At 61.6% G+C, this 115,343-nt stretch carries 102 protein-coding genes, 1 pseudogene and 1 riboswitch (1 of these 104 running past the window's edge); of the genes and pseudogenes, 36 read left to right on the forward strand and 67 right to left on the reverse strand.

What is annotated here, in order from left to right; all coding sequences use genetic code 11:
• The 5 genes from J7557_RS19720 to J7557_RS19740 all read right to left on the reverse strand — a co-directional run.
• The coding region (locus J7557_RS19720; protein ID WP_291421858.1) for a DUF5801 repeats-in-toxin domain-containing protein at positions 1-1,815 on the reverse strand (1,815 nt) is incomplete at its 3' end.
• Positions 1,816-2,044: 229 nt separating this feature from the next.
• On the reverse strand, positions 2,045-2,671 hold the full coding sequence (locus J7557_RS19725) for a ribbon-helix-helix domain-containing protein (RefSeq protein ID WP_291421860.1): 627 nt from the start codon (positions 2,669-2,671) through the stop codon (positions 2,045-2,047).
• On the reverse strand, positions 2,661-3,986 hold the full coding sequence (locus J7557_RS19730; RefSeq protein ID WP_291421862.1) for an HlyD family type I secretion periplasmic adaptor subunit: 1,326 nt from the start codon (positions 3,984-3,986) through the stop codon (positions 2,661-2,663). The genes J7557_RS19725 and J7557_RS19730 overlap by 11 nt, the downstream gene beginning before the upstream one ends.
• Positions 3,983-6,130, reverse strand: a complete 2,148-nt coding sequence (locus tag J7557_RS19735; RefSeq protein ID WP_291421864.1) for a type I secretion system permease/ATPase — start codon at positions 6,128-6,130, stop codon at positions 3,983-3,985. Before J7557_RS19735 ends, J7557_RS19730 begins: the two co-directional genes overlap by 4 nt.
• A 285-nt stretch (positions 6,131-6,415) precedes the next feature.
• Positions 6,416-7,813, reverse strand: a complete 1,398-nt coding sequence (locus J7557_RS19740; RefSeq protein WP_291421866.1) for a TolC family protein — start codon at positions 7,811-7,813, stop codon at positions 6,416-6,418.
• Between the two features lie 586 nt (positions 7,814-8,399).
• On the opposite strand from J7557_RS19740, the gene J7557_RS19745 reads away from it, so the two are divergent.
• From J7557_RS19745 to J7557_RS19760, 4 genes are all read left to right on the forward strand, one after another.
• On the forward strand, positions 8,400-9,113 hold the full coding sequence (locus tag J7557_RS19745; protein ID WP_291421868.1) for a hypothetical protein: 714 nt from the start codon (positions 8,400-8,402) through the stop codon (positions 9,111-9,113).
• 107 nt (positions 9,114-9,220) lie between these two features.
• Complete coding sequence (locus tag J7557_RS19750; protein ID WP_291421870.1) at positions 9,221-10,450, forward strand: polysaccharide biosynthesis/export family protein; 1,230 nt, start codon at positions 9,221-9,223, stop codon at positions 10,448-10,450.
• A gap of 13 nt (positions 10,451-10,463) precedes the next feature.
• A complete protein-coding gene (locus tag J7557_RS19755; RefSeq protein WP_291421871.1) occupies positions 10,464-11,234 on the forward strand; it encodes a family 16 glycosylhydrolase in 771 nt (256 codons plus the stop codon).
• A 13-nt stretch (positions 11,235-11,247) separates the two neighbouring features.
• Positions 11,248-12,141 carry a polysaccharide pyruvyl transferase family protein gene (locus tag J7557_RS19760; RefSeq protein ID WP_291421873.1) on the forward strand — a complete coding sequence of 298 codons (894 nt, stop codon included), beginning with the start codon at positions 11,248-11,250 and terminating at the stop codon, positions 12,139-12,141.
• A 349-nt stretch (positions 12,142-12,490) separates the two neighbouring features.
• On the opposite strand, the gene J7557_RS19765 is transcribed toward J7557_RS19760, so the two are convergent.
• The 8 genes from J7557_RS19765 to J7557_RS19800 form a co-directional block, all read right to left on the reverse strand.
• Positions 12,491-12,751 (reverse strand): CopG family ribbon-helix-helix protein, encoded by a 261-nt coding sequence (locus J7557_RS19765; RefSeq protein WP_291421875.1) that lies wholly within the window; start codon positions 12,749-12,751, stop codon positions 12,491-12,493.
• Positions 12,752-12,805: 54 nt separating this feature from the next.
• Positions 12,806-14,284 (reverse strand): lipopolysaccharide biosynthesis protein, encoded by a 1,479-nt coding sequence (locus J7557_RS19770; protein ID WP_291421877.1) that lies wholly within the window; start codon positions 14,282-14,284, stop codon positions 12,806-12,808.
• On the reverse strand, positions 14,281-15,279 hold the full coding sequence (locus J7557_RS19775; protein WP_291421879.1) for a glycosyltransferase: 999 nt from the start codon (positions 15,277-15,279) through the stop codon (positions 14,281-14,283). The genes J7557_RS19770 and J7557_RS19775 overlap by 4 nt, the downstream gene beginning before the upstream one ends.
• Positions 15,230-16,516: an O-antigen ligase gene (locus tag J7557_RS19780; protein WP_291422487.1), complete on the reverse strand. Its 1,287-nt coding sequence runs from the start codon at positions 16,514-16,516 to the stop codon at positions 15,230-15,232. The genes J7557_RS19775 and J7557_RS19780 overlap by 50 nt, the downstream gene beginning before the upstream one ends.
• Positions 16,516-17,718: a glycosyltransferase family 2 protein gene (locus tag J7557_RS19785; RefSeq protein ID WP_291421880.1), complete on the reverse strand. Its 1,203-nt coding sequence runs from the start codon at positions 17,716-17,718 to the stop codon at positions 16,516-16,518. Before J7557_RS19785 ends, J7557_RS19780 begins: the two co-directional genes overlap by 1 nt.
• Positions 17,702-18,082 (reverse strand): hypothetical protein, encoded by a 381-nt coding sequence (locus J7557_RS19790; RefSeq protein WP_291421882.1) that lies wholly within the window; start codon positions 18,080-18,082, stop codon positions 17,702-17,704. The genes J7557_RS19785 and J7557_RS19790 overlap by 17 nt, the downstream gene beginning before the upstream one ends.
• Before the next feature lie 9 nt (positions 18,083-18,091).
• A complete protein-coding gene (locus J7557_RS19795; protein WP_291421884.1) occupies positions 18,092-18,763 on the reverse strand; it encodes a sugar transferase in 672 nt (223 codons plus the stop codon).
• Positions 18,764-19,188: 425 nt separating this feature from the next.
• Positions 19,189-19,371 (reverse strand): hypothetical protein, encoded by a 183-nt coding sequence (locus J7557_RS19800; RefSeq protein ID WP_291421886.1) that lies wholly within the window; start codon positions 19,369-19,371, stop codon positions 19,189-19,191.
• A gap of 423 nt (positions 19,372-19,794) precedes the next feature.
• Here J7557_RS19800 and galU point away from each other — a divergent pair, with 423 nt between their 5' ends.
• Positions 19,795-20,706 (forward strand): UTP--glucose-1-phosphate uridylyltransferase GalU, encoded by a 912-nt coding sequence (gene galU, locus J7557_RS19805; RefSeq protein WP_291421888.1) that lies wholly within the window; start codon positions 19,795-19,797, stop codon positions 20,704-20,706.
• A gap of 312 nt (positions 20,707-21,018) precedes the next feature.
• Here galU and J7557_RS19810 read toward each other — a convergent pair whose 3' ends face one another.
• The 17 genes from J7557_RS19810 to phnG form a co-directional block, all read right to left on the reverse strand.
• Positions 21,019-23,259, reverse strand: coding sequence for a Wzz/FepE/Etk N-terminal domain-containing protein (locus J7557_RS19810; RefSeq protein ID WP_291421890.1), 2,241 nt, complete (start codon positions 23,257-23,259; stop codon positions 21,019-21,021).
• 22 nt (positions 23,260-23,281) lie between these two features.
• Positions 23,282-24,172, reverse strand: coding sequence for a glycosyltransferase family 2 protein (locus tag J7557_RS19815; RefSeq protein WP_291421892.1), 891 nt, complete (start codon positions 24,170-24,172; stop codon positions 23,282-23,284).
• 6 nt (positions 24,173-24,178) lie between these two features.
• A complete protein-coding gene (locus tag J7557_RS19820; protein WP_291421894.1) occupies positions 24,179-25,174 on the reverse strand; it encodes a glycosyltransferase family 2 protein in 996 nt (331 codons plus the stop codon).
• A complete protein-coding gene (locus J7557_RS19825) occupies positions 25,171-26,328 on the reverse strand; it encodes a glycosyl transferase family 1 (protein ID WP_291421896.1) in 1,158 nt (385 codons plus the stop codon). The genes J7557_RS19820 and J7557_RS19825 overlap by 4 nt, the downstream gene beginning before the upstream one ends.
• A gap of 178 nt (positions 26,329-26,506) precedes the next feature.
• Entirely contained in the window at positions 26,507-28,765 is a 2,259-nt protein-coding gene (locus J7557_RS19830) for an excinuclease ABC subunit UvrA (RefSeq protein ID WP_291421898.1), read from the reverse strand.
• 241 nt (positions 28,766-29,006) lie between these two features.
• A complete protein-coding gene (gene phnE, locus J7557_RS19835; protein WP_291421899.1) occupies positions 29,007-30,350 on the reverse strand; it encodes a phosphonate ABC transporter, permease protein PhnE in 1,344 nt (447 codons plus the stop codon).
• Between the two features lie 2 nt (positions 30,351-30,352).
• Complete coding sequence (gene phnE / locus J7557_RS19840) at positions 30,353-31,327, reverse strand: phosphonate ABC transporter, permease protein PhnE (protein ID WP_291421901.1); 975 nt, start codon at positions 31,325-31,327, stop codon at positions 30,353-30,355.
• A 152-nt stretch (positions 31,328-31,479) separates the two neighbouring features.
• Positions 31,480-32,388 (reverse strand): phosphonate ABC transporter substrate-binding protein, encoded by a 909-nt coding sequence (gene phnD, locus J7557_RS19845; protein WP_291421903.1) that lies wholly within the window; start codon positions 32,386-32,388, stop codon positions 31,480-31,482.
• Between the two features lie 55 nt (positions 32,389-32,443).
• Complete coding sequence (phnC, locus tag J7557_RS19850; RefSeq protein WP_291421905.1) at positions 32,444-33,271, reverse strand: phosphonate ABC transporter ATP-binding protein; 828 nt, start codon at positions 33,269-33,271, stop codon at positions 32,444-32,446.
• Positions 33,272-33,371: 100 nt separating this feature from the next.
• The gene (locus J7557_RS19855) at positions 33,372-34,589 is read right to left on the reverse strand and encodes a hypothetical protein (RefSeq protein ID WP_291421907.1); all 1,218 of its coding nucleotides are present in this window, start codon (positions 34,587-34,589) and stop codon (positions 33,372-33,374) included.
• A gap of 211 nt (positions 34,590-34,800) precedes the next feature.
• Entirely contained in the window at positions 34,801-35,415 is a 615-nt protein-coding gene (locus J7557_RS19860) for a DapH/DapD/GlmU-related protein (protein ID WP_291421908.1), read from the reverse strand.
• Positions 35,412-36,116 carry a phosphonate C-P lyase system protein PhnL gene (phnL, locus tag J7557_RS19865; RefSeq protein ID WP_291421911.1) on the reverse strand — a complete coding sequence of 235 codons (705 nt, stop codon included), beginning with the start codon at positions 36,114-36,116 and terminating at the stop codon, positions 35,412-35,414. Before phnL ends, J7557_RS19860 begins: the two co-directional genes overlap by 4 nt.
• A complete protein-coding gene (gene phnK / locus J7557_RS19870; RefSeq protein ID WP_291421913.1) occupies positions 36,116-36,892 on the reverse strand; it encodes a phosphonate C-P lyase system protein PhnK in 777 nt (258 codons plus the stop codon). The genes phnL and phnK overlap by 1 nt, the downstream gene beginning before the upstream one ends.
• Positions 36,893-37,087: 195 nt before the next feature.
• Positions 37,088-37,963, reverse strand: coding sequence for an alpha-D-ribose 1-methylphosphonate 5-phosphate C-P-lyase PhnJ (locus J7557_RS19875; protein WP_291421915.1), 876 nt, complete (start codon positions 37,961-37,963; stop codon positions 37,088-37,090).
• Positions 37,964-38,135: 172 nt separating this feature from the next.
• Entirely contained in the window at positions 38,136-39,218 is a 1,083-nt protein-coding gene (locus tag J7557_RS19880) for a carbon-phosphorus lyase complex subunit PhnI (RefSeq protein WP_291421917.1), read from the reverse strand.
• A gap of 1 nt (position 39,219) precedes the next feature.
• Entirely contained in the window at positions 39,220-39,816 is a 597-nt protein-coding gene (gene phnH / locus J7557_RS19885) for a phosphonate C-P lyase system protein PhnH (protein WP_291421919.1), read from the reverse strand.
• Entirely contained in the window at positions 39,816-40,271 is a 456-nt protein-coding gene (gene phnG, locus J7557_RS19890) for a phosphonate C-P lyase system protein PhnG (protein ID WP_291421921.1), read from the reverse strand. Before phnG ends, phnH begins: the two co-directional genes overlap by 1 nt.
• Before the next feature lie 76 nt (positions 40,272-40,347).
• On the opposite strand from phnG, the gene phnF reads away from it, so the two are divergent.
• Entirely contained in the window at positions 40,348-41,073 is a 726-nt protein-coding gene (gene phnF / locus J7557_RS19895) for a phosphonate metabolism transcriptional regulator PhnF (protein WP_291421923.1), read from the forward strand.
• 106 nt (positions 41,074-41,179) lie between these two features.
• On the opposite strand, the gene phnN is transcribed toward phnF, so the two are convergent.
• The 10 genes from phnN to J7557_RS19945 all read right to left on the reverse strand — a co-directional run bounded on the left by phnN (position 41,180) and on the right by J7557_RS19945 (position 51,259).
• Positions 41,180-41,737 (reverse strand): phosphonate metabolism protein/1,5-bisphosphokinase (PRPP-forming) PhnN, encoded by a 558-nt coding sequence (phnN, locus tag J7557_RS19900; protein WP_291421925.1) that lies wholly within the window; start codon positions 41,735-41,737, stop codon positions 41,180-41,182.
• Positions 41,734-42,876: an alpha-D-ribose 1-methylphosphonate 5-triphosphate diphosphatase gene (locus J7557_RS19905; RefSeq protein ID WP_291421927.1), complete on the reverse strand. Its 1,143-nt coding sequence runs from the start codon at positions 42,874-42,876 to the stop codon at positions 41,734-41,736. Before J7557_RS19905 ends, phnN begins: the two co-directional genes overlap by 4 nt.
• An 81-nt stretch (positions 42,877-42,957) precedes the next feature.
• On the reverse strand, positions 42,958-44,064 hold the full coding sequence (locus tag J7557_RS19910) for an FAD-binding oxidoreductase (protein WP_291421929.1): 1,107 nt from the start codon (positions 44,062-44,064) through the stop codon (positions 42,958-42,960).
• 85 nt (positions 44,065-44,149) lie between these two features.
• A complete protein-coding gene (locus J7557_RS19915; protein WP_367272917.1) occupies positions 44,150-44,710 on the reverse strand; it encodes a flavin reductase family protein in 561 nt (186 codons plus the stop codon).
• Between the two features lie 166 nt (positions 44,711-44,876).
• Entirely contained in the window at positions 44,877-45,944 is a 1,068-nt protein-coding gene (locus J7557_RS19920; protein ID WP_291421931.1) for an ABC transporter ATP-binding protein, read from the reverse strand.
• A gap of 23 nt (positions 45,945-45,967) precedes the next feature.
• Entirely contained in the window at positions 45,968-46,816 is an 849-nt protein-coding gene (locus J7557_RS19925) for a carbohydrate ABC transporter permease (RefSeq protein WP_291421933.1), read from the reverse strand.
• Positions 46,806-47,744 (reverse strand): carbohydrate ABC transporter permease, encoded by a 939-nt coding sequence (locus J7557_RS19930; protein ID WP_291421935.1) that lies wholly within the window; start codon positions 47,742-47,744, stop codon positions 46,806-46,808. The genes J7557_RS19925 and J7557_RS19930 overlap by 11 nt, the downstream gene beginning before the upstream one ends.
• Positions 47,745-47,810: 66 nt before the next feature.
• Complete coding sequence (locus J7557_RS19935) at positions 47,811-49,025, reverse strand: sugar ABC transporter substrate-binding protein (protein WP_291421938.1); 1,215 nt, start codon at positions 49,023-49,025, stop codon at positions 47,811-47,813.
• A 93-nt stretch (positions 49,026-49,118) separates the two neighbouring features.
• Positions 49,119-49,904 (reverse strand): DUF4037 domain-containing protein, encoded by a 786-nt coding sequence (locus tag J7557_RS19940; protein ID WP_291421940.1) that lies wholly within the window; start codon positions 49,902-49,904, stop codon positions 49,119-49,121.
• Between the two features lie 32 nt (positions 49,905-49,936).
• Positions 49,937-51,259 carry an alpha-L-fucosidase gene (locus J7557_RS19945; RefSeq protein WP_291421942.1) on the reverse strand — a complete coding sequence of 441 codons (1,323 nt, stop codon included), beginning with the start codon at positions 51,257-51,259 and terminating at the stop codon, positions 49,937-49,939.
• Between the two features lie 210 nt (positions 51,260-51,469).
• Between J7557_RS19945 and J7557_RS19950 the strand changes: the two genes are divergently transcribed.
• Positions 51,470-52,477: a LacI family DNA-binding transcriptional regulator gene (locus J7557_RS19950; RefSeq protein WP_291421944.1), complete on the forward strand. Its 1,008-nt coding sequence runs from the start codon at positions 51,470-51,472 to the stop codon at positions 52,475-52,477.
• On the opposite strand, the gene J7557_RS19955 is transcribed toward J7557_RS19950, so the two are convergent.
• From J7557_RS19955 to J7557_RS19995, 9 genes are all read right to left on the reverse strand, one after another.
• Positions 52,474-54,060, reverse strand: a complete 1,587-nt coding sequence (locus tag J7557_RS19955) for an FGGY-family carbohydrate kinase (protein ID WP_291421945.1) — start codon at positions 54,058-54,060, stop codon at positions 52,474-52,476. The genes J7557_RS19950 and J7557_RS19955 overlap by 4 nt on opposite strands.
• A gap of 80 nt (positions 54,061-54,140) precedes the next feature.
• Positions 54,141-55,616, reverse strand: coding sequence for a mannitol dehydrogenase family protein (locus tag J7557_RS19960; protein WP_291421946.1), 1,476 nt, complete (start codon positions 55,614-55,616; stop codon positions 54,141-54,143).
• A 14-nt stretch (positions 55,617-55,630) separates the two neighbouring features.
• Positions 55,631-56,629 carry an ABC transporter ATP-binding protein gene (locus J7557_RS19965; protein ID WP_291421947.1) on the reverse strand — a complete coding sequence of 333 codons (999 nt, stop codon included), beginning with the start codon at positions 56,627-56,629 and terminating at the stop codon, positions 55,631-55,633.
• Positions 56,630-56,639: 10 nt separating this feature from the next.
• Positions 56,640-57,470: a carbohydrate ABC transporter permease gene (locus J7557_RS19970; RefSeq protein WP_291421949.1), complete on the reverse strand. Its 831-nt coding sequence runs from the start codon at positions 57,468-57,470 to the stop codon at positions 56,640-56,642.
• 10 nt (positions 57,471-57,480) lie between these two features.
• The gene (locus J7557_RS19975; RefSeq protein WP_291412504.1) at positions 57,481-58,353 is read right to left on the reverse strand and encodes a carbohydrate ABC transporter permease; all 873 of its coding nucleotides are present in this window, start codon (positions 58,351-58,353) and stop codon (positions 57,481-57,483) included.
• 235 nt (positions 58,354-58,588) lie between these two features.
• Positions 58,589-59,899: a sugar ABC transporter substrate-binding protein gene (locus J7557_RS19980; protein WP_291421951.1), complete on the reverse strand. Its 1,311-nt coding sequence runs from the start codon at positions 59,897-59,899 to the stop codon at positions 58,589-58,591.
• A 189-nt stretch (positions 59,900-60,088) separates the two neighbouring features.
• On the reverse strand, positions 60,089-61,042 hold the full coding sequence (locus tag J7557_RS19985) for a sugar-binding transcriptional regulator (protein ID WP_291421952.1): 954 nt from the start codon (positions 61,040-61,042) through the stop codon (positions 60,089-60,091).
• A gap of 81 nt (positions 61,043-61,123) precedes the next feature.
• Positions 61,124-61,774: a DUF4386 domain-containing protein gene (locus J7557_RS19990; RefSeq protein ID WP_291421954.1), complete on the reverse strand. Its 651-nt coding sequence runs from the start codon at positions 61,772-61,774 to the stop codon at positions 61,124-61,126.
• A 5-nt stretch (positions 61,775-61,779) separates the two neighbouring features.
• The gene (locus J7557_RS19995; protein WP_291421956.1) at positions 61,780-62,391 is read right to left on the reverse strand and encodes a TetR/AcrR family transcriptional regulator; all 612 of its coding nucleotides are present in this window, start codon (positions 62,389-62,391) and stop codon (positions 61,780-61,782) included.
• Positions 62,392-62,673: 282 nt separating this feature from the next.
• Between J7557_RS19995 and J7557_RS20000 the strand changes: the two genes are divergently transcribed.
• Positions 62,674-63,156, forward strand: coding sequence for an NUDIX hydrolase (locus J7557_RS20000; RefSeq protein ID WP_291421958.1), 483 nt, complete (start codon positions 62,674-62,676; stop codon positions 63,154-63,156).
• A gap of 71 nt (positions 63,157-63,227) precedes the next feature.
• On the opposite strand, the gene J7557_RS20005 is transcribed toward J7557_RS20000, so the two are convergent.
• A complete protein-coding gene (locus J7557_RS20005; protein ID WP_291421960.1) occupies positions 63,228-64,892 on the reverse strand; it encodes a Na/Pi cotransporter family protein in 1,665 nt (554 codons plus the stop codon).
• Between the two features lie 284 nt (positions 64,893-65,176).
• Here J7557_RS20005 and ugpB point away from each other — a divergent pair, with 284 nt between their 5' ends.
• The 7 genes from ugpB (at position 65,177) to J7557_RS20040 (ending at position 71,750) form a co-directional block, all read left to right on the forward strand.
• The gene (ugpB, locus tag J7557_RS20010) at positions 65,177-66,502 is read left to right on the forward strand and encodes a sn-glycerol-3-phosphate ABC transporter substrate-binding protein UgpB (RefSeq protein ID WP_291421961.1); all 1,326 of its coding nucleotides are present in this window, start codon (positions 65,177-65,179) and stop codon (positions 66,500-66,502) included.
• 82 nt (positions 66,503-66,584) lie between these two features.
• Positions 66,585-67,469 (forward strand): sn-glycerol-3-phosphate ABC transporter permease UgpA, encoded by an 885-nt coding sequence (gene ugpA, locus J7557_RS20015; protein WP_291421963.1) that lies wholly within the window; start codon positions 66,585-66,587, stop codon positions 67,467-67,469.
• A gap of 11 nt (positions 67,470-67,480) precedes the next feature.
• Positions 67,481-68,329: a sn-glycerol-3-phosphate ABC transporter permease UgpE gene (gene ugpE, locus J7557_RS20020; protein ID WP_291421965.1), complete on the forward strand. Its 849-nt coding sequence runs from the start codon at positions 67,481-67,483 to the stop codon at positions 68,327-68,329.
• A 3-nt stretch (positions 68,330-68,332) separates the two neighbouring features.
• Positions 68,333-69,397, forward strand: a complete 1,065-nt coding sequence (locus J7557_RS20025; RefSeq protein ID WP_291421967.1) for a sn-glycerol-3-phosphate import ATP-binding protein UgpC — start codon at positions 68,333-68,335, stop codon at positions 69,395-69,397.
• A 44-nt stretch (positions 69,398-69,441) separates the two neighbouring features.
• Positions 69,442-70,188 (forward strand): glycerophosphoryl diester phosphodiesterase, encoded by a 747-nt coding sequence (locus J7557_RS20030; protein WP_291421969.1) that lies wholly within the window; start codon positions 69,442-69,444, stop codon positions 70,186-70,188.
• A gap of 6 nt (positions 70,189-70,194) precedes the next feature.
• Positions 70,195-70,980, forward strand: a complete 786-nt coding sequence (locus tag J7557_RS20035) for a DeoR/GlpR family DNA-binding transcription regulator (RefSeq protein ID WP_291422491.1) — start codon at positions 70,195-70,197, stop codon at positions 70,978-70,980.
• A complete protein-coding gene (locus J7557_RS20040; RefSeq protein ID WP_291421971.1) occupies positions 70,977-71,750 on the forward strand; it encodes a hydrolase in 774 nt (257 codons plus the stop codon). The genes J7557_RS20035 and J7557_RS20040 overlap by 4 nt, the downstream gene beginning before the upstream one ends.
• Here the strand turns inward: J7557_RS20040 and J7557_RS20045 are convergent.
• Both J7557_RS20045 and J7557_RS20050 read right to left on the reverse strand, forming a co-directional pair.
• A complete protein-coding gene (locus J7557_RS20045; protein ID WP_291421973.1) occupies positions 71,747-72,169 on the reverse strand; it encodes a type II toxin-antitoxin system VapC family toxin in 423 nt (140 codons plus the stop codon). The genes J7557_RS20040 and J7557_RS20045 overlap by 4 nt on opposite strands.
• Entirely contained in the window at positions 72,166-72,420 is a 255-nt protein-coding gene (locus J7557_RS20050; protein WP_291421975.1) for a plasmid stabilization protein, read from the reverse strand. The genes J7557_RS20045 and J7557_RS20050 overlap by 4 nt, the downstream gene beginning before the upstream one ends.
• A 230-nt stretch (positions 72,421-72,650) precedes the next feature.
• Between J7557_RS20050 and J7557_RS20055 the strand changes: the two genes are divergently transcribed.
• From J7557_RS20055 to J7557_RS20070, 4 genes are read left to right on the forward strand one after another with little or no spacing between them, the layout of a single operon-like run.
• Positions 72,651-73,769 carry an ABC transporter substrate-binding protein gene (locus tag J7557_RS20055; RefSeq protein WP_291421977.1) on the forward strand — a complete coding sequence of 373 codons (1,119 nt, stop codon included), beginning with the start codon at positions 72,651-72,653 and terminating at the stop codon, positions 73,767-73,769.
• A gap of 8 nt (positions 73,770-73,777) precedes the next feature.
• The gene (locus J7557_RS20060; protein ID WP_291421979.1) at positions 73,778-74,602 is read left to right on the forward strand and encodes an ABC transporter ATP-binding protein; all 825 of its coding nucleotides are present in this window, start codon (positions 73,778-73,780) and stop codon (positions 74,600-74,602) included.
• Positions 74,595-75,413 carry an ABC transporter permease gene (locus J7557_RS20065; RefSeq protein WP_291421981.1) on the forward strand — a complete coding sequence of 273 codons (819 nt, stop codon included), beginning with the start codon at positions 74,595-74,597 and terminating at the stop codon, positions 75,411-75,413. The genes J7557_RS20060 and J7557_RS20065 overlap by 8 nt, the downstream gene beginning before the upstream one ends.
• A 39-nt stretch (positions 75,414-75,452) precedes the next feature.
• Positions 75,453-76,799, forward strand: coding sequence for an NtaA/DmoA family FMN-dependent monooxygenase (locus J7557_RS20070; RefSeq protein ID WP_291421983.1), 1,347 nt, complete (start codon positions 75,453-75,455; stop codon positions 76,797-76,799).
• 30 nt (positions 76,800-76,829) lie between these two features.
• Here the strand turns inward: J7557_RS20070 and J7557_RS20075 are convergent, their stop codons facing one another.
• Positions 76,830-77,429, reverse strand: a complete 600-nt coding sequence (locus J7557_RS20075) for a PadR family transcriptional regulator (protein ID WP_291421985.1) — start codon at positions 77,427-77,429, stop codon at positions 76,830-76,832.
• A 101-nt stretch (positions 77,430-77,530) separates the two neighbouring features.
• Between J7557_RS20075 and J7557_RS20080 the strand changes: the two genes are divergently transcribed.
• The 13 genes from J7557_RS20080 (at position 77,531) to J7557_RS20140 (ending at position 90,972) form a co-directional block, all read left to right on the forward strand.
• Positions 77,531-78,019: a flavin reductase family protein gene (locus tag J7557_RS20080; RefSeq protein WP_291421987.1), complete on the forward strand. Its 489-nt coding sequence runs from the start codon at positions 77,531-77,533 to the stop codon at positions 78,017-78,019.
• Entirely contained in the window at positions 77,997-78,440 is a 444-nt protein-coding gene (locus J7557_RS20085) for a riboflavin kinase (RefSeq protein WP_291421989.1), read from the forward strand. The genes J7557_RS20080 and J7557_RS20085 overlap by 23 nt, the downstream gene beginning before the upstream one ends.
• The gene (locus J7557_RS20090) at positions 78,437-79,333 is read left to right on the forward strand and encodes a ribokinase (RefSeq protein ID WP_291421991.1); all 897 of its coding nucleotides are present in this window, start codon (positions 78,437-78,439) and stop codon (positions 79,331-79,333) included. The genes J7557_RS20085 and J7557_RS20090 overlap by 4 nt, the downstream gene beginning before the upstream one ends.
• Positions 79,334-79,414: 81 nt before the next feature.
• Positions 79,415-80,002, forward strand: a complete 588-nt coding sequence (locus tag J7557_RS20095; protein ID WP_291421993.1) for an ANTAR domain-containing response regulator — start codon at positions 79,415-79,417, stop codon at positions 80,000-80,002.
• A gap of 16 nt (positions 80,003-80,018) precedes the next feature.
• Complete coding sequence (locus J7557_RS20100) at positions 80,019-81,242, forward strand: CmpA/NrtA family ABC transporter substrate-binding protein (RefSeq protein ID WP_291421995.1); 1,224 nt, start codon at positions 80,019-80,021, stop codon at positions 81,240-81,242.
• Positions 81,243-81,522: 280 nt separating this feature from the next.
• The gene (nirB, locus tag J7557_RS20105) at positions 81,523-83,970 is read left to right on the forward strand and encodes a nitrite reductase large subunit NirB (RefSeq protein ID WP_291421997.1); all 2,448 of its coding nucleotides are present in this window, start codon (positions 81,523-81,525) and stop codon (positions 83,968-83,970) included.
• Positions 83,971-83,975: 5 nt separating this feature from the next.
• Positions 83,976-84,311, forward strand: coding sequence for a nitrite reductase small subunit NirD (gene nirD / locus J7557_RS20110; protein WP_291421999.1), 336 nt, complete (start codon positions 83,976-83,978; stop codon positions 84,309-84,311).
• Positions 84,312-84,354: 43 nt separating this feature from the next.
• Positions 84,355-85,218: a formate/nitrite transporter family protein gene (locus J7557_RS20115; protein WP_291422001.1), complete on the forward strand. Its 864-nt coding sequence runs from the start codon at positions 84,355-84,357 to the stop codon at positions 85,216-85,218.
• A 21-nt stretch (positions 85,219-85,239) separates the two neighbouring features.
• Complete coding sequence (gene cysG / locus J7557_RS20120; RefSeq protein WP_291422003.1) at positions 85,240-86,667, forward strand: siroheme synthase CysG; 1,428 nt, start codon at positions 85,240-85,242, stop codon at positions 86,665-86,667.
• Between the two features lie 110 nt (positions 86,668-86,777).
• The gene (locus J7557_RS20125; RefSeq protein ID WP_291422005.1) at positions 86,778-88,244 is read left to right on the forward strand and encodes an ATP-binding protein; all 1,467 of its coding nucleotides are present in this window, start codon (positions 86,778-86,780) and stop codon (positions 88,242-88,244) included.
• Positions 88,241-88,849 carry a response regulator transcription factor gene (locus tag J7557_RS20130; protein ID WP_291422007.1) on the forward strand — a complete coding sequence of 203 codons (609 nt, stop codon included), beginning with the start codon at positions 88,241-88,243 and terminating at the stop codon, positions 88,847-88,849. Before J7557_RS20125 ends, J7557_RS20130 begins: the two co-directional genes overlap by 4 nt.
• An 89-nt stretch (positions 88,850-88,938) precedes the next feature.
• Positions 88,939-89,421 (forward strand): heme-binding protein, encoded by a 483-nt coding sequence (locus J7557_RS20135; RefSeq protein ID WP_291422009.1) that lies wholly within the window; start codon positions 88,939-88,941, stop codon positions 89,419-89,421.
• Between the two features lie 126 nt (positions 89,422-89,547).
• Positions 89,548-90,972, forward strand: a complete 1,425-nt coding sequence (locus J7557_RS20140) for an MFS transporter (RefSeq protein ID WP_291422011.1) — start codon at positions 89,548-89,550, stop codon at positions 90,970-90,972.
• Here J7557_RS20140 and J7557_RS20145 read toward each other — a convergent pair.
• Genes J7557_RS20145 through J7557_RS20165 form a run of 5 tightly spaced genes read right to left on the reverse strand, consistent with a single transcriptional unit; the run spans position 90,969 to position 97,550 of the window.
• Positions 90,969-91,766: an NAD(P)-dependent oxidoreductase gene (locus J7557_RS20145; protein ID WP_291422014.1), complete on the reverse strand. Its 798-nt coding sequence runs from the start codon at positions 91,764-91,766 to the stop codon at positions 90,969-90,971. The genes J7557_RS20140 and J7557_RS20145 overlap by 4 nt on opposite strands.
• A 10-nt stretch (positions 91,767-91,776) precedes the next feature.
• Positions 91,777-93,450, reverse strand: coding sequence for an ABC transporter ATP-binding protein (locus J7557_RS20150; RefSeq protein WP_291422016.1), 1,674 nt, complete (start codon positions 93,448-93,450; stop codon positions 91,777-91,779).
• 7 nt (positions 93,451-93,457) lie between these two features.
• Positions 93,458-94,609 carry an ABC transporter permease gene (locus J7557_RS20155; protein WP_291422018.1) on the reverse strand — a complete coding sequence of 384 codons (1,152 nt, stop codon included), beginning with the start codon at positions 94,607-94,609 and terminating at the stop codon, positions 93,458-93,460.
• On the reverse strand, positions 94,606-95,589 hold the full coding sequence (locus J7557_RS20160; protein WP_291422020.1) for an ABC transporter permease: 984 nt from the start codon (positions 95,587-95,589) through the stop codon (positions 94,606-94,608). The genes J7557_RS20155 and J7557_RS20160 overlap by 4 nt, the downstream gene beginning before the upstream one ends.
• A 59-nt stretch (positions 95,590-95,648) precedes the next feature.
• Positions 95,649-97,550 carry an ABC transporter substrate-binding protein gene (locus tag J7557_RS20165; protein ID WP_291422021.1) on the reverse strand — a complete coding sequence of 634 codons (1,902 nt, stop codon included), beginning with the start codon at positions 97,548-97,550 and terminating at the stop codon, positions 95,649-95,651.
• Positions 97,551-97,756: 206 nt separating this feature from the next.
• Here J7557_RS20165 and kdgD point away from each other — a divergent pair, with 206 nt between their 5' ends.
• The gene (gene kdgD, locus J7557_RS20170) at positions 97,757-98,665 is read left to right on the forward strand and encodes a 5-dehydro-4-deoxyglucarate dehydratase (RefSeq protein WP_291422022.1); all 909 of its coding nucleotides are present in this window, start codon (positions 97,757-97,759) and stop codon (positions 98,663-98,665) included.
• Between the two features lie 249 nt (positions 98,666-98,914).
• Here the strand turns inward: kdgD and J7557_RS20175 are convergent, their stop codons facing one another.
• Positions 98,915-99,922, reverse strand: coding sequence for a mannonate dehydratase (locus tag J7557_RS20175; protein ID WP_291422024.1), 1,008 nt, complete (start codon positions 99,920-99,922; stop codon positions 98,915-98,917).
• A gap of 220 nt (positions 99,923-100,142) precedes the next feature.
• Between J7557_RS20175 and J7557_RS20180 the strand changes: the two genes are divergently transcribed.
• From J7557_RS20180 to J7557_RS20190, 3 genes are all read left to right on the forward strand, one after another.
• Positions 100,143-100,865 carry a FadR/GntR family transcriptional regulator gene (locus J7557_RS20180; RefSeq protein WP_291422027.1) on the forward strand — a complete coding sequence of 241 codons (723 nt, stop codon included), beginning with the start codon at positions 100,143-100,145 and terminating at the stop codon, positions 100,863-100,865.
• 7 nt (positions 100,866-100,872) lie between these two features.
• A complete protein-coding gene (locus tag J7557_RS20185; protein WP_291422029.1) occupies positions 100,873-101,730 on the forward strand; it encodes an SMP-30/gluconolactonase/LRE family protein in 858 nt (285 codons plus the stop codon).
• A gap of 72 nt (positions 101,731-101,802) precedes the next feature.
• The gene (locus J7557_RS20190; RefSeq protein WP_291422031.1) at positions 101,803-102,339 is read left to right on the forward strand and encodes a cob(I)yrinic acid a,c-diamide adenosyltransferase; all 537 of its coding nucleotides are present in this window, start codon (positions 101,803-101,805) and stop codon (positions 102,337-102,339) included.
• A 6-nt stretch (positions 102,340-102,345) separates the two neighbouring features.
• Here the strand turns inward: J7557_RS20190 and metH are convergent.
• The 8 genes and pseudogenes from metH to J7557_RS20230 form a co-directional block, all read right to left on the reverse strand.
• Positions 102,346-106,076: pseudogene (gene metH / locus J7557_RS20195) on the reverse strand (methionine synthase).
• A 163-nt stretch (positions 106,077-106,239) separates the two neighbouring features.
• Positions 106,240-108,162 carry a TonB-dependent siderophore receptor gene (locus J7557_RS20200; RefSeq protein ID WP_291422033.1) on the reverse strand — a complete coding sequence of 641 codons (1,923 nt, stop codon included), beginning with the start codon at positions 108,160-108,162 and terminating at the stop codon, positions 106,240-106,242.
• A 198-nt stretch (positions 108,163-108,360) separates the two neighbouring features.
• A riboswitch (cobalamin riboswitch) is annotated at positions 108,361-108,554 on the reverse strand.
• A 74-nt stretch (positions 108,555-108,628) separates the two neighbouring features.
• Positions 108,629-109,813, reverse strand: coding sequence for an ABC transporter substrate-binding protein (locus J7557_RS20205; protein WP_291422035.1), 1,185 nt, complete (start codon positions 109,811-109,813; stop codon positions 108,629-108,631).
• Complete coding sequence (locus tag J7557_RS20210; RefSeq protein ID WP_291422036.1) at positions 109,810-110,835, reverse strand: ABC transporter ATP-binding protein; 1,026 nt, start codon at positions 110,833-110,835, stop codon at positions 109,810-109,812. Before J7557_RS20210 ends, J7557_RS20205 begins: the two co-directional genes overlap by 4 nt.
• Positions 110,832-111,971 carry an iron ABC transporter permease gene (locus J7557_RS20215; protein ID WP_291422038.1) on the reverse strand — a complete coding sequence of 380 codons (1,140 nt, stop codon included), beginning with the start codon at positions 111,969-111,971 and terminating at the stop codon, positions 110,832-110,834. Before J7557_RS20215 ends, J7557_RS20210 begins: the two co-directional genes overlap by 4 nt.
• A gap of 86 nt (positions 111,972-112,057) precedes the next feature.
• The gene (locus tag J7557_RS20220; RefSeq protein WP_291422040.1) at positions 112,058-114,124 is read right to left on the reverse strand and encodes an ABC transporter ATP-binding protein; all 2,067 of its coding nucleotides are present in this window, start codon (positions 114,122-114,124) and stop codon (positions 112,058-112,060) included.
• Positions 114,125-114,128: 4 nt separating this feature from the next.
• Positions 114,129-115,247 (reverse strand): ABC transporter permease, encoded by a 1,119-nt coding sequence (locus tag J7557_RS20225; protein WP_367272924.1) that lies wholly within the window; start codon positions 115,245-115,247, stop codon positions 114,129-114,131.
• Positions 115,248-115,285: 38 nt separating this feature from the next.
• Positions 115,286-115,343, reverse strand: the 3' portion of a protein-coding gene (locus J7557_RS20230) for an ABC transporter permease (RefSeq protein ID WP_291422044.1). 935 nt of this gene lie beyond the right edge of the window; 58 of the gene's 993 nt are visible here — the last part of the coding sequence; the start codon falls outside the window, past its right edge — the gene reads right to left on this strand; it ends in the stop codon at positions 115,286-115,288.

Below are 115,343 nucleotides of genomic sequence, written 5' to 3' on the forward strand. Positions count from 1 at the left end.
AGCGCTCCACGAGACGGCCTCCGTCTGCGCAAAGCCCTGGGCGTCCTTGTACACCACCGAGAAGGCCGGCGGCGTGATCGTGATCGAACCAAGACCATCCGAACCCATCGAGAACAGCGAACCCGCAGCACCCGAGGCAGTCGCAACATTGGCCACACCGTCATTCGGCGTGTTGTTGCCCGGGAACAGAGTCTGCGCTTCGTCGTCAACGACCGTCGAAGACGTCACAACGCCCATCGAGACCGGACCGTCATCCTCAAATCCGACGACGCTGGATTCTCCATTGGCGATATCGATCGTTGCGGAGGCGCTGGCGGAATCGCCGTCGAAATCCGTAGCGGTCACATCCATGCGCAACTGAACGGCGCCCTGCAAAACCCGCAGGAACGCGGTTTCGTCGAACTGCTCGGACGAACCATGCGAAATGGCCTTGAACAGCGTCGTTTCGATCTGCTCGGCGCCAGGTGCGCCGACGATTTCAAGCCGGAAGGCAATCGCATTGCCCGCGTCGCGGCCGACAATGGCGCCACCTTCGAGGAAGAGCGTAATCAGACCACCATTGGTGGCGCTCAGATTGGTCGCCAGTCCGCCAGCCGGAATGCCGGTAAAGCTGAAGGAAATAACGAGAGGATTGGTCGCTGCCGCGCCATCGGCGCCGTAGCCGCCGGTCAGCGTGAAGAGGTCAGCAAGGCCACCCGCAAAGTTGCTCGTCGTGCGACCAAGCACACCTTCGGCGTCATCCGAATTGCCATTGGCGGATTCGCCCTGCGCGGCGCGCTCCGCGCCGACGGTTTCGTCCACGGCGATCGAGAGTCGGGTAGCACCTTCACCGGCATCCGGCGTCAGGCGCACCACCGGGCTATCGTCCTCGATGATCAGGCGAATGGTGGCCGGGGTGCTCATGCCGCCGGGAACGTCGGTAACCGTGATCGGCAGGTTGATCGCCAGCTCGTCTTCGCCGGGCCCCGTGTGATCGATCGGCTTATAGAGCGTGATCGTGTATTCGCCGGCAGGACCTGTGAAGGTCGCCTCGAAGACCTTTACGTCGCCCGCCCAGCCTGTGAGCGTACCGGTCCCTGCACCGGTCCAGGTGACCGGAACACCCCCCGAGGTAAATGCCGTGCCCGGGGTGCCAAACGTGAAGGTCATCGCATCGCCATTGGGGTCGACCGCCCCCAGCGAACCCGAAAATTCGCGCACACTCGAAAAGTCGAACGTCCCCAGATCATCGGGGAAGCCATTCTCCAATGCCTCTTCGGTGAGGCGCACTTCATAGAGTTCGCCTTCAAGGATAGGCGCGAGATTGGCATCGCTTGCCTCGACCCCATTGCCTTCGCCAATGCCGGCAGCGGCGGAGTCATCGAGCAGGCCGCCATACTGGAAGGCATCACCAATATCGCCAACGGGCCGCTCGAAATTGCCGCCCGAGCTCGACACCGAATTGCCTTCAGGACCGGCTGCAGTCTGGATATTGCTTTCTTCGAAGAGTGCCGCCACCGTGATGGGTGGGATTTCGATACCGCCGATGAAGATCGTCAGTCCCTGAATGGCACCATTGGGAACCACGATCACGGAACCATCCGGCTGGACGAATTCGAGGTTCGTGCCGTTCATCCGCGGTTGATCGATGCTAGCGCCTTCCGGCAGCCGCAGGATCGATCCTTCGCTGACCTCGATCACCACCTCTGCCGCCTGGGTCTGAACAGGCGCGTCTGGCTGCCCTGCCTGAGCCACCAGAATTGCCTGCTGCTGATCGGCGGCAGGAGCGGAAACGTCAGAGGTCGGAGCAACTGGGGTATCGATGCGAAGGGCCATAATGCCACCTGGGTCCATTTAACGCTGAATTAACCAGGTTATACGGGCTCGCTATCCCCCTCAGCAAACAGGAAGAATTGAATATCCATATCCGGATATAGCAATTTGGCGGAAGGATAACTTAACCTTAACTGGAATGCATACCCAGGTATGCCTTTGCGCTCGATGAGAAACCGCACCCAAAAACAGAAGGGCTAGGCTGCCTGACGGCGACCTCATCCCTGACGCGTCAGGACAAAATATAGCCAACCAACACTTTGGCCGGTGCCGGCGGCACCATGAGGATGCGGGCCGTGGTGCGACGCTCGCGATTGCCCGAACGTATGGAAATTCCGCACTCCGTAGTCTGTCCCGCCGGCAGATCCTTGAACAGGCTATCAAGCGGCCGTTCCATGGACAATTGGGCCGCATCGGCTAAGGCCCCGGGGCTTCCGGCCACCGATCGCAGATAGCGCAGAAATTCAGGATTGGACTGGACCAGGCGCTTGCGTTGGTCGAGTGCGAAGGCTGGCGCCGGACCTGCCTGCAGCAGACTCACCATCGACGAAATTTGCGCCAGCGGCCTCAACCGCTCGACTTCTCGCAGCAGGAGATCAACTGTAGTACTGCGAATCGCCCCGGTGGCGTTGATGTCGAGATTGTTGGCGGCTTCCACAATCTGCGAAACAAAGCGCGTTCGCTTCTGCCCCGCTTCATTGCTGAGTTCGTCCAGCGCCTGCCAGAAGATTTTTTCAAGCCGCACGCCGGTTCTCGCACCACTGATAGTCAGCGTCCGAAATTCAGGGCTGGTAATCTCTATAAGGCGGGAATCGGCATTTTCGTCGGCCTGCTCCTGCCAGGCGGCCCTATCGTTCACTGAACGCCTCCTGCCGCACCTTGTTGATTGGCTTGAGAAGGTATTGCAGCACGGTGCGCTTGCCGGTCAGAATGTCGACGGAGGTCACCATGCCCGGTAGCACCGGCAGCTCCCGCCCGCGATATTCGAGCACGGACTTATCCGCTCGAATCTGCACGATGTAATAGGTCTCGCGCGTATTGGGATCGACCATGCTATCGGCCGAGACATTGGTCACACGCCCGGTTAGGCCGCCATAGATAGAATAGTCATAAGCCGTCAGCTTGATGCGCGCTTCCTGGCCCGGGATGATGAAGGCAACATCGGAAGGCCGCAACCGGGCCTCGACCAGCAGCACATCTGAAATCGGCACGATATCGAGCAGCTTTTCGCCCGCCGCCACGACGCCTCCAATGGTGTTGATCTCCACGGTGTTGACTACGCCATCGACCGGCGAGCGGATATCGGTGCGTCGCACCCGGTCCTCCGCACCGCGAAGCTGCTGCTGCGTGCTGGCCAACTGCGCCAACGCCACCGTGAGTTCCGCAAGCGCGTCCTGTCGGAACTGCAGCGTCGCCTGATCAACCTGCAACTGCGCTTCCCTCAGCGCTGCCTCGATCCGGGCCACCGATTCCGCCACGGCAGCAATCTGGCCGTTCAGGTCTCCAACTTCACGTTGCGCATCAAGATAGGCCGTTTGCGCCACGAGCCCCTTGGCTGCCAATGGCTCCATCAGGGCCAGACGTTCCTGGGCAATTTTCCGATTGGCCCCAAGCCGCGTCGCATTGGCAGAGGCCTCGCCCAATTCGCGCTGTCGCTGCTCGACACGCTGCGCAAGCACCTGCATGCCCTGCTCCAGGCTCGCTGCGCGACTGGTCATCAGCGCGATCTCGCTGTCGCAGACTTCCGGCGCCGAAACGGTGATTTCCGCCGGGCAAATGAAGGCATCGACACCCAGCCCCTGGCTTTCGGCGCGCAGACGCGTCGTCTGCGCGAGGAGTGCCAGCACACGCGCCTCAACCTCCCCAGCGCTGGAAGCCGTATTGGTATCGTCGAGCTGAATGAGCTGCTGGCCTTGCCGCACCTGCTCACCCGCGCGGACCAAAATGTCGGTCACCACCCCCGCTTCCGCCGCCTGGATAATCTGGGTCTTGCCCGAGGGGATGACGCGCCCTTCCGCGCGGCTGATTTCGTCTACTTCGGCCCAGGACGCCCAGAGCAGCGCAATCACCGCAAAGATGCTGATGATGGCAACGACATAGAGCCAACTGCGCGGCGGCGGCGGCGCTTGCAGAACTGCCGGAGACTGCTGCTGAACGGGAAAGGGCGCGTTCATCCGACATTCCCCCGGTTCCGTAGGGCCGCCAGCACGTCCTCGCGAGGGCCGTCGGCAATGATCCGACCATTGTCGAGCACGATAAGACGCGTCACCAGCGATAGAACGCTATAGCGGTGCGTCGCCACGAGCACCGTTTGCTCCGGCATGAGGCTTGCTTCAAGATTGGCGATAAGCTGGCGCTCAGTCGCCAAATCCATCGAACTGGAGGGCTCGTCGAGAAACAGGATTTTGGGTTCGGTGAGCAGTGTGCGTGCCAGCGCCACCGCCTGTCTTTGCCCGCCCGAAAGTAAAATGCCGCGTTCGCCCACCTGCATGTCATAGCCCTGCGGGTGACGAGAGACGAATTCGTCCACGCCGGCCCGCTTGGCAATCATCTTCAGGCGCTCTTCGCTGGCAGTCGGATCGGCGAGTAGAATATTTTCGCGCACTGTACCGTTGAAAAGCTCGGGGTCCTGCAAGACGAGGCCAACGCCACGCCGCAGATCGGCGGGGTGATACTGCCCGATATCGGCGCCATCGATCATGACCTCGCCCTCGCCGGCGCTATGAAAGCCTACGAGCAGTCGACCAAGTGTGGTCTTGCCCGAACCGATCCGGCCGATAATGCCGATTTTTTCGCCCGCATCGGCCTTGAAGCTGATGCCGTCGAGGACGAAAGTCTTGCTACCGGGATAGGCGAAGCGAACCTTATTGAGGGAAATGCGCCCCTGGCTCACATTGCGCGCCGAAAAGCCGTCCGTACTGGTCCGCTCGTCCGGCAAGGACATGATCTGATCGACCGTTTCGTAGGCTTCTATCGCGCTACGGGTCTTGAGCAGCAGCGAAGCAATCAGCGAGATCGGCGCAATCAGCCGGTTGGAGAGCATCATCGATGCGACGATTGCCCCCATGCTGATATCGCCGGCCGCAGCCATGAACGTACCGCCGATAATGATGCCGCTCATCGACAACTGCGTCAGCGTGGCGGTGATATTGGTCGAGATCGACTGCAGCCACTTTATGGTGTTTTGCGTTTCCGACGAGGCCAGGACCGTGGCCTCCCAACGGCGCAGGAGTTGACCTTCCGCGCGCGAAGCTTTGACCGATTGCGCCCCCGTCAGCGCTTCCACAAGCACGGCATTGCGCGCCGAAGACTCCCGTAGCGCCGCCTTGACCGCCCGACCCGACAGCCAACCGACGAACAGCGTTGCGGCAATGGCAATCACCCCCGCTATCAGCGGAAACAACACCAGCCAGCCCACCAGGATGGCGATCACCCACGCAAAAATACCGAGGAACAATACGTCGACGAACATGACCAGCGTGCTCGACGCCAGGAAGTCCCGCAATACTTCATATTGGGCGATGCGGTTGACGAAAGCCCCAGTCGAAGACGGGCGCGCTTCCATCGGGGTGTTGAGCACGCGATCGAACAGGAGCGACGATAATTTGAAATCGATGCTGCGCCCAACATGGTCGATGATCGCCCCACGCGCGAGCTTGAGGGCAATATCGAAGACCAGCACGAGAAGCAGACCGACAGCCAAGACCCAAAGGGTCGAAATCGCCGCATTGGGCAACACGCGATCGTAGACATTCATCGTGAAGATCGGGAAGGCGAGCGCGAAAACATTGATGAACGTTGCTGCCGCCAGAACGTAGACTACGCTTCGCCCGTGTCCTTGGAAGGAAGACCACAGCCAATGCCCGGTGCGGGCAAAGCGAACGCCGGAATTTTCCTGCACCATGCCATAGTTCGGCGTCAGGATGACCAGATCACGCGGCTCGCGCACCTTGAGCATCTTCGCATCAAGAATACGATCTTCGCCGCGCGCGGCGTCGAAGCAATGGAAAGCCCGGCGCCCTGCCCGCCCCAGGATAACGAGAATTCCGCCCTCGGGCCCAACAGTCAGAGCCGGCATTTCGAAATCTGCCAGAGTTTTGATCGCGCGGTTTTGGGTGCTTGCAGTAACGCCGATACGCGCCATTGCGGGCGCGATCAGCTCGGGGGTCATCCTGTCATTGTCGAGTGGCAGTCCCGCTGTCAAAAAGGAGCGAGAATCGGGTTTGCGCCAGAGCCGGGCGAGATATTGCAGCGCGGAGAGTATCTGGTCCGCACCCTGCGCTCCTGCACCTACGCCTGCAGCACCAACCAAGGGCACCGGCGACTCCACTGTGGATGTGGTCTCGTAAGACGTCATTTCTAGCACATTGGGCGCCGGGCCGGCCGCTTGTGCCCGCTCGGCCGCCACGCTCCCGTGGACCTGCAAAGGCAGATCCATACCGTGTTCAAGTGGTACAGCGCCGACCGTATTGTCGGCAACAAAACCCGCCGCAAAGCAGCGAATAGGGTAAATATCGGCCTCTCACCCTCGTCAAACAGAAGGTCAAAGTGCCGCCAAATCCTTGCCGGCCCATTGCCGGCAAGCATGATTATGTGCCCGCTCTCAGGGCTTGAACGTCAGATCCAAAGGCTTGCGGTCAGCCGGATCCGAAACATTGCCGGGCTCGACATTGAACGCCGCGCGGGCATAAGCACCTGAGGGAGCCTCCAGGCCCATGAACCGCAGCAGCGAGCCCGTGGCGGCCAGCAGGCGGTATTCTGCGAAGCTCACACCGAAAGCCGCGGTTTCCTGCAGCATCTGCACGTTCACTCGGGTGTTTTGAGCGTCAAGCACATCGAGCAGCGACCGTTCGCCAACACCGAACTGCTCGCGATAGGCCGCGATCAGGTTTGCAGAAGCATTCAACTGGTCACGATAGGTCGACGCCAGTGTGCCCTGGGTCTGCAATTGCAGCCACGAGGTCTTCACGGCCTCGTCAACTTCGCGATAGGCCTGAGCGTGGTTGTACATCGCTTCGGATTCGCGCCGGATTTCTTCCTGAACCTGCGCCTCGCGAACGCCACCATCGAAAATGTTCCAGCGCAGCGACAGACGCGCACTGAAATCATTGGTGATGCCGGCAGAACCGCCGATATCGTAACCGGTCGCACCACGTGCCTCGAACTGCACCTTCGGCGCGAAAGCACTTTCTGCCTGTCGAACCAGCGCAGCGGCAGCATCAATGTCGGCCTCGGCAATACGAGCGACCGGACTATTGATCCGCGCGACCTCCATGGCGGCCTGCAACGTGCGCGGCAAGGCCGCTCCGGGGTGCGGCGGCATGCCGACGGAACTTGGCTGCGAGCCAACGAACAATTCGAATTCGATACGCGCCGCTTCAAGCGCCACGGCCGCCTCGGTCACACGCGCCTTGGCGGCAGCGAGACGTTCGATGACCTGCAGACGATCCGATTCGGTAAGCTGGCCGCTCTCGATACTCGAGGCCACATCCTGAAGCATACCTTCGTGGAAGCGGACATTCTCCTGGCTCAACCCAAGAATACGCTGCTGCAGCACAACCTGATAGTAGACGCGAGCAATTTGCAGAGCGATGAATTCGCTGCGCTCCAGCACGCGGAAGGACGCACTGTCGATACGCGCAGCCTGGCGATCCACGCCAGCATCGCGATATCCACCGTCAAAGAGGTCAAAGGTCGCAACCAGAGCGATTTGCGCCGGCACGAGCGCATCGTCATCAAGCCCTGCCGCCCGGCGAGAGGGCGTGTCTAGGCGCTGTACGCCAACCGATCCCTCAAGATCGACGCGCGGCGCATAAAGACCAAGCGCCTGACGCAGCTCGAATTCCACCGCCTGCTGGTTTTGAACGGCAGCGCCGATTTCGGGATTGGATGTCAGCGACAACTGCACCGCGTCGCGCAGAGACATGCCAAACGACGGCACAGCCAGCACAGTCGCGAGTGCGGTGCCCAGCGCCAATGCGCGGATAGACCAAAGCTTCATATCGCCCCCAAGCGCCCATTCAGCCAGCGCACCACCCAAGCCCCGGGCGCCACCGACCAAACACAATGTAGCCGCAGAGACCGCACTCTTCCGCCTGCCACAGCTTCCATAATTATTACTTTGATACCCGAGAGTTAGACTCCTGGCAACCGACACTTGCTGTCATCAGCCAAGAATCCAGCGATTATTGACCGTTACGACATTTGCGCCACAGTAAAGCAAATCCAGTACAAACATGTAATGACTGAAAACAGAGAGATTTCTCATTCAGCGCAAAGCAAGTTATTCTGATATATGATTTACAAAAATTGTAACTATTTTCTAAACCACACGGCACAGACTCTGGGTCTCTATTCTTCCTGGTAACCAATTTCTGTAAAGCAGTTGGCAGGAACGATCCGACAAAAATCTGCAGAGAATTGTTCCTGATTGTTTGGCCTGCGTGCACAACCCGCGACCCTTCCGTCATTAAGTTTCCCCATTTTGAACACAACTCTTCACCCGTGCCACCAAAAGGCTGCCCCGGTTCTCGTGTCATGGGTAACGCTCCCGTGATGGGATCGCGCAATGAACGATGAGGCCAAGCATGCCGATGTCCCGATTCCGCTATACGCTAAACGAGGCCGTGGGCGATCCCAGCGCCTGGACCTTTACATGGGCGATAGCGGATGACGTGACCCTCGCCAGTAGCTGTGGCTTTTGCGGGCAAGAGCACCAGCGTCTCACCTATGAGGTGGCCCGCGGCGATGTCACCCTCTGGATTTGCCAGCGCTGCGTCGGCCGCTATCCCGTAAGCGGCGTGATCGATGGAGATCGATTCGATCTCCCCTCCGTCCGGGCCTATATCCACGGGCTCACCGCGCGGCAGAAACAGCGCACCTGCCAGGAAGCCATCCGAAAAGTGCAAACGGCCCTTCCCGATCTGCCGCTCGGCGAGATCGTGGTCTATTTCGAGCGCAATCTGCAATTGTCGCCTCAACACGCCGCCGCACTTTTCGCCGGCATGGCGCAATTGGACGAACCCATCGACCCGCGCATTTTCGAAGTCCAGACCCGCAGCATTGCCCATCAAGACGAGTTCGGCACTCTCGATGAAAGAGCACGCGCCGTCGTCTGGCCGGCCCTTACCCCTCAGCAGCGACGCAGGCTCGCCTCCCTCGGTTTTGCTCCCGGCGGCGCACGGACACGGCGAGCCCGTCCATCCGATCGCCGCGAGTTGCCCGCTCCCCGCATGCCTGCCCTGAGCGAGCCGGCAATGCTTGATCCTCTCCCTGAACCCACTGAAAAATCAACGGCTTGAGGCCACCTCCAATTGCTTGAGCGCCGATGGCGCCGTGGTCCTGCCCCATTGCGGGCATGATCGATCGCGACGATCCTCATTCCACGAATAGAAGCAAGGATGGGGACATGATCTCAGCCCCCGACTGGACTCACTCTGTCGCGCGTCGCGTCTTCGTCTGTCTTCTGGCGCTCGTCGCGACAGGCGCCACGCAAGCCGCCGAACCCTATATTCTGGGTATCTCGGACAAGCTCGCCATCAAGGTCGTGCAATGGAAAGCCGCCGACTCCACCTTCGAGGAATGGAGCGCGCTCGGCGGCGACTACGTGGTCGGCGCCGATGGGAATGTGAACTTCCCCATGGTCGGCCCGACCGAAAGCCTGGGCAAAACCAGCACGCAGCTCGCCGCAGATCTCGGCACCGCCCTGCAGCAATCCCTTGGCCTGCCAACCGCACCTTCGGTCACGGTAGAGGTCTCCACCTACGGCCCCATCTACGTCTCAGGCGATGTCGGCTCCCCCGGCGAATACCCCTTCGCTCCCAACCTGACAGTCGTAAAAGCCCTGGCCCTCGCCGGCGGCGAACGCCGCAGTGCCGAAGCCGTGGTCCGCCCCGAAAAGGAAATGCTGAGCACCTCCGGCGCGCTCGACGTCCTCGAAGACGAATATGCCCGCCTCCTCATCCGCCGCGCCCGCCTCGATGCGGAACTGGCCAATCAGGAACAGATCGCCGTCCCCCCCGAGCTCGAAGGCCACCCGGACCTGCAATCGCTCCTCGCGGCCGAAACCGCCATCCTCGAAGCGCAGAAGCGCCAGGCCGAAGCCCAGTCGACCTCCCTCACCGACGAAGTCGGCCTGCTGACCACCCAGATCACTGCCTTCAACCAGAAGCAGACCAGCGCCGAGAGCCAGCTCGAAACCGCCCGCGATCAGTTGACCAAGATCACCGCCCTCTCCGACGATGGCCTGGCGCTCTCCTCCCGCGTCACCTCGCTCCAGACCAATGTGGCCGACCTCGAGACCCGCCTCCTCGACACCGAGACGGCAACCCTCCAGGCCCAGCAGGCCATCGCCACCGCCAATCGCGAACAGGCCCGCCTCACCGATCAGCGCATTTCCGATCTCACGCTCGAGCGTCAGACCGTCGACGGCCAGATCAGCGCCCTCGCCCTCAAAATCTCGACGCAAAAGGGCCTCGTGCAGGAAGCCGTGCTCTATACCGGCGTCTCCGCGCAGAGCGACACCGCCCCCTCCTACACCTACGTCATCATCCGCGACGGCGAGGAAATCCCTGCCGAGATCGGCACCCCACTCATTTCCGGCGACGTCGTCATCGCGCGCCTCGCCTTCGCACAGTGAGGACCCTTTTCAGATGAAACGCACCCTCGCCCTTCTGACCCTACTGACCACAGCCATCGCCACTCCCGCCCTCGCCCAGGACGCATTCTTCGACGATTTCGACGTGCTCGACCAATCCCGCTGGTACGTCGCCGATGGCTGGGCCAATGGCGCCCACCAGAACTGCACCTGGTCCACCGATCAGGTCACGGCCTCAGGCGGCATGCTCCGCGTCGGCTTTGCGCCGGGAGCCAAAGGGGACCGCCAATACCGCTGCGGCGAACTCCAGACCCGCAGCGCCTATAGCTACGGCACCTACGAAGCCCGCCTAAAGACGCCCTCCGGCGCCGGCCTCAACGCCGCCTTCTTCACCTATATCGGTCCACAGCAGGGCAAGCCGCATGACGAGATCGACTTCGAGATCCTCACCCGGGACACCGGCCACGTCGACACGACCACCTTCGTCAACGGCAAGAGCGGCGACGGCGAAATCGGCAGCGGCCAGTCCCACGCCCTGCCCTATCCGTCCGACAGCGACTTCATCACCTACGCCATAACCTGGGAGCCCCATCAGGTGCGCTTCTACATCAATGGCCAGCATGTCCGGACCATGGACGATCCAAAGACCATTCCGAGCAATGCCCAGCGCATCTTCTTCAGCCTCTGGGGATCAGACACCCTGACCGACTGGATGGGCGAGTTCACCCCTGTCACCGCCCCCATCGCAATGGAGGTCGACTGGGTTGCCTTCACCCCGCTCGACCAAGAATGCGCATTCGAACAATCCATCCTCTGCCAGGACTGAAAAGGACTTCTCGATGAAGCTGGTATTCTTCCGCGGCCACGTGCCCAATTTCGGCGATGAGTTGAACCTCCACGTCTGGCCCGCCCTCCTGCCAAAAGGCTTCCTCGACGAAGACGAGAGCGAGCTTTTTGTCGGCATCGGCTCCATCATCGGCGATCACCTCCCCGAAAAGTCGCGAAAGTTCGTCATGGGCTCGGGCTATGCCGGCTATATGGGCCTGCCTGACATCAAAGACGGCACCTGGGACATCCGCTTCGTCCGCGGCCCCAACACCGCCAAAACCCTCGGCATCGATCCCAAACTCTCCATCTGCGACAGCGCCATCCTCCTCCGCGCCATGGACCTGCCGCCCCCCGACGACAGCGTCAACATCGCCTTCATGCCCCATTATGAAAGCCTCGAACGTGGCGACTGGGCCGAGGCCTGCCGCCTTGCCGGCATGACCCTGATCGACGCCACTGCTCCGGTGGAAACCGTCCTCAGCCAGATCCGCGGCGCCCGCCTCCTCATCACCGAAGCCATGCACGGCGCCATCGTCGCCGATGCCCTGCGCACCCCCTGGATCGGCGCCCGCCCCATCTATGGCGGTCACCACAAAAAATGGCTCGACTGGGCCGGCGCCCTCAATGTCGACGTGCGCCTCAACGAGCTGAAGCCCACCAGCGTCCTCGAATACTACATCGCCCGCACCGGCCGCGGCGGCCGCCTGGGCAAGGTCGGCAAATTCAATGCCTCCCCCCTCGCCGCCATCCCCAACCGCATCCTCACCGGCCTCGCCGCCCAACACCTGCGGCAAATGGCCCGCCTGGAACCCCAGCTCAGCAGCGACGCAAAGATCGTCGAAGTCACCGAAAAAGCCCAAGCTGCAGTAGACACCTTCGTCCGCAGCCGCGTAGCGGTGAGCTAACTTTACGAGCGGACAGAGGGAGCAATGCCCTCTGTCTTACATCTCGAAGTCGTCATCATCGTCAGACGGGTTCAGAAGCGGCATGTTGACGGAGCTTGATATCGCGACGACTTCGATGTCGCCTTCGCGAATGCGGTAATCGTAGAAATACCGTCCCTCAGAAGACGCCGCAATCCCGGCACTGGAAGCCCGTCGTCCGAAAATCCGGCTTCCGCAAAGCCCGCGAGATCGCGCCTTACCGACTTTACCCGCTCCAGAAAATGCTCCGCCGCCGCACGGCTATGCTGACTAAGATAGGTCGCCTCCTGCCGAACATAGTCGGCGGCGTTCCTGGAGAGTTTGACTTTCATCAGGCGGCATTGCCGCGAACGATCTGCTCCACCTGCGCAATAACGTCATCCATGTCCTCGGCCTCGCCCTTGTCGAGCTGTGCAAGACCATCTGCGACGTTGAGAATTTCGGCGCCTTCGCCGGCCAGATAAAGCCGCATGGCGCGCACCATTACCCAGCTACGGGAACGGTCCGACGTTTTCGCAATGCGTTCGATTGCTTCCAGCACATCCATGGGCAGACGAAGAGTGATGGGGTCGGATAGCTGTGGCTTTGACATGGCTACACTCCAAATCAAACTACAGCGTATTACAAATTCAGCAATCGGTGAAGCCTACCGCTTCCGCCTAACAAACCCCACCAGCCGCAGCATCCGCTCCCGCCCGAGCACCACGACCACCACCCCATAGCTCGCCGCCGCAACACCAATCGTCGCCACGAGCCGCAATAGCGGTTCCGCCTCACCCATCTCCCGCTGCACCAGCCAGCCCGCGCCCCACATCATCGCCGTGGCCAAAACCGGCAGCGCGAACGACCCGAGATAAGACAGCAGGGAAATCCCCAGCAACCGCACCACCATGTGCAGCGTCGGCATCCACATCAGCGTATTGAGCACCACCAGCGACACGGTCAGCGGCAGCAGCCCCCAACCCGCGAACAGGAAGACGTAAAGCACCGTCACCGCCTGCTTGCTGAGGACGTAGTAAAACCACAGGTCCGCCTGCCCCTGGCTGCGGATCAGCGAGGCCTGCAATATCCCCACGGCGGTGAGCACGCCCAGCGCACAAAACGCCTGCACCACCGGCACGGCTTCGATCCAGTGATCGCCAAAAGCCAGCGGAATGAGATCCCCCGCCACCAGCGCCAACCCGACAAAGACCGGAAAAGCCACTACGGAGGATGCAAAGGTCCCCAGCAGATACGCCTCCCGCAGCTTCTCCTTCTCGCCCTGCATCGAAGACAGCAGCGAATAGGAAACAAGGTTCAGCGCCCCCGACAACAGGTCGGTGAGAATCTGAAAAATCCGCCGTGCAAAGCCATAGATACCCAGCCCCGCTGGCCCCAGCAGCGCCCCGATAAGCAACTGATCCAAGCTGATCGTGGTGATGAAATGATTGCCCGTCGAAAACAGCCCAAACGCCCTCAGGTCGCTCAGCGCCTTCAGGTCAAACCGGAACCCCGGCATCCACCGCGCTGCAATCAGCGCCCCTATACAGGTCGTCACCGACCCCGCCAATTGCGAAGCCGCTAGCGCCCAAAGCCCGAACCCGGCCCAAAGCAACCCCAGGCAAACCACTGCAGCAATTACAGACGCCGCCGTCGTCCGCAGCGCCAGCATCCGGAACGACATGGTCCGCACCAGCAGCGCATTGGGCACCGCCGCCGCCATATCAAAAATCACCCGCGCCGAAATGAATGGCACCAGCGCCACCAACAATGCATCGCCCGAAGACGAAGCCACAAACGGCGCCGCCACGCACAGCGCACCAAAAATGACCACCGCGGCGCCGACACACAGCCAGAACACCGTATCAAGATGCTTCGGCTCGATATCTGTCCGCTGAATCAGCGCCTCGCGAAACCCCGCCGGCGCCACGGCCAACCCGACCGTCGCGATACTCGCCGCAAAGGCGACAATCCCGAACTCCGCCGGCGTAAGCACCCGCGACGTCGCCAGAAACACCAGAAATCCGAGCAGCGCCGGCGCAAGGCTGCTGACCAGCGACCACATCGTGCCCTTGATCGCAGCCGAAGCTCGGCCCGATTTCAGATGATCGAGCCTCTTGCCTCCCGCTTCTGTCGTGACACTCATGCGCTGTGCCGCAACCCATCGCGCGAGGCGACGAAGCGTTCAAACTCCGGCGTCACCCGCCCCAGCAGCCGGATCATCATCCCGCGCGAACGCAGCTTTGCCGCCTCCACCGGGGACACATGCGGCGACAGCCCCAGCCCCAGCAGCGCCTTGCCCACATTTACCGCGCGCACGCCGATCGGCGTCGCAAACCGCGGATCGGTCAAAAACCGGGCCCGTTGCTCGGTGCTCGCCTCGGTCCAGACCCGCTGCCGCAGCGCCTGCACCGCCCGCTTCAGATCCAGCTCCCGACGCAAATACCCGGCATTCAGCTCCGCATTCCGCGTCGTCTGCTCGGCATTCTCCGCCCAGACCGCCAGCGGCTCCATAGCCACATAGACCGGCTCCACCACCGAATAGGTCCGCAGATATTCCTGCAGCGTCGCCGTGCATCCATACTGGATTTCGAGCGGCGACTTCGCCCTCAGTGACCAGAAGAGCCCACCATTGGAAACCCCGATCCCGGCCAGCAGCGCCATGCGGAAATCGTCCGCCTCATAAAGCCCCTCGGTGAAGAGCTCGTCGAGCACGCCGATATCGCTTACAGAAGCCCGCTCCGTGCCGCTCGCATATTCAAAATACTGATTGCGCAGCACGATCTCGACACCCCGGCTCCGCACCAGCGCGATATTGGCCGCGCAGAAATCGGGCAGGATGAAATTGTCATCCTCCACCACGCAGAAGAACTCCGCCCCGTGCGGGTTCTCCGCCGAAAAACAGTGGTCGATATTCTTCGAGGCAAAGAGCTGCGGCGTGTTCGCCGTATAGCGAATGCGCGCGTCCCCGATCGCCGCAACGACCGATCGCGCCGCCTGGTCCGGATCGTCGTCATAGACATCGCAGACCCAGTGCGGCCAGGATTGGTCGATCATCGAATAGAGCGCGCGGCGCAGCGCCTCGGGGCGCTTATAGGTCGGCGTGCGGAAGTGGACGAGGCCGGGCTGGTACTCGGACATGGCTGAAAAGACCTCCAGGACGGCGCCGCGCGGGCGCAGCGGATTGAGCGCGAAGGGCAAGCAGCCCCTGCGCGGCATAGATGAGAGTGGCAATGCCCATGATCGAGCGGATGGAGAACTCGAAGAACACCTCCACCTCGATGAAGCTGCGAAGGATCATCAGCGCCTGCAGCGCCAGCAGCAGCGCATTGGGCGCATTGGGCCGGGCAAAGGTATAGGCACCCATGGCAATGGCCCCGCCATAGATGATGATGATCTGCAGCGTCAGCCCGATCAGCCCGATCTCGACGGCATTGGAAATATAGGTGTTGTGAAAGTTGAACCCCGCGCCCGAAGGCACGTCGAACATCGACCAAAGCTCTTCGGCCGGCGCAAAGCCGATCACCCAGAACGAGCGATAACCCAGTCCCTGCAGGGGCCGCTCGGCAATAAAGCTCAGCCCCGTCGCCCAGAGATCAGTGCGCCCCGTCAGGGTCGCGTCCTTCCCCGAGCCTTCGAGGATTTCCGCTAGCAGCGTATCACCCGCCACCATGACCAGCAGCGCCAGCGCCGCCCCCACGATGACAAGCATCACGACGACAAACAGCTTCTGCATGCCCGTCAGCCGCGTGATCAGCAGCGTCAGGAGGATGATGGCCATGCAGGGCGCCAGCATGAGGATCGCACCCGCCGACTGAGCCAGCGCCAGTAGCGGTCCGGACAGGATCGCACCACCCACGCCCAGCAGTCGCAGGACGGGATGAGAATTCCGATCCACGGCAATCGCCACCGAGATCAGCGCAAAAACCGCAATATGCGCCGCCACGGCATTCTTACTGCCAAAAGCGCCAACCCAGGCCCCACCCAGCCCCGTCTTGCCAAAGGCCAAACTGGCCACGACGCCAATGCCATAAACGATGAACATCAGCCGCATCAGCGTCGACGTGGACACCCGTCCGGTGATTACAATGGCCACAGCCAGCGTAAACCCCAGTTGCAGCCCATAGCGCAGCGAATTGGACGGATAGAGCGACCACAGCGCCGTCAGCATGCAATAGGCCGGCAGCAGCAGCACCGGCCACCATCGCCTCAGGCTATCAATCGTCTGGTGCGGATTGCTGACCATCAGCAGCGCCCCACACCCCACGAAGGTCAGGGCGGCGAGCGAACCGAGCATGGCATTGAGCACCAGCGCCGCAAAGGCGCCGAATGTAAGCAGTGTCGCCATGTTGATGGTCACGCGCCCGGGCACTTGCATCAAGATGCCTCCCGCGCCATTTCCGGCTCTGCGATAATCGCCTCGGGAATGAACCCAGCCGCATAGCGCCCAGCCGCATCGAGCGGAATGCAACGCACCGCGCCCGTCCCGCGCCGAGCCGCCAGCCCGCGCCAAGTTTCACGCATGGCCGGCGCCGACCAATCCGTCAGCGACACAGGCACGTAGGCCGGCACCATCTCACCCGCCCCCGCGCCAAGCACGAGCACAGGCGACGGCAGGGTAGCCTTCTCCGGTTCAGCCCGTCGCCGCCTACCTTCGGCAAACGACGACCAAAGCCGCCCGACATGTCCCGGATTTCTCGCCACAAGCCCCAGCACCGAAGCCAGCCGTCGCGCCTTCACGGCCGCAACCAGCCGCTCATAAGCCAGCCCCTGCTCCAACCCTGAAAGTCTCTGCGCAAACGCCGCCGCGATCCGCCCATCGAGCGTCCCAAAGGCACCAACCAGCGCCCTCTGCCGCGCCACCATGGCTTCCATATCGGCGACCGAAAGCCGATGCGAAATCGACCCCGAATGCCGGCGATAGAGATAAAACGGCTCCGGCACGATCAGCATGCGCGCGCCTTCGAGCAGCAGCCGCAAGATCAGGTCAAAATCCTCCCCGATGCGCAGCGCCTCGTCATAGCGAACCGCCTTCAGCCGCTCCGCCGAAATCAACGGCTTCAAATAGCCGAGCGCCGGTGAACCATCGGTCCCCGCCAGCACCCAGCGCTCGGTCGAAACCAGAAAGCTCCGCTCCACGCCCTCGCCCAGCATCAGGCGAGGCGCAGAGCCATCCTCGAAAAACAGCAGGAGGTCATCGGCCACGATATCGGCATCATGCGCCGCCGCAGCCGCCAGCAATCGCTCAAACCGTTCTGGATGAATGATGTCATCGGAATCCACGACCGCGATCCAGCGCCCGCGTGCCATATCCAGCGCCCGATTGCGACACCGCGCCGGCCCGCCATTGGCGTCGGCCGTAATGAGCCTGACCCGCCCATCAACCTCCATCAGCCGCCGCACATGCGCCAGACTATCGTCCCGCGAACCATCATCGCTGACGATCACCTCGATATCACTCACACTCTGCCGCAGCACCGAGTGGAGGGCGTGAAGGATCTTCTCGCCCGCCTCGAAATTGGCCATCACCACCGAGATTAGCGGCGCGGCACCAGCCGTCGCTTCAGGCAATATCGACATCGGCCGCAGCCGTTTCCTGGGGCGCCCCATCGAGCTGCCCGATCAGCGCCGAGAACTTCTCCATCTGCGCTTCGAGTTGCGCCACGCGCTTCCGTGCATTGGAGGCACTCTGCTCGGCCGAGCGGATCACCGCCTCGTCGGCCGCAGCCCGCATTCCATACTCTTCCGAAGTATCGAGCATGGTGGCCGCCTGCGCATAATACATGCTCATGCGCTGCTTCAGCCCGTCGCGTTCGCGGCGAGCATCGGCGAGAGCCATCAAAATGGCATTGCGCACGGTTTCCATTCGGGCCTGGTCGGTCTCGGCGTCCCGGCCCGGATTGCGGGTGCGAAAGGCACCCGGTCGAAGCGAAAGAATGGCCATATGGTTCTCCTACCGGCTGCCGGTTCGAAGGGCGACAACCCTTACGGTCTTGAGAAGAATGACCATGTCGCCAGTAAAGCTCCATTCGCGCACATAGGTGCTGTCGAGCTGCACGCGCTGGTCATAGCCCACATCGCTGCGACCGCTGACCTGCCAGAGCCCGGTAATGCCCGGCCGCACGGCCGAATAATCCTCGATGCGCTCGGCATAGCGAATGACTTCGTCCTGCACGATGGGACGCGGCCCCACGAGGCTCATGTCCCCGCGAATGACATTGATCAGCTGCGGCAGTTCATCAAGGCTGGTCACGCGCAGGAACCGGCCAAGCCTGGTGATCCGCGGATCATTGCGCAGCTTCTGCGTTTCTTCCCATTCGGCCCGCGCCGCCGGGAAAAGCTCAAGATGACGCTGCAGCGCCTCCTGGGAATTGACTACCATGGAGCGGAATTTGAGGCACCGGAACCGGCGCCCGTTGAGCCCGAGCCGCTCATGCCCGAAAAAGATCGGGCCGCGGTCGGTTGAAAACATGATGACGGCGATGAAGAATATGGCCGGCAGCGCAAAGATCAGCATGGCGGATGCCGCGACCACATCGAAGGCACGTTTGGCGACGCCCCCACGGGGCATGCCGGCTTTGCTCGGATAGGTAGTTTCGCCGACTTCGGCATTGATGATCGACATGATGTTCTCTCTCGCAGAATGGACTTGCGAAGAAAGGCAGCAGAGCCCGCCTTTTCTTGACGTGCGGAAGGGGTCGCAGAAGCGCCATGCGCTTAAGCGAAACCGGGTTTCTCACTCATCTCTGATAGGCCCCGAACATCTGTCCGGAGACGCCGCATTTGCGGTCGAGGCCTGTGGCTTGCCCCGACATATGGTGAACCAAACATGATGAGAAATGCGTATCAACGCCTCTCATGCATAGCTGTCATGCAGGGGGGCGGTCACAAAATTGCCCCAAGAAACGATGGGCAAAGCGAGGTAAATCAAGCCCTTAAGAAGAGCGCATCACTCGCGGATGGGATATACTGTACTAAAGTACAGAAGTGCGTTTTCAGGCGCGTCAAACAAGTAACCACACGTAGAATTGGCCGTATTGCCGCTCTGTCTTAAAGGCTGAACAGGAACATCACCCCGTTCCAGACGAGATAGATGCCGACCCAGGCCAGAGCCATCACGCCGATGGCAACCAGCCCCCAGGGCCAGGGAAAAGGCGCACGTTGGCCGGTGTTGGAGGGGGCTGCCAGAGGCACCTTGCGGGCCGCGCCATCCTCGGGCCTGTCACCGTCCACGTTCATCCTCCATCTGGCGGGCGTTCTTGTCAGGCGGCGCCATTTGAGCCGCAGCCATTTTCCTACCAGTACCCGGTAAATACACCCCTCGCGGACAGATTAAAATACGCAGGGCCTTCACGACTGCGTAGCGCGGCGCTTTTGGCAGCGATTTTCCAGCTCGCCGCACTCATTCGCCTTTACTTGCGACCGCGCCTCGCAGCCAGGAAAGGACTTGCAAATATATGAAAATACTTATCTGCAGCGTCTGGCATCAAATCGATAAAATGGCGCCTATGTGACCAATTGCCTTGAAACTAGGCAAAATGAATCGAGAGCAAAACTGCAATCGAGCCATGCGGTTCAGGAACCCAATTTGGCTGGATCGACTTTGGTCTACATGCTCCAATTCAACCTGTTGTTACCCTCAATCAGGAGAAAGCCATGGTAAAACGCGTCAAAACTGCCGTTTTCCCGGTCGCAGGCCTCGGAACACGTTTCCTGCCGGCCACCAAGGCCATGCCGAAAGAGATGCTGACGGTCGTCGATCGTCCCCTCATTCAATATGCAGTGGACGAAGCGCGCGAAGCCGGAATCACCCACTTCGTCTTCGTCACCGGCCGCAACAAGGGCGTTATCGAAGACCATTTCGATCGCCAGTTCGAGCTTGAGACCACGCTCGAATCCCGCGGCAAGACCGCCGCCCTCGAGGCCCTGCAAAAGGACCTGCCCTCGGCCGGCCGCACCAGCTTCACCCGCCAGCAGGAGCCGCTCGGTCTCGGCCACGCCGTCTGGTGCGCCCGCGATATCGTCGGCGACGAGCCCTTCGCCCTCCTCCTCCCCGACATGCTGTTCAAGAGCCACCGCGGCGTTCTCAAGCAGATGATGGAAGCCTATGAGGAAATCGGCGGCAACATCATCGCCGTCGAGGAAGTGCCGCACCAGGAAGTGTCGTCCTATGGCGTCGTCGGCCGTGGCACCGGCACCGATGCCGGTTTCCGCATCACCGACATGGTGGAAAAGCCAAAGCCCCAGGACGCCCCGTCCAATCTCATCATCTCCGGCCGCTACATCCTGCAGCCCGAAGTCTTCAATCTCCTCGCCGACCAGCCCCGCGGCGCCGGCGGTGAAATCCAGCTCACCGACGCCATGCAGACCCTCATGCACACCCAACCCTTCGCCGGCGTCAAATATGAAGGCCAGTCCTTCGATTGCGGCTCGAAGGTGGGCTTCCTCACCGCCAACGTCGCCTACGCCCTCGACCGCGACGACATCGCCGACGGCTTCCTCACTGCCCTCGGCAAACTCGGCCTCCACACCGCCCTCATCGACGGCATGAAAATCGCCGCAGAATAAGCCTCTCCCACGCTCTCCCAAACGAATGGGCCGCCCAGATCAACCGGGCGGCCCATTCGTTTTTGCTGACGTCCGAACGCATGCAGTTCCCATTGCCCTCTCGGTGTCATCCCCGCGAAAGCGGGGACCTCCGTTTCCAAACAGCGGTTCCCGCTTTCGCGGGAATGACACCGTGGAAGGAACTGTGAAGACTGCGGCTTGCGCCTCCCTCCCCCTTGTGGGGAGGGAACGAGGGTGGGGGCCTAGGAGCCACAAAAAAGGGCTCCCGGATCAAACCCGGAAGCCCAAAAGCAAACTGGCGCTGTTTGAAGATCAGCCCTCCGCCCCCTCAGTTTCCTTCGCCGCACGCACTTCACCGCGATAAGCAAACCGCTCCAGGCCGCCAATATCGGTAAACTTCGGCAAGGTGCCAAGATCGACCTTGTTGAGCACCACGCCAACGACATGATCAGCCAGTTCCGGCTCGCGCTCGAATACATTGCGCACCAGGCGCCGCGGGGTTTTCCCCCACTCCGTCACCAGCACACTGGCATCGGTTAGCGGCAGCACCGAGAGCGCGTCAATCACCGGCCCCAGCGCCGGCAGATCGATAATGACATAATCGAACTGCCCCCGCGCCTCGGCCAAAACCTTCTGCATGGCAATGCTCGAAAGATCGCCGCCGCCCGCCTCCGGGGCACTGGCCGAAAGCATGACGAGCCCCGTTTCGAGATCCGTCGTCGCCGCATTGCGCCAATCGCCCTGCTGCGAAGGCATGATCCGCGTGGGAATACCGTTCCGACCCGCACCAAGATCGGCATCGAGCAACAGCACCCGCGATCCCATCGCCGTCAGCATTTCCGCAAAGGACATTGCGAAGGTCGATTTCCCCTCATTGGGCAAAACCGACAGCACGCCGATCACGGCGGTGCCGCGATCCGACACCGGCTGCAATACCAACCGCGTCGATTTCAGCGCTTCGGCATAAGGCGCACCCCATCGCCGCCCGACGCGCGTGCCCAAGGCCCCACGCACCAGCGTGCGAATAGTCCGCCGCCGCGCCTCTGCGCTCTCCCCACGCCCGATCTGCAGCTTCGGCATATAGCCAAGGAACCGAATGCCCAGCTCGCGGCGCACCTTCGACCCAGTCCGGAATCCACTCTCGCGCAGTTCATTGAGAACACCCAGCACCGCGCCGAAGAAGCACCCGGCAATCACCGCCGCCGCCAGAATGACCATGGTCTTCGGGCTCGCCGGCTGCTCGGGCAGCAGCGCATCCGTCACGATACGCACCGACGGAATGGGGAAACTCTGCCGCTGCACCGCCTCCTCATAGCGCGCCAGATAGCTGTTATAGAGCGTGCGCAAAGCATCGGAACGCTGCTGCAACTCATTGAGCCGCACCTGCTCCTGCCCGATAGCGCCGGCGCTCTGCCCTTCAGCATTGATATCGCCGCGCAGCCCGGCTTCCTGCTCCTGCGCAATGGCCAACTGCGTCCGATATTGTTGATCAAGAGTCTGCAGCAGCGCAAAAATCCGGCTATCTAGCGCCCCCTTCTCTGCCTTCAACACCACCAGTTGCGGATGGTCGGCGCCATAGCTGGCCTCCACCTCGGCAATCCGGCTCGTCAGCGTCGCCACCTGATTGCGCAGCAACGAAAGCTCCGCCGGATCGGTCTGTGCGCCACTCAGCAGCGCCACCGAGCTCGAAGCCGCTTCCGGCCCTGCCGCCACCACGGCACCAACCTGCGCTGAAAGCGCCCGCAGCCGCGCCGTCTCCGCCTGCGCATCCGCTAACTTGGTGGAAAGGCTTTCAATCCGCTGGGCCGTCAGATCGCGATCCTGCCCCACGGACAGCCCCGTCTCCTGCCGATATTGTTCAATGGCTAGAATAGCCTGGCGCTGGCTTTCGCCAATCTCGGCCAACCGCTGCTGCAGCCAATCGGCCGCCGCACCCGTCGCCTCAAGCTCCGCGTTCAACTGATCCTGCAGCAGCGCCTTGCCATAAGCCTGCGCGATCCGCTGTGCCAATTCGGGCGTCGCTGCTTCATAGCCCACACGAATGATCGAGCTGCGCCCCATGCGGTCCACCACCACATTGGCGCGCAACATGCCCACCACCTCATCAAGGCTCGCCTCCAGCGCCATCGGTTGCGCCTTCGGACCAAGCCCGATCAGGCCCTTAGCACGCTGGCTGAACGATGGCGGCGGATTGAGAAATTCCTGATCGGTCATCAGGTTCTCCGTCTCGGCCACCGCTTTCGCCACGCGGCTCGAACGCAAAACCTCGATCTGATTAAGCACCTGCGCCTCAAGATCGGTCGTGCTGGTGGGCGTTGACTCCCCGCTCGTCACCTGCTCCAGCTTCTTGTCGATCAGGATCTGCCCAGCCGACAGATAGCTCCGCGGTGCCATGGTGAGGTAAAACCCGGCCAGCACCACCATCACGGCAACACACAGCCCAAGCACCAGCGCCTGCCGCCTGATCAGCGAAAAGATGCGATCGAGATCAATGGTCTTCAGGTCCGATGGCTGAGGCGCCACCGCTTCGGGATACAGGTTCTTTTCAAGCATATTTTGTCCTTGGCTGTTTCAGCTAGGAAGCGGCCGGCTGGCCATAGTGTTCGGCCTTTGCGAGGCCCAGAATGCCCCCCGCCACGCCCATGTGAAGCACCGCGCGCAGCCAGTTGCGGCGCCGCGATACCGGCGAGAAGGCCGTCAGTCCGGCCATCACACAGCAAAAGGAAATCTTAGCCATCACCACGGGCAGCCGCTTCAGCGGCGAACCACCGAGCAGCATGCCATGCGTCTGCCCAAACCGCAGACGGCGCTTGGTCAGCCAATCCATGCTCGCCCGCGCCGCCGGCACCGGTTCCTCGACCACCGCCTCGGGCGCATAGTCGATCTTCCCGCCCAGCCCCGTCAGCCGATAGAAAAAGTCCGTATCTTCCCCGCCCGAACGACCCAGGGCCGTATTGAAGCGCAACGCCCGGAACGGCGCGACCCAGCGGATCAGCACATTACAGGTATAGCCAGTGCGGATTTCCCCGCCGACAAACACCGGCAGGGTCGAGTGGAAATCTCCCTCGACCATCCATTCCGGCGCATCAGCATCATAGATCGCGCGCACCGGCCCCAACACCGCCGCCGCGCCACTGGCCTGCGCCTTTTCAAGTAGTGCCTTCAGCCAACCCTGGCTCACCACCTCGTCGTCATCGACAAAGGCAACGAAGTCGCCATCTGCCGCCTCAAGACAGGCATTGCGCGCAATACAAATATTGGCCGCCGGCGCATGCACATAGGTGACCTTCATGCCCATTTTCTTCCGCAGCGCCTCCACCCGCTCCCGGGCCGAAGGCACCTCATCATTGTCGGCAATGATCACGCGCAGCTCATGCACACCCCGATCGAGCCGCGCCACCGAGCGCAGCGTTTCGACCAGGAACGGACGCCTGTAAGTGCAGATGCAGATATCGATCCGTGCCATTCGGCCTCACACGGTTTCGCGCCGAAACGGGCGCTGGACGAGATGCAGCCAGAAGCCGGACGACCAGGCGAAATGCATGATCATAGCGGCCCAGCCAACGAGCGGAGACAGCACCATCGGCGTGCCATATTCGGGATAGTGTTTTTGCGCCGCATGCATGCCGAGCGCGATGCACCCGACACCCCACAGCGCCAGCGGAATGAGAAAGGCCCAGTGCCAGATCGATAGCACCGCCAGCAGCACCACCGGCAAGATCGCCAGCGGCGCCATCTGCCGCAGCCGCGGCCGCATCCGATGCTTCAGGATATTGCGCGCCCTACCCCCGCCATAACCAAAATACTGCCGGAACAGCCCAGCCATGGTCGAGCGCGGATAGTAGATCATGCCCGTCCGGTCAGTGAGCCAGATCGTGTGCCCCTTGGCCCGCAGCCGGAAATCCAGCTCCGCATCCTCATTGGCACGGAACGTCTCGTCATAGCCGCCGACCTCCCGGAACGCATCGACCCGCATCAGCGCATGATGCCCATGGTCCACCGGCCCACTACCAAGCCCCATGCGATGCGCCGAACCACCGGTACCAATCGGCGAATTCTGCGCCGTCGCCACCGCGCGTTGAAAGGCGGCGTGGCCCTTGGTCGTCATGGGGACTACGACACTCGCCACGCCGCGCTCCTCCGCCTCAGCGACCAGCGCGCGGCAGAAATCATCGGGATAGGTCCCATGCGCATCGATGCGGATGAGATAGTCCACACCATCGCCAAACTGCGCTACGGCAAGATTGATCGCCGCCGACTGTATCCGCCGCGGATTGTGCATCAGCACCAGGCGCGGCGCCTCCACCGCCCGCGCCAGCACAATGTCCCGCGTCCCATCGGTGCTACCGCCATCAGCCACGACGACCCGCGCATCCAGCGCCTCCGCCTCGGCCAGCAGCAGATCGAGCAGTGGTCCGATATGCCGGCTCTCGTTCAGCGTCGGTACGATAATGAGAACGCCGCTCATGCCGCCATCTCCGTCTGAAGTTTGATTCCGCCGACACCGGCCAACCGCGACACCAACGCCACGCATTCCTCCGCCTCGCAGCGGAAGGCGCGCTTCCCAACAGCCGCAACGGCTTCCGCCAGACCGCGCAGCCGCTCCGGTGTCATCCCGCCAAACAGCTCGACCAGCGTTTGTTGCTCGATGTCCGGAATGACGACGCCAATCCCGTGCCGCTCGATAAAAGCCGCCGTCTCGGTTCCTGCCAGCGCGATCGCGACCGCCCCATTGAGGCACCCCTCATAGATCCGATTGGGCAGCAGCCAGGCCGAGTTCTGCCCTTCCTCGAAGAAGTCGATGGCCCAGACCAGGTGCACCTCCGAATAGATCGCAGGCAGATCATCAGGATACCGATAGGCCCCGCCAAAACTTACATGCGGCGCCGCTTCAACCGTCACGTGAAAATCCTCGAACTCAGTCAGCGCTGGCCGCCCCCGCAAGGTCACCTCCAGCTTGCCGCGCAGCGCGCGCGAAACGCCATCCAGCGCCGCCAGCGATTTCCTGCACCGCAGCGCCCCAAACCAGCCGAGCTGCACCGGCCCCTCGACGCCATCCAGCGCCGCATTGCGCCCGACGGCCTCATGATCAGGCGCAAAAACCTTGTTCTCGATCAGCAGCGCCGGCGGCGCCCCCTGCTCGTCAAAATAGCGTTCGAGAAATGCCGGCGAACTCGTAATCAGCAGGTTTGCCTTCTGCATCAGCCGCTGCTCCACGGCCCGCATGCCGCGCCCCAGCCTGTCCTGCCGCAGCATCAACCTATGGATATCGAGGCATTCATAGACCAGCGCCGGCGGCTCATCCCAAAGCGACAGCAGCCCCTCGGCCACCGCCAGCATTTCGAGATTGCGCGCGATGATCACATCCGGACGCGCCAACACCTTGGCCCAGCGCTTCACCCCATAGCGCGCCTTCAGCGTCGCCAGCAGCCGCTGCAGCATGCGCGCGTCATGGGTAATATCGAGTTCGACCACGGTCTCGGCCGGCAGATCCGCCAGCGGCGCATCGGCGCGACGAAACCCGGCTATTTCCACCTCTGCTCCACCCAGGCGCAGCATGGCCAGCCGCCGCGCTACCGCGGGGTCGGAGAGGTTGTGGACCAGGTAGAGAATTCTCGGCAAGAACGCATCTCCCATCCAAAGCTAAGTGCCCAAGTGGAGATGTTCCGAGCTATGCGGTCAACGCGACCAACCGTGACTGAGAACTGCGCTCAACGCATGCCCCAAAGCCGCCACAATTGAACCGCGGCAAGGCGGGGCTTTGCGCCACCCCGCCCCGCTGGTGCCACAAGTCGAATCCCTATCGGGCCGCCAGATGCTGCCCGGTCAAGGAGTGTTTTGCCTTGGCGAGATCGGCCGGAACGCCCTCGAACTGCACATTCCCGCCTTCATTGCCGGCCCCCGGCCCCAGGTCGATCACCCAGTCGGCGCGCGAAATCACATCGAGATTGTGCTCGATGACGATCACGGAAGACCCAGCCTCGACGAGCCGGTCAAACAGCCCGATCAGCGTATCGACGTCATTCATGTGCAGGCCCGTCGTCGGCTCGTCGAGCACATAGATATTGCCCTTCTTGCCCAGCTCCGCCGCCAGCTTCAGCCGCTGCCTTTCCCCGCCAGACAGCGTTGACAGCGGCTGCCCCAGCGTCAGATAGCCAAGCCCCACATCCACCAGTCCCTGCAGGATTTTGGCCACCGCCGGCTCGGTGAAAAACTTCGCTGCGTCCTCGATGCTCATCTCATAGACATCCGCAATCGACTTGCCGCGCAGCTCATGCGCCAGCACTTCGGGCAGGAAGCGCTTGCCCTCGCAGGTCTCGCAAGTGGTGATCATCGGATCGAGATGCGCGAGGTCGGTATAAATCACCCCCAGCCCATTGCAGTCGGGACACGCTCCCTTGGAATTGGCCGAGAACAGCGAAGCCTCGACCCCATTTGCCTTGGCAAACGCCTTGCGCACATTGTCCAGAATACCCGTATAAGTCGCCGTATTACTCCGCCGCGACCCACGCGCTAGGTTCTGGTCGATGATGATCGTGTCAGGGTAAGCCACCGGCAGACACCCCTGGATCAGGCTCGATTTCCCCGACCCGGCCACGCCCGTCACCGCCGTCAGCACACCACGCGGAATGGCGACCGAAACGTCCTTGAGGTTATTGATCCCTGCCTTCTCGATCTTCAGCGCCTCGCCCTTGGCCGCCCGCACCTTGTCCTTGATCGGCTGATGCTTCTTCATGTGATTGCCGGTCAGCGTCCCCGACCCCAGCAACCCCGCAAAGTCGCCCTCATAGACCACCTCGCCGCCCTTCGACCCCGCGAACGGCCCCATATCGACCACATGGTCGGCAATGGCGATCATGTCCGGCTTGTGCTCGACAATGAGCACCGTATTGCCCTTGTCCCGCAACTGCGTCATCAGCCCGGCCAACCGCCCCACATCATGCGGATGCAGCCCCACCGAAGGCTCGTCGAATACATAGGTGATATCGGTCAGCGACGACCCCAGATGCCGCACCATCTTCACCCGCTGGCTCTCCCCGCCCGACAGCGTCGAACTTTCGCGATCAAGGCTGAGATAACCCAGCCCGATGGTGACCAGGTTCTCGAGCCGCAGCGCCAACGCCTCCAGCATCGGCCCCACCTGCGGCGCCTCTATGGAGCGAATGAACGGCGCCAGATCGCTCACTTGCATGCCGGATAGGTCGGCAATCGACTTGCCCTTGATGGTCGACGTCAGCGCCGCCTGATTAAGCCGCGTCCCGTGACAAGCCGGACAGACGGCGCGGGTAAAAATCTTCTCGTATTCGCGCAGCACATGCGGCTGCAGGCTTTCCGGGTCCTTTGAGCCCAACCCCTTCTTGAGCTTGGCCACCACGCCCTCATAGGTCAGTCCGATTTTTCCGACTTTGATCTTCCGCCCATCGTCGAGATGCAGCAGGTTCTCCCGCTCCTCCGCGGAAAAATCCTTGACCTTCTTGTCCATATTGAACAGGCCGGAATTGGCGTAGATCTCCCACCACCAGCTATCGACGGCAAAGTCCTTGGGCAGGATCGCGCCCTCATTAAGCGACCTGTTCTCGTCGATCACCGCCGCCATATCCATGGCCGCCACCTGCCCGATCCCCTCGCAATCCCCGCACATGCCGCGTGGGTCATTGTAGGAATAAAGCGATGGTGCCCCAAGCTTGGGCTCCGCCAGCCGCGAAAACAGCACCCGCAACATCTGCGCCGCATCGGTCACCGTCGCCACGGTCGAGCGCGAATTGCCGCCCAACCGCTGTTGGTCGACAATGACCGCCGCCGAAATGTTTTCGAGCTGATCGGCATCCGGCTGCCCATAGCGCGGCATGAACTGCTGCACGAAAGCGGGATAGGTCTCGTTGATTAGCCGCTGGCTCTCCGCCGCAATGGTCCCAAACACCAGCGACGACTTCCCCGATCCCGACACTCCGGTAAACACCGTGATCTTGCGCTTCGGAATATCGAGCGACACATCCTTGAGATTGTTCTCCCGCGCCCCGCGAATGACGATCGAACCATAAAGCGACGTATCGGACATCAAAACTCCCTCAAGCAAATCTGGTCAGCAGACGAACCTTGCCTGCTCTCTTTGACACGACGTGTCAGCAAGCCCGATTTCGACGACGACTAGCAAATTCAACCGGACTGCGCTCCTCCAACCCCACCCACGACGTCATTCCCGCGGAAGCGGGAATCTCCCCTCTCTCCCCAAAAACGGAGATCCCCGCTTTCGCGGGGATGACACAGTGTTTGCAATTGATCGCGCATACTGGGACGCCCTAGTGCCCCGTGCCGCCAATCAACCTCTGGCGGATCGCCGTCGACATATTGTCGAACAGGAACACCACGAACAGGATCAGCAGCACCATATAGGCCACCTTGTCCCAGTCCGAATTGGTGCCCATCGACTCCAGCAGCTTCAAACCGATACCGCCCGCACCCACGGCGCCAATAACGGTCGCCGAGCGCGTATTGCTCTCCCAAAAGTAGAGCGACTGCGACACGAACACCGGCAGCACCTGGGGCACCACGCCATAGCGATTGACCGAGGCCGGGCTCGCGCCCACCGACTTCATGCCCTCGCGCTGCTTGTCGTCCACATTCTCCAGCGCCTCGGCATAGACTTTTCCGAGTGCACCGGTATCGGTGAAAAAGATCGCCGCAATGCCCGGGATCGGGCCGGGGCCAAAGCCGCGGGTAAAGAACAGCGCCCAGATCAACATGTCGACCGAGCGGATGAAGTCGAAGAACCGCTTCATCAGCCAGTTGGTCGTCCGGTTCGGCGTAATAGTCCGCGCCGCAAAGAAGGCCAGCGGGAACGCGAGCAACGTCGCCAAGAGCGTACCGACGAAAGCCATCACCAGCGTCTGGAACAGCTTTACGAGAATATCCGCATGCTGCCAGGCCTGATTGTTGAGCCACTGGTTGACCACGAACTGCGCGTTCGACATATCCGGATTGACCCGGTCACCCGAGAACATCAGCCCGATCGAAGAGAAGAAATCATGCCCCCAGAGCGGCGATTTCGGATCGTAGAGGAAATTGGCCCAGCCAAAGAAGCGGCGCTGCACATAGACCTGTTTGTCGCGGATCTCGGCCTGGCCTTCAAAGCCAAAGTCGACGATCACCTTCTGGCGGTCCTGCTGGATCGCGGCTGGCGCGCCTTCCGGTGCCGTCGCGGCGCCGTCAGCGATCATCACCGGCCAGGCTTCGCCACCGACATAGACCTGAACTTCGGTCGTCGTGATATCGAGCCGGTCCGCCTCGCTGCCGAAGGTTACCGTCATACTGCCGTCGTCGTGCGGCGTCAGCCAGTCGATCTCGGCGCCAACCGGATACTGCCCGCGGCTCGACCATTGCGGCGTGATCGTCCCACCCTCGCCAAAGCGCAGGCGCGGCGTAGCACGCCAGCTATACCAGTCCTGCACATAGATCGAGGCGCGATCCCATTTGCCGTTCTGCAGGGCCGGTCCAACATTGAAGAAGAACCAGCAGAAAACGAGATAGAACACCGTCGCGACAAGCCCGACGATCAGGCCATGTCGCTTGAAGAACGAGGTCTTGAACACCTCGGGAAATTTCTGTTCGAGCCGAGCGCGCTCGGCAGCACTGATCGCTGACATCTTTACACGCTCGCCTTTCCGAAATTGAGACTTGCATCGCCCACGAGGCGCCCCCGCAGCCAGCCCGAGAACTGGTCGATGGCAATGATGGTCACGAGCAGCAGGATGATGATCGCATAGGTCTGCGCCGCATAATCGCGCCCGATGGAGAGGCGAAACACTTCGCCGATACCGCCGCCACCCACCGCACCGATAATGGTCGAGGCGCGCACGTTGATCTCCATGCGGAGGAGACCATAGGAGACGAAGTTTGGCATCACCTGCGGCACAATGGCGTAGCGCACGCGCTCGAGCCAACTCGCACCCACCGATTTTAGCCCCTCATCGGGCTTCATGTCGGCATTTTCGACGACCTCGAAGAACAGTTTTCCGAGCGCCCCGATCGTATGCAGCGACACCGCCGCAATAGCCGCAATCGGGCCGATGGAGAGCACGGCCGTAAGCAGACCAGCGATGACGATTTCCGGGAAAGCGCGCATCACTTCCATGATGCGCCGCACGATCCACCGCACCGCTCCCGCGCCAACAAGGTTCGTGGCAGCGAAGAAGCAGAGAAAGAAGGCAAAGGCACCACCAATAATGGTCGAAACCACGGCGATATTCACCGTCACGACCAGCTGGTAGATGAAATTCGGGATGTAGAACGTATCGGTCAGCCAGATATTGCTCGACGTATAGTCGTACTTGGCCGACCCGTCGAAATAGGGCGACTCCAGCCCGAACATGGCGCGAAAGATCTCGAATGGATCGCGCGGCATGAAGTTCTTGATGAAGTCGAACATATAGGGGAGGCGTTCGAAGAACTTCCCCGAATTGGCCGAGTTGGCATAGGACATTGCCGCAAACAGTGCGACCAAAACGCCGATCACGACGAGGATCGTATAGATCCGCCGCGTCCTGACCTGGCCGCGATAGTGCTCCAGCAGCGTCGCGCCCACCTGCGAAAGTCCAGTCGAACTGTGGGTAGTATCGGCCATGGGCAGGAGCTTTCCAAACTCTCGATGTCACCCCGGCGAAGGCCGGGGCCCATCCCGAGATCTCAAGATGGATCCCGGCCTTCGCCGGGATGACACCGAGTGTGGGAACAAGTTGGTGGCGAAGCCGAAGCATCGCCACCAGGGATAAAAGATTAACCGCCGATCACCGACTTACGAGCGTCGATGATGGTCTGGTAGAGCGGCTGGCCGGCGTCGACGAAGTTGGTGTAGCCACCAGCGGTGAACGCGTCGAAGCATTCGAAGTCGGTTTCCGGCAGGGCCTTGAAGAAGGCGGTAACCTGAGCCTTCGTTTCAGCCGGGAGCTTGTTGGAAACCATCAGCGGGCCGTTCGGGATGATCGGGGACTGCCAGACTTCAACCAGGTCGTCCATGTCGAGCAGACCCTTGTCGACCATGATGCGCAGGTTGCCGGAAGTGTAGCCTTCCGAGAATTCGCCCTGGCCCGAACCGAAGGTGGTGCCAACATCCCAGGTGCCGTCGAGAACGCCGAGCACGAGGTTTTCGTGGCCGCCGCCAAAGCCGGTTTCGCTGTAGAATTCAGCGATCGGAGCGCCGATATCGGCCGGCAGGGACACGTTCGGGATCAGGTAGCCCGAGGTGGAATCGGGATCGGCGAAGCCGAGCTTCTTGCCCTTGGTCGAAGCCAGATCGGTGATACCCGAGTCAGCGCGAGCAACCATGATCGTGTGGTAGCCGGTCGAACCGTCAGCCTGCTGGGTGGTCAGCACCGGGTCAACGGCTTCCGGGTCCTGCAGGTAGATGGCGGCATAGGACGAAGCGCCCATGATGGCGATGTCGATGGTGCCACCGAGCAGGCCCTGGATGATGCCGTTATAGTCGGGCGAGGGGAAGAACTGGACTTCGGAAACGCCGGTTGCGGCCTTCAGCGGCTCGGCAACGCATTCCGAACGACGCAGCTGGTCGGCTTCGTTTTCGCCGCCATCGAGACCGATGCGGAGGACGGTGACGTCCTGAGCAAAGGCAGCGGTCGACATCGAGAGGGCCACGGAGGCCAGGAGCAGTTTACGGATCGCGGACACGGGAAGTCTCCTTTGGTGACGCGGGATAGGTCTTCGGCTTCCAAGGGCCGATGACTTAGGGAGCCTGCTGCGCGTTGGTCGGCGTACGCGGCAGGAATTGCACGGGCGCGATCGAGGTCGAGGTCATGGCTTCCGAAAAAGCCTCCTTCAAACCATCGGCGCCGTAGATGGTGCGAGCGACGTCCGTCGTCAGCTCGTCGGGCGTACCGTCAAACACCACCTTGCCCTGGCTCATTCCGACGATGCGCTCGCAATAAGCGCGCGCCGTGTCGAGCGTATGCAGGTTGGTGATGACGGTGATACCTTCGGCATTGATGTCACGGAGGCTGTCCATGACGATCTGCGCATTGCGCGGATCAAGGCTGGCGATCGGTTCGTCCGCCAGGATCATCTTCGGATTTTGCATCAGGGCGCGAGCGATGGCCACGCGCTGCTGCTGACCGCCGGAAAGCGTCTGGGCCCACTGCATGGCAGTCTGGGCAATGTCGAGACGATCGAGGGCCTTCAGCGCTTCAAGCTGCTCTTCCGGGGTAAAAACCTGCAGCAGGTTCAGCACGGGATTGCGGCCATTGAGCCGGCCGAGCATCACATTGGTGATGACATCGAGGCGCGGCACGAGGTTGAACTGCTGGAAGATCATCGCGCAATCGCGCTGCCAGGAGCGGAGCGACGCGCCCTTCAGTTCCGACGTCTTCACGCCGTCATATTCGATATAGCCCGATGACACGTCATTGAGACGGTTGATCATGCGCAGCAGCGTCGACTTGCCAGCGCCGGATCGGCCGATAATGCCGACCATCTGGCCCTGCGGGATTTCGAGCGTCACATCATCGACGGCGACCTTGTCACCGAAACGTCGCGTAACGTGCGAAATTTTGAGCATGCTTGGCGCCCCGTCCTTGAGATGGGCGACACCTAAGGGGCATGCGTAACGTCAGCATGTAGAAATGATGACGGTTCAATGACGATCAGATTCAACCGTCTTAATTGTCTTCACCGGCCAGCACACGACCAAATTGCTTGTAGATCGATCCAAGGATCGCTCCTAGACCGGCCGCAATGATGTAAAAGCCTAGAGTGACGACAAGAAGTGCTAGCGTGGCCGCCGCGAGCCACACGAAGAGCCGGTTTATTTTCAGCCAGCGCACGGGCCAGAACGCAAACTCTCCCAAGGCAACCTGCGCCTCCTTGCGAGTGGCTCCCTTGGCCTTGAGATAGGCGTCTATCCCCTGTTTCACCTCGCCGCGGCCGGAGGCGAGGGCATTTTTCAGCGAGTTGAGCCCGCGCTGCGCGGTGAACCTGAGAGCGAATGCGACCGACATGAGCATCGAAAAAAGGATCAGAAGTCCGATGACGGTCACCGCTACGATATTTGGATTGATGACACCCAATTGCCCGCTAATGGCATCGAAAAGGCCGGTCACCATGCCATCGAGACTGATCCCGGAGCCCGGCTGCACGAAGGGAAACACCAGCAGCAGCACGTTGCCATAATCCGTGCGCAGATAGATATTCTGCAGTGTCACCAGATATCCCATAGCGAACAGCATGAAGACGCCCGCAATGGCATAGGTGAAAAAGCCCTCGAGTACCTCAAATCCCCTGCGTCCATCCTTCGATGTCAGGTCGGGCACCAGCATCATCCGCTGCGCTCGAAACTGGGCCGAGAAGAACATCGTGGCAAATGCCAGCACCGCAACCACGAAGCCGAGAGCCAGCGCAGCGCCAATCCAGGTGAGGTAAATATAGGCGGCTCCAGCGAAATAGAGGTTCGCCGACTTCTCGAATGCACCGGCCGCGCAGACCGCGGCCTCCACATAACCACAGGCCGGCCCGGCGATTGACCAGTCAACCTCAAGGACTGAGTTGGAAAGCCTGATCTGTTCAATCCGCTCCGGATTACTATAGGCGGCGCTCACCACATCGGCGAAATCGTCGCCGAGAAACACGCCTCCCAGTGCGAGGATGATGACGACCAGCATCAACCACCAGAACCGTTGTCGGTAGAATATCTTGATGATCTCTGCTTCCGACACCGCCTCCCAGCGATCGTTGACGATCATCCGCCGCGCCGACATTTCGGCAATAGCGTGGCGGGCATGATTATAGGTTTCCGCCGCGCAGTAGATGAAGAGCGGAAAAAGCAGCGCCAGGCCGATGGACCAGTTTGGCGCCGCGAAAAAGCCGACCTCTTTCCGCACCTCGGATGGACCCGCGCAGGACACAAGCGCCCCACCGGTCCAACACGAGTTCACCTGCAATATGCCGATGAAATGCGCCGTAATGAGAAATGCCGCCCCGACAAAGAAGGCCGCAATGAAAAGTCCCATGGAACGTAGCATTCGCCGCTCCCCCAAAGCGGAAGGTACGGTAGTCACGCAACCTCCTCGGGGCAACTGTTATTCTGGGGGATCAAACTTCATACTTCTCCAAGAACTCTTCAATCCCGAGCTTACGGAAATCCGGCAATGCCTCATGCAATTGCTCGTGGCTCCAATCCCACCACTTCAACGCATCGAGCCTCGACGCGATCGGATCGGCAAACCGCTGCTTGATCGTCTTGGCCGGCACGCCCACGGCAATGGCGAAATCCGCCACATCCTTGGTCACCACCGCATTCGACCCGATGATCGCACCATTGCCGATCTTCACCCCCGGCATGATCACCGCGCCGTGCCCGATCCAGGTATCGTGCCCTATGCTGATCGGCGAACTCTCGCGCCATTCGAAGAACGAGGCGTCATCCTCCTCGCCCTCGAAATACTGCGCCGAGCGATAGGTAAAGTGATGGAGCGACGCCCGCCCCATCGGATGCATGCTCGCATAAATGCGCACATTGGCCGCGATATTGGAAAACTTCCCAATCGTCGAATAGGCAATCTGCGTACCGCTGACACAGTAGGAATAGTCGCCCATGGTCGAATAGGCGACATGGCAGAACGCCCCGACCTCGGTATATTTCCCCAGCGTCGACTGGTTCACCTTCGCCGTCTCATGCACCGACGGCGTTTCACTCAACTTTTTCATGCTGCTTGCCTTACTGCAAAGCCGGTTACATCGACGATCCGGTCGGCCACTTCCGCCCGCACTTCTTCGTCATGGAAAATTCCGAGCATGGCGACACCTTCGCGCTTCTTCTGCGCGATCATGCCCACCACCACCGCCCGATTGGCCGCATCGAGCGACGCCGTCGGTTCATCCAACAACAGCACCGGATGGTGCGTGATAAAACCGCGCGCGATATTCACACGCTGCTGCTCGCCACCCGAAAACGTCGCGGGCGGCAGGCTCCAAAGCCGCTCCGGCAGATTAAGCCGGCTCAGCATTTCGCCAGCGCGCCTCTGGGCCTCTTCCTTGTCTGTGCCACGAACCACCAGCGGCTCCGCTACCACATCCAGCGCCGACACACGCGGCACCGTCCGCAAAAACTGGCTGACATAGCCAATGGCATCGCGACGCAGCGTAAGCACCGTCCGCGGATCGGCACTGGCGAGATCGACCATGTCCCCATCATGAGCAATGAGAACCTCGCCGCTATCGACGCCGTAGTTCCCATAGACCATTTTCAGAATGGACGACTTGCCGGCGCCCGAAGGCCCACCCAACACGACGCATTCGCCGGCGTTGATGTCAAAAGTGACATTCTCCACCACCGGCAGGCTGATCCCGCCGCGCAGATGCATGGTAAAAGTCTTGGCGAGATTTCTTACGGATAGAGCGGTCATCATCACACCTGCAGGATCGAGCTGACGAGAAGCTGCGTATAGGGCTCGCGCGGATCGTCGAGCACCCGGTCGGTCAGCCCCGCCTCAATGACGTGACCATCCTTCATCACCATCATCCGATGCGACAGGAGACGCGCAACAGCAAGGTCATGGGTCACGACAATCGCCGAAAGCCCCAGCTCACCCACCAACTGCCGCAACAGATCGAGCAGCCTCGCCTGGACCGACACGTCGAGCCCACCAGTCGGCTCATCCATGAACACCAGCCGCGGCCCGGTCACGAGATTGCGGGCAATCTGCAAACGCTGCCGCATGCCGCCCGAAAAGCTGCGCGGCTGATCGTCGATCCGGTCCGCCGCAATTTCCACGCGCCCGAGCCAGTCGAGCGCCGTATCGCGGATTTTGCCATAGTGCCGATCGCCCACCGCCATCAGCCGCTCGCCGACATTGGCGCCAGCCGAGACTGTCATGCGAAGCCCATCGGCCGGGTTCTGGTGCACAAAGCCCCAGTCCGTCCGCGTCAGAAAGCGCCGCTCAGCCTCGCTCAGCTCATAGATATTGCGCCAGCTTTCATCGCGCATCCGATAGAGCGCCTCGCCCGAAGTGGGTTCGAGATTGGCCGAAAGCGTATTGAGCAGCGTCGTCTTCCCCGAGCCGCTCTCGCCGACAATGGCAAGCACTTCGCCCGGATAAAGCTCGAAATTCACGTCGGCACAGCCAAGCCGCGAGCCGTAATACTTGGTCAGGTTGCTAACACGCAGCAGCGGTTCGTCAGACATTGGAAGCTCCAGAGCGTGAGGCAAATACGGACCTTATTCTTCTCCCCCTCGGGGAGAAGGTGGCGCGCAGCGCCGGATGAGGGGGATGCTTCAGCGAGAGTGGAGAGATCCCCCTCACCGACTCGGCTTCGCCGAGCCACCTCTCCCCGAGGGGGAGAGGAACAGAACCGCCATTCCCTGCGGTAGCGAGGCGCATCATTCCGCAGCCTCCTGCATCCCCAAAACCCCGACATGTCCTGCTTCCCGCCGCTCTTCGCAGTGGTCGGTGTCCGAGCACACATACATATGGCCACCCCGGTCATCCAAAATGACCTCGTCGAGATAGACCTGTTCCGCACCGCACAGCGCACAGGGCTGCTCGAAGTGCTGGATTTCAAACGGGTGATCTTCAAAGTCGAGGCTCACCACATCGGTATGCGGCGGCACCGCATAAATCCGATGCTCACGCCCTGCCCCGAACAGCTGCAACGCTTCCGAGCGATGCATCTTCGGATTATCGAACTTCGGCGTCGGCGACGGGTCCATCACGTAGCGCCCCTCGACCTTCACCGGATAGGCATAGGTCGTCGCGATGCGTCCATGCCGCGCAATGTCCTCATAGAGTTTTACATGCATCAGGCCATATTCCTCGAGCGCATGCATCTTCCGCGTTTCGGTTTCGCGCGGCTCGAGGAAGCGCAGCGGCTCCGGGATCGGCACCTGATAGACAAGGATCTGCCCCGCCTCGAGTTTTCGTTCCGGAATACGGTGGCGCGTCTGGATGATCGTCGCCTCGGCCGTATGCGTCGTGGTCTGCACCTGCGCCACCTTGGCAAAGAACGCCCGGATCGACACAGCATTGGTCGTGTCGTCCGCCCCCTGGTCGATAACCTTCAGCACATCGTCCGGGCCGATGATCGACGCCGTCACCTGCACGCCGCCCGTACCCCAACCATAGGGCATCGGCATTTCGCGCGACGAGAACGGCACCTGATAGCCGGGGATCGCCACGGCCTTCAGAATGGCCCGCCGGATCATCCGCTTGGTCTGCTCATCAAGATAGGCAAAGTTGTAATTCGCGACGGCGTTCATTTCAGCGCCTCCAGTACCTTCCTATTCTTCTCCCCCTCGGGGAGAAGGTGGCGCGCAGCGCCGGATGAGGGGGATGCTTCAGCGGGAGTGGCGATATCCCCCTCACCGACTCGGCCTTCGGCCGAGCCATCTCTCCCCGAGGGGGAGAGGAATATGCCGGCATCCAAGCGCATCATTCTGCCGCCTCCTGCTTCCCCTCAAACTCGGCCCGCATGCGCCGGATCAGGTCCAGCTCCGCCTGGAAATCGACATAGTGGGGCAGCTTCAAGTGCTCGACGAACCCGGTCGCCTGCACATTGTCCGAGTGCGAAATGACGAACTCTTCGTCCTGCGCCGGCGCCGTAATGTCCTCGCCGAATTCCTTGGCCCGCAGCGCCCGGTCGACCAGTGACATGGCCATGGCCTTGCGCTCCGCCTGCCCGAAAACCAGCCCATAGCCGCGCGTGAACTGCGGCGGGATCTTTGCCGAACCCTTGAACTGATTGACCATCTGGCACTCGGTCACTCGAACGCGCCCGAGGCTCACCGCAAAGCCAAGCTCGGGAATGTCGAACTCGACCTCGACTTCGCCGATGCGGATTTCACCGACGAACGGATGCGTCCGCCCATAACCGCGCTGCGTCGAATAGCCGAGGGCAAGAAGGAAGCCTTCATCGCCACGCGCCAGCGCCTGCAGCCTGAGATCACGATCCAGCGGAAAATCCAGCGGCTCACGCGTCAGGTCGCCGACCTCATGGTCTTCCCCAACGTCGCCATCGGGCTCAATCAGCCCCTGGCGCCCGAGAAGATCCGTCACCCGCGGCGCCTGCTCGTCCTCAGCGTCACGAACCGCCGGCACTTCGGCATCTTCACCGACAATGCTCGGGTCCAGCAGACGATGGGTATAGTCAAAAGTCGGCCCGAGCATCTGTCCACCGGGCAGATCCTTGAACGTCGCCGAAATGCGTCGCTCGATCTTCATCGCCCCGGTATCGATCGGCTCCGAATAGCCAAACCGCGGCAAGGTCGTGCGATAGGCGCGAACCAGAAAGATCGCCTCGATCAGGTCGCCCCGCGCCTGCAAAAGCGCCAGCGCCGCCAGTTCCCGATCATAAAGCGAACCCTCGCCCATGGCACGGTCAACCGCGAGACCCAACTGCTCGACAATCTGATCGAGCCGCAGCGCCGGCACTGACCGGTCACCGCGACGACGATCCGCCAGCAGGCGATGCGCATTGGCAATGGCGGCCTCGCCGCCCTTTACGGCTACGTACATCCTACGCCTCCACAATCCGGCTCGAACGCGGCAGACCCATCACCCGGCCACCAGCCACCAGCAGCACGTCGACGCCCCGCGGAAACAGCTCGCGGTTCTCGCCCCACTGCGCGACAAAATCCGCCGGCAGCCCGACCGGACTGATCGCCTGCATCTCGCGAATGCCCGGCCCCCGCAGCACCAGCTCGGCACCACCATCCAAAGCCGGCACTTCCGCAACGATCGTTGTCGACCGGTCCGGATATTCTTGGCTTCCGAGATTGCAGCGCGCCAATTCCGGCACCGCATCGCCCAGCGCCACGAAGGCAAAATTGGCCTTGGCCGGATCGCTCACCACCGTTGCGCCGGTATGAAAACCGACAAAACCCTTCACCTCTGCCGTGTCGAGCGCAGGCGACAACCAGATCGTCGTATCGTGGTCGCTCAACGTTAGCAGTGTGCTAGCCAATTCACGCCCAAGTGCCGCCGAACCGTCACTCGAACCAGCCAGTTTTTGCTGCGTCCCGGGGTTCGCCAGCGCATCCAGAATGGCCCGGAAAGCCGCTTGCGCATCGACTACCGGATCGGCAAAACCAGCGCCAAAATCATGAGAAAGCATCAGTTATCCCCTCTCACCATGGTGAAGAAATCGACGCGCGTCGCCGCCGCCTCGTCCGCCCGCAGCTCATCGCGCTCAGCGCCAAGTACTTCCAGCGGCGCAATAATTTCCGCATCGATCCGCGTAGCATCGCGCTGGCGCAGCGCATCGATCACCGCGATGGCCTCAGCCTTGTCGAGGTCGCGGCCCAGGCAATACCCGTGCCCCACTTCCCCGGTTACAATCCGCACGCTGGCCCGGCTCACCGTCGCCTCGCCCAGATTAAACGGCGCCCCGCCGCCACCGGCTCGCCCGCGCACCATGACCAATCCGGTCTCCGGTCCGCGCAGCCGCTGATGGTCCGGCTTGTCGCCAAAGGCGTCCCAGCGCTCGGCCAGCGCCTTGGACGGTGCCGATGCCAGAACATCCAGCGCCCGCTTTCTTGCGCGTTGCTCGGCAGAAATCTCTGTCGTCATGCTTGCCTCGATTTGTCTAATAAACTAGACAACTACTATCACTAGTTCCGCTCTACGCTTCCCGTGTGAAAGTGCAATGACAAAATCGCAGTCAGCTTCAGGTGGCGTCGCGCTCTGGCGCCAAATCGCCGATGCCATCCGCCTAGATATCGTCGGCGGCAAGCTCGCCAATGGTGATCGCCTCCCCACAGAAGCCCTTCTGGCAAAACGCTTTTCTGCCAATCGCCACACCGTGCGCCGGGCCTTGGCAGTTCTTGCCGAAGAAGGCGTCGTTGCCGCCGAACAGGGTCGCGGCACCTTTGTAAAAAGTATTCGCCGCCTCACCTACCCCATCGGCAAGCGCACACGTTTCCGCGAAGGTCTCAAGGGCCAGGCCGGCTCCCTGACCTCCGTCAGCATCTCGGACAAAATCGAGAACGCCAGTGCCCGCGTCGCCGAAGCGCTCGGCCTCAAACCCGGCACCAAGGTCGTTCGCACCGAGGGCATGTCCATCGCCGATGGCGTGCCGATCTCGCGCTCCACCACCTGGCTACCCTATCGCCGCTTCCCTGATTTCGCCGCGCGGATCAAGGAAATGCAGTCGACCACACTGGTCTTCCAAAGCTATGAAATCGCAGACTATTCCCGCGCCTCGACCCGCATCTCCGCCCGCCATGCCGACGTCGAAGAAACCCGCTCCCTCAACCTCGCGCCTGGCGCAATCGTACTGGTCTCGGAAGCCGTCGACATAGACACGGAAGGCGAAGCGCTCTCCTACGCGCTGACGCGCTTCCCGGCCGAGCGCATGGAGCTGGTGGTCTGAGTAACCGTCGATCCAACCCACCCACGGTGTCATTCCCGCGCAAGCGGGAATCTCCGTTTCAAATCACAAAGAGATTCCCGCTTGCGCGGGAATGACTCCGGGGCGACTAAGCCCCTGCCGGCAAACGCAAAAGATCCTTCAGCAGCGACACAAACTGCTCGCCCGCCACATCAAGCTGGCCCGAATTATCAATCCGCACCGTACTCGCCGGCAGCCGAACGCCAACACTGCGATCCATCCGCCGCTGGATTTCCTCGGCATCTTCCCGGCCACGCCCGGCAAGCCGCGTCGCGATCACCTGCGGGTCTGCCGTCACTTCCACGACAACCGCCGTCGGATAGCGCGCCACGACCTGCGGAATGACCGCACGGGACAGGTTGGCAATCACCACCCGCCCCTCATGCAGATCATCTTCCAGCTCAACCGGCAGCCCGTAGCGCAGGCCATGCGCCGGCCAGCTCAGGGCAAAGCGCTCTTCCGTCTCCGCCGCCGCAAACTGGTCAATCGTCATCGTATCGTGGTCTTCGCTGCCGCCATCGGCATCCCGCGTCACCACGCGCCGCACGATCACGACATCGCCGGCCAACCGCTCGCGCGCATACGCCATAACACTGTCCTTGCCGGCCCCGCTTGAGCCGACCACGGCGACGAAAGTGCCGGTCATATCACCCGCCGCCCTTCGCGCCACACGGTCTGGACGATCGGAATGCCCTCTTCGATCCGCAGGTGCACCAGGTCAGCCCGCTTGCCCACGGCGATCTCACCGCGATCATCGAGCCCCGCCGCTTCGGCCGGGCGCTTGGTCACAAAACTGATCGCCTCCGGCAAACTTATCCCCGGCACCTCGTCGACAAGGCAGAATGCCGATTGCAGCATCGAGAAGGGAATGTAGTCCGACGACAGGATATCGAGGAGGCCCGCAGCCGCGAGATCACGCGCCGAAACATTGCCCGAATGCGACCCGCCGCGCACCACATTGGGCCCGCCCATCAGGATCGCCATGCCCGCATCGCGCGAAGCCTTGGCCGCTTCCAGCGTCGTAGGGAATTCCGCAATGCGAATTCCAAGCTCCACGGCTTCATCCACATGTGCCGAAGTCGCATCGTCATGGCTCGCCAGCGCAATATTGCGCTCGGCACTCAGCGCCGCCAGCGCCTTGCGGTGCTTGTCCGAGTAAGTATCTGATTCAAAAGACCTTCTGGCGATAAGCTCTGCCAGTGCGGCGTCGCTCATCTTGAGCTTGCCCTGATAATAGACCTTGTAGGCATCCGGGCTCGCAAACTGCCGCTGCCCCGGCGCGTGGTCCATCAGCGAAGCCAGCCGCACCAGCGGGTGGTCCATGATCTTCTCAAAGCTTTCGAGGCAATCCGGCGCCGAAACTTCGCAGCGCAAGTGGATCAGGTGGTCCGCGCGCAACCGCCCGGCATCGACACCGGCCGTGATCGCATCAGCCAAAATCCGCAGCTCATCCATGCCCATATCGGCATGCTCGTCGATGCCAACACGAATGGCGTCGAACACCGTCGTAATCCCCGAAGCGGCGATCTGCGCGTCATGCGCCTGCACCGCAGCCACAGGGTGCCACCGCACCTTCGGCCGGGGCGCATAGTGCGTCTCAAGGTGGTCAGTATGCAGCTCAACCAGCCCTGGAATCAGATAGTCGCCGTTGAGATCCGTACCGCGCTTGGCCGTAGTTCCGATGTCGGTGATGGCACCACCGGAAATTTCTACGGCGCCTTCAAGCACTTGGTCGGCCAGCACGATGCGGGCGTTAGTAAGAACGGTCGAGTCGAGGGCTTGCATGGTCGTTTCAGCGCGTTCGAGTGAGAAAGGTCGGTCCGATAGCCCCATAATGTGACAGGGCAACGACACGCCGCCACAGTCTCAGAGCGAACCAAGCCCGGCAAGATAGCGCGTCGCTTCCACACCGGAGATTTCCCCCACCAGCGCCCGCGCCAGCGTATCGCCCACGGTCACACCCAGCTTGAACCCATGTCCCGAACAGGCACTGACCACCCAGCCAGCCCCGCCGATCGGCTCGACGATAAACCGCTCGTCCTCGGTCACCGTGTAATAGCAAACCTTGCGCTCAAGGATCCTGTAGTCGGCCGCATCGCGAAACGCCCGGTTCAGCGCCCCAAGTACCGGCGCCACATCGGCTTCGCTGGCAATGCGATCATCGCTGCCGTGGCCGCGACGCGTAAACACATGGTCACCGATCTTGAGCCGCGTTCCCTCCCGCGGCGGCAAGACATAGGCGCCATAATCTGCCCCCATATCGACCACCACCGGAGATGCCGCCCAGGCAGCCGCATATTGCGCTGGCGGCTCAAGATAGAGCACCAACTGCCGCGACGGTACCGCCCGCGGAGCCTGCTCGGGCAGCAGATCACCGATCCACGCCCCGGCGGCAACAACAACAACATCGGCGCCAAACACCTGCCCATCGACCGTGACCGTCCCCGCTTCGGGATCAACTGCAGTCACCCTGCTATTGGGCCTGAGATCAGCATCACTCTCATGCAGCCATCGCGCCAGATCCTCAACGATCTGCCGCGCAAACAACATCCCCGCCCCGTCTGCCTCAAAAGCCGAGCGCACGCCATCGAGATTGACGAAAGGCAGCCGCGTCTCGAGTTCGCCAATCGAAACCGGTCGATGCGCAATCCCCAGCCCATCCAGCTCCCGCGCCGTCGGCCCGTAATAATCCTCATCCGTCCGCGACACATAAACCGCGCCCGTCGGCAGATAGTGGCTTCGCCCGAGATCACGCCAAAGCTGCTCATAAAGCGCAAAGGTCGGCACCATCAACGCGCCATAGCCATCGAGCCCGGCATAGGTGTGCCGGGTTATGCGATGCTCGTCGAAGGATGATGAAACCGGATTCGGGATCGCGTCCTGGTCAAAAACCGTGACCTCAACTCCGCGCCGCCGCAGCGCCCAGGCCAGCGACAGCCCACCAATACCGGCGCCAACGATCGATACTTTCATTCCATCTCCAAGGGGCCATGACCACGCCTCTTCTCGCGTGGCCAGCGCGCGGAGGAAAGTGCTCTCGCTAAAAATCCTTGGAAGATCAGCTCTGGAAGGGATCGAGCGTCGGCAACAGCTGCTGATACTGCCCGCGCCAGTACAGCAGCGGCTGCACATTCGTGGACAGCTCCACCGACCTTACGCGCCCGAGCACGATGGCGTGCGAATGCCGCTCGATCGCCTCATCCAGTTCGCAATCGATCACCGCAACCGCATTGCTGAGCCCGAGATTGCCGCTATCGAGCCGGTTCCATTCCCAGCCCACATAGCGATCATTGCCCTTGATCCCGCCGCGGCCCGCAAAGCGGTCGGCAATCGCCGACTGACCATCGGTCAGGATGTTGACTGCGAATGAGCCGGCCTCGCGAAGCGCGTCCCACGACGAGGAACCGCGATTGAGACTGACCAAAACAGTCGGTGGCTCAGCGGAGAAAGAGGACACCGAAGTCGCGGTAAACCCTGTCCGATTTTCTCCCGTACCCACAGTAATGACACTCACCGCACCGGCAAGATTGCGCATGGCCTGCTTGAACGCCGATGCATCCACCGCGTCCGCCGCTGCCTGCCGAACCGGCGCATAAGTTGCAAAATCGACAATCGACACTGTCAGTTCTCCTATCCCGCGCCAAAGCAAGGACGCAAAGCCTAGGAGAAAGACTAGCTTTAGCCGCCAATACGGGGGAGGCCGCGGGGGAGAACGCTTTCGCTCCCCGCGCGGCCCAAAGGAAATTTATATCTACTAATTCTATAGACTAATCTGATCCACGAGATCAGCTCAGCCGCGTGCCCGTCTGCTGGTCGAAAAGCGTGACGCGATCGGGGTCTGCCTCGATCCCGATGGAAGCCCCCACCTCGGCCGCGAGCCGATCATGCACCACAACCACGATCGGCTGACCGTTCACTTCCACCTGCAGATGCGTCTCCGAACCCGTCGGTTCGATATTGAGCACCGAAGCCGCAATGCCGCCCTCCACCACCCGAATATGCTCGGGCCTGACGCCGATCTGCACCTGTCGCCCGATGTAGGCCCGTGCCTTGTCGCCCAGCGGCCAGAGCGTGCCGCTGACATCGCGCAGAACCAGCCGTCCGCCCTCCTCGACCACTGTCCCATCGACAAAATTCATCGATGGCGAGCCGATGAACCCACCGACAAAGCTATTGGCCGGATGGTCATAAATCTCGAGCGGCGAGCCGATCTGCTCGATCTTGCCCGCCCGCATGACTACGATCCGATCAGCCATGGTCATGGCCTCCATCTGATCATGTGTCACATAGATCATCGTCGCCTTGAGCCGGCTATGCAGCGCCTTGATCTCCCCGCGCATCTGCACACGCAGCTTGGCATCGAGGTTTGACAGCGGCTCATCGAACAGAAACACCGCCGGATGCCGCACGATCGCGCGGCCCATGGCCACACGCTGCCGCTGCCCGCCCGAAAGCTGGCGCGGATAGCGATCGAGCAGCGGCTCCAGCGCCAGGATCTCCGCCGCGCGCCGCACCTCGTTCTCGATCTCCTGCTTGCTCTTGCGAGAAAGCTTCAGCGAAAACGCCATGTTGTCCCGCACCGTCATATGCGGATAGAGCGCGTAGCTCTGGAACACCATGGCGATGTCGCGCTCCTTCGGCTCCAGCTCGTTGACCACGCGCCCGCCGATATCGATCTCGCCATCGGTAATGCTTTCGAGCCCCGCAATCATGCGCAGCAAGGTCGACTTGCCGCAGCCCGAAGGCCCAACGAGCACCACAAACTCCCCGTCCCGCGCCGCCACGGACACCCCATGCAACACCTGCATGGAACCGTAGGCCTTCACCGCATTGCGAATGGTAACACTGGCCATCTCGGCCTCCTTGTCTGAGTGCCTTAACGTCCGCCCATGCCCGCATTGAGGGCGATGGAATTGTAGATGAGCTTTTGCAGCAGGATGGCGAGGAACACGCCAGGCAGCATGGAAAGCGCCGCACCCGCCATGATGAAATTCCACTGCGTGCCCTGTTGCGTCTGGAAATAGGTCAGACCCACCGGCAGCGTTGCATTGTCCGACCCCGTCATCACGATCAGCGGCCAGAGGAAATTGTTCCACTGCGCGATGAAGGTGAAGAGCGAGAGCAATCCGATGGCCGGCATGGAAAGCGGCACGATAATACTGACGAGGATGCGCAACCGCGAAGCCCCGTCGATCCGTGCCGCTTCTTCCAGCTCCATAGGAATGGAGAGGAAAAACTGCCGCATAAGAAAGGCCCCAAAGGTCCCGAAAGCCACCGGCAGGATCACGCCCTGGAAGGTATTGACCATGCCGAGGCTGTTCACGATCAGGAACAGCGGGATGATCAGCATGATCGCCGGCACCATCAGCGTGCCCAGATACGCCATCAGCAGCGCATCCCGCCCCGGAAATTTGAGCCGGGCAAAGGCATAGCCCGAGAGGCACGAGACGATCACCGTGATCACCGTCACGCTCGACGCGACAAACATGCTGTTGAAGAAGAACCGCCCAAACGGCAACTGCGTCCAGGCCTTGGCGAAATTATCCCATTCGAAAACATGCGGCAGGATGCGCACGGGCACGGCCATCACTTCCGCATTGCTGCGAATGGCGTTTGAAACCATCCAGAAAAACGGAAACAGGAAGATCAGCGCGACGATAAGCAGGCCGCCATGATTGAGAATATCAAGCGCCAGGGAAAACCGCGTACGAGACTTAGTTGTCATAGTGCACCCACTTGCGCTGGAGCCAGAACTGCACCGCGGTGAGCGCCATGATCATGGCAAACATCACCCAGGCGATGGTCGAGGCATAACCCATCTGGAAATTCTGGAAGCCGCGCTGATAAATCGCATAGCCCAGCGTCGCCGTGGCATTGCCCGGCCCACCGCGCGTCATCACGTAGATCTGGTCAAAGACCTGCAGCGAGGTGATCGCCGTCATCACCGTGCCGAAAAACAGCGTCGGTGAAATCAGCGGCAGCCTGATCTTCCAGAACCGCTGCCAGGCATTGGCGCCATCGATCCGCGCCGCCTCGAGATAGCTCTGCGGCACCATGTCGAGCGCCGCATTGAACAGCACCGTATTGTACCCGACGCCTGCCCAGAGCGAGACGATGATGATCGCCTGCATGGCCAGCGTCTGGTCGGTCAGCATGCTCGGCATCGCGACCGATAGCGAACGCATGATGAAGTCGAAGAACCCGCCCGGCGCGAAGATCAGCATCCAGACGATGGCGACAGCGATGCCGGGGGTGAAGGTCGGGAGGAAAAAGACCACCCGGAACCATCGCTGTCCCATCTTGAGGCTGGATATCCAAACTGCCAGCCCCAATGAGATGACGATGTTCAGCACCAGATATTCGGCGGTGAAGAACAGCGTGTTTCGAAGCACCGGCCAGAATTGCGGGTCGGCGGTAAAAAGTCGGACATAGTTGGAAATGCCCACGAACTGCGGCGTGCCGAGCAGCTTCCAGTTGGTAAAGCTCAGCACCACCGAGGCGATGATCGGCACCACCAGAAACAGCACCATGCCGATGAGGCCCGGTAGCAGGAAGAAGAAGGCAGTGCGCCCTTCCCGCCGATCCAGCCGGCTGCCCCAGCGCGAGCGCTTCTGGCTACCGGTTACCTCGGTCACATCATTGATCGCCGTCATGGGCTCCTCCCCTTCAAGCGTGGAAATGGACCCGGCCGGTCTTTGCGGCCAGCCGGGCTTGGGCGCTTAGAAGGGAAGCTGGTTCTGGATGTCGGCCAGAACGGCGTCCGTCGTCGAGTCGCCGTTGAGGGCGAGCGGCATGTACTGGGTGATCAGGTTTTCGAACTCGTTCCAGTATTCGTTGAGGCGGAACGGGGTCGAGTGGGCAAACATGTAGTCGAGCACTTCATGCGTGCCGGCCACGTCCTTGGCCGCGACGTCATACCAGAACTTCTGCTCCTCAAGGCGGCCCGGCAGCGCGCGACCAGCCGAAGCCAGGATTTCCGCGGCCTTCGGACCAGTCAGGATCTGCAGCGCCTTGTAGGCCTCTTCCTTGTGCTGGCTCGTCGCCGAAATACCCCAGCCCGAGCCGGCGGTAATGAAGCGCGATTCCCCTTCGCCGCGCGGCAGCGGAGCAACGCCGATATTGAAGTCGACGCTATCCTTGGTCTGCTGCAGCACCCACGGCCCGTCGATATACATGGCCGCGCCACCTGCGGCGAAGCGGCCGCTACCGGTGATGGCACCAGCACCCGAGGCAAACACCGGCGAGGTCTTGTCGACGGCGACAAGGTCAACGAACTTGCCGACCGCAGCGGCATAGCCCTCATTGGTTACGTCAAACTGGTTGGCATCATTGAAATACTCGGCGCCAAGCGCTACCGGGCCGGCGACGAAGTCAAAGGCCTGCACGGCATAACCGTAGTTCTCGCCTTCAGTGAGCTTCTCGGCCGCAGCCTTGAAGTCGTCAAAGGTCCAGTCGAGCGCGGGCTCGGCAACGCCGGCTTCGGCAAAGCGGTCGCGGTTGTAGTAGACCATCCACGGGCCGACGTCATAGGGCAGCGCATATTGCGTGCCATCGTGGCCGAGGCCGGCAATGATCGAGGTTTCGAACGCTGACACGTCAAAGTTGTCGCTCGCAAAGTGCGCATCGAGCGGCTCGAGAATGGAATAGAAGCTCGGCATGCGCATGGACTGCATGGCGACGAGATCGGCGATCTGGCCGGACGAAGCCAGCACCGGCAGGCGGGTCCAGTAGTCGGTCCAACCCGAGATCTGCGGGGTGACGGTGATATTTGGATACTCGGCTGTCACAAGGTCAGCTAGGCTCTGCCAGAGCGGGGCATCCTTTTCGTCGCCCCACATCTGCCAGGTCAGGTTCACCTGCTCTTGGGCTTGTACGGTGGCGATAAAGGCGCTGCTCGCAAGAAACGCGGCAGCCAGAACGGTCGTCAGTTTCACGGTAGTCTCTCCTCAGTAACTACAGGTTGATGGGCAAATTCGGTCGTTCCGGAGTTCTTGGGCCCCGGCTGGTCGGGCGGTTGGACGGCCGTTTCAGGCCGCGAGTAACACCTCCAGGTCCTTGACCATGGCGATGAATTCGGCGCGCTGCCGCCGCCAGGCATCGGCATCGCCGCCCAGCTCCAGCATCTGTGTCATGCGCGGGATAAAGTCCGGCGGCAGGTATTCGAGCTCCGCCGCCATGGGCAGGTTCCAGCCGTCGCCGGGGTAATAGACGCGGTTGAAGGCGAAGACGACCTGCAGGATCGCATTGGCGAGCTTACCGCTGAGCCCGACGAGAAAGACGAGATCCCGCCGCTCCACCTTGCTTTGGTAATGGTAGTCCTGCGCCCAATAGGCGAGGATTTCCCGATATTGCCGAAGCACTGCCTGCCGCAGCGCTTCGGGATAGGAGACCAACTGCATCTTCCATCCCGCCAGCACGCCGTCGGGATCGGCAACGATCTGCTGGCTCGCGAGATCGGTCGGCAGGTGGTAGCCCCAGATGGTCCACTCAAAGCTCTTTTCGACCGGCGCTCCGTCGATCCAGGCCGCGAGATCGCGATGCACGCCCGCATAGGAGCGCATCCAGACCCCATCCATGCGAAAGCCCTTTTCTTCCCAATGGCGCATGGTTTCTTCAAACCGGCGCCACTGCGGCGTGCTTTCGATGTCCGGCCCGCGATAGGCATCGGCATAGACGCGGAAGTCATAGTCCGACTGCGAGTCTGCCCGACCCTTGCCGCGCGATCCGGCAAGGGCGACTGCGCCCCTGCCGTTCTCGGCCAGGTCCGCAATAAGCGGCGCCATTGCTGCGATGAGCTCGGCTTCCTGGTTCATGGTGCTAACCGGTCTTCTGGTCTGAACCCCACTCAATCCTTGAGGAACAGTTCGACGACAGGCGAAACCACGTCCGGCTTCAGCACCGGCAGTTCCAGGGTAAGAATGCCGTCGCCAACCGCGACACCGATATTGGAGTCGACTTCGGCATCGGGATCGAGCCAATGGATCTCGCTCGCATCATGCAGGAACTGCGCATACTTCACCTTGCGCCCCAGCCCTTCGATGTGGACGTGGCGGAACGGCCAGTTCTGCAGATGCAGATAGAGGCGATTGCCCTTCTGGGTGAACTTGGTGCCGTTCGGCGCCTTGAACTCCGAAGGACCGGCGCCGTAGATCGAACGCGAATTGACGTCCATCCACTCGCCATAGGTCGCGAGTGCCTTGTTGGCGCGCGCGTCGAACGTGCCTCGGGCCGTCGGTCCGACATTCATAAGAAGGTTGCCGCCGAGCGCCACGGTATCGACGAGGATATTGATGAGCTGCCCCGCATCCTTCCAGGTCCCCTCGTCGCGGTGATAACCCCACGAACCGGACAGCGTGTGGCAGACTTCCCAGCGCACCGGCTGACCATTGATGGTCGGCGCGACGCGCGGCGTATACTGCTCCGGCGTTGCCAGGTCTTTGGGGAAATTCCCGTCGGTCGGCAGATCGAGACGGTCGCCAACGATGATATTGGGCTGCAGCTTGCGCACCAGACCGATCAGCTCTTCGCTTTCCCAGTCATTGCGCCCCTTGCCCGGCATGCCGCGATGTTCACGGTTGGGATAGGAGAAGTCGAACCAGATCACCGAGATCTCACCGAACCCGGTCAGCAGTTCCGTCACCTGGTTGCGCATGTATTCGGCATATTGCCGGACATCGCGCGTCTTGTTCATCTCAAGCGCATCGGCATGGTTGCGCAGCGGATGAATGCCGTCGATCGGGAACTGCGGGTGGTGCCAGTCGATCAGCGAGTAGTAGAAGCCGACCTTGAGCCCCTCCGCCCGGAACGCTTCGACATAAGCCTTCAGCAGGTCCTTGCCATAGGGCGTGTTGGTCGCCTTGTAGTCGGTGAACTTGCTGTCCCAAAGGCAGAAGCCTTCATGATGCTTGGCGGTCAGCACCACATACTTCATCCCCGCCTCGCGCGCCCGCCGCGCCCATTCCTTGGGATCGTAGAGGTCGGGATCAAAATTCTCGAAATATTTCCGATAGTTCTCGGGAGAAATCTCCTCCCGGTGCTGCACCCATTCATGGCGGGCGGCGAGCGCATAGAGCCCGAAGTGAATGAACATGCCAAAGCGGTCTTGGGGGAACCAGGCCTTGCCGTCCACCAAGCCTGCACTGCCGCTGATTGTATGAGCGCTATCCAATTTTTCCTCCTTACCGACTTTATCGAACCGGTTCGATCATCATCCTTGATTCATGCAGCCTTGATGTCAACCCCTGCCGACAGAGGCCTGCAAAAGTAATATTTTCGTTGCGCAAAACACAGCAAATGCTAGGTATCGCGAGAGAAATGTTAATGAGGAGCGTGCCTCAGCCCGGTGTGCGAGGCATAGAAACGGTTCGAAAAGAGACCGATGGCAACGATCAGAGATGTCGCCAAAATCGCGGAAGTGTCTGTTTCGACAGTCTCTTTGGCCTTCAGCAGCCCGGGGCGCGTCAGCCCCCGCACGCTTGAAAGAATCCGCAGCGCCGCGGCCGCGGTCGGCTATGTCGCGGACCCATTGGCCCAGAGTCTAGCCCGCGGCCGCAGCCGCATGATCGGCTTCGTCGTCGGCAATGTCGGCAACCCCTTCTTCGGCGACATCCGTCGCGAACTCGAAAACTACGCGCTCGAACACGAGCACTTCGTCCTCATCACCGACTCCTCGGGCAAGACCGACAGGGAACGCGACCTCATCGAGCACCTGATCGGCCTCAAGATCGCCGGCCTCGCCCTCGCCCCCTCAAGCTTCGGCCCCGACTATGTGAAATTCGTGGAGTCGATCAAAGTCCCTATGGTCTGTTTCGACCAGAAGGTCGCCGGCATCGAGCGCGACTTCGTCGGCTCCGACAACTTCCTCGCCGGCGCGATGTTGACCGAACATCTCCTGCAACTCGGCCACCGTCGCATCGCCTTCATCGCTGGCCCGCAGCATATGAATACGGCTTCTGAGCGCTATCGCGGTTTCGTCGAAACCATGGCCAGTGCCGGCGTCGAAGTGAACCCCAACTATGTCGTCGACGGCCAGTTCACCCGCTCGGCCGGCTATGAAGCCGCCATGCGTCTCCTAATCCAACCAGAACGCCCAACTGCCATTCTCGGTGCTAACAATGCGGTAGCATTAGCGGCACTCCAGGCCATGCAGGAGTTAGGCTTTTCGTGCCCCGATGACATCTCGTTGGCCATGATCGACAATGTCCAATGGAGCAGTGTCATAACCCCGCGCATCACCATGGTGGTGCAGGACACGCTCCAGCTCGGCAACATCATCGCCCGCCGCCTGCTACACCGCATCACCGACCCGGACGCCAGCAACGAACCCGCGCAAGACTTTGTTCTTGCTCCGAAATTCGTCCCCGGAAACTCCTGCCGCCGGATCTAGCTCATTGCGTCGATGGCCTGGCGCTGCCTGAGCATTTCCAGGAAAATCCGATAATCCCGATCAAACTGCCCCCGCGCCGCCGCATTGGGCGCCCGCGACGTCCCACCCTGCTGCATGGCAAGGCAAGCCTGATCCAGGCTCGAATAAATCCCCGCCGCATTCGCCGCTACCATGGCCATCCCCAATAGGGTCGCATCCGGCGTCAAAGGCTCCACCACCGTGCAACCGGTAGCGTCGGCGTAAAGCTCCATCAACAAAGGGTTTTTCGTGTGTCCGCCGGTGATGTGGAGCGTGTCGATCGCATAGCCGCGCGTGTTCAGCGTCTCCAGAATATGCCGAACACCGAGCGCAATCGAAACGCAGGTCCGCCAATAGAGACGGCATAACGAGTCAAAATCACTGTCGAGCGTCAGGCCTGAAATCACGCCGAGCGCAAACGGATCACCCAGCGGCGAACGATTGCCATGAAAATCTGGCAGTACATGCAAGCGGTTAGCGAGCGACAGACCTTCGACCTCGCGCAATTCCATGACCCGACGACAGATCGCCAGATGCCGCTCGCGCGTCGGCTCGCCCCCTGCCCCGTGCCAGCGGATGATATGATCGAGCAGCGCTCCCGTCGCCGATTGACCACCCTCATTGAGCCAGACGCCCGGCAGAACGGCCCCGAAATACGGCCCCCAAACGCCGGTCGTCGGACGATCTTCCGCCGATAAAGCCATGACACAGCTCGATGTTCCGGCGATCAGCGCCAGATGGCGGTCGATGGTGTCAACGTCAGGCGCGAAGGCGCCAAGCACGCCTAGTGCACCGGCATGGGCGTCGATGAGACCAGCGCCGACGTGGCAATTCGTGGTGAGGCCAAGCTGGGTGGCGGCGACTTCGGTCAGCGGGCCGAGATCGTCGCCAACCGGGCTAGCCACTTCTGGAAGTGCAGCCTTTTCAATGAGATCGTCGAGGCCAACCAGCTGCAGAAAATCCTGCTGCCAGCCGGGACTGCGATGACCGAGATAGGTCCATTTACAGGTCAGGGTCGATTGCGAACGGGCCAGCGAGCCGGTGGCCTTCCAGGACAAAAAGTCAGCAAGATCAAACATCTGGCCGGCGCGGGCCCAGCTTTTGGGCAGGTTGCGCTTGAGCCACATGAGCTTGGGCACTTCCATTTCCGGAGACATGACGCCGCCGGCATAGTGGAGCACTTCGTGACCGGTGCGGGTGCATTCATCGGCCTCTTCAAGGGCCCGGTGATCGAGCCAAACTATTGTATCCCAACGATCTTCTCCGTCTTTTGAGACGGTGACCGGAGCGCCCTTGATATCGCGGACGACAAGGGAACAGGTGGCGTCGAAACCGATGCCGGCGACATCGGCCGGGTCGGCCTTGGCTTCGGCCATGGCGGCGCGGACGGCGAGGCAGACGGAAACCCAAATATCCTCGCTGTCATGCTCGGCAAAATTGGCGTCGGTGCGCCGCATGAGGATCGGATTTTCGTGGCGGCCCAATAGTTTGCCATCACGCGTGAATACGCCAGCCCGGGCACTGCCGGTTCCTACGTCCACTCCCACCAGGAGGTTTTGCGACACGCCGCCCTCTCTTCTCGGTCCCGGCGGGACCTTAGCGGAAGGCGTGGCGATGAGCTAGGGGCCACGCCCGAGCTGTCTGGCTAAAGTCGATCAGCCAGATAGGCTTCGAGCGTGGCCTCCGTCCCCTGCGTCCACAGAAAATTCAAGGACTTAGTAAAGGCGGCGATGAAACTGGGGGCCTTGGCGAGGTCGCCGTAAATGTCTGCCATTTCGAGCCAGGCGGCCGGATTTTCCTTGGCTTTCTTCGATTGGGCCGTGAGGCGATCCCAGTTCGGATCGTTCGGTTCGATCACCGCGCCGCTGTCGGTCGTGCCATAGCAATAGCGGCACCAAAGGGCGCTCACGAGTGCCAGTCCGGTTAGCAGACTGTTAGCATTGACCCTGTCCATGGCCGAGGGAATGATAAACTTCGGTTGACGATTTGAGCCATCGAGGCAGAGGCGCCGGATCGTGTCGCCGATCTTGGGATTTGCGAAGCGCTTTTCGCAGAGCGCGAGATAGTCGTTGAGGTCCGTATCGGGCACCGGCGGCACGACCGGAATGATCTCTTCGGTCTCAACCTTCTTGAGGAAGGCGGCGACCAGTGGGTTCTCCATCGCCTCATGGACGAAGTGGATATCCATGAGCCCGGCCGGATAAGCGATGGTCGCATGGCCGCCATTGAGGATGCGGATCTTCATATGTTCATAGGGCGCGACGTCGGGAACGAATTGGACACCGACCTTTTCCAGCGCCGGACGACCGGCAGGAAAATTGTCTTCGAGCACCCACTGCTTGAAGTTTTCGCAAAAGACCGGCCAGGCGTCGTCGATACCGAAATTGTCGGCGAGGAGTTTCTTCTCGCGATCGGAGGTCGCGGGGGTGATGCGGTCGACCATGCCGTTCGGGAAAGCGACCGAAGATTTCACCCAGGCGGCGAGCGCGGAGTCGATCAGGGCGGCGAGGCCGGCGACGGCGTTTTCGGTGACGTGACCATTGCCGGGGATATTGTCGCAGCTCATGACGGTGAAGGGCTGCAGGCCGGCGTTTTTCCGCGCAACGAGACCGGCGAGGATCAGGCCAAAGGCGGTTTTGGGCGTGTCGAAATGCGCGGCGTCATAGGCGATGTCGGGATGTTTCGGATCGAATTTTTGGCTCGCCGGATCGATGTAGTAGCCGCCCTCGGTGATCGTCAGCGAGACGATACGGATGGCTGGGTCGGCGAGTTTGGCGATGACGGCAGCGCTGTCGCCGGGTTTGAGATAGTCGATCATCACACCCGTGACGTGTGCTGAACTGCTGTCGGCTTCCTGCTCGACGACGGTGGTCAGCCAATCCTGGCCCATGAGCTTTTGGCGCATGGCTTCGTCGGTCTCGCGCACACCTGCGCCGATAAGGGCCCAGTCGCGGCCCTCCCCTAGATTAAAGAGCGCGTCGAGATAGACTGCCTGATGGGCACGATGAAAATTGCCCACGCCGAAATGGACGATGCCGGGAGTGAGATCGGCGCGGCGATAATGCGGGACCGCGGCGGATTTGATGGCGTCGAGATTGGCGGCGGAGAGCTTGGTGGTCATGGCACTTGTGTCTTTCAGATCGCCTTCCCGGCGGCGTCGAACTTATAGATGCGGGTCGGATCAGGCGTAAGCCAGACGACGTCGCCGTGCTTGAAAGTCTGATCGCCGTCGGTGCGGATGGTCATCAGGCCCAAGCCATCGGTCTGGACGTGGAGGAAGGTGTCGGAGCCGAGCTGTTCGGCGACGCCGACCGTGCCCTTCCAGGCGCCTTCGGTGGTCGAAAGCTTGAAGTGCTCGGGGCGCACGCCGATGGAATGGGCACCATGCTTGGTCGCTTCAGGGCCATCGACAAAGTTCATCTTGGGCGAGCCAATGAAACCGGCGACGAAGCGGTTGGCGGGCTTCTTGTAGAGATCGAGCGGGGAGCCGAACTGTTCGACATTGCCGGCATTGAGCACCACGATGCGGTCGGCCATGGTCATGGCCTCGACCTGGTCGTGGGTCACGTAGATCATCGTGGTCTTGAGCTGCTGGTGCAGTTCGGTGATTTCGAGGCGCATGTTGACGCGGAGGGCCGCGTCGAGGTTCGACAGGGGTTCGTCGAAAAGGAACGCCTTGGGCTCGCGCACGATGGCGCGGCCGATGGCGACGCGCTGGCGCTGGCCGCCGGAAAGGGCGCGCGGGCGGCGATCGAGATACGACGCAAGGTTCAGGGTGCGCGCAGCGTAGTCGACTTTCTTGTCGATTTCGGCTTGCGGCATCTTCGCCATCTTCAGCGGGAAGGCGATGTTGTCCCTGACGGTCATGTGCGGATAGAGCGCATAGGACTGAAAGACCATGGCGAGGCCACGCCGGGCGGGCGGGGCGTCGGTGACGTCCTGACCATCGAGCTTGATCGTGCCGGAGGTGGTGTCTTCGAGGCCGGCGATCAGGCGCAGCAAGGTGGATTTGCCGCAGCCCGAGGGACCGACGAAGACGACGAATTCGCCATCCTTGATGTCGAGCGAAATGTCCGGAATGACCTGGACTTCGCCGAAGGACTTGTTGACGTGTTCGAGGGTGATAGAGCCCATTTTTCAGTCCTTATTTCACTGCGCCAAACGTCAGGCCGCGGACGAGCTGTTTCTGGCTGAACCAGCCGAGCAGCAGGATCGGGGCGATGGCGAGGAGCGAGGCAGCGGAGAGTTTTGCGAGGAACAGGCCCTGCGGCGACGAGAAGGATGAGATGAAAGCGGTCAAGGTGCCGGCGCGGCCCGAGGTCAGCGTGATCGTCCAGAAGGCTTCGTTCCAGGCGAGGATCACATTGAGCAGCAGGGTCGATGCAATGCCAGGCACGGCCATGGGCACGAGCACGTGGGTGATCTCGTTCCAGAGTTCAGCGCCGTCCATGCGGGCCGCTTCGAGAATGTCGACCGGGATTTCCTTGAAATAGGTGTAGAGCATCCAGACGATGATCGGCAGGTTGATCAGGGTCATGATCAGCGTCAGGCCATGAACCGTGTCGAGCAGCCTGAGATCGCGGAAGATCAGGTAGATCGGGATCAACACACCCACCGCTGGCATCATCTTGGTGGACAGCATCCACATCAGGATGTCCTTGGTGCGCTTCGATGGCGCGAAGGCCATGGACCAGGCAGCCGGGATGGCGATGATCAGGCCTAGAATGGTCGAGCCGAAGGACACGATGATCGAATTGATCGCGTGCTTGAAATAGTCCGACCGATCCTGCACCGCCCCAAAGTTTTCGAGCGTAAAATTCTGCGGGAAGAAGGTCGGCTGCGAGGCGATTGCTTCCGCCTCGGTCTTGAAGGCGGTGAGTACTGTCCAGAGGATCGGCGAGAACAGCAGGAGGGCCACCGCCCAGGCGAGGACGGTGAAGCCGACTTTGGTGGAGGTGGAGACGCGGCGGGCCATGGTGTTCTCCTTACGCGTCGAGGTTCTTGCCGACGGCGCGCATCAGGAAGATGGCGACGATATTGGCGATGATGACGGCCACCACGCCACCCGCGGAACCGGCGCCGATGTCGTTCGACAGGATACCGGTGCGGAAAACGAGGAAGGCGATATTGGTCGAGGCATAGCCAGGGCCGCCGCCAGTGGTGACGCGGATTTCGGCAAAGATGCCCAAAAGGAAGATCGTCTGGATCAGGATGACGATGGTGATCGCCCGCGCCATATGCGGCATGATGATGTAGCGGAAGCGATTGACCGCATTGGCGCCATCCATTTCGGCCGCTTCGCGCTGCTCTTCCGAGAGCGACTGCAGGGCCGTGAGCAGGATCAGGGTCGCGAATGGCAGCCACTGCCAGGCGACGATGACGATGACCGAAAACAGCGGATATTGGTTAAACCAGTCGACCGGCTGCAGGCCGAAGAATTTCCAGAGGTGTCCGAGCATACCGTAGCCCGGATGCATGAAGCCGTTCTTCCAGATCAGCGCCGCGACGGGCGGCATGACGAAGAAGGGGGAGATGACGAGGATACGCAAAATCCCCTGCCCCCAGATCGGCTGATCGAGCAGCAGGGCGAGGAACGTGCCGCCGACAATGGTGATCAGCAGAACGCCACCGACGAGGATGAGCGTATTGATCAGCGACTGGGTGAAACTCGGGTCGCCGATGACATAGACATAATTGGCCCAGCCGGCGAAGCCCGTCATCATTGGATTGATGAGGCTATAGTTCTGGAACGAGAACCACAGGGTCATGACCAGTGGCACGATCATCCAGATGAAGAGCACGATAACGGCAGGCGCCATCATGGTGCGCGCCAGGGCGCGGGTTTGTTTGGTGGCCATTGTTTTGTGACTTCCTCCCGGCGTGGCCAAAGCCACGGTCTCGTCGTGACCGAAGCCACGGTGTCATTCCCGCGAACGCGCGAACCCCTGTTTTCTCCGCGCCGGAACGGAGGTTCCCGCTTTCGCGGGAATGACCCGGTGATTTGATTTGGCTTTTGGGCAGGCAAGGCTTTTTGGAAAAACCCGCCCGGCCGATAGAGGGGTTCAATCGGTCGGGCGGCAGTCCTCGGGAGGTTTATTTGATGTAACCTGCGCGGGTCATATCGCGCGTCGTCGCTTCCTGGGCCTGCGCCAGGGCGTCGTCGGCCGACATTTGGCCGGCAAGCGCCGCGGAGAAGAGCTGGCCGACATTGGTACCGATACCGGCAAACTCGGGAATGGCCACGAACTGCACGCCGACATAGGGCACCGGCTTGACCGTCGGATGGGTCGGGTCAGCGGAGTCGATCGAGGCCAGGGTCATCGCGGCGAAGGGTGCGGCGGCCTGGTAGTCCGGGTTTTCATAGAGCGAGGTACGGGTGCCCGGAGGCACGTTGGCCCAGCCTTCCTTTTCGGCAACAAGGGCCAGATAGTCCTTGCTGGTCGCCCAGTTGATGAACTGCTCGGCAGCATCGGCATTCTGCGACGACGCCGGAATGGCGAGCGACCAGGCCCAGAGCCAGTTGCCGCGCTTGCCAAGGCCATTGTCCGGCGCCTGGGCAAAGCCGACCTTGTCAGCGACAGTCGAGTCATTGGGGTTGGTCACGAAGGATGCGGCGACGGTAGCGTCGATCCACATGCCGCACTTACCCTGCTGGAAGAGGGTCAGGTTTTCGTTGAAACCGTTGGACGATGCACCGGCCGGGCCGGCATCAGCCATCAGGGAAAGATAGGTGTCGAGGGTCGACTTCCATTCCGGCTGATCGAACTGCGGCTTCCAGCTTTCATCAAACCAGCGGGCGCCGAACGAGTTGGACATGGCCGTCAGGAAGGCCATGTTTTCGCCCCAGCCGGCCTTGCCGCGGAGGCAGATGCCGTTGATGTCATTGGCTCGATCGGTCATGGCGCGGGCGGCTTCGCCGATGAATTCCCAGGTCGGGGCATCGGGCATGGTCAGGCCAGCTTTTTCCATCAGGTCCTTGCGGTACATGATGAAGGAGCTCTCGCCATAGAACGGGGCAGCATAGAGCTTGCCATCGACCGAGAGGCCACCGCGGATGGCGGGCAGCAGATCGTCGACGTCATATTCGGCATCGGCAGAGAGTGCATCGAGCGGCTTGAGCCAATTCTGCTTGGCCCAGATCGGCGCTTCATAGGTGCCGATGGTCATGATGTCGTACTGGCCGCCATTGGTGGCGATGTCGGTGGTGACGTTCTGGCGCAGCGTATTTTCTTCCAGCACGACCCAGTTGAGCTGGATGCCGGTCTCTTCGGTGAAGGCTGAAGACAGGCCCTGCATGCGGATCATGTCGCCATTGTTCACGGTGGCGATGGTCAGCGTCTGTGCCGAAGCCGAGCCAACGAGGGCAAGCGTCATCGCGCCCACGAAAAGGGGTGTCAGTTTCATTGAAGTCCTCCCAAGACGAAGCGAGTTTTTGCTCCTGTCGTGGGCAAATGTTCACTGGCCGAGCAAATATGTCAATAGGGGTCGCGCGGCGAACTGCTGCCGCACGTACCTCACAACCCCGGAATATCAGGAAAATCAGGGCTGACAGCGCTTAGGCAAAACGCGCTTCAAATGGGCGAATGCCCGGAACTAAGCCAGCAGCGACTCGGCGGTGCGCTCGTCGGTAATGACGCCATTGACGAGGCGCCGATTGAGCGCAGCGCGGATGGCCGGCGCTTTTTGGCGGCCCATGGCGAGGCCCACGACGAGACTGGCTTCGCGCGAAGGAATGGGGGCCGAGGCGACGCGATCGTTGATCAGCCCCTCGATGAGCCGCCCTTCCGCATCAAAACACCAGCCACAGATTTCCCCTACCGCCCCAGCTTTCTGCAGCATCTTGTGGTCGGCTTCGGAGATGAAGTTGTCGAGCAGCAACGGCGCCTTGGGGCCGAGATCGCCGATACCCACAAAGGTGACATTGGCCTCGGCGGCGAGAGCTACCGTCGCCTTGATCATTGGCTGCCGGTGCAGCATTTCACGCTCGGCCGCCGAGGAGGCGATAACCGGCAGGGGCATGGGAAAGCTGCGGGCTTTCACCGTATCCGCGACGTTGAAAATGACGTTGTAGAAGGCAGCCGAACCATCTGGCGCGATATTGCCGGTGAGCGACACGACTTTGTGCTGTGGGCATTCCATGGGTTGGATCTGCTCGATCGCCGCTTTCAGCGTGCGGCCGGTACCGATAGCCATGGTGATCGGCTCGGGGCGCACCAGCCAGCGCTCGATCTCGGTGGCACCGGCCTCGGCAACCCCGATCGTGGTGGAATCGCTTGCAGGATCAGAGGGAACCACCTCCACCAGATCGAGTGCAAAGCGCGATTTGAGGCGCGCGCCGAGATCCATGCAGCGGCCGATAGGGTGGTCGAGGCGGACCTTGATCAGCCCCTCGCTGACCGAGAGCGAGACGAGCCGCTGCGCCGACTGGCGCGAAATGCCCATCTTGGCGGCGATCTCTTCCTGCGTATTGCCCGCGACATAATAGAGCCAGCCGGCGCGGGCGGCATCGTCAAGCCGGTTCGCAGTGTTCTCTTGTCGCAGGGCCATGTGTCGTCACCTTTTGCCTCTAGCGATATGGCCAAGGAGGGCAAGGCCGCAAGCGCGATCGATGGAAAAAGCCCGGAATGATCATTCGCGCAGGATGATGATGCCGAGCACGACAAGCCACACGGCCCAGAGCGTATAGGCGGCGGCGTTGATGATACCGGCCAGAGCAAACCCAAAAGGCTCCGCCATGCCGGCGAGCACGCCGAGGGCGAGAACCATACCGATCCCAGCGACCAGGCGATGCGAATGCCAGAGCGCAGCGGCGACCGAAATGGTCCAGAGCGCGGTGAAGAGATAGCCAAAATGCTCGCCGATGCCGGCCCCGGCATAAAGATGGAAAGCATCGAAGACGGCTTGCGTAACCGCCGGATCAGCAGAGCTTTGCGCCAGGCTCGGCACCAGGATAACCCAGCGCAACAGCCCCAGCCCCTGCACGAGCCCGGCCAGAATGCCGAAGGTCGCGGCAAAGGCGGCCGCCGCCCGGTTGCGTTCCCAGAGCCACAGGCCGCTCAGCACGCCGACCGGAATAAAGGCCAGGGCGGAGAGCATGAAGACATACCACAGAGCAAGCAGCCCTGTTCCGCCGGCGCTGAAGCCGGCAAGAATCTCGTTTGCCGGCTGGCGTAGGATGCCGGGGTAATCGAAGGTCATTTGCAGGGCCGTGAAGGCGGCCATGAACATCAAGGGAACCGCGATCATCGCGAGCCCGGTAAAACGCTGAAGCGTGGTCATTTCGGTTATGTCCTGAGATAGGGTTTGAGCACACGCCGGAAAAGCGTAATGCCTTGATCGAGCTTTTGTTTGGTCACGTCGTCATTGCCCGCTTCCACGAAGGGCAGCCAGTAATCGCCGATGAGCCACAAGAGGCTCGCAAGCTCTTCGGCATCCTCGCCCGACGCTGGCGGATGGATCAGCCCCGCCTCGGCGAAATAGGCGAGAAGCTGCCGAAAATTGGCAAAGCCGGCAGCACGGGTTTCGGCATAGGCGCGGCGAAAGATCTCGTCGCGATGCAGGAGCGTCGGCAGGTCGCGGTAGATGAAGCGATATTCCCAAAGGGCGGCGAAATTGCCGGCAAGCATGCGTTCGATATCGCTGAGATCAGGCGCCCTGCCCTCTGGCAGCGCATAGACTTCCGCCCAGCGGCCGACGAGCCGGCCGAAGAGGTCGCGGACGATCTCTTCGCGATCGTGAAAGTGATAATAAAGATTGCCGGGACTGCGACCAGCAGCCTCGGCGATCTGATTGGTGGTGACATCTGCGCTGCCCCGTTCGTTGAAGAGCGCCAGGGCCACATCGAGCAATTGCTCGCGCGTTCCCTGTCGACCCGTTTTCCGCGGTTTCTCAGCCATAGCGACACCGTTTAGAGTATTTACTCCAGAGCAAATAGAACGCGCGATATCTGGCGTCAAGCGATATTTGGAGTAATTGCTCTAATTTGGATTTTGAGGCTGACGGATGAGCCTCCGTGCCCGATGGAGCGAATTTTCATGCACGCGGTCACTAAGGCACAAACAGTCGCCCCAGAGGCGGAAATGCACCACAAAGCGCAAATTGAACACGTGTGCATTGCCTTTTCCCGCAATGCAGCGCACTTTATCTGATTATGAGTCGATACCGTTCCGGGAACCTTCATGGCGAATACCGCGCCCATTAGTTCCGCTCTGTGCCACCAGGTCGCCGCTTTGCCGTGGCGGCGGGAGGCTGATGGCTCGCTTTCGGTATTGCTCATCACTTCGCGTACCAATGGCAAATGGATGCTGCCCAAGGGCTGGCCGATGAAAGGCCTCAGCGAGGCCGACGCGGCCCGCCAGGAGGCCTTGGAAGAGGCCGGTGTCGAAGGCAATGTCGATACGCAGGCCATCGGGTCCTACCGCTATTCCAAGCTTTTCAGCGACGGATCGAGCACGCCTGGCCAAGCCGTGATCTTCCCGCTGGAAGTGACGCGCGAGCGCAAAGGCTGGAAAGAAAAGGACCAGCGCCAGCGTCGCTGGATGTCACCGGACGAAGCCGCAGCAGCCGCCCACGAACCCGACCTCTCGCGCTTCCTCGCCAACCTGGCGGCAGGCCGCGTGACGCTGGTTCATGCGGACCACCCACGGGCAATCGCGCTTTAGCAGTCCGCCTGGGACTTCAGCCTAGCGAGATACTCTCCGGCCAAACTCGAAAAGAGCCTCGCCCCGTCACCTTATTGGCCCGGACTTCTCGCGAGTTTTGAGCCGAGCAGTTCGCCCTGCTCGCTCAGGATTGAATAGGCGACCCCGCACAGAAGCGAATTGATGTGACGGAGCGAGCGCACCGTCTGCAGGTGCAGCTCGCTGGTCTCAAAACTGTTTGGATCGCCTTTGCGCAGGCGCGCAAAATGCTGGTTCATGCTGGAGCGCTCCAGAACACCTATGGCGTCCTTTTCGGCGACGAGCTGACGCGCGGATTCGATGTCCTCGGAGACGAGGACATTGAGCGCGAGCTGCAAATTGCCCAAAACCCTGACATGCAGATCCTGCAATTCCTCCCAGCCTTGCGGCGAAAAGGTGAGATGACGCTCGGAGAGCTGATCGGCGACCCGCAGCAATTGTCGCGCGATGATATCGCCGGCCTGTTCGAGGCCAATGGCGAAGGTACTGAGGTCGGACGCTCGGCTCACCTGGCCCTCATCCATCTTGTCCCAGTCGAGCTGGGAAAGGAAAAGCTTGATCGAGGCATTGGCGCGGTCGACTTCGGGCTCCAGTGCCTTGACCCGGCGGATGGCTGTCTTGTCGCCGCCCCTCAGGATTTCCATCGCCGGCTGCAGCATCACCTCCACCATTTCGCTCATACGCAGCAGTTCGCGCGTGGCGCTGGCAAGAGCCGCGTCGACATTGCCATGGCTGGCCGTGGCGAGAGCTGGCCGCCGCAGACGGGCGAGGTCTGCTGTCTCGTCGGCAGCACTTTCGCCGACAAAGCGCTCGAGGAGGCGCGAGGCTGGACCGACCAGCGGCAATCCCAGGATCATGACGGCAAAGTTGAAGACGGAGTGAAAAAGGCTTGCCTGCTGGCCGACATTGCCCGGCAGGCCCAGAGTATGGACCTGCAGGATCTCGATAACGACCAGACAGACGATGGCCGCGCCACCGCGGAACAGCAGCGCTCCGAGCGCTATGCGCCGGGCTCGCACATCGGCGCCACGGGTCATGCCGAAGGCAATCAGCGTGCCGCCCAGATTTGCGCCGAGCACAAGGGCAGCGGCCACTTCGAAGGGGATGACCCCGGCCGTACCGAAGGTGATGATAACGAGGACGCTGGCGACGGAGGAATAGGAGAGCCAGGTGATGATGGCCGCAACGAAAAAGCCGGTCCAGGGGTCGCCGCGCAGATAGTCGATGGCCATGGCCAGTACTTCGCTGTCGCGCCAGGGCGCGGTCGCCTCGGAGACCATTTCAAGTGAAAGCAGCACGAAGGCGACGCCAAGGATCATGCGGCCGAGCTGTTTCATCTGCCGATCATTGGCTCTTAGGAACAGCGTGCCGCCCAAAATGATCAGCGGCGCGGTGAGCAGCGTCAGATCGAAAGAGAGAACGCTGGCAACGAGGGCAGAACCGAAATAGGCGCCGAGCATCAGCGCCAGGCCCGTGCTACCCGCGAGAAGTCCACCCGAGGCGAAGCTGGAAGCGAGCGCGGCCACTGCCGTCGAACTTTGCAGCGCCACGGCCATGCCGGTGCCGACCGTCGCGGCGGACAGTGCGCTGCGCTCGGCATGGGCCAGGGTGCGCTTGAGCTGGGCGGAATAGGCCCGCTCCACCGCCGTTCGCACCATGCGCACGGCCCAAAGCAGGAGGACGATGGCCGCCATCAGATGGACGATGATGAAGTACATCAGGCCTCCCCTACCCGTGCGCTGTTTCGAGTCGCCATCATGTTCACATGAACAGTTGAGGCGCAACAGCTCGATGCAATCGGGTGCAAAATCCCGCAGTCGAAAAATTTATCCATAGCCAATGATATCAGGCAATTTGGACCGGTTTGCGATGCACCCTTGATCATTTGCGTCATCCAAAATGTTCATTTGAACATTTTTCTGTTGCAAACGCGCATTCCGCTGCTACCAATTCAGGCAGCACGAGGCGGGGAGGCCTCGGCCAAAACATAAAGGGAGTGAGAATGTTCAAGAACGTTTTGTTCCTGTCTGCGGGCCTGGCTGCCGTTCTTTCGGCCGCCCCGGTCGCTGCACAGACCGAGATTGCCTGGTGGCATGCCATGGACGCCGAGCTCGGCAAGAAGCTCGAGGAAATCGCCAACGGCTTCAATGCCAGCCAAACCGAATTCAAGGTCATCCCGACCTATAAAGGCAGCTATCCCGAAACCCTGACCGCCGCCATCGCCGCCTTCCGCGCGAATGAACAGCCGGCCATCGTGCAGGTTTTCGAAGTGGGCACCGGCACCATGATGGCCGCCAAGGGCGCTGTCTATCCGGTCTATCAGCTCATGGCCGACAATGGCGAACCGTGGGATCCGTCAGGCTTCCTCGCTCCCGTGACGGGCTATTATTCGGATACCGACGGCAACATCCTGTCCATGCCGTTCAATTCCTCGACGCCCATCATGTATTACAACAAGGATGTCTTCGAAAAAGCCGGTCTCGACCGTGAAACAGCGCCCAAGACCTGGGCCGAGGTCGAAGAATTCTCGAAAAAGATCGTTGAGTCAGGCGCCGCGCCCTGCGGCTTCACCACCGGCTGGGTGAGCTGGATCCAGCTCGAAAATCTCTCGGCCATCCACGACCAGCCCTATGGCACGCTCGAAAACGGCTTCGGCGGTCTCGGCACCGAGTTCACCTTCAATGGCGAGGTACAGACCAAGCACTGGGAGAACCTGAAGAAATGGGCCGATGAAGGCCTCTTCGAATATGGCGGCCCGGTTGGTGGCGCCGACGCTCCGCCGAAATTCTATTCGCAGGAATGCGCCATCTACATGAACTCCTCGGCCTCGCGCGCCGGCGTGATCAACAATGCCAAGGATTTTGAGGTCGGCTTCGCACCCCTGCCCTACTATGACGACGTGACCACCGATCCGAAGAACTCGATCATCGGCGGCGCGACGCTCTGGGCCCTCAATGGCAAGGATCCGGAAGTCTATAAAGGCGTAGCTCAGTTCTTCACCTACCTCTCGAGCCCGGAAATCCAGGCCGGATGGCACCAGTTCACCGGCTACCTGCCGGTCACCAATGCTGCCTACGAACTGGGCAAAGAACAGGGCTATTATGATGCCAATCCAGGTTCGGATGTCGCCATCAACCAGATCACCCGCGGCACGCCGACGGCCAATTCCAAGGGCGTTCGCTTCGGCAATCTGACCCAGATCCGCACCGTGGTCGATGAAGAGTTCGAAGCCCTGCTTGCCGGCAGCAAGTCGGCCAAGGAAGCGCTGGATGCTGCTGTCGAACGCGGCAACCAGATCCTGCGCGACTTCGAAGCCGCCAATAGCTGATCCTCCCCGGATCGCCCCGGCCGGACAGGCTGGGGCGGTCCAACCGGCATAGTGACATTCGGCCTCTGGGGGAGTTCGGCCCATGCAAACCAAGCGCACCATTTTTCCAAACAAGCTGCTGCCTTATCTGCTGCTGGCCCCGCAGCTTGCCGTGACGCTGATCTTTTTCATCTGGCCTGCCGTTCAGGCGGTCAAATCGTCCTTCGAGCGCGAAGACCCCTTTGGGTTCAAGACGACCTTCATCTGGTTCGACAACTACAAGCGGCTTTTCGCCGACCCCACCTATCTCAATTCCGTCGGCAAGACGGCGGTGTTCGCCGTGTCGGTAACACTCCTGGCCATGAGCGTCTCGCTGCTGCTGGCCGTTTCGGTCAACCGGGTGCTGCGCACCAACCGGGTCTATACGACGCTGCTGGTCTGGCCCTATGCCGTCGCGCCTGTCGTCGTAGGCATTCTCTGGTGGTTCATGTTCAACCCCTCGATCGGCATTGCGCCCTATCTGCTGCGCGGCCTCGGGATCAACTGGAACCACCGGATCGATGGCAGCCATGCCATGCTGCTCGTGATCATCGCGGCGAGCTGGAAGCAGATTTCCTATAATTTCCTGTTCTTCGTGGCCGGCCTGCAATCGGTGCCGCAATCGCTCACCGAAGCGGCAGCGATCGATGGCGCGGGGCCCTTCAAGCGGTTCTGGACCATCGTCTTCCCGCTGCTCTCGCCCACGACCTTCTTCCTGCTCATCGTCAACATCAATTACGCCATGTTCGACACTTTTGGCATCATCGACGCCACCACGTCAGGCGGCCCGGCCCAGGCTACCAATATCCTCGTCTACAAGGTCTATGCCGACGGGTTCCTGGGATTGAACATCGGCTCATCGGCCGCCCAATCGGTCGTGCTGATGCTGATTGTCATCGCCCTCACCGCCATCCAGTTCCGCTATATCGAGCGGCGCGTGCAGTATTAGGAGCGCGCAAAATGGTTGAAAATCGCCCCCTTCTCAGCTTCCTCACCCATCTGGTGCTGATCGTCGGCGTCGTCATCGTCGTATTTCCGGTCTATCTCGCCTTCGTAGCCTCGACCCATGGCAATGGCGACTTCCTGAGCGGCCTCGTGCCGCTGCTGCCCGGACCCAATCTGATCGAAAACTATCGCCTGATGCTCACCGAAGGCATCTCCACGGCCGGCGCCCCCCCGCTCTGGATCATGCTGGGGAACTCACTTGTCATCGCCATCATCATCGCCGTGGGCAAGATCGCCATCTCGCTGCTCTCGGCCTATGCGATCGTCTTCTTCAAATTCCCGTTCCGGTTGCTCGCCTTCTGGATCATCTTCATCACCCTGATGCTGCCGGTAGAGGTGCGCATCATCCCCACGTTCAAGGTGGTGGCGGATCTGGGCCTGCTCAATTCCTATGTCGGCCTCACCCTGCCGCTGATCGCTTCGGCGACGGCAACCTTTCTCTTCCGCCAGTTCTTCCTGACCATTCCGGACGAACTGATGGAGGCGGCGCGCGTCGATGGGGCCGGGCCGCTCAAATTCTTCCGCGATATCTTGCTGCCACTCTCGCGCACCAATATCGCGGCGCTCTTCGTCATCCTCTTCATCTATGGATGGGTGCAATATCTCTGGCCGCTGCTCGTCACCACCGACAGCCGCTATTACACCGTCGTCATGGGCATCAAGCGCCTGGCCGCCACGGCCGATGGCGAGCCGCAATGGCACCTGGTGATGGCTGCCGTGATGCTGGCCATGCTGCCCCCCGTCCTCGTCGTCATCTTCATGCAGCGCCTGTTCGTCAAAGGCCTCGTGGAAACGGAGAAATAAGCCATGGCCACGATCAACCTGGTTGACCTCAAGAAGAACTATGGCCCCGTTCCGGCCGTCAAAGGCATCAATCTCTCGGTCAAGGACGGCGAACTCATCGTACTCGTCGGCCCCTCCGGCTGCGGAAAATCGACGCTGCTTCGCATGGTGGCGGGACTTGAATCGGTCACCTCCGGCCGCATCGAGATTGCCGGGCGAGATGTCGTAAAGGCGGAGCCCGCCGAGCGCGACATCGCCATGGTATTCCAGAACTATGCGCTCTATCCCCATATGACGGTGCGGCAAAACCTCGAATATGGCCTGAAAAACCGCGGTACGCCGCGCGAAGAGATCGACCGGCGCGTCAAGGAAGCGGCTGATATTCTGGAGATCGGCCCCATGCTGGACCGAAAGCCGCGCCAGCTCTCGGGCGGCCAGCGTCAGCGTGTCGCCATGGGCCGCGCCATCGTGCGCGAACCGGCGGCTTTCCTCTTCGACGAGCCGCTCAGCAATCTCGACGCCAAGCTGCGCGTGCAAATGCGGGTAGAAATCCGCAAGCTGCAAAGACGGCTCAAGACCACCAGCCTCTATGTGACCCATGACCAGCTCGAAGCCATGACCCTCGCCGATCGACTGGTGGTGATGAATGGCGGCCTGGTGGAGCAATTGGGCACCCCGACCGAGGTCTATGATCGGCCGGCCACACTGTTCGTCGCCGGCTTCATCGGCTCTCCGCCGATGAACCTGCTTTCGTTGGAGAGCATTGCCGGTGCATCGGGCTTTGACGGCTTGAACCTGCCTGCAGGCACCGATGTCGTCGGCATCCGCCCCGATCAGCTCACACTGGAGCAGCCAACCGGGCCAAGTCTGGCGCTCGCAGCCACCGTGGAACTGCTGGAGCCGATCGGCGGAGAAAGCCATCTCCACGTCCGACTGAACACTTCGAACCAGGCCGTCATCCTCAGTGTCCCAGGCCGACCCGACATAGCCGAAGGCGCCGCAGTGACGATCCACGCCCGACCGGCGGACCTCCATCCCTTCAACCGTGAAAGCGGCCGTCGCACCGACACCGCTGTCGCAAATCCGTAACACAACCGACTTAGTGGCTTGCGGGCCAAGAACAAAGACGCGTCATGACCAATCCATCTGATATCGGTCCCTCAAGGGACGAAGTGCAGGCCCATCGCGGCGCATCTGCCATTGCGCCCGAAAATACCATTGCCGCCTTCCGCGCCGCAGCCGAACAGGGCGCGCGCTGGGTCGAGCTCGATGTGGCCTTGCTGGCTGACGACACTCTGGTCGTCATTCATGACGACAGCGTCGACCGCACGACCTCAGGCAAGGGCTCGCTTGGCGCCCTCACCCATGCCGAAGTCGCAAAGCTCGATGCCGGTGCCTGGTTCGATGCAAAATATGCCGGCGAACGCCTGCCGACCCTGGCCGAAGTCATCAAGGCGCTGGGCGAATTCGGGCTGAGTGCCAATGTCGAAATCAAGCAGCACAAGCACCACAAGTCGCTCGACCAATTGGTGCGCGCCGTGCAGGCCGATATCAACAAGCGCGACCCGAAAACTGAGATCATGATCTCGAGCTTCGACCCCGAAGCCCTCAAGGCCATGCACGCGCTGGAGCCAGGACTCGAAATGGCCATGCTCTGGGGACGTCCGCCAGAGGACTGGGCCGAGAAGCTGAAGGCCATCCCGGCGACCACCATCCACATGCATTACAAGGCGCTGAGCATCGGCATGCTGGAAGAAACCAGCAAAAGCGGTATCAAGGTGCGTGCCTGGACCTGCAACAACCCCGTCGAGCTGGTCTCATTCTGGGGCGCGGGCCTCACCGGGGTCATCACTGACAATCCCAAGCTGTTTTTGGGATAGTAGAGGCTGTCGGCCAAAATGCTGTCGCATCGGCAACGCGAAATCCTGAGCCTGATCGAAACCGAGGGCGCACAATATATCGAGCCCCTGGCGGCCCGCTATGACGTGACCACCCAGACCATAAGGCGCGATATCAACGCGCTTTGTGATCTCGGTTACGCGCGGCGTTTCCATGGCGGCGTCGACATGCCCGTTGGCGCCCGCAATATCTCGGTCAATGCCCGCGCCGCGCTCAACAGCCTGGCCAAGCAGCGCATTGCCCGGCGCATCGCCGCCGCGATCCCCGCTGGCTCGACCGTCTTCATGGGCATCGGCAGCACCGTGCAATTCGTTGCTGAAGCGCTGCGCGATCACCAGGAACTGCGCGTCGTCACCAATAATATCGATGTCGCCCTGACCCTGTCGGAAACCCCACAGGTCGAAGTACACATGACCGGTGGCCTTCTCCGCCACAATGACCGCGACGTCGTGGGGCCGGACGCGCTCAATTTCTTCGAGAAGTTCTACGCTTCCCATGCCGTGGTCGGCGCCGGTGCGCTCGATCCGGAAAAGGGCATTCTCGATTTCAGCTATAGCGAAGCCCAGCTCACCATGAAGCTGCTCGACAATGCGCGAACCAAATTCCTCGCCGCCGACGTGAGCAAATGGTCGCGCGATGCCTCAGTGCGCGTGGCCCCCTTCTCCGCCATCACCAGCTTTTTCACCGACGCGCTGCCCAATGACAAACGGGTGGCCGCGGCGTTCGAAACCGCGGGGATCGAGGTGGAAATCTGCGGCGGAGACGCCGAATGAGTTTTATCGGTCCTGCGCCCGCACCCGAAGACCTGCGCGATGTCAGCTATCTCCTCACCGACATCGACGACACCCTGACCACCGAAGGCCGCTTGCTGCCTGAAACCTATCAGGCTCTCTGGGACCTCGAGAAAGCCGGGATCGCCGTCGTGACCGTGACGGGAGGATCGGCCGGCTGGTGCGAGCATATCGTGCGCGCCTGGCCCGTGGCGGCCGCCATCGGCGAAAGCGGCGCCTTTGTCATGACGGCCCGGCACAATCGGGTCGAGGTCGAATATTGGGAAGACGAGGCACTACAGAGCGAACGGCAGCGCCAGCATCTTGCTTCCGTCTCTCCCCTCCTCGGTGGTCGCTTCCATCTTGCTCACGACCAGCATTTTCGTCTCGCCGATGTCGCCGTCGATATCGTCGGTTACCCACGCGCGGAAGTCGATGCGCTGGCTACGGAAATCCGCGCACTTGGCGGCACTGTGGCGATCAGCTCGGTTCACATCAACACCTGGATCGGCGACTACAACAAGCGCACCATGAGCGAACGCCTCCTGCGCCGCTGGGGCCTTGGTGACGAGGAACTGGCCCGACAAGTCAGCTTTGCCGGAGACTCCCGCAATGACGCACCCATGTTCGCCTTCCTGAACAAGACTTTTGGGGTCGCCAATATCCTGCCGGTGCTCGACGACCTGCCCACCAAGCCACGCTGGATATCGGCCGATATTGCCGGTCGCGGCTTTGTCGACATCGCCAAGGCACTTCTCGCCGCCAGAGGCTAGGCGCCGATTTTCCAGGGATCGATCGTTGGAACGCCGGCAGCGACAAAAGCGCTGGCATCGCGGGTCGCAACATCGAAACCGTGAGCGACGGCCATGGCTGCGATATAGCCATCGGGCGTTGGAAAGCCCTTCCCCGCCCTGCGCGAGGCGACCGCGATATCCGCATAGTGCCGTGCTGCATCGGAGTCGAAAGCAAGGATGCGGCCTTCAAACAGGCCGATCAGGCCTTCGACCGCCGCAGTGAGCCTCGTCTTGCGCTGCCCATCTGGCAAAACTCCGATGCCGTACAGCAGTTCCGCCACCGTCACGCTCGAGAGATAGAGCGTTTCCGCGGCCTGGGCATCCAGCCAGTCGCGCACGGCCGGGTCAGGCTGCGGCTTCATGCCCTCGGAAACAACATTGGTATCGAGCAGGATCATTCAAAGCTCAGCGGCAGGGCCGGCGTTTTGTCTCGGTTCTGCTCCACAGCCTCGAAGTCGGCATTGGTGAGGCCCGAATTCTGGCTCAATGCTGAAAGCGCCGAGCCGATACGAACACGGTCTGCGGGCCGAACCGCCGCTTCGAGAATATTGCGCATCTCCGCCTCCGTGCTGCGGCCATGTCCGGCCGCGCGCGCCTTGAGAGCCCGATGGGCCTCTTCAGAGAGGTTACGAATGGTAACGGCAGGCATTGGCTACAACTCCATCCAAGCGACAACCATGCTATCATTTTGGTGCAGATGATAGCAAATCAAGAGTGCTGTCCCGAAAGCGCCAGCAAGCGGCTCTGCCCGACTCGTTGCCTTGTTCCCTCGCGCTATCTCCTTGAGCGCGCCAAATAAGAAAAGTTTGCATAGTCAATTTTGATTATGCTAGAAATGTGCGTCCCATGGAGGAATGGGACGTGACTAGGGAGGTTTTCTTGTCGCTTAGACCTACACCCCATGGGCGGGGAACGCTCTCGCTCGGCCGTCTTTTCTCGGGCACTGCCGTGGTTGCCCTCGCCATGGCCGGTTTTTCGGCCCAGGTGGCACGCGCTGCTGACGAACTCCCGGAAAACGTGCTCGTCTCCCAGGAAGAATGCGATCGCAACAAGGCCGCCGGCACCATCACCTACATTTCCGGCTATGGCTATTCGGCGAGCGCCGGCCAGGTCGACGTGTTTCTCGCCAAGGAACTGGGCTATTTCGATGCCCTGTGCCTGACTGTCGAGATCAATGCCGCCGGCGGCAATGGCCAACTGCTGGTATCGTCCGGCCAGGCCCAGTTCACTGCACTCGGTTCCGCTTCCGACGTCATGCTGGCGGCCGCCAATAGCCGCAACCTGACCGCCGTCGCCACCTATGGCAGCACCTCGCCCTTCTCGATCTTTGCCAATGAAGCGGTGAAGAGCTTGAAGGATCTTGAAGGCAAGCGCCTCGGCTACTTCATCAACATTACCCCCATCGCCCTTGCCATGCTCGATGCCGCCGGCGTCGACGTGTCCAAGGTCGAACTGATCAAGATGACCAATTACGACCCCACGGTCGTCACCCGCGGCCAGGTCGATGCCATTGTCGGCTATGCCTCGAACCAGCCCCAGACGCTCAAGGCCATGAACCTGCCCTTCAGCGAATTCCTGCCGTCCGATCTTGGGCTGCCGGGCACCTACAATGTCATGGAAGTGAACAGCAAATTCCTCGCCGAGCATCGCGAGGCCGCTGCCGATTTCATGCGCGCGAGCCTCAAGGCGCTCGAATTCTGCCTCGCCGAGGAAGAAAAGTGCGTCGACATGATCAGCCAGCTTGCCGCTGACAACAATCAGGGTTCGGCCTTCCCACGCGAGCAGCAGGCGCGCACCTGGGGCGTCGAGTCCGAATGGGTGCGTTCGAGCACCTTTGGGCCTCCGGGCGTGCAGACCGTCGCCGGCTGGCAGAGCGAATATGACATGGCCCAGAAATTCGGCGGGCTGAAGAACCCGCCCGCCATCGAAGCCATGATGGACCCTGATCTCGTTGCCTCGCTCTATCAGGACGGCAAGCTGATCTGGCCGGAAAAGTGAACCGGACAATGCCTGCACCTATTCAAGCATCCAATGATCGATACCCCGGCGAGGCCGGGGTAGAGGTCGCCAATATCACCAAGAGCTTCGGCCCGGACGAAGCCCGCGTCACCGTGCTCAACGGCGTCTCGCTCACCATCCGCAAGGGCGAATTTGTCTCGCTGATTGGCCCGTCGGGTTGCGGCAAGTCTACCCTGCTGAAGGTCGTCGCCGGCCTCTCCGAAGCCGATGGCGGCAAGGTTTCCATCAATGGGAAATCCGTGCGCGAAGCCTCGCGCGAAAAGGCCATTGGCCTTGTGCCGCAATCGCCGGCCCTCTTGCCCTGGCGCACCATTCTCGACAATGTCAGCCTGCCCATTTCGATCAATCCGAACGCCAATGCCGGGCGCAAGCTGCGCGATCCCAAGGAAATCCTGACCAGCTTTGGTCTCGGCAAGGCGATCGACCGCTATCCTGCCCAGCTTTCGGGCGGCATGCAGCAGCGCGCCGCAATCGCCCGCGCCTTCGTGTTCGATCCCGAAATCCTGCTCATGGACGAGCCGTTTTCGGCGCTCGACGAGATGAACCGCGACCAGCAGCGCATGGGCCTGCTCGATTTCTGGCAATCGAACCAGAAGTCCGTGCTCTTCGTCACCCATTCGGTGCCCGAAGCCATCATCCTGTCCGACCGCATCGTGCTGATGGCGGCCCATCCCGGCCGCATCGCTGAAATCATCGATGTCGACCTGCCCCGGCCGCGCAACGAAGCGCTTTATGCCACCGACGCCTTCCGCGATCTCGAAGGCTATGTCCGCAATGCCCTGCGCAAGGTGATGGAGGCTGCCCATGTCTAGTTCGATCGCAGCGGAAGCGGCCCCCAAGGCCAAGACCAGCTCCCCCATGGCGCGGATGGCCGGAGACTGGCTGCCGCCGGCGGTGACCTTCGTTATCGTCGCCGTACTCTGGCAGGTCGTGGCGCTGAACAATCCCTATGTGCTGCCAACGCTGGAATCCGTTGGCAACAGCATGGCCAGCGACCCGCACATGTATTGGGCCAATATGCTAGTGACCTGCCAGGAAATCGTCATCGGCGCCGGCGCGGGCATTCTCTTCGGCTTCCTTCTGGCCGTCGCCATGTCGGAATTGCCGATCATCGAAAAGGCGATGATGCCGCTGATCGTCGTGATCATGGTCACCCCGGTCGTCGCCATCGCTCCGGCTCTGGTTGTGGCCTTCGGCTTCGGCATGCTGCCCAAATATATCGTCACCGGGCTCGTGGTCTTCTTCCCCATGCTGGTCAATTCGCTGGCCGGCCTGCGCGATGTCGACCAGAAAGCGCTCGACGTCTTCAAGACGCTTCATGCCAGCCGCTGGGAAACCTTCCGCGATCTGAGACTGCCGGGCTGCATGCCCTTCGTCTTTGCCGGCCTCCGCATCGCCATGCCGCTGGCTGTGGTCGGTGCCGCCGTTGCCGAATTCGTGGCGGCGGGTCAGCAGGCGGGCTTGGGTTCGCTGGTCACCATTTCTGCGGCGCAGGCGGACCTGCCCGTCACCTGGGCGAGCATTGCCCTTCTCTGCCTTCTCGGCGTGGTGCTGGTGTCGCTACTGGCACTCCTGCGCAAGCGTGTCCTCTGGTGGAGCGACGCGGATGTGATCGGGCGCTGAGGCGCCCGACACCCCCATACAATTACGAAAGACATTACGATGAAGAAGCTGCGCTTTGGGCTGTTTGAAAACGCCCAGACCAATGACTCCGGCACGTCCACCTGGCGCCACCCCGACAGCGAGCGGCACAATTTCGATACGCTCGATTATTGGGTCGATGTCGCGAAAATGTGCGAGGACGCCAAGCTCGACTTCCTGTTTCTCGCCGACGCCTGGGGCTGGGCCGATGTGAAGGGCACGCGCCCCGACATCTGCGACACCGAAGGCCTCGACCTGCCGCGCCTCGACCCCACCATTGTCGGCGCCGCCATCATCGCGGCAACGGAAAAGCTCGGCGTGGTCATGACCGGCTCGACCCTGCTCGAACAGCCCTATGCCTTTGCCCGTCGCATGCAGAGCCTCGACCACCTTTCCAAGGGCCGTATCGGCTGGAACGTCGTGACCACGGGCACGGCCGAAACCGCCGTTGCCGCCTTCGGCGTGCCCATGGTGGCGCATGACGAGCGCTACAACATGGCCGACGATTTCATGGCGCTGGTCTACAAGCTCTTCGAGGGCGCCTGGGAGCGTGACGCGCTGGAACGCGACAAGACTGGTCGCTACGCCAATCCGGACAAGGTGCATCGCATCGCCCATGATGGCCCCTATTTCCGCTCACATGGCTTTGGCAATTCGTCCTACTCGCCGCAGGGCACTCCTGTGTTGTTCCAGGCCGGTTCCTCTGATCGCGGCAAGCAGTTCGGCGGCAAGCATGGCGAATGTATCTTCCTCGGCGGCGGCACGGCCGAAAAGCTGGCGGGTCAGGTCAAATCCATCCGCGACGAAGCCGTCGCCAATGGACGCGACCCCAATTCGATCAAGCTGATGAGCGCCTTTTCCTGCGTCGTTGCCCCGACCAAGGAAGAAGCCCGCCGCAAGCATCAGGAACTGCTCGACGCCCAGACCCCGGACGTGGCGGTTGCCTCCTATGCCTGGTTCACCGGCCTCGATCTTTCGTCCTACGATCCGGCGACCAAGATGAGCGATCTCCACACCGAGCTCTCGCAAACCCAGATCGCGCGCTTTGGCGACAAGACCGTCGGGGAAGTGCTGAAGGACTGGCACGCCCATGGCGTTCGCACCAATCCTTTTGTCGGCACACCCGAAGAAATCGCCGACATCATGATCGATCTCGCCGAAAAGACCGATATCGACGGCTTCCTGTTCACGCCGCTGATCCAGCCGGCTTCAACGAAAGATTTCGTCGAACAGGTGATGCCAATCCTGCGCGCCCGTGGCGTTGCGGCTTCGGATTATGAAGGTGATACACTGCGTGAGCGCCTTGTCGGCACGCCGAGCCCGATCCTCAATGCGGATCATCCGGGCGCGAGCTATCGCACCCTGTGAGGTCAGGGCCGCCGGGGCGACCCCGGCGGCCTATTTGGGCTCGACTGGCTCAACGCGCGATCCCGGGTCGCCGGCAAAGACATAGTTGCCGGCGGTGATCCGCTCATAGAGCCCCTTGGCCCATTCCTGCTCCGCGCGCAGGCGCAGCGAGGACAGTTCAAAAATTTCGCGCACATAGGCGGGTGTCGTCGTCGAATGCCCCACATCGGCAATGTCAAAGCCATTGCTCGCGATCTTGGCGTCGATCTCGGTCATGCGGAATTTGAGCGCCGCCACCACTTCCGAGCGACTGAGGAGAAACATGAACGACGTCAGCGCCATGGTGGGCTTGGTATCAAAGGTTTCGACGGTCCAGAGCGTCTGGCGGAGCATCCGCATCAGTTCGACGACGCCCTGCGGCGTGGTGCGATAGATGGTGCGCTCGGGCCGCTTGCCGGCCGCTTCCGTGCCCGCTTCCTCGATATAGCCGTCCTGCTTGAGCGATTTCAGCGCATTGTAGATCGAGCCGGGCTGGATGTTCGCCCACTCGTCCACATGCCAGGTCATCAGCTCGCGACGGAGGAAGTAGCCGTGCACAGGCTCGAACTGGCGCACGGCGCCCAAAACGACAAGGCGGGTGATGTTGGACATGGTTTTCTGGCGCCTTCCCCTCGGCAAATTCCTTGTCATTCCCTAGCAAATGACATAGCTTCATTTCAAATATTCAAAATTGACTAATCGAGGAGGAAATCTTGAATAGTGCGGAGGCAAACCTGGCCCTGCGGCGGGCTTTTTCGCTGTTTCCGACCGGCGTTGTCGCCATGTGCGGGCATGACGGAAGCGAGCCCGTGGGCATGGCAGTCAACTCGTTCAGCACGGTATCGCTGGAGCCGCCGCTGGTTTCGGTCTGCATTGCGCGCCAATCGAGCACATGGCCAAAACTCAACGCCCTGCCCCGCATCGGCCTCAGCATTTTGGGCGCCGATCAAGGGCCGCTTTCCCGGCAGCTTTCGTCCCGCAATGGCGACCGCTTTCGCGATGTGACGCTGCAAGCCGGCGAGGAAACGGCCCGCTTCATCCCCGGCGCCACGCTCTGGCTCGATTGCACCATTGCCGACCGGCTCTCAGGCGGCGACCACGAGATCATCCTGTTCGAAATCAAGAGCACGACGCTGTTCCCCGATATCGCTCCCCTCGTCTTCCATCAGAGCCAGTATCTTGGGCTTTCCCGGGCATCCTGATTCCATTCCCGAGGCATTAGGGATCAGGCTTTCCGGCTGCGTCATTCATGGCGACAAGCGCGGCCGAAAACTGGGTTTTCCGACGGCCAATCTTCTGGTGCCCGCGGGGGCTGAACTGCCGCCCGATGGGGTCTATTCCTGCCTCGTCTGGCTGACCGGCGAAGACGCTCACCTTGGCGCCACAGCGAGCGTGGGCAATAATCCCACCTTTGACGACGTCAGGGAACGTCGGGTCGAAATCTACATCCATGACTTCGACAGAACGCTCTATGGCCAAGAGATAAAAATCTGCCTCGTGGCGAGACTGCGCGATATGCGCCGGTTTTCCGGGCTCGACGACCTGATCGGGCAGACCGAACGCGATGTCGCGCAATCGCGCGCCATGCTCGAACGCTATGCCCTGATAGGACCTCGGCCATGATCACTATTTTCGGCTCCACCAATCTCGATCAGGTCGGCACAGTCAGCCGTCTGCCGCGGCCCGGGGAGACGGTCGCCGGTGGCACTTTTTCCATGGCGCCGGGCGGCAAGGGCGCCAATCAGGCTCTGGCTGCGCGACGAGCCGGTGCCGAAGTTCGGCATGTCTCGGCCGTCGGCAACGATGCCTTTGCCGATATGGCGCTGGATCTTTTGCGACAGGGCGGCGTGGACCTTTCAAGCCTGAGCCAGGTCGAGGCGGCGACAGGCATCGCGATGATCTTTGTCGATGCGGAGGGCGAGAACGTCATCGCCGTGCTGCCGGGGGCCAATGGCACGATGAGCACGGAGGATGCCGAGCGGCATCTTGCAAGCCTCACGGCAAACGACACCCTCCTGGTGCAACAGGAAATACCGCAGGCAGCAACGCGCCGGGCGCTCGAAATCGCGCGCAGCAAGGGAACACGCAGTGTGCTCAACACAGCCCCCTTTCTCGCCGACACCGCCGACCTCGCGCCACTGGCCGATATTGTCGTCGCCAACGAGACCGAATTTTCGCTCCTGACCGGCCGTCCCATCGCCGACCTCGAGGCCGCCGCGACCGCTTGGGTGCAAAGAACCGGACGTACCATTGTCGTCACGCTGGGGCCGGAAGGCGCCTATGCGCGAACCCCGCGAGGCAGTTTTTTCGTGCCGGCTCACCGGGTCGAACCGGTCGACACGGTTGGCGCAGGCGACACTTTTTGCGGCTATCTCGCCGCGGGACTCGATGCCGGCCTATCGCTCGAAGAGGCCATGCGGCGCGCCGCCATTGCCGGGAGCCTCGCCTGCTGCCATGCCGGCGCGCAACCGGCCATTCCCACCAAAGCCGAGGTCGACGCGATCAGCGTGGCATAGCCATCCTGCCGCAAAGGACGTAGACAGCGGCCCGCCAGTCATGCAGTGACTGGGCCGCCGACACCCTTGCAGTTGAGGTCCATGGCAGAGTCGCTCTCGATTCTGGTGATTGACGACAACGCGATCCGCGCCTCGATCATCGAGGCCGGACTGCGCGAGGCCGGCCATGCTTCCGTGCGCGTCATCACCGATATCGAGGATGTCGCGCAGCGCATCGGCGAGATCGCGCCAGATGTGGTCATCATCGACCTCGAAAATCCCAATCGCGACGTGCTGGAGCACTTTTTTGCCCTGAGCCGCACCATCAAGCGGCCCATCGCCATGTTCGTCGACAAATCCGACCCGACCGAAATCGAGGCTGCGGTCGATGCCGGCGTTTCCGCCTATGTGGTGGACGGACTGCGCAAAGACCGCATCAAGCCGATCCTCGACATGGCCATCGTCCGCTTTCGCGCCTTTTCGCGGCTGCGCGATGAGCTCGAAGCCGCTCGCTCCGAATTGCAGGGGCGCAAGGTGATCGACAAGGCCAAGGGCATTCTGATGTCGACCCGCGGCCTTTCGGAAGACGATGCCTATGCCCTGCTGCGCACGACAGCAATGAACCAGAACCGCAAAATTGCCGAGATCGCCCAGGCGCTGGTCACTGCTTCAGAATTGCTGGGACCATGAGGAAGGAATTCGCGTCATGGGCCTGACCCAGATCACTGCCGGATATGTGCCCCTGCTCGATAGCGCGGTGCTGCTAGCCGCCGAAGAATTCGGCTTTGCCGAGAGCGAGGGGCTGCATCTCAATCTCGTGCGCGAAACCTCCTGGGCCAACATTCGCGACCGCGTCGCCATCGGTCATCTCGACGTCGCCCACATGCTCGGCCCCATGCCCCTCAGCGCCAATCTTGGCCTCACACCGCTCGACGCAGCGGTGATTGCTCCCATGGCGCTCGGTCTCGGCGGCGCTGCCATCACCATGTCTAATGCCATCTGGGCCAAAATGGCCGAAGCGGGCGCGCCCGAAGATGGCGCGCCCGGCCCTGTTGGTGCGGCCCTCCGAAAAGTCATTGCGGATCGCGCACGCTCCGGCGAGTCCCATCTGCGCCTCGCCGTGGTGCACCCTGAAAGCGCCCACAACTATGCCCTGCGCTACTGGCTGAAGGCCTCCGGCATCGATCCCGACCATGACGTCGATATCGTCATCGTGCCACCACCGCTGCAGGCCGATGCACTCGCCGCCAAGCGCACCGACGGGTTCTGCGTCGGCGAGCCCTTCGGCTCGGTCGCTGTGGCGCGCGGCGTCGGGCGCATCGTCACCACCAAAGGTCAGATCTGGCAGATGAGCCCGGACAAGGTCCTGGGTACGCGGCTGCAATGGGCCGAGCGTTTTCCCGAGCAACTGGCCGCCCTGCTGCGCTCTGCAACCCGCGCGGCGCGTTGGTGCGAAGACCCGTCCAATCACACTGCCCTGGCCGCCATGCTGGCGCGCGAAGATCGACTGGGCATCGACGCCGATCTCATCTTGCGCGCACTCACCGGAAAACTGCAGTTCGAACCGGGTGTCGAAAAGGCGATACCAGACTTCTTCGTGGCCTATTCCCGCGCTGCCAATTTCCCCTGGGTCAGCCATGCACTCTGGTTCTATTCGCAGATGGTGCGCTGGGGTCAGGTGAGCCACACAGCCGAAAACGCGAAAAAGGCCGTGACCAGCTACCGGCCCGATCTCTATCGCGCCGCCCTCTCCGGAATGGGCATGCCGGTGCCCGGCGCCAGCAGCAAGATCGAGGGCGCGCTGACCGAACCGACCGAAGTCGGCGCTGTCGGCGGACACCTGACACTCGGCCCGGATGGCTTCTTCGACGGCACCGATTTCGACCCCGAAAAGCTTGATGCCTACATCGTGGCACAACGCCGATCATGATCAGTAAATGGGCAGAATGCCGCACTGCCGTGCAAATCAGCACTTTAAGCAGATGAATCAATTGCAGAGGCGGCCTGCGTAAAGCTCTGAATCCTATCAGTTTTCCGTGTGCCCTGCAGTTTGGCACACTTCCTGCAATGATGGTCCCGAGCGCTTCGGCGCACTGAAATTCCGGCGTCCAACGATGGGCGCCACATATTGGCAACGCCGCCAACCACAGTTTCTCCGTCCCATGGACGGGGTTCCTGCTGGTTGGCGGCGTTTTCGTTTTGGGAAGAACATGGCCGAAAAACTCGTCATCATCGGTGCAGGCATGGCTTCGGGGCGCATGCTGGAACATCTCTTCGAAACCGACCCCGGTCGCTACGACGTCACCCTCTTCGGCGCCGAACCGCGCGGCAATTACAACCGCATCATGCTCTCGCCGGTGCTGGCCGGTGAAAAGCGCTACGAGGACATCATCACGCACGACGCCGATTGGTATGCCGCCAATAACGTCAATTGCCGCTTCGGCCAGACGGTCACGAAGATCGACCGCGAAGCCAAGTCCGTCTTCGCCGACGGCGTCGAGACCCCCTATGACCGACTGGTCATCGCAACAGGTTCGGCGCCCTTCATTCTTCCCATTCCCGGCAAGGACCTGCCTGGCGTCCGCGCCTTCCGCGATCTCGACGACGTCGAGGCCATGGTTGCCGTGGCCGAAAAACCCGACGCAAAAGCCGTGGTCATCGGCGGCGGTCTTTTGGGTCTCGAAGCTGCAGCCGCGCTGCGGGGGCGCGGCATGGAAGTCGTGGTTCTGCACCTCGCCGGGCACCTGATGGAGCGTCAGCTCGATGCCGCCGCCGGCTATCTCCTGCGCCGCGAACTCGAAGGCCGCGGCATTAAAGTGCACTGCAAGGCACAGACCAAGGCCATACTCGGCACCGACCGCGTGGAGGCCGTGGCGCTGGACGACGGCACGATCTACCCGGCCGATCTCATCGTCATGGCTGCCGGCATACGGCCCGAAACACGCCTCGCTACCGACGCCGGCATCGAGATCAATCGCGGGATCGTCGTCAGCGATGCCATGGTGACGTCGGACCCCGACATTCTCGCTCTGGGCGAATGCGTCGAGCACAATGGCGCCGTCTATGGTCTCGTCGCCCCGCTCTACGATATGGCCAAGGTGGCGGCGAAGACGCTGACCGGCATGGCAGCCGCCTTCAAGCCGGTGCAGACCGCCACGCAACTCAAGGTAACCGGCGTCAGCCTCTATTCGGCCGGCGACTTTGCCGAGGCCGATGATCGCGAAGAAATCGTGCTGCGCGACGCCACAGCCGGCATCTACAAGCGCGTCGTGCTTAGGGATAACCGCATCCTCGGCGCTGTGCTCTATGGCGATACGGCGGACGGCTCCTGGTTCTTCGATCTCCTCAAGCGCGGCACCGACATCGCCCAGATGCGCGACACCCTGATCTACGGCCAGAGCTATAGCGGCGGTGCGTCTGCCGATCCGCTCGCTGCCGTTGCCGCTCTCCCCGCCGAAGCCGAAATCTGCGGCTGCAATGGCGTCTGCAAGGGCACCATCGCCAATGCGATCAATTCCAAGGGCCTGACTTCGCTCGACGACGTGCGAGCCCACACAAAGGCCTCTGCTTCCTGCGGCTCCTGCACCGGGCTCGTCGAAAAGCTGCTGATGGCCACCCTGGGTGACAAGTACAATCCCGCCGCCATCCAGCCGATGTGCAACTGCACCGAACTCGGCCATGACGAGGTGCGCCGCCTGATCGTGGCGCAGGAGCTGAAATCAATTCCCGCCGTGATGCAGGAATTGGGCTGGAAAACCTCCTGCGGCTGCGCCAAGTGCCGGCCGGCGCTCAACTACTACCTCGTCGCCAATTGGCCCGGCGAATATGAGGACGACGGCCAGTCACGGTTCATCAATGAACGCGTCCACGCCAATATCCAGAAGGACGGCACCTATTCGGTCGTGCCGCGCATGTTCGGCGGCCTCACAACCGCCAACGAATTGCGCGCCATTGCCGATGTCGCCGACAAGTTCGACGTTCCCACCATCAAGGTGACGGGCGGCCAGCGCATCGACCTTCTGGGCATCAAGAAGGAAGACCTGCCCGCCGTCTGGGCCGATCTCAACAAGGCCGGCATGATGTCAGGCGCCGCCTATGCCAAGGGGCTGCGGACTGTAAAAACCTGTGTGGGCTCGGATTGGTGCCGCTTCGGCACGCAGGATTCCACCGGTCTCGGCGTCCGCATCGAAAAGTTCATGTGGGGCTCCTGGACCCCGGCAAAACTGAAGCTCGCCGTCTCCGGCTGCCCACGCAATTGCGCCGAGGCAACCTGCAAGGACATCGGCGTCATCTGCGTCGATAGCGGCTACGAAATCCATTTCGGCGGCGCAGCTGGTCTCGACATCAAGGGTACGGAAGTCCTGTGCCACGCCAAAACCGAGGACGAGGCGATGGAGATCATTGCCGCCTTGACCCAGCTCTATCGCGAGCAGGGCCGCTATCTCGAACGCATCTATAAATGGGCCAAGCGCGTCGGCTCGGACTCGATCAAGGCCAATGTCGTGGAAGATCTCGGCAAGCGCCGCCAGCTCTTCGAGCGCTTCGTCTACTCGCAAAAATTCGCCCAGGTCGATCCTTGGGAAGAGCGCGTCAACGGCCGCGACGCCCACGAATTCGCGGCCATGGCCGATTTCCAGATGTTGCAGGCAGCGGAGTGATGGCCATGAACGATTGGGTCGATATCGGGTGCCTGGAAGACGTTCCCCGCCGCGGCGCCCGTTGCATCAAGACGCCGCTGGGCAAGATCGCAGTCTTCCGCACTGCCGATGACAGGGTTTTCGCCATCGACGATCAGTGCCCCCACAAGGGCGGCCCCCTGAGCCAGGGCATCGTCCATGGCGCGCAGGTCACCTGCCCGCTCCACAATTGGGTCTTCTCGCTCGAATCCGGCAACGCCCAGGGCGCCGACGAGGGCGCGGTGCGGACCTATCCGCTCCGCCTCCACCAGAACCGCATCCTCATAGATGTGCAGACATTTGCCGCCGCCACCGCGGCCTGACCGCCCCATCCCTCGACACACCATCGACCTTCAGGAGAGTAAAATGGACTACGTCGCCCCAACAGACTTCATCAAGAAGATGATCGACGCCGGCGAGGCCAAGGTCTTCATGTCCACGCGGGACACGTTGATCCGCGCCTTCATGGCCGGCGCCATCCTGGCGCTTGCCGCTGCCTTCGCCATCACCATCAGCGTGCAGACCGGTCAACCGCTCGCCGGAGCAATCCTGTTCCCGGTCGGCTTCTGCCTGCTCTATCTCATGGGCTTTGATCTGCTCACCGGCGTCTTCACGCTTGTACCGCTGGCCCTGATCGACAAACGCCCTGGCGTCACCATGGGCGGCGTATTGCGCAATTGGGGTCTCGTTTTTGCCGGCAATTTTGCCGGTGCGCTGACCGTTGCTTTGATGATGGCCGTCGTCGTCACCTTTGGATTCACGCAGGCACCCGATGCCGTGGGCGAACGCATCGGCCATATCGGCGAAGGCCGCACGCTCGGCTATGCCGCTCACGGCGCTGCCGGCATGCTGACCCTCTTCATCCGGGGCGTACTTTGCAACTGGATGGTGTCGACCGGGGTCGTCGCCGCCATGATGTCCAATTCGGTCACCGGCAAGGTCCTGGGCATGTGGATGCCCATCATGCTCTTCTTCTACATGGGCTTTGAACATTCCATCGTGAACATGTTCCTCTTCCCCTCGGGCATTCTGCTGGGCGGAAAATTCTCCTTCTGGGACTACATGATCTGGAACGAGATCCCCACCGTTGTCGGCAATCTCGTCGGCGGCCTGACCTTTGTCGGCCTCACCCTCTACGCCACTCACAGCCGCACCGCCCCCTCGCGCAAAAAGCCCTCGTCCGTCGGCGCCGTGCGCGAAGTCAATGCCAGCCCCGTAGCGGCCGAATAACTACCGAAAGGAGACCGGGAGATGCACATCGTCACGCGCCAGCCAGGTGAAGCACAGCGTCCGCGCCTTGCCGCCCTCTCGACCCTTCCGGTCTTCTATACTCTCACCGGCAAGCGCGTTCTGCTTGCCGGTGGCTCGGAAGCGGCGGCCTGGAAGGCCGAACTGCTGGCCGCAACCGGCGCCATGGTCGAAGTCGCCGCTCCCGAGGCAGAACTTTCCGAAGAAATGCTCGGCCTTGCAGGCTCCGGTCAGGTCACGCTTCTTGGTTGCCATTGGACTGTCATCTCGTTGGACGGCTATGTCATGGCGGTGGGCGATTGCGAGGACGAAGAGGAAGCCGCCCACTTTGCCGCTGCCGCGCGCCGTTTCGGCGTGCCGGCCAATGTCATCGACAAACCGGCCTTCTGCGATTTCCAGTTCGGCTCCATCGTCAATCGCTCGCCGCTGGTCGTAGGCATTTCCACCTCAGGCGCCGCGCCTATTCTCGGCCAGGCAGTGCGTCAGCGGGTGGAAGCCATGCTGCCCAAAAGCCTGACCGACTGGGCCGGCCTTGCCCGGCACATCCGCGAACGAGCCACGAGCCTGCTTGATCCCGGCCCGGAACGCCGCCACTTCTGGCAGCGCCTCGCAGATAGGGCATTTCACACTCCCGCTGAAGAAGCCGAACTCGAAAATTGGATTGCCGAAGCCAAGGGTACCGAAGGGGGCCGCGTGACCCTCGTCGGCGCAGGCCCCGGCGACGCCGAGTATCTCACCCTCAAAGCCATGCGCGCCCTGCAGGCCGCCGACGTCATCCTCTTCGACGATCTCGTCTCCGACGACGTGCTCGAACTGGCGCGACGCGAAGCCAAGCGCATTCTCGTCGGCAAACGCGGCGGCCGTGATAGCTGCAAGCAGGAAGACATCAACCGCACCATGATCACCCTCGCCAAGGCAGGTCGCCATGTGGTGCGTCTCAAATCCGGCGACCCGATGATCTTCGGCCGGGCCGGCGAAGAGATCGCCGAACTCAATCGCGCCGGCATTCCGGTCGACGTCGTCCCGGGCATCACCACCGCCTTGGCCCTCGCTTCCGAACTAAAGCTGTCGCTGACCCACCGCGATTGCGCCCAGTCCGTTCGCTTCGTCACCGCCCATAGCCGCGATGGCAAACTGCCGGCCAATCTCGATTGGACCGCCCTCGCTGACAAATCGACAACCCACCTCTACTACATGGCCGGCCGCACTTCGGGTGAACTGGTGGCTAGCCTCCTCGCTGCCGGCCTCGCCCCCGACACGCCGGTAATCTTCGCCTCCAATGTCAGCCGCCCCAGCCAAAACATCATTCACACCTGCCTGCACCGGGCCGCGGAAGAGTCCAAAAAGCTCGATCTCGACGGCCCCATCATCCTCGGCATTGGTTCGGCCTTGCGCCTGCCCGCCGAGGCGCAATTGCGGGCCACGGCCTGACCATAAGGCGATTGATCTTGCCGCGAGGGGGCGGATTGAGCCATTGATGTCCGCGTGTTGAACGCTGGCATGCCGTGCGGATGAAGTGGTTTTGGATCTGGTGGTTGGGAATGGCCCTGCTCGGCACGGCGGGCCTCGGCTTTTATCGCCAGGTGACCCTGCTCGGCGCGCTGGAACAGGCCAGCTCGACCCTGGCCGCTGAAGCCGCACAACGCGCCGATCAGCATGATGCGCATCTGACAGCGCTCTCCGCCATTGCCCAGGCGAACAAAACCGACAACAGCGCCTTTCTCGAAGTCGCCACGACAATCCTGCGCTTTTATCCGCGCATCGATGAAATCCAGCTCGTACCGCTTGATGGTATGGCGCCAATGGCCGGCACAAAGCCGCTGGAACCCGACCTCGCCGAAGCGATCCAGTCAGCAGCGGCAGCTTCGACTGGCCAGACCGCCCTCCTCACCGCGCCCGAGCGCCCCGGCCACTACCTTATGGTCAAGCGCAGCCCAAACGACGACGCGGCGCGGGACGGATTGATGCTTGCCGTCGATGTCGCCCAATTGCTCGCCTCCGACGCAGCATTCTGGCGCAATGGCAATGCGACCTTGCGCCTGACCATGCCGGATGGACAGGTGGTCTTCGGTCCCGCCGAGATGCCCGCCGCGTCGCAATTTTCCCGCCGCCTCGGCAGCGCCACGCAGCCGCTGCTGCTCGAAGCGGCCATGCCGGTGAGCCCCAGCCAATTGCTCCCGCTCGATAGTGTAGCGGCCATCATCTTCGGTGCGGGGCTCATCGCCGCTATCGGCTCGGCCCTGTTGCAACAGCGAACCCGCGCCCACCTTGCCGAGCGCCGCGCTGAACTCAGCGATATGGAGTCCCGCCTCGCCCACGCCGCCCGCGTCAACGCCATGGGCGAAATGGCGAGCGGCATGGCCCACGAACTGACCCAACCGCTGACGGCCATTCTGGCCCAGGCGCAGGCGGGAAAGCACCTCCTCGCCCGGCAGGACAATGCAGCCCTCGGCAAAGTGCTTGATGACACGGTGGGGCAGGCCCGCCGTGCCGCCGACATTCTCGAGCGTCTACGCAACTGGTCGCGTCCGCAACGTGCCCCGTCGGCGCCGGTCGATCTCGGTGCCGCAGTCCGTTCAGTGATGACCTTGCTGGGCAGCGAGGCGGCTCAACGCGCCGTCACCCTGCAACCCCGCCTTCCCACGAGGCCGGTCAGCGTCCTCGCCGATCCGGTCGAGCTGGAGCAGGTGATCTTCAACCTGCTGCGCAATGCTCTCGAGGCCGTCTCCGAGCAGGTCGAACCGTGCGAAGTCCGGATCGAACTTTCCGAAACCAATGGCGCGGCCCGGCTCGACATTGCCGATAACGGCCCGGGCATCCCCTCCGAGCTCGCGCCAAAACTGTTCACCCCTTTCACCACCACTCGACCCGATGGCACCGGCCTGGGATTAGCGCTCAGCCAAAGGCTCGTCGAACGAGCCGGTGGCGAGATCGCCTATATCCCGCAGGATCGCGGCGCGCTCTTCCGCGTGACGCTGCCTCTGGCGAAGGGGGACGCAAAAGCATGACCCAGCCCGTCTATCTCGTCGATGACGACGAAGCCGTGCGCCAGGCGCTGAGCCTGCTGCTTTCCACCATCGGGCTCAGCGTGAAAGGCTTTGGAGACCCCACTGCATTTCTCGGCCAATTGCCCCGGCTCGAACCCGGCTGCCTGATCCTCGATATCCGCATGCCCGCCATCAGCGGGCTCAAATTGCAGGAACAATTGCTGGCCCAGGGCATCGACTGGCCCACTATCGTGATTTCCGGCCACGGCGATATCGAAGCCTGCCGCCGCGCCTTCCGCAACGGCGCCGTCGACTTTCTCTCAAAGCCCGTCGACGAGCAGGATCTCATAGATGCCATCCAGCGCGCGCAACAGGTTCTCGACCGCAGCCTCGGCGCCAAAGCACTGCGAGCGGAGACGCTGGCACTGCTCTCGGCGCTGACGCCGCGGGAAACCGAAGTCCTGGAACGTATCGCCCAAGGGTTCTCGACCCGCGAGATCGCCGAAGGACTTGGCCTCTCCCCACGCACTGTGGACAGCCACCGCGCCGCCATCGGCCTCAAACTGGGCACGACCTCGCAGGCCGAAATGACCCGGCTCTGGCTCGAGGGGCAAGACACTCGGTAGTTCTACCGAGACCGGCGCAAGCCCTACCGATTCATCAGGGCGCGCATGGCGACTAGGATTTCCTCATCACCAATAGAGAGGAAATCACCATGCTTCGCACCCTCGCCCTGACCGCCATGCTGCTGGTCCCCACCGCCGCTTTCGCCCAGGATCTGCCGACGGCGCCCTACCTGCCGCTCGACCTCGCGACCTCCGCTGCCCAGGCAGCGCTCGAAGCCTGCGCTGCAGGCGGCTACAACGTCTCCGTCGCCGTAGTGGCGCGCGACGGCGCGACCAAGGTTCTCCTCAAGGCCGACATGTCTGGTCCGCACACCGGCAGCAGCGCCGAAGGCAAGGCCTTTACCGCCGCCGCTGTCGGTCGCGATGCCGGTGAACTCGCCGATTTCATCGCCGCCAACCCGAACAATAATGGCCTCCGCGACATGGATTCCCGCTTCGTCATTCAGGCCGGCGGCCTGCCGATCCGGGTCGGCGAAGCTCTGGTCGGTGGCATCGGTGTGGGCGGCGCCCCCAATGGCGGTCTCGACGCCGATTGCGCCCGCGCTGGCCTCACCGCCATCGGCGCTGAATAAGCGCAAAGGGGGCGGCCGTGGCTCGCCCCCTTTATCCCTGCACAATTTTCAGGCGACCTGCACATTTGATTGCCTTCCCCAGTGACTTCAATTAAACAAGTCATTGCTTGGAAAATTGGAGGCGATATGTCAGATTCAGTCGAAGGCCGCTGGGCCGAAATTTTCACGCCGCGCTATGCGACCGTGACGCTGATCCTGTGCCTCGGCGTGGCGCTCCTCGCCTTCAACGCTTTCCTCGCCTCGATTTCCCTGCCGACCGCCGTGCAGGAGCTGGGCGGCGTCGCGCTGATTTCCTGGGCACTGACGCTGTTCCTCGTCTTTGCCATTGTCGGCGGTTCGGGCGCAGCTCTGCTCAAGCAGCGCCTTGGCGCTCGCACTGCTCTTCTGGTCTCCGCAGGCGTCTTCCTTCTCGGCACCGTCATCGCCGCCACGGCAACGTCCATGCCGCAGGTGCTTGTCGGCCGCGCCCTTCAGGGCCTTGGCGAAGGCGTGGTTTCGGCCATCTGCTTCGCGCTCATCCCCGAACTCTTCCCTTCCCGCCTCGTGCCCAAGGTTTTTGGCCTGCAGGCTATGATCTGGGCCATCGCGGCCTTTGGCGGCCCTGCCGCTGCCGGCATTCTCACCGAAATGGTCTCCTGGCGCGCCGCCTTCCTGGTCAACGTGCCGCTGGTACTGCTCTTTGCCTCCATGGTCGTCATCAAGGTACCGGCCCATTCCCCCGAAGACCGCGTGGTCGCTCGTTTCCCGGGATTACGACTCTTCACCATTGGCGCCGCGATCATGCTGGTGGCCCTCGCCGCTCTCGCAGCGCCACTGCCGGCCGGGGCCTTGCTGGTCGTCGCTGCCGCCTTGCTCGTGGCCGCCGTATGGATGGATGGCCGGGCCCAAGAGCGTCTAATGCCCCGCGACGCCTTCCGCCCGATTTCGGTCGTCGGCAGCGGGCTTTGGGTGGTGCTGCTCATCAATGTCGCAGGCGCCGGCTCTGCCGTTTATCTCGTGCTCGTCGTTCAGGAAATCTGGGGCTACAAGCCCGCTTCGGCTGGCGCCCTCGCCGCTGTGCTCGCCGTCGCCTGGAGCTTTTCGGCCATCACGGTTGCCAATGTACGCAGCAAGGAAACGCGCAAGACGCTGATCCGGCTGGGGCCAGGCCTCATCGGCCTGGGACTGGTTCTGGTGTTGGCGGGTCTGCAGCTCGATCAGGTCGTCGTAGTGGTCATCGGTCAGCTCGTCATCGGCTCCGGCTTTGGCCTCCACAATGGCTACCTGAACCTCACCGTCATGGAAGCGGCCAGCGACGAAGAGCGTGATCGCGCCTCTGGCTTGATCCCGACGACGCAATCGGCCGGCAATGCCATCGGCGCGGCGCTGGCCGGCGTTGCCGCCAATTCGGGCGGCATGGCAGTGGCAGCTTCCGCCGGCGCGGTAAAGCTGGCCATCGTCCCAGTCTATCTGCTGGGCGTCGCCACGGCTGTACTGGCGCTGGTCGCTGCGTGGCATATGGTCAGTATGGTTCGGCCGCAGGACGCCACTTCGAGCTTCGCAGCCCACTAAAGGTCGGACTTGTCGTCCTGATGGCCCCAGGTCGAAAAAGCCCCGCCGAGGAGACGGTTGCGCGGATCGGTTTGATCCAGCGGCGCCAGCGGGTCGGGCTTTCCCAACTCGCCCGAGCCGTGGGCCGGCGTCCAGTCGAGCCCCGGATCAGGCTCATTGACCATCATCTTCAGCGGATTGTTTGAAATACCATAGACGATCCGATGGCCGAGATCGGGCTGGTCGAGCCCGGTTTCGATCAGAGTCGCCAGATCATCGCGATTGAGCCAAAGCCGCGCCTCTCGCGGCGTGCCGGGATTACCGGCCGTGCAGATGCGGATAGCAAGGCATTCAATGCCGAACTTGTCGAAATAGAGCCGTCCCAGCGTCTCGCCAAAAGCCTTGGAGACGGCATAGAGCGAGTCCGGACGATAAGGGGCACCGAGGTCGAGCGGCGTGTCGCTCGGCGTCGGATACATGCCGACGACGTGATAGGTCGAAGCATAGACTATACGCTTCACCCCCGCTTTGCGGGCCGATTCAAAGATATTGTAGCTGCCGATGATATTGGCATCGAGCACGGTCTGCCACCCGGCCTCCTTGGCCATGCCGCCCAGATGCACGACGCCGGAAATATCCCGCGCCATCAGTCGGTCAACCGCCTCGCGATCCGAGAGGTCGGCGATCTCCACTGCCCCGCCGTCCTCGGCGGGCCGGATATCGGTTGCGAGTACCGCCCTGCCCTTCTGGGCAAACCAGTGGCGCATATGCGTTCCCAGCCTTCCGGAAGCGCCGGTCAGCAGAATAGTCGACATGAAACCTTCCTTATTGCGGAGCGTCGGCGCGCAGGCGCGGATCGGGGCGCGGCACGGCGCCGATCAGGTTCTGCGTATATTCGTGCTGCGGCCTCTCGCAAATCTGAACCACATCGCCAACCTCGACGATTTTGCCATTCTTCATCACCGCAACCCGATCGCAGAAATAGCGGATGACCGAAATATCGTGCGAAATGAACAGGTAAGATAGGCCATATTCGGTCTGCAGGTCGCGCATCAGGTCGAGCACCTGATGGCGCAGCGACACATCCAGCGCCGAGGTCGGCTCATCGGCAATGATGAGGCGCGGCCGCACCGCCACCGCGCGCGCAATGGAAATGCGCTGTCGCTGCCCGCCCGAAAAAGCATGCGGATAGCGATCACCGATATCGGGCGGCAGGCCAACGCGCGAAAGCAGTTCGGAAACTCGATCCATCATCTGCCGCTCGGTCATATCGGTATTGGTCCGCAGCGGCTCCGAAATGGTCTGATAGATGGTCATGCGCGGATTGAGCGAGGAATGCGGGTCCTGAAACACCATGCGCACTTCGCCATAAAGCGACTTCATGCCGGCCTTGTTGAGCGTCGCGATATCGACCGGCTCGCCATTGCTCGGCCAATACATCACCTGTCCCCCGGTCGGGTCATAGACCCGCAACAGCGTACGCCCCAAGGTGGTCTTCCCCGAGCCGGATTCGCCGACTACGCCGACCGTCTCGCCCTGATTAATGGTGAGGCTCACCCCATCAATGGCTTTCAGATAATTGGTGGGCCGCCCCATGAAGCCGGCATTGAGCGGGAAGTGGAGTTCGAGGTTCTCGATTTTTGCGATGGGCTTTTCCGCCACCGGACGCGGCGGGCGCGGCGCCGGGGTTTCGAGTTTCAGCACCGAGCCAAGCAGCGCCCGCGTATAGGCCTGCTGCGGACGCTCGAAGAGATCGAAGACGCCGGCCTCCTCCACCTTCTCGCCTCGGAACATGACCATGACACGATCGGCAATCTGGGCGACGACGCCCATATCATGGGTGATGAATAGCACGGCCATGCCGCGATCCCGCTGCAATTCGCGGATCAGCGAAAGGATTTCGGCTTGCGTCGTCACATCGAGCGCCGTGGTCGGCTCATCGGCAATCAGGATTTCCGGATTGCACGAAAGCGCCATGGCGATCATCGCCCGCTGCCGCATGCCGCCTGAAAATTCGAAGGAGTAGCGATCGAGCGCTTTTTCCGGCTCAGGAATCCTCACCCTGCCCAGCAGCGCCGCCGCCCGCTTGCGCGCCTCCTCCTTGCTGATCTTTTCGTGCAGAAGGATAGTCTCGACGATCTGGTGGCCGATCGTATGGACCGGCGACAGACTGGTCATCGGCTCCTGAAAGATCATGGCAATGCGCCGGCCGCGCACCTCGCGAATGGCGAGGCCACGGCTGCCGAGTTTCACGATGTCGACTTCGCCCGAGCCGGTATCGAGCAGGATCTGCCCGCCGGTAATGGCGCCGGGTTTCGCCACCAATTGCAGAATGGCGCGGGCGGTGACCGATTTGCCCGAACCGCTCTCGCCCACAACGCAGAGTGTTTCACCCCGCTTGAGGTCAAAGCTGACATCTCTGACCGCATGGACCACGGATTTCTGGATCGGAAAATCGACCGAGAGATTGCGGACTTTCAGAATGGTTTCGTCTGACATGACCGGCTCACTTGGCATAGGGGTCGGCAGCGTCGCGGACGCCATCGCCGAGGAAGTTAAGGGCCAGCACCGCCACGACCACGCAGACGCCCGGTACGAATTGCCATGGGGCCTGCGTGATGGCGCGCAGGTTCTGCGCGTCCTGCAAGAGCACGCCCCAGCTGACGATCGGCGGCTGCAGGCCGAGGCCGAGGAAGCTCAGTGCCGTTTCCGCGAGGATCATATTGGGGATGGCCAAAGTAATGGCGGCGATGATGTGCGAATAGAGCGAAGGCATCATGTGACGCATGATGAGGCGAAACTCGCTGACCCCGTCGAGCCGCGCGGCAATGACAAAATCCTCGCGGCGAAGACTGAGGAAGCGGCCCCGGACGACGCGGGCAATTTCCGTCCAGCCGATCAGCGAGAGAATGATCAGGATGGCGAAATAAACCTGTAGCGGTGGCCAATCCTTTGGCATGGCGGCGGCAAGGCCAAGCCACAGCGGAATGGTCGGCACCGAGCGGATAAACTCGATGACGCGCTGAATGACCCGGTCGACAAGACCGCCCCGATAGCCGGAAATGCCGCCCAGGATCAGGCCAATGATGAGCGAGAACGTCACGCCCACAAGGCCGATCGACATGGAGATGCGCGTGCCGTGAATAGTGCGGCTCAGGAGATCGCGGCCAAGGCGATCGCCGCCGATGAGGAAGAAGGGATCAGCCTTATCCACGGGGCCGAGGAAGTGCCGATTGGCCTCCCAGATCCCCCAGAACTTGTAGGGCTGGCCTTCCACAAAAAAACCGATGGGAATGACCTTTTCCGGATCGGGCTGGAAAAGGCGCCGGAAACTCTTGGGATCGACTTGGCTCTTGTAGCCAAGAACATGCGGCGCAAAGCGCGTGCCCTCTTCGTCGGTCAGGAAGAGATGTATCTGCTGAGGCGGCGCGAAAGTGTAGCGCGGGTCGAATTTGCCGGGATCATAGGGCGCCAGAAACTCGGCAAAGGCAGCCACGAGATAGATCAACACCACGACGACGAGCGCGACCATGGCCACGCGATGGCGGCTGAACTTGTGCCAGATCAGCGCCCACTGACTGGCAGCAACGAGGCTGCCGGCATGCACCTGCTGATCGAGCAGTTCAGCATCCTTGGCGGTATCGAAGGGCGCGCTCATGACAGACGGATCCGCGGGTCGGAAATGGCAAGGAGAATGTCGGAAATAAGGGTGCCGATGAGCACCAGCCCACCGGTGAGCAGGATAAAGGCGCCGGCCAGGTACATGTCCTGGCTCTTGAGCGCCTGCAAAAGCAGGGGCCCGGCCGTGGGCAGGTTGAGAACGGTGGACACGATGAGTTCGCCGGAAATAAGGGCCGGAAGTACCCAGCCAATGGTGGAGATGAAGGGATTGAGCGCCACGCGCACCGGATAGGTCAGCACCAGCCGGCCTTCGGGCAGGCCTTTGGCGCGGGCAGCTTCGACATAGGGCTTGTGCAGTTCATCAAGGAGATTGGCGCGCATGATGCGGGTCAGTGCCGCCGTGCTGCCAAGGCCGATGACGAGAATGGGAATCCAGGCATGCTGGAGAAAGTCCAAGACCTTTGCCAGCGAGAATGGCGCATTCTCGAAGGCGGGGGAAAAGAGCCCGCCCACCGACACCCCGAACCACATAGTCGAAATGTAAAGAAGCACGATGGCGACGAGGAATTCGGGCACAGCCGTCGCAAGAAAGGCAAAGGTCGTCGTCAGATAATCAATGACCGAATATTGCCGCACTGCCGAGATGATGCCGATAGGCAGGGAAACCGCCCACATGGTGATCAGCGTCAGGAAGGAGATGAGCGCCGTCATGCCCATGCGGCCCCAGACCAATTCGGTCACCGGCTGGTTCCACTCAAAACTCTGGCCGAAATCACCGCGGGCAATGCCGCCGATCCATTTGAAATATTGCACGGCGACGTTTTCACCCAGGCCATAGCGCTCGCGCAGATTGGCGAGCACAGCGCTGTCGACGGCTTCGCCCGTCTGCGCGATCTGGGCTGCATAGGTCGAGACATAGTCGCCGGGCGGCAATTGGATGACGGTGAAGGCGAGTATCGAGATCGCAAACATGGCCGGGATCATCCCGGCAACCCGCTTGAGAATGAAGATCAGCATGGGCAGCGATCCCTTGGTCGAGGAACCCGGCCGGAAACCGGCCGGGCGAGAAGACAGTGTTAGTTCTTGAAGTAGAACTGCTCGGTATTGAGCGTGCCTGGATCGGGATGGATCCAGCCGGTCGGCGTATCCGCCGGCACATTGCCGAGATTGTTGGAAACCACCGCCAAGCCCGGAATGGCCGTGCTGATGCCGATCTGATAGAATTGGTCGGCCGTGATTTCGAGCAATTGCTGGAAGAGCGCAGCCTGTTCCTGAGGGTTCGACGTACCCTTGATCTGGTCGTAAAGCGCCCACTGCTCCTTGACGTAGTCGGGCGGCTCGGTGCCACCGTCGCCGATATAATATTTGGACCAATCGACGGCGAAGTTGGACTCGGTGGAGAACGGGAAGTAGTCGCGCGGGTCGATGAAGACGTCTATGCCGCCCGAAGTGGCGCCCCAGACGACTATGTCGTGCTGGCTCGCTGTCTTTTCCTCGTAAAAGCGTGTGCGATCTTGCGCCGAGAAGCGCGCATCCACGCCCACGGCTTGCCAATACTGCGTCAGGAGTTCGGCGGCATCGGCATGGGCGCCCAGCGCCGTCACAGCCGCGACATTGACGACAAGCGGACTGCCGTCGGGCGCCAGACGGAAGCCATTGCCACCGCGCTTGTCGAGACCGATGGAGTCGAGCAGGCGATTGGCCTCATCGACATCGTATTCGAGATATTGGGTAGCGAGCCGCTCATTGTAGAAAGGCGTACCCTCGCGCGGCGAAACCTGCTGCGGCGTCCCTTGGCCCAAATAGAGCGTATCGATGATCGCAACGCGGTCTAGCGCATGCGACAGAGCAATACGGAAGTCCTTGTTGTCAAAAACTTCAGCCTTTACCGGGTCATGCGAATTGAGATTGACCGAGATGGCAAGCGAATTGCCGACGCGAGATTCACGCGGCGAAATATAGAAATTGCCCGCCTCCTCGCCTTCCACCAGTACCGGCAGGTTTGCGGCATTGGCGATATGGCGCACTTCATAGTCGATTTCACCGGCCAGAACGCTGAGCAGCAGCGTCTGCGCCTCGGCATTCACCGAAATGCTGAGCCCGTCGATATAGGGGAGCTGGTTACCGGCGGTATCGACTTTCCAGTAATAGGGATTGCGCTCGAACGAGACGCGTGTCGCACCCGCCACATAGGGATCGGTGATACGCCAGGCTTCGAGCGTTGGCCGCTCGGGATTGCGCCAGCGCTGGATATTCTCGATGCCGACGCCGCACATATTGGTCATGTGCTCGGCCCAATCGGCAACCCCGGCCGCCTTGGCATTGGCATCTGCGTCTGGATTGTATTTGGGCATGAACTGGCTGCAATAGGCCTTGTTCAGCAGCGCCAGCTGCACGCCATAGACGCTGGCAGCATTGATGACGAAAAGACCATTGGGCTTGGTCCATGAAATGGTGAATTCGGTTGGTGAAGCCACCGAGATCGTCGGCAATTCGCCTTCGACTGTCAGCCAACCCGGCTTGGTCGGAAAGAGCTTTTCATCGGGCAAGACGTCTTCGATGAAGAAGGCGATGTCATCGGCGGTGAACGGACTGCCGTCAGACCACTTCATGCCCTCGCGCAAGGTGAAGGTGAAGGACTTGCTGTCCTCGCTTGCCGTATAGCCGCTGGCGATATTGGGGTATACGTCGCCGCTCCAATCCGCATCCCAGGTGAGAAGCGGCTCGTAGCCGAAATAGGTGAAGAGCATGTTGCGGTCATTGCCGCCCACCATGCCGCCGCGGAACGTGCCGCCATATTTGCCGACTTCATTGACGGGAGTGACGACGCGCGGCTCGCTGCCGACGCGCTCGGCCACCGGCGGCAAATCCAGACCGTCGAGCGCCGGAGACTGATGATATTCCTGGGCCCATGCAGCACCGCTCGCGAGCGCTGCAAACGAGATTCCCGCCAGGGCGGCTACCCTCAGATGTTTCAAATTTTCCTCCCGTCAGACTGAGTTCGTCGGCGGATGTACCGTTCCGGACGATTGCTGAGGGCTGCACTTTTGTATGACTGCAATGGCCATGTCAATAATCAATCATACTTCTTTTTCAGATTGCACATATTGGCGCCGTTGACAGCCCTTATGGAGCGAGGCATACAGGAAGAAGTATTACTAATCGCCGCTGCAGGAGACCGGACGTGAACTTCGACGAACTCAAGACCAAGATCGGCTCGGGCCTCTTGTCATTTCCGGTGACCGACTTCGATGCCGCAGGCGAGTTCGATCGCAAATCCTACGCCAAGCGGCTGCAATGGCTTTCCTCCTATGACTCGGCGGGCCTCTTCGCAGCGGGCGGTACGGGCGAGTTCTTCTCGATCGGCTATGATGGGGAATATGACAACATCATCGGCACCGCGGTGAGCAATGCTGCAGCCGGCGTGCCGGTTCTGGCCGGCGTCGGCTATGGCACACGCATGGCAGTGGACCTGGCAAAGCGTGCCGAAAAGGCGGGCGCCGCCGGCATTCTGGTCCTGCCGCATTATCTGATGTTTGCCGAACAGGAAGGCATCATCGCCCATATGAAGGCCATCTGTGACGCTGTGAAGATCGGCGTCATCTATTATGCGCGCGACAATACGCGCCTGACGCCGCAATCCCTGGCAAAGCTGGCCGAGATGTGCCCGAATCTCATCGGCTACAAGGACGGCATCGGCGACCTGCAGCTGATGGTGAAAATCTCCACCCTGATCGGCGACCGCGTGGTGCATATCGGCGGCCTGCCCACCGCCGAAGTCTTTGCTCAGCCCTATCTCGAAATGGGCGTCACCACCTATTCCTCAGCCGTGTTCAACTTCGTGCCGGAACTGGCCCTGCGCTTCTACAAGGCGGTACGCGCCCGCGACACCGCAACGATCGAAGCGCTGCTCAAAAACTTCTATCTGCCACTGATCGAACTGCGCGACCGCAAGCGTGGCTATGCCGTTTCCATGGTCAAGGCCGGCGCAGATATCGTCGGCCGCAGCGCCGGCAGGGTGCGCAGCCCGCTGACAGAACTGACCGGCGAGGAGCGCGAGGAGCTTTCGCAACTCATTGCCGCCAATCGCTGAGACACTCGCGCCTCCCTGCGTGAAAAGGCCCGGATCGCAAGATCCGGGCCTTTTTCTTCGGTTTTGAGATGCTTGACTACCCACCAGTCGTCACCCCGGCGAAGGCCGGGGCCCAACTTGAGATCTCGGGATGGGCCCCGGCCTTCGCCGGGGTGACAATCGAGATTTTGGCAATCTCATTGATCGGAAACAGGGATTCCCGCTTTCGCAGGAATGACACCGTGGGTGTGGGACGTCGGGCGAAAACCTTCAGGCCCCGTAAGGGTCCCAGCCATTGGCCTGGAACAAGCCGATGATGTAGCCATAGCAGAAAGCAAAGGCCGTCTCGAAGGGCGCCTCGCCATCGATGTGGGGCACATGGTCGGGCATGATCATGCAGTCGACGCCGACTTCCTTATAGATCTTCAGGCTCGCCGCCATGTCCATATCGCCGGCATCGGGAAACTCCTCGGTAAAGGAATAGCGACCGCCCTTGATGTTGCGGAAGTGTACGTTGAAAATCTTCTTCCGCTCGCCGAACCAGCGGATGATATCGCCGATTTCCTCGCGCGGATTGTCAAGGCTTTCCGCCACCGTGCCCTGGCAGAAATTGAGCCCGTGATAGGGGCTTTCGGCAATGGACACGAACTTTTTGAGCCCTTCAGCCGAGCCCAATACGCGCTCTTCCATGCCGCGATAGCCGGGACGAGTCAGCGGATCGTGCGGGTGACAGGCAAGGCGCACCTTGCTCGCTTCCGCCACCGGCACGACGCGCTCGAGGAACCAGGTAATGCGCTCCCACATCTCGTCGGCACTGACGCTGCCGGCGCTGCTGGGAACAGCGTCGTCAGTCGTCTGATCGTGTCGGAAGGTGGACATGATGGCACCACCCCGACCGCGTTCGGACGGGGTACGCGGAATACCCAGAATGTTGAAATTGTACTTTGCCGCCTTGATACCAAGAGCGCCCAGCGTCTCGATCAACCGACAGATGCTGTCGACCTCGCGCTCGCGATCCGGATCCTGCCCCAGCACGATCGAAGGCGATTTCACCTTGTCGACACCGGCCGAAGACATGGGCAATTGCACCATGTCGAGCACCAGGCCCGCCGCTTCGATCCGCTCGATATGGCGCTCCAGCACATCGCGTGTCCAATCATGCGGGTTGCCCACCGGATCGACGCAAACGTGGCGCAGACCAAGCTGCGCCAGCTGACGCAGGTGGGCATCCCCCACCTCGTTGAATTTCTCCCCGCTCAGCTGGGTGCCCACATACATGCCGAAATTCCTCAAGTGTTATGACTTCTACGAAGTTGTATGAAAAATCTGCGCATGCTACAAGAAAAAGAGGTCGATAGCTGAGACATTTTCTCTCCATCAGCAGGATCGCAGCACGAGAAGGATGACAAATCCGGCACAGCATGGCATGCGATAGGAGCCCCCACTCTGCTGCAATGTGCTAGCAGACTGTTACCATCGAGGACGCGAAAAGCGGAAAATGGCTGAAATCGTTGCCCTGCGATTGACGGATCGCGTCAAGGACGGCCTCGTCCGTCTCATTACCGATACTGGCCTCAAGCCAGGCGACAAGCTGCCCCCGGCCGACAGGCTCTGCGAGACGTTCGACGTGAGCCGCACCGTCGTGCGCGAAGCCATTGCCAGCCTCAAGGCCGAAGGTCGGCTGCGTTCGCTGCGCGGTAGCGGCGTCTATGTCAGCGAGCCGCCCAAAGTTCTGGGGGGCTCCATGTTCATGGAAGCGCCGCAGGACATTGCCGATGTGCTCGACCTGATCGAGTTCCGCATGAGCGTCGAAATCGAGGCTGCGGGTCTCGCCGCCGAGCGCCGGACCGAAACCAACCTACTTCGCATGGAACAGGCACTGTCCCAATTTGCCCGGCACCTGGCCGACAATACGCTGGCGACCGACGCCGATCGTGCCTTTCATCGCGCGATTGCCGACGCCACCAACAATTCCCGTTTTCGCCTCTTCGTCGATGAAATGGGCGAAAGGCTGATCCCGCGCCGGGCGCTTGGCGCTAGCTTCAGCGACGAAAAGGACAAGGCCGAGTTTCTGGAAAACATCCAGACCGAGCACCGCCGCATTTTTGAGGCTATCAGCGACCGCCAGCCGGACGTGGCGCGCATCGCCATGCGCCAACACCTCGAAGGCGGCCGCCGTCGCTATCGCGAGTGGAGCCTCGCCCACGATCTCGGCCAATGAGAGCGCCATGACGCAGCCTGACGTGAACTGGGTGATCCGCGAGCGCTTTGGTGTAGCCGAAAGTCCGGTGTGGGACGCGGCCAAAGGGCGCCTGCTGTGGTGCGATATTCCGGCTGGCGCGATCCATGCGCTCGATATTGCCACTGGCGAACGGGCGCTTTGGGAATTCGGCGAGCCTGTGCCCAGCCTTGGGCTGGCGAAGAACGGCAAGCTGGTCGTGGCTCTGCGCAATGATGTTATTGTCTTCGATCCGGCTACCGGCGTGCGAGAGCGCGTGGCGCGGATCAAGCACGCCAAACCCGACATGCGGCTTAATGACGGCAAGGTGGGACCGGATGGCGCCTTCTGGGTCGGCAGCATGGATGCGGCGCCCGGCGACGTGCCAGCCGCAAAGCTTTACCGCGTGGCCCCCAATGGCGACGTGCGCGTGGTCGCCGAAGGGATCGCCATTTCCAATGGCCTTGCCTGGAATGCCGATGCCACCCTGCTCTACCATTCGGACTCGCGCGGCAGCATGTGGCTCGACTGCTGGGATTTCGATCGCGCAACCGGCTCGGTCAGCAACCGCCGCCGCTTGCGGGACAATGACGAAGCCAATGGTAGGCCCGATGGCGGCGCCTGCGATATCCTGGGCAATTATTGGTCCGCGGGCCCCTCCGCCAGCCGCATCAATCGCTTTTCGGCGACGGGCGACTTGCTGGACTGGGTGGACGTACCCCTGAAATACCCCACCATGCCGTGCTTTGGCGGGGCGGATATGAAGACGGTATTCGTGACGAGCCTCAATTCACGCAAGGACGGGCGCGATGGGATCGTGCAGTTCCAGGTGGATGCGCCGGGAGTGCCGGTTGGGCTGTTTGGGTAGGCGTGGCAATTGACAGCTTGACTACCTTGGCTCAGGACCAGTGGTCACAAACCCGCGCCACTGGAGAACTGAATGGGACACCGGCTTTCCAAGATCGTCACCCGCACCGGCGACGATGGCACGACGGGGCTCTCGGACGGGTCGCGTGTGCGAAAGGACGATGCGCTCATTGAAGCCATCGGCACGGTGGATGAACTCAACAGCGTCATCGGCTTTGCCGAAAGCCAACAGACCCTCCCGCACCTGCGCGAAGCACTGGTGTCGATCCAGCACGATCTCTTCGATCTTGGCGGCGCCCTCTCCCTGCCCGGTCACCCTCTTCTTACCGAGGCGCATGTCGAGGCGCTGGAGCAGACAGTCGGCGCCTGGAACGCCGACCTGACCCCATTGAAGGAATTCATTCTGCCCGGAGGTTCGCCTGCCGTCGCCGCGATGCACATGGCACGAACGGTATGCCGCCGCGCCGAGCGCCGGCTGCTCTCGCTCGACGACGAGCGCACCGCCAACGGACGGGTCTATCTGAACCGCCTGTCGGACCTGCTGTTTGTTGGCGCCCGTCTTGCCTCAGAAGGGCAAGAACGGAGCTGGAAGCCCCAGCGTTTTTCCTGAAAACGCTCAGCCGGCGGGCGTATAGTTGAGGATAGGCGCCAGCCAACGCTCCACTTCGGCCAGATCCATACCCTTGCGCTGGGCATAGTCGATCGCCTGATCGCGCTCGACCTTAGCGACGCCGAAATAGTAGGCGTCGGGATGGCCGATATAGATGCCCGAAACCGATGAGCCCGGCCACATGGCCATGCTTTCGGTCAGCGTCACGCCCGTGGAAGCCTCCGCATCGAGCAGGCGGAACAGCGTCACCTTCTCGGTATGGTCTGGCTGGGCCGGATAGCCCGGCGCCGGACGGATGCCGCGATAGGGTTCGCCGATCAACTCATTGGGCGCAAAGGTTTCATCGGCGCCATAGCCCCAAAGCTCCTTGCGCACGCGCTGGTGCAGCATTTCGGCCATGGCCTCGGCATACCGGTCGGCCAAAGCCTTGACCATGATCGACCCAAAATCGTCGTTCGCCCGCTTGAAGCGCTCGGCGATCTCGTTCTCTTCGGGACCAGCCGTGACGACGAAGCCGCCGACATAGTCCTTCGTGCCCGCTGGCGCCACGAAATCGGCCAGCGCCACATTGGGGCGGTTTTCGCGCTTGGAGGTCTGCTGGCGCAGCGTATAGAGCGTTGCCAGCTCATCCCGACGATCTTCCGCCGTGAAAAGCTTGATATCGTCACCCACCGTATTGGCCGGCCAGAAGCCGACCACGGCGCGCGGCTTGAACCACTTTTCGGCGATGACCTTCTTGAGCATGTCCTGCGCATCGGAGAACAGCTGGCGTGCCACTTCGCCCTGCTTTTCGTCTTCCAGGATGCGCGGATAGACGCCCTTCAATTCCCAGGTCTGGAAGAAGGGTGTCCAGTCGATGTAGCGGGCGATCTCAGAGAGATCCCAATCCTCGATGACGCGCGTCCCGAGGAACTGCGGGGCATTCACCTTGTAGTCGGACCAGTCGACCTTGAAGGCGTTTTCGCGCGCCGCAGCCAGCGGCAGACGCTGTTTTGCGAGTTCGGCGCGCTCGTGCTTTTCGGCGACATCGACATATTCGGCGCGGATGCCGGCGACATAATCGGGCTTCATTTCCGGCGACAGCAACTGGCCGACGACACCCACTGCGCGGCTGGCATCGGTGACATAGATGGCCTGCCCCTTGGTGTATCGCGGCGCGATCTTCACCGCGGTATGCACGCGCGAGGTCGTTGCGCCGCCAATCAGCAACGGCAGGTCAAAACCCTCGCGCTCCATTTCGCTGGCAAGATGCACCATCTCGTCGAGTGAAGGCGTGATCAGACCCGAAAGGCCGATGACATCGACCTTTTCGGCCCGCGCCACTTCCAGAATTTTCTGCGGCGGCACCATGACGCCGAGATCGATGATCTCGTAATTGTTGCAGGCCAGCACGACGCCGACGATGTTCTTGCCGATGTCGTGCACGTCGCCCTTGACCGTCGCCATCAGGATCTTGCCGGCTGACTGACGATCGGAACCGCCATTGGCGGCCTTCTCCGCTTCCATATAGGGCAGCAAAACGGCCACGGCCTGCTTCATCACGCGGGCCGATTTCACCACCTGCGGCAGGAACATTTTTCCTGCGCCAAAGAGGTCGCCGACGACGTTCATGCCGGCCATCAGCGGGCCTTCGATGACGTGCAGCGGGCGCGCCGCGGCAAGGCGCGCTTCTTCGGTATCGGCCTCGATGAATTCGGTAATGCCATTGACCAGCGCATGCTCGATGCGCTTCTCGATCGGCCATTCGCGCCAGGTAAGATCGCGGACCTTTTCCTCGCGGGCGCCGCCCTTGAAGCGCTCGGCGATTTCCAGCATGCGCTCGGTCGCCGTGCCGCCGGCCTTGGGTTTTCTGTTGAGGACCACGTCCTCGCAGGCCTCGCGCAGTTCGGGGTCGATCTGGTCATAGACGGCAAGCTGGCCGGCATTGACGATGCCCATATCCATGCCAACCCTAATGGCGTGGTAGAGGAACACCGCATGCATGGCTTCGCGCACCGGCTCATTGCCGCGGAAGCTGAACGAGAGGTTGGAAACGCCGCCCGAAATATGGGCGTGCGGCAGATTCTTGCGGATCCAGGCGGTCGCTTCGATAAAGTCCACGCCATAGTTGTCATGCTCTTCGATACCGGTCGCGATAGCGAAAACGTTCGGGTCGAAGATGATGTCTTCGGGCGGAAAACCCATCTCATCGACAAGGATTTTGTATGCCCGCGCGCAGATATCGATCTTGCGCTGATAGGTGTCAGCCTGGCCGGTCTCGTCGAAGGCCATGACCACGACGGCGGCGCCATAGGCCATGCAGAGCGCCGCATGGTGGCGGAACTGCTCTTCGCCTTCCTTGAGCGAGATCGAATTGACGATCGGCTTGCCCTGCACGCATTGCAGGCCCGCCTCGATCACTTCCCATTTGGAACTGTCGATCATCACCGGCACGCGAGCGATTTCCGGCTCCGAAGCGATGAGATTGAGGAACTCGACCATCGCCGCCTTGGAGTCGATCAGACCCTCGTCCATGTTGATGTCGATGACCTGCGCGCCATTCTCGACCTGGTCCCGCGCTACCGCGAGGGCCGCGGTGTAGTCGCGCGCCGTGATCAGCTTGCGGAAGCGCGCGCTGCCGGTGACATTGGTGCGTTCGCCGATATTGACGAAGGGAATATCGGGCGTGAGGACGAAGGGTTCGAGGCCGGAGAGACGGAGATAGGGCTTCACGGCACGAGCCTCGGAGCAACGCCGGCAACGGCCGCAGCGATGGCACGGATATGGTCCGGCGTCGTGCCGCAGCAGCCGCCAACCACGTTGACGATACCTTCGCGGGCGAACTCACCCACCTGCTTGGCCGTGTCCTCCGGACCTTCGTCATATTGGCCGAAGGCATTGGGCAGGCCGGCATTGGGATAGGCGCAGGTAAAGGTGTCAGCGACGCCGGAGATTTCCGCCATGTGCGGGCGCATCGCCTCGGCGCCGAGCGCACAGTTGAGCCCGATGGTGAACGGGCGCGAGTGCTTTACCGAATGCCAGAAGGCGGTCGGGGTCTGGCCGGTCAGTGTGCGGCCGGACGCGTCGGTGATCGTGCCCGAAATCATCATCGGCAGCGCCACGCCGCGCGCCTCGAACGCCTCCACACAGGCGAAAATGGCCGCCTTGGCATTGAGCGTATCGAAGATGGTTTCGATGAGAATGACATCGGCGCCGCCTTCGATGAGGCCATTCACCTGCTGCGAATAGGCCTTCCGAAGGTCCTCGAACGTGACGGCGCGAAAACCGGGATTGTTCACATCGGGGCTGATCGAGGCCGTGCGGTTGGTCGGCCCGACGGCACCGGCAACGAAGCGCGGCTTGCCATCAATGGCCGTGGCGCGATCGAGTGCCCGGCGAACGACGCGCGCGCCTTCGACATTGAGATCATGCACAGCCGATTCCATGCCGTAATCGGCCTGGGCAATGGTGGTCGCCGAAAAGGTATTGGTCTCGACGATATCGGCGCCGGCCATGGCATATTTGAAGTGAATCTCTTCAATCGCCTCGGGCTGGGTCAGAATCAGAAGGTCGTTATTGCCCTTCTGCGGGTGATCGGAATGGTGCCGGCAGGCATGGCCCGAGCCATGGCCGACAAAGTCGTCCTCGGAGAGCCCAAGCCCCTGAATCTGCGTGCCCATGGCGCCATCCAGAATAAGGATGCGTTCGCGCGCCAGGCGCTCCAGGGCTTTGCGGCTGGGGGAAGCAACTGCCGACATGACTACCTCGCAAGTGTTGAGGCCTTTTATCGAGTGCGAACCCGAAAAGAAAGCCAAGCGAGATATGGTGCAGCAAGGCAGAGTCGTGAAGATGTCGCCGGCGCAGACCTGGGTCGCGCGCCGGCTTCACATTTCAGTGGCTGTCACCCCGGTTTGGGCCGGGTCAGAACTTGGCGCGAGCGCCTGCGTAGAAAGTACGGCCCTGCGTGTTGTAGCCGAAAACTTCCTGGTACTTGGTGTCGAAGAGGTTATGGACGCGGCCGTAGATTTCCACCTGATCGCTGACCTGATAGTTGAGACCGGCATTGACGACTGTATAGGCGGGGAGGGTGACGGCCGTGGCCGGCCAAGTGCTGAAGTCGTCATCCATGTTGTTACCGACAAAGACGACCTCGCCGTGCAGGGTCAGCGGGATCTCTTCGAGCTTATAAGCGAGATTGACCGCAGCCGAATGCTGGGGGCGGCGGATTTCGCGCTTACCGCTGGGTTCCTGGGCATCGAGATAGGTGTAGGTCACCCCAGCCGTCAAACCGCTGACGATGTTGACGCTTGCCGACAGTTCTACACCCTGGCGCGTGCTCGTCCCCGTCTGGTTGATCACCGTACTGGGCGCCCAGCCGTCTTCCAGGATTTCGTTTTCGAGCGTCTGGTTGAAATAGGTGGCATCAACCACGACCATCCCATCCAATAGGCTTTGCTCGACGCCGACATCCCAGCCGAAACTCGTTTCGGGAACAAGGTTGGGATTGGGCGTGAAGGAGCCGGGCACCGAGCCGAACTGTTCATAGAAAGTGGGATTGGTCGAGCCTGTGCCCACAGAACCGTGCAGCTTGGTGCCGGTATTGGGAATCTGCCACGCAGCGCTGGCGCTATAGGTCGTGACATCGGCAAAATTGTCGTTGAAATCGTGCCGCAGAGCCGCCGTCAGATAGAGCTGGTCGAAATAAGTGCCACGATATTCACCGATCAGGGAATGAGTGGTGCGCTGCTTGAGTTCGAGCATGCTCGGATCGGTAATCGAGGTCGAATTCAGCCGCTGGAACGTTTCGTGCACGAGATCATAACCGAACGTAACGGTGTGTGTGCTGTCCAGAAAATCGGGCGTGTCGAAATTCCGTCCGACCTGGTACGAGGCCTTGTACCGGTCCCCGTTATAGGCGGTTGAGACAGCGTCGAACCGGTTGGTGGAAATGCGCTCCGTGGTACCGGCACTAATGCGTGCGTTCTGGAACCAGATGCCATCTTCGCTGACCCAGCCAAGGCCAAGCGAGCCGAACAGCTCGTTGACCTTGCCAGTGTCGGACGTGTCCTGCACGATGCTGCTGAAATCCTGCCAGTCGGTTTGAGCATACATGCGCCCGTAGCGCACCGTGCCGTCCAGAGTTAGCTCAGGCGTGATTTCGGCGCTGAACCGGGCATTGGCGTCGATGTGGCTCGCGCCGTCCAGTTCGCTGCCCAGCGAAGAAATGTTGAAGCCATCGGTATGACGCAAGGTGAGCGAACCGGAAGCGTTGAAATTGTCCTGACCATAAGCCAGCGAGCCGCTGGTCATCTTGGTTCCGTCGCTGCCAAATTCACCGGAGAGGCTGCCATGCAGGCCTGAATCAGCACTCGACCGGGTGACGATATTGATGACACCGGCCATGGCATTGGCACCCCAAAAGGCGCTTTGCGGGCCACGCAGGATTTCAATGCGTTCCACATTGGCCACCTGCAGCCTGCCGAAATCGAATTCCCCGTCGGCAGTTTCGCTTACGGGCACGCCATCGATCAATACGAGGACATGGTTTCCCTCGGCGCCACGAACGCGAACCTGGGTCTTGCTGCCTACGGAGCCTGTGCGAGAAACGGCAAAACCCGGCACCTGTCGCAGAATATCGGCCACATAGGGCGTGCCCGACAACTGGATCTTGTCGCCATCGATCACCGTATACGACCGACCGATCTCCTGCTCCTCGAACGGCGTCAGGCCGGCGGCGGTGATGCGGAGGACGTCGAGAGTAGTCTCCTGTGCCGCTGCCGGCAGGGACGTGGCAAGCATGGCGGTGAGAAGGGCAAGAGACGAAACGTGGGGCTTGAGGCGCATGAAGGAGGCTTTCTTGGGCGGGATCGCTCAGCGGGCTCCAGCGGGTGCGATTGGGCACAAACGGCTGGCGGGACGCGCGGGCTGAGAAAAACTGGAATAGTCTTGTGTATAGGCGCCGCGGTCAGCGGCCCGAAAGAAAGCGGATGCGATTTGTCTTCATCGATCTGGTCCTCTCGCCGATCCGCCCGATCAGCCTGAAATGGATTCCGTTTCCATGGCAGGTCTCCTGGCTTGCGGATCAGGCCGAAACCTCGCCTTCCCAGCCAAACCGGCCAGTGGACAAAGAGGCTTCGTCTCCGCTTACAGTTGCGGGGGCAGCGTCGGACTGGGGATCGCTCCCCCACCGGCTTCCCTATTATCCCCTCGCGGGGACCATGGACGGAGCGAGAATGGTGAAGACACAATTAAGAGTCAACGACATAAGGATCTCCTTATATCTGTTTCAACAGCGGCCTTCCCTCAGACACTAGTCGAGCGTGATCGAGCGATTGAAGACGCGCTCGTAGCCCGGTGTCTTGTCCGGATGCAGGATGGATATGAGGTCCATCAGCACCATATCCGGCCGCATGCTTCCCAGCTCATAGAACTGCACCCCACCATTAGGCCCCTTGAGAGCGTCCGGTATCCAAACTTGGCCTGCTTGGGCAGCCGGCAGCGCCGCCAGTCGCGGGTCTTCTGCCGCGATATCGGCGAGCGTGAAATAGTGGATCGAAGCCTGAATCCAGACCTTTGCATCCTGCGCCGCCACGATCAGCCGTTCGAGATCGCGAATTTGAAAACTGCCGGTGCTGGCGTCATCCGCAAAAACATAGCGGCCACCAGCGTCCTGGATCAGCCGGGACATGAAGGACTTCCCACCCGCAGCAAAGAAGACGCCGTTAAAAGCCTGCCCGCTCAGCACCAGCGGCCGCTCGCTTTCCGGCACGTCGGCCACCAGCGCCAAAGCCGCATCATAGTGTTCGACCACATCGGCAAAGGCCGCGTTCGCCTTGCCCTCGGCGTTGAAGAACAGACCCATGAACTTGACCCATTCGGCCCGTCCCAGCGGCGAAGTCTCCTGCCATTCGGCAAAATTGATGACCGGCACACCCGCTGCCGCCAGACGCTGCACCTCTGCCTCGCCACCGCCGCCAGCCATGAACACATCGGGCGCCGCCGCGACAACCGCCTCGACATTGACCACGCCCGAGGTCTCGTACTCGACGACCTCGGCCTGCTGCATGTGCTCGATCAGCTCGGGCGTGGCGATAAAATCCCGCCGCGCCACTCCAGTCACGGCGTCCACCGCCTCGATGGCCACAAGCGCCGGGCTTTGCGACGTGCTGCCGGAAAAGAGCGAATGAACCGGCACGGTTATGCGCGGCGCATTGGCAAATTCTGGTCCAAGGTCCGGTTCGGGCGCCCCGCATTGCACCAGCACATAGGTTTCCCTCTGCCCGCCAGGCGTGGGGCGCTCGACCGTCACCACCTTGTAGTGGTCGAAATAGGCGACCGAAAAATTGTCTGCATAGTCGGCGCTGGATTTTACAGAGAAATAGTCGGTCCCGGGTTTGAAGTCGGTGACGCAGCCCCGGGCATCGAAGGCCGCAGAGGCCGGCAGGGTCAATGCCAGAAGGGCGACACCGGCAATGAAAAGACGACGACTGGTCACTGTTGAGCTTCCATTGCGATTACGCCGGTTTCCTCGCGCACGAAACGCGCAAGTTCGGCAAAGCGAGTGCCGCTACCATTGCCCGCCCGACCCCGTGCGTGCCAGCCGGAGGCGTCAATGGCGACCACCACAAGGGCGCCTTCGGGCGAATGGGCGATTTCAAAACCCTCGCGCTCCAGCACGGTCCGAGCCATGCTGACGCCTTCGCCTGTGCCGCCGACAAAAGCCTTGCCGTATGGATGCTCACGAATTTTGAACGTACGGTCGCCAGCGGAAAAGGCAATATTGGGGCCCGAAAAAGCGGCACTGATACTGCCATCGGCAAGCAGATCTTCGGGCGCGCCGATATGCATCCGCCCTGCCCCATCGATCAGCCAGATCGTATCGGCCATGCGCAGAGACAGGTCGAGATCATGGCTCGAGAGAACAACCGCAACATTCCGCTCCCGCGCCAGCCGCCGCAAGGTAGCGACAATTTCGACGCGCGCCGATACGTCAAGGAACGCCGCAGGCTCATCGAGCAACAGCACGGCGGGCCGCTGGGCCAGCGCGCGGGCGATCATGATGCGCTGGCGTTCGCCATCTGAAAGCTCGTTGATCTCGCGATGCGCCAGGTGCTCCGCACCGACGGCAATGACCGCGTCGCGGACGATCGCGCGATCCTCATCGGAAAGAAGCCCCGACCAGCCAACATGCGGGTAACGCCCCAGCTCGACCAGCTTGAAAGCCGGCATGGAACCGACCGCAACGCGCTCGGTGAGCACGACAGCGACACTGCGGGCAAGGTCATATTGCGACATGCGGGTGATGTCGGCACCATTGATCGCTACCGACCCGCCCAGCGCCGGCTCCATCCCGGCCAGTGTCCGCATCAGGGTGGATTTGCCGATACCATTGACGCCGAGGAGGCAAACGAGTTCGCCCGGAGAGACCTGCACATTGATGTTGCGCAAGACGGTCCGGGATTTGCCGTGGCTGCGATAGCCAACGGCAAGATCATGGGTTTGAAGAGAAGCACTCATCCCGCAAAAACCCCGTTTCGCGACCGCAGGATGACAAACACAACCACCGGGGCGCCAATCAGCGCCGTGACCGCATTGAGTGGCAGCACGCCAAGATTGGTCGGGAGAAGCGAAACAAGCTGTGCCAGAAGCGCCGTGAGCGCACCAAGCAGGATCGTCGCCGGCACGAGCACACGATGGTCCGACGATTTGAGCATGGCCCGCGCCATATGCGGCACCGCCACGCCGAGAAAGCCGATAGGCCCACAAAAGGCCGTCACGACGCCGGCGAGCATGGACGCCGCCGCCATGGTCACGAGCCGCATCGCCCGGGTATTAAGACCCATGGAGCGCGCATAGTTTTCGCCCAGCAGCAGCGCATTAAGCGGCTTGATGCTGACACAAGCGACCACGAGGCCCAGCATCGCCACAGGCGCCAGCACCTGCAACTCGGTCCAGGTCACCGCACTGAATGAGCCAAACCCCCAGGCGATCCAGCGCTCGAGCTGGTCCGGCCGCGCCCCCGCCACGAGCAAGGTGACAAAGGCCGAGACGGCATAGCCCGTCATCAATCCGAAGATCAGCACGGTGGATGGATTTTGCAGTCGCACGGAAATCGCCAGCACCGGCACCAGCACCAGGAGGCCGCCCAACGTGGCCGCCCCGACAATGGCAAAGCCGCCGCCAAGACCCATGCCGCTCGACAGAAACGCCCCTATGGTGCTGCCCGAGGCAAGAACAACCAGCGCCACGCCCAGGCTCGCGCCCGAAGTGATGCCAAGCACGAAAGGATCCGCCAGCGGATTGCGCATCAGTGTCTGCATCTGGAGGCCCGCAACGCTGAGCGCCGCCCCGGCGAGGCATGCCGTTATGGCGCGCGGCAGACGAATGGACAGCACAATGTCAAAATCCGGATTGCCATTGGCAAGCTGGCCGCTCAAAGCGCCGATCACCGATTGCAGCGGGATTGCCGTCGACCCCAGGCAAATCGCGGCGACAAAAGCCACAAGAAGCAAGAAGAGGGCAAGAGCGAGCACCAAGGTGTGGCGGGTCCGCATCGACGCCGCCATGGCCGGAATGTCCAGGTCGTAATTGCCGCTCCCGCGCTGCTCTTGGTGATTGAATGCCATCAGAAAACCGCTGGGCCAGATCGACATGATCGTCTGTTGGTAAGGCCAAAAGCGCAATCTTGCGATGCGCGAAAAGCGATTATCGCGAATTTCTGTGAGAAGCGCGCCTCAAGTCAGGCTGATACCAGCGCCTCCGTCTGGGATACGGACCGCAGTTTCAGTTCCTCCGAGCGCAGGCACGCATCTAGGTGATTCCCCTCCCCGCGCAACTCAGGCACATTCACCCGGCAGGCGTCGGTGACGTAGCGGCAGCGATCGGCAAAGGCACAGCCCGCGAGGGGCTTTGCCGCATCCGGCACATGCCCCGTCAGCCGGATACGCGCCCCTGTCTTGCGCGCCCCGCGGCCAGGAATGGCCGCCAGCAAGGCCTCGGTATAGGGGTGTCGCGGATTGCGGAAAATCTGGTCGGTCTCGCCCAGTTCCACGATCCGCCCGGCATACATCACCGCCACCCGGTCGCTGATATTGGCAATGACGCCGAGGTCGTGGCTGACAAAGACATAGGTCAGCCCCAGTTCGGCCTGCAGCTCCTTCATCATGTTGATGATCTGGGTCTGCACCGAAACGTCGAGCGCCGACACCGCCTCATCGGCGATCACCAGCTTCGGGTCGGAGGCCAGCGCCCGCGCTATGGCGATGCGCTGGCGCTGCCCGCCGGAAAAGGCATGCGGGTAGCGCTCGGCATAGTCGGGGCTGAGGCCGACGCGAGCGAGCAGGCCTTGCACCTTCTCCTCGATCTCGGCCGCCGAGTGATTGCCATTGACCTGCAGCACTTCCCCGATGATGTCGCGTACCCGCATACGCGGATTGAGCGAACCGGTCGGATCCTGAAACACCATGCGGATATCTGTCCGCAATTGCTTCGCTTCGGCGCCCTTGGCCGCCCGCACATCGATATCGGCAAATTGCACCTCGCCGCTATCGGCACGATGCAGACCGACAAGCGTCTGCCCCAAGGTCGACTTGCCGCAACCGCTCTCGCCGACGAGACCCAAGGTTTCCCCCGGAAACACATCGAGCGAAATGTCATTGACCGCCCGCACCGCTCCGACCTGACGCTGGAAGAACCCGGCGCGAATGGCAAAATGCTTGTGCAAGTTCCTGACGCTCAGCAGCGGTTTTCCTACCGCCTTTTTCGCCACAGCGACCGGCGCTCCCACATCGACGACTTTGCTCACCCGCGAAAACTTGTGCGCCTGCGGTCCATAGGCATGACAGGCGACCATATGGTTCGCACCGAGATCGGTCTCGAGCACCGCAACATGCCCGCACATGTCTTTCCGCGCCCATTCGCAACGCGGATGGAACGAGCATCCGGCCGGCCGCAAGGCTGGCGGCGGGACCATGCCGGGAATGGCTTTCAGCGGCGCCTTGAAGTCTCCATCGAGCCGCGGCATCGAGGCGAGCAGCCCCTTGGTATAGGGATGCTTGGGGTTCTCCAGCAGCTCCCTGACCGGCGCCCGCTCGACAATCTTGCCCAGATACATCACCGCCACTTCGTCGGCGATTTCGGCAACGACCCCGAGATCATGGGTGATGAACAACACCCCCATGCCCGTCTCGCGCTGCAACTCGCCGAGAAGATCCAGGATATTGGCCTGCGTCGTCACATCCAGCGCCGTCGTCGGCTCGTCGGCAATGAGCAGCCGCGGTTTGTTGATCAGCGCCATGGCGATCATCGCCCGCTGCCGCTGCCCGCCCGAAAGCTGGAACGTATAGGAGTCGTACCGCCGCGCCGGGTCGGGCATGCCGACCTCTTCGAGCATTTTTATGCCCTCGGCCCGCGCGTCCTTCTCGCTGATTTTGCGATGCAGCATCAGCGCTTCGCTGATCTGGTTGCCGATGGTGTAGAGCGGCGACAGGAAGCTCATCGGCTCCTGGTGGATCATGGCGATATCGCCGCCACGAACCTGTCGCATGAGCGGACTGGTCGGCTTGGTCTTGGCAATATCGAGCACCGAACCGTCGGTTTGCCTGAGATTGATCGAGCCGCCCGACACCCTGCCAGGATGATCGATTACCTGCAGGATGGATTTGGCCGTCACCGACTTGCCGCAGCCGCTTTCGCCCACGAGGCACAGTGTCTTGCCAGCCGGAATATCGAGATCGAGCCCCTGCACCACATCGACGGCTCCGGCAAAGGTGATGCGCAGCCCGCGGATTTCAACGAGATTTTCCATGGTCTTAGTCCGCATAGGGGTCGGCGGCGTCACGAAGCCCATCGCCGAGGAAATTGAGCGCCAGCACCGCGATCACCACCGCCACGCCAGGCAGCAGCAGCCAGGGTGCAGAGGCGATGGTGCGCACATTCTGCGCCTCCTGCAGCAGCACGCCCCAGCTCACGATGGGCGTGCGCAGGCCAATCCCGAGATAGCTGAGGGCCGTCTCAGCCAGGATCATGCCGGGAATGGCCAGCGACACGGTCGCGATGATGTGGCTCAGAAAGCTCGGCAGCATATGCCGGAAAATGATGCGCACCGGCCCGCAGCCATCGAGTCGCGCGGCTTTGACAAAATCCTCGTTGCGCATGGCGAGGAACCGCCCGCGCACCACACGCGCCAGGCTCGTCCAGCCTAGTACCGAGAGGATGATGGTGATGAAAAAATAGACCTGCAAAGGCGGAATATCGCGCGGAATAGCCGCCGCGAGCCCGATCCAGAGCGGGATGGCAGGCACCGACTGCACGAATTCGATGAGCCGCTGGATGACATTGTCGACCACGCCACCGAAGAGCCCCGAAACCCCGCCGATCAGAATGCCCAGCACCAGGCTCGCCGCAACGCCCAGCAAGCCAATGGTCATGGAAATGCGCGCGCCATAGATCGTGCGGCTCAGGATATCGCGCCCCAACCGATCGGCACCGAAGATGTAAAAAGGCTGTCCCACCTCGACCGGCCCGAACAGATGCCGGGCAGCCGGAATGAAACCAAAGAGCTTGTAGGGCTCGCCGACGACAAAAAAGCCGATATCGATGATCGATTCCGGATCGGCGGTAAAAATGCGGCGGCCTGAATTGTAGTCGACGACAGTCTTGTACGCGTTGACATGCGGGCGGAACTGCCAGCCGTCCTCGGTTGAAACGCCCAAATGCACTTGTTGCGGCGGCGCGTAGGCATAGGCCGGATTATAGGCTTCGAGCGTCACTGGCGCGAGAAAGTCGGGAATGGCGGCAACGACATAGGCGAGTAGCACGATGATGCCGCCAAGCACGCCCAGCCTGTGACGCAGAAACTTGCGCCAGACCAGGGCCCAATGCCCCTCAAAGCCCTGTCCCCGGCGTTTTTCCTGCGCCGGTGACACCATGCCGCTGGTTTCGTCAAACGTGGTCATGATGCCAGCCCTCACCCCTGCTGATAACGAATGCGCGGATCGAGCCAGGCGAGCAGCAGGTCGCTCAGC

The organism is Devosia sp. (assembly GCF_017744655.1).
In the GTDB taxonomy this organism is placed as follows: Bacteria; Pseudomonadota; Alphaproteobacteria; order Rhizobiales; family Devosiaceae; genus Devosia.

Coding starts and splice junctions, on each gene's coding strand:
- J7557_RS19730 (WP_291421862.1), bottom strand. CDS start 3,986: ATGAACGCGCCCTTTCCCGTTCAGCAGCAGTCTCCGGCAGTTCTGCAA.
- J7557_RS19740 (WP_291421866.1), bottom strand. CDS start 7,813: ATGAAGCTTTGGTCTATCCGCGCATTGGCGCTGGGCACCGCACTCGCG.
- J7557_RS19745 (WP_291421868.1), top strand. CDS start 8,400: ATGCCGATGTCCCGATTCCGCTATACGCTAAACGAGGCCGTGGGCGAT.
- J7557_RS19750 (WP_291421870.1), top strand. CDS start 9,221: ATGATCTCAGCCCCCGACTGGACTCACTCTGTCGCGCGTCGCGTCTTC.
- J7557_RS19755 (WP_291421871.1), top strand. CDS start 10,464: ATGAAACGCACCCTCGCCCTTCTGACCCTACTGACCACAGCCATCGCC.
- J7557_RS19760 (WP_291421873.1), top strand. CDS start 11,248: ATGAAGCTGGTATTCTTCCGCGGCCACGTGCCCAATTTCGGCGATGAG.
- J7557_RS19765 (WP_291421875.1), bottom strand. CDS start 12,751: ATGTCAAAGCCACAGCTATCCGACCCCATCACTCTTCGTCTGCCCATG.
- J7557_RS19770 (WP_291421877.1), bottom strand. CDS start 14,284: ATGAGTGTCACGACAGAAGCGGGAGGCAAGAGGCTCGATCATCTGAAA.
- J7557_RS19775 (WP_291421879.1), bottom strand. CDS start 15,279: ATGTCCGAGTACCAGCCCGGCCTCGTCCACTTCCGCACGCCGACCTAT.
- J7557_RS19780 (WP_291422487.1), bottom strand. CDS start 16,516: ATGCAAGTGCCCGGGCGCGTGACCATCAACATGGCGACACTGCTTACA.
- J7557_RS19785 (WP_291421880.1), bottom strand. CDS start 17,718: ATGTCGATATTGCCTGAAGCGACGGCTGGTGCCGCGCCGCTAATCTCG.
- J7557_RS19790 (WP_291421882.1), bottom strand. CDS start 18,082: ATGGCCATTCTTTCGCTTCGACCGGGTGCCTTTCGCACCCGCAATCCG.
- J7557_RS19795 (WP_291421884.1), bottom strand. CDS start 18,763: ATGTCGATCATCAATGCCGAAGTCGGCGAAACTACCTATCCGAGCAAA.
- galU (WP_291421888.1), top strand. CDS start 19,795: ATGGTAAAACGCGTCAAAACTGCCGTTTTCCCGGTCGCAGGCCTCGGA.
- J7557_RS19810 (WP_291421890.1), bottom strand. CDS start 23,259: ATGCTTGAAAAGAACCTGTATCCCGAAGCGGTGGCGCCTCAGCCATCG.
- J7557_RS19815 (WP_291421892.1), bottom strand. CDS start 24,172: ATGGCACGGATCGATATCTGCATCTGCACTTACAGGCGTCCGTTCCTG.
- J7557_RS19820 (WP_291421894.1), bottom strand. CDS start 25,174: ATGAGCGGCGTTCTCATTATCGTACCGACGCTGAACGAGAGCCGGCAT.
- J7557_RS19830 (WP_291421898.1), bottom strand. CDS start 28,765: ATGTCCGATACGTCGCTTTATGGTTCGATCGTCATTCGCGGGGCGCGG.
- phnE (WP_291421899.1), bottom strand. CDS start 30,350: ATGTCAGCGATCAGTGCTGCCGAGCGCGCTCGGCTCGAACAGAAATTT.
- phnE (WP_291421901.1), bottom strand. CDS start 31,327: ATGGCCGATACTACCCACAGTTCGACTGGACTTTCGCAGGTGGGCGCG.
- phnC (WP_291421905.1), bottom strand. CDS start 33,271: ATGCTCAAAATTTCGCACGTTACGCGACGTTTCGGTGACAAGGTCGCC.
- J7557_RS19860 (WP_291421908.1), bottom strand. CDS start 35,415: ATGAAAAAGTTGAGTGAAACGCCGTCGGTGCATGAGACGGCGAAGGTG.
- phnL (WP_291421911.1), bottom strand. CDS start 36,116: ATGATGACCGCTCTATCCGTAAGAAATCTCGCCAAGACTTTTACCATG.
- phnK (WP_291421913.1), bottom strand. CDS start 36,892: ATGTCTGACGAACCGCTGCTGCGTGTTAGCAACCTGACCAAGTATTAC.
- J7557_RS19875 (WP_291421915.1), bottom strand. CDS start 37,963: ATGAACGCCGTCGCGAATTACAACTTTGCCTATCTTGATGAGCAGACC.
- J7557_RS19880 (WP_291421917.1), bottom strand. CDS start 39,218: ATGTACGTAGCCGTAAAGGGCGGCGAGGCCGCCATTGCCAATGCGCAT.
- phnH (WP_291421919.1), bottom strand. CDS start 39,816: ATGCTTTCTCATGATTTTGGCGCTGGTTTTGCCGATCCGGTAGTCGAT.
- phnG (WP_291421921.1), bottom strand. CDS start 40,271: ATGACGACAGAGATTTCTGCCGAGCAACGCGCAAGAAAGCGGGCGCTG.
- phnF (WP_291421923.1), top strand. CDS start 40,348: ATGACAAAATCGCAGTCAGCTTCAGGTGGCGTCGCGCTCTGGCGCCAA.
- phnN (WP_291421925.1), bottom strand. CDS start 41,737: ATGACCGGCACTTTCGTCGCCGTGGTCGGCTCAAGCGGGGCCGGCAAG.
- J7557_RS19905 (WP_291421927.1), bottom strand. CDS start 42,876: ATGCAAGCCCTCGACTCGACCGTTCTTACTAACGCCCGCATCGTGCTG.
- J7557_RS19910 (WP_291421929.1), bottom strand. CDS start 44,064: ATGAAAGTATCGATCGTTGGCGCCGGTATTGGTGGGCTGTCGCTGGCC.
- J7557_RS19920 (WP_291421931.1), bottom strand. CDS start 45,944: ATGGCCAGTGTTACCATTCGCAATGCGGTGAAGGCCTACGGTTCCATG.
- J7557_RS19925 (WP_291421933.1), bottom strand. CDS start 46,816: ATGACAACTAAGTCTCGTACGCGGTTTTCCCTGGCGCTTGATATTCTC.
- J7557_RS19930 (WP_291421935.1), bottom strand. CDS start 47,744: ATGACGGCGATCAATGATGTGACCGAGGTAACCGGTAGCCAGAAGCGC.
- J7557_RS19940 (WP_291421940.1), bottom strand. CDS start 49,904: ATGAACCAGGAAGCCGAGCTCATCGCAGCAATGGCGCCGCTTATTGCG.
- J7557_RS19950 (WP_291421944.1), top strand. CDS start 51,470: ATGGCAACGATCAGAGATGTCGCCAAAATCGCGGAAGTGTCTGTTTCG.
- J7557_RS19960 (WP_291421946.1), bottom strand. CDS start 55,616: ATGACCACCAAGCTCTCCGCCGCCAATCTCGACGCCATCAAATCCGCC.
- J7557_RS19965 (WP_291421947.1), bottom strand. CDS start 56,629: ATGGGCTCTATCACCCTCGAACACGTCAACAAGTCCTTCGGCGAAGTC.
- J7557_RS19970 (WP_291421949.1), bottom strand. CDS start 57,470: ATGGCCCGCCGCGTCTCCACCTCCACCAAAGTCGGCTTCACCGTCCTC.
- J7557_RS19975 (WP_291412504.1), bottom strand. CDS start 58,353: ATGGCCACCAAACAAACCCGCGCCCTGGCGCGCACCATGATGGCGCCT.
- J7557_RS19980 (WP_291421951.1), bottom strand. CDS start 59,899: ATGAAACTGACACCCCTTTTCGTGGGCGCGATGACGCTTGCCCTCGTT.
- J7557_RS19985 (WP_291421952.1), bottom strand. CDS start 61,042: ATGGCCCTGCGACAAGAGAACACTGCGAACCGGCTTGACGATGCCGCC.
- J7557_RS19990 (WP_291421954.1), bottom strand. CDS start 61,774: ATGACCACGCTTCAGCGTTTTACCGGGCTCGCGATGATCGCGGTTCCC.
- J7557_RS19995 (WP_291421956.1), bottom strand. CDS start 62,391: ATGGCTGAGAAACCGCGGAAAACGGGTCGACAGGGAACGCGCGAGCAA.
- J7557_RS20000 (WP_291421958.1), top strand. CDS start 62,674: ATGGCGAATACCGCGCCCATTAGTTCCGCTCTGTGCCACCAGGTCGCC.
- J7557_RS20005 (WP_291421960.1), bottom strand. CDS start 64,892: ATGTACTTCATCATCGTCCATCTGATGGCGGCCATCGTCCTCCTGCTT.
- ugpB (WP_291421961.1), top strand. CDS start 65,177: ATGTTCAAGAACGTTTTGTTCCTGTCTGCGGGCCTGGCTGCCGTTCTT.
- ugpA (WP_291421963.1), top strand. CDS start 66,585: ATGCAAACCAAGCGCACCATTTTTCCAAACAAGCTGCTGCCTTATCTG.
- ugpE (WP_291421965.1), top strand. CDS start 67,481: ATGGTTGAAAATCGCCCCCTTCTCAGCTTCCTCACCCATCTGGTGCTG.
- J7557_RS20025 (WP_291421967.1), top strand. CDS start 68,333: ATGGCCACGATCAACCTGGTTGACCTCAAGAAGAACTATGGCCCCGTT.
- J7557_RS20030 (WP_291421969.1), top strand. CDS start 69,442: ATGACCAATCCATCTGATATCGGTCCCTCAAGGGACGAAGTGCAGGCC.
- J7557_RS20040 (WP_291421971.1), top strand. CDS start 70,977: ATGAGTTTTATCGGTCCTGCGCCCGCACCCGAAGACCTGCGCGATGTC.
- J7557_RS20045 (WP_291421973.1), bottom strand. CDS start 72,169: ATGATCCTGCTCGATACCAATGTTGTTTCCGAGGGCATGAAGCCGCAG.
- J7557_RS20050 (WP_291421975.1), bottom strand. CDS start 72,420: ATGCCTGCCGTTACCATTCGTAACCTCTCTGAAGAGGCCCATCGGGCT.
- J7557_RS20060 (WP_291421979.1), top strand. CDS start 73,778: ATGCCTGCACCTATTCAAGCATCCAATGATCGATACCCCGGCGAGGCC.
- J7557_RS20065 (WP_291421981.1), top strand. CDS start 74,595: ATGTCTAGTTCGATCGCAGCGGAAGCGGCCCCCAAGGCCAAGACCAGC.
- J7557_RS20070 (WP_291421983.1), top strand. CDS start 75,453: ATGAAGAAGCTGCGCTTTGGGCTGTTTGAAAACGCCCAGACCAATGAC.
- J7557_RS20075 (WP_291421985.1), bottom strand. CDS start 77,429: ATGTCCAACATCACCCGCCTTGTCGTTTTGGGCGCCGTGCGCCAGTTC.
- J7557_RS20090 (WP_291421991.1), top strand. CDS start 78,437: ATGATCACTATTTTCGGCTCCACCAATCTCGATCAGGTCGGCACAGTC.
- J7557_RS20095 (WP_291421993.1), top strand. CDS start 79,415: ATGGCAGAGTCGCTCTCGATTCTGGTGATTGACGACAACGCGATCCGC.
- J7557_RS20100 (WP_291421995.1), top strand. CDS start 80,019: ATGGGCCTGACCCAGATCACTGCCGGATATGTGCCCCTGCTCGATAGC.
- nirB (WP_291421997.1), top strand. CDS start 81,523: ATGGCCGAAAAACTCGTCATCATCGGTGCAGGCATGGCTTCGGGGCGC.
- nirD (WP_291421999.1), top strand. CDS start 83,976: ATGAACGATTGGGTCGATATCGGGTGCCTGGAAGACGTTCCCCGCCGC.
- J7557_RS20115 (WP_291422001.1), top strand. CDS start 84,355: ATGGACTACGTCGCCCCAACAGACTTCATCAAGAAGATGATCGACGCC.
- cysG (WP_291422003.1), top strand. CDS start 85,240: ATGCACATCGTCACGCGCCAGCCAGGTGAAGCACAGCGTCCGCGCCTT.
- J7557_RS20125 (WP_291422005.1), top strand. CDS start 86,778: ATGGCCCTGCTCGGCACGGCGGGCCTCGGCTTTTATCGCCAGGTGACC.
- J7557_RS20130 (WP_291422007.1), top strand. CDS start 88,241: ATGACCCAGCCCGTCTATCTCGTCGATGACGACGAAGCCGTGCGCCAG.
- J7557_RS20135 (WP_291422009.1), top strand. CDS start 88,939: ATGCTTCGCACCCTCGCCCTGACCGCCATGCTGCTGGTCCCCACCGCC.
- J7557_RS20140 (WP_291422011.1), top strand. CDS start 89,548: ATGTCAGATTCAGTCGAAGGCCGCTGGGCCGAAATTTTCACGCCGCGC.
- J7557_RS20145 (WP_291422014.1), bottom strand. CDS start 91,766: ATGTCGACTATTCTGCTGACCGGCGCTTCCGGAAGGCTGGGAACGCAT.
- J7557_RS20150 (WP_291422016.1), bottom strand. CDS start 93,450: ATGTCAGACGAAACCATTCTGAAAGTCCGCAATCTCTCGGTCGATTTT.
- J7557_RS20155 (WP_291422018.1), bottom strand. CDS start 94,609: ATGAGCGCGCCCTTCGATACCGCCAAGGATGCTGAACTGCTCGATCAG.
- J7557_RS20160 (WP_291422020.1), bottom strand. CDS start 95,589: ATGCTGATCTTCATTCTCAAGCGGGTTGCCGGGATGATCCCGGCCATG.
- J7557_RS20175 (WP_291422024.1), bottom strand. CDS start 99,922: ATGTATGTGGGCACCCAGCTGAGCGGGGAGAAATTCAACGAGGTGGGG.
- J7557_RS20180 (WP_291422027.1), top strand. CDS start 100,143: ATGGCTGAAATCGTTGCCCTGCGATTGACGGATCGCGTCAAGGACGGC.
- J7557_RS20185 (WP_291422029.1), top strand. CDS start 100,873: ATGACGCAGCCTGACGTGAACTGGGTGATCCGCGAGCGCTTTGGTGTA.
- J7557_RS20190 (WP_291422031.1), top strand. CDS start 101,803: ATGGGACACCGGCTTTCCAAGATCGTCACCCGCACCGGCGACGATGGC.
- J7557_RS20200 (WP_291422033.1), bottom strand. CDS start 108,162: ATGCGCCTCAAGCCCCACGTTTCGTCTCTTGCCCTTCTCACCGCCATG.
- J7557_RS20210 (WP_291422036.1), bottom strand. CDS start 110,835: ATGAGTGCTTCTCTTCAAACCCATGATCTTGCCGTTGGCTATCGCAGC.
- J7557_RS20215 (WP_291422038.1), bottom strand. CDS start 111,971: ATGTCGATCTGGCCCAGCGGTTTTCTGATGGCATTCAATCACCAAGAG.
- J7557_RS20220 (WP_291422040.1), bottom strand. CDS start 114,124: ATGGAAAATCTCGTTGAAATCCGCGGGCTGCGCATCACCTTTGCCGGA.
- J7557_RS20225 (WP_367272924.1), bottom strand. CDS start 115,247: ATGGTGTCACCGGCGCAGGAAAAACGCCGGGGACAGGGCTTTGAGGGG.